Origin of the sequence: Halopseudomonas sp., assembly GCF_047631575.1 — a bacterium.
Lineage (GTDB): Bacteria > Pseudomonadota > Gammaproteobacteria > Pseudomonadales > Pseudomonadaceae > Halopseudomonas.
The window spans coordinates 1-97,613 of sequence record NZ_JBLIAB010000008.1 but is presented as its reverse complement, the minus strand read 5'-3'; the positions used below and the strand labels follow the sequence as shown (position 1 = coordinate 97,613).

General features: G+C 54.9%; 90 protein-coding genes, 1 tRNA gene, 1 other RNA gene and 1 pseudogene. 31 read left to right on the top strand and 62 right to left on the bottom strand.

What is annotated here, in order from left to right; translation table 11 throughout:
• Window positions 1-95: 95 nt before the first annotated feature.
• Together ACJAXR_RS13585 and ACJAXR_RS13580 are read right to left on the bottom strand one after the other, a co-directional pair.
• A complete protein-coding gene (locus tag ACJAXR_RS13585; RefSeq protein WP_415058814.1) occupies window positions 96-467 on the bottom strand; it encodes a MerR family transcriptional regulator in 372 nt (123 codons plus the stop codon).
• Window positions 468-668: 201 nt separating this feature from the next.
• Window positions 669-1,559: an ion transporter gene (locus tag ACJAXR_RS13580; RefSeq protein ID WP_415058813.1), complete on the bottom strand. Its 891-nt coding sequence runs from the start codon at window positions 1,557-1,559 to the stop codon at window positions 669-671.
• 350 nt (window positions 1,560-1,909) lie between these two features.
• Here ACJAXR_RS13580 and ACJAXR_RS13575 point away from each other — a divergent pair, with 350 nt between their 5' ends.
• On the top strand, window positions 1,910-2,707 hold the full coding sequence (locus ACJAXR_RS13575) for an SDR family NAD(P)-dependent oxidoreductase (RefSeq protein ID WP_415058812.1): 798 nt from the start codon (window positions 1,910-1,912) through the stop codon (window positions 2,705-2,707).
• Window positions 2,708-2,889: 182 nt separating this feature from the next.
• Here ACJAXR_RS13575 and ACJAXR_RS13570 read toward each other — a convergent pair.
• Window positions 2,890-2,966, bottom strand: a tRNA-Pro gene (locus ACJAXR_RS13570).
• Between the two features lie 77 nt (window positions 2,967-3,043).
• Window positions 3,044-3,631 (bottom strand): molybdenum cofactor guanylyltransferase MobA, encoded by a 588-nt coding sequence (gene mobA / locus ACJAXR_RS13565; RefSeq protein WP_415058811.1) that lies wholly within the window; start codon window positions 3,629-3,631, stop codon window positions 3,044-3,046.
• A 69-nt stretch (window positions 3,632-3,700) separates the two neighbouring features.
• On the opposite strand from mobA, the gene moaB reads away from it, so the two are divergent.
• Both moaB and glp read left to right on the top strand, forming a co-directional pair.
• Window positions 3,701-4,237, top strand: a complete 537-nt coding sequence (moaB, locus tag ACJAXR_RS13560) for a molybdenum cofactor biosynthesis protein B (RefSeq protein ID WP_415058810.1) — start codon at window positions 3,701-3,703, stop codon at window positions 4,235-4,237.
• Window positions 4,234-5,442, top strand: a complete 1,209-nt coding sequence (gene glp, locus ACJAXR_RS13555; protein WP_415058809.1) for a gephyrin-like molybdotransferase Glp — start codon at window positions 4,234-4,236, stop codon at window positions 5,440-5,442. Before moaB ends, glp begins: the two co-directional genes overlap by 4 nt.
• A gap of 71 nt (window positions 5,443-5,513) precedes the next feature.
• Here the strand turns inward: glp and ACJAXR_RS13550 are convergent, their stop codons facing one another.
• The 3 genes from ACJAXR_RS13550 to ACJAXR_RS13540 form a co-directional block, all read right to left on the bottom strand.
• Complete coding sequence (locus ACJAXR_RS13550) at window positions 5,514-7,661, bottom strand: TonB-dependent receptor family protein (protein WP_415058808.1); 2,148 nt, start codon at window positions 7,659-7,661, stop codon at window positions 5,514-5,516.
• Window positions 7,662-7,846: 185 nt separating this feature from the next.
• A complete protein-coding gene (gene grxD / locus ACJAXR_RS13545) occupies window positions 7,847-8,185 on the bottom strand; it encodes a Grx4 family monothiol glutaredoxin (protein ID WP_415058807.1) in 339 nt (112 codons plus the stop codon).
• A gap of 88 nt (window positions 8,186-8,273) precedes the next feature.
• Complete coding sequence (locus ACJAXR_RS13540; RefSeq protein WP_415058806.1) at window positions 8,274-10,364, bottom strand: molybdopterin oxidoreductase family protein; 2,091 nt, start codon at window positions 10,362-10,364, stop codon at window positions 8,274-8,276.
• Between the two features lie 262 nt (window positions 10,365-10,626).
• Here ACJAXR_RS13540 and argF point away from each other — a divergent pair, with 262 nt between their 5' ends.
• Together argF and ACJAXR_RS13530 are read left to right on the top strand one after the other, a co-directional pair.
• The gene (argF, locus tag ACJAXR_RS13535) at window positions 10,627-11,532 is read left to right on the top strand and encodes an ornithine carbamoyltransferase (RefSeq protein WP_415058805.1); all 906 of its coding nucleotides are present in this window, start codon (window positions 10,627-10,629) and stop codon (window positions 11,530-11,532) included.
• A 13-nt stretch (window positions 11,533-11,545) separates the two neighbouring features.
• Window positions 11,546-12,673, top strand: coding sequence for an ABC transporter ATP-binding protein (locus tag ACJAXR_RS13530; RefSeq protein ID WP_415058804.1), 1,128 nt, complete (start codon window positions 11,546-11,548; stop codon window positions 12,671-12,673).
• A 50-nt stretch (window positions 12,674-12,723) separates the two neighbouring features.
• Here ACJAXR_RS13530 and ACJAXR_RS13525 read toward each other — a convergent pair whose 3' ends face one another.
• Together ACJAXR_RS13525 and ACJAXR_RS13520 are read right to left on the bottom strand one after the other, a co-directional pair.
• Window positions 12,724-13,092, bottom strand: coding sequence for a VOC family protein (locus ACJAXR_RS13525; RefSeq protein WP_415058803.1), 369 nt, complete (start codon window positions 13,090-13,092; stop codon window positions 12,724-12,726).
• A gap of 57 nt (window positions 13,093-13,149) precedes the next feature.
• Window positions 13,150-14,412, bottom strand: a complete 1,263-nt coding sequence (locus ACJAXR_RS13520; protein WP_415058802.1) for a serine hydrolase domain-containing protein — start codon at window positions 14,410-14,412, stop codon at window positions 13,150-13,152.
• A 196-nt stretch (window positions 14,413-14,608) separates the two neighbouring features.
• Here ACJAXR_RS13520 and msrB point away from each other — a divergent pair, with 196 nt between their 5' ends.
• The 4 genes from msrB to ACJAXR_RS13500 all read left to right on the top strand — a co-directional run bounded on the left by msrB (window position 14,609) and on the right by ACJAXR_RS13500 (window position 16,612).
• Window positions 14,609-15,133, top strand: coding sequence for a peptide-methionine (R)-S-oxide reductase MsrB (msrB, locus tag ACJAXR_RS13515; protein ID WP_415058801.1), 525 nt, complete (start codon window positions 14,609-14,611; stop codon window positions 15,131-15,133).
• Complete coding sequence (msrA, locus tag ACJAXR_RS13510) at window positions 15,130-15,756, top strand: peptide-methionine (S)-S-oxide reductase MsrA (RefSeq protein ID WP_415058800.1); 627 nt, start codon at window positions 15,130-15,132, stop codon at window positions 15,754-15,756. The genes msrB and msrA overlap by 4 nt, the downstream gene beginning before the upstream one ends.
• A gap of 93 nt (window positions 15,757-15,849) precedes the next feature.
• Window positions 15,850-16,329 carry an FKBP-type peptidyl-prolyl cis-trans isomerase gene (locus tag ACJAXR_RS13505; RefSeq protein ID WP_415058799.1) on the top strand — a complete coding sequence of 160 codons (480 nt, stop codon included), beginning with the start codon at window positions 15,850-15,852 and terminating at the stop codon, window positions 16,327-16,329.
• Between the two features lie 103 nt (window positions 16,330-16,432).
• The gene (locus ACJAXR_RS13500; RefSeq protein ID WP_415058798.1) at window positions 16,433-16,612 is read left to right on the top strand and encodes a hypothetical protein; all 180 of its coding nucleotides are present in this window, start codon (window positions 16,433-16,435) and stop codon (window positions 16,610-16,612) included.
• Window positions 16,613-16,724: 112 nt separating this feature from the next.
• Here the strand turns inward: ACJAXR_RS13500 and ACJAXR_RS13495 are convergent, their stop codons facing one another.
• Genes ACJAXR_RS13495 through ACJAXR_RS13470 form a run of 6 tightly spaced genes read right to left on the bottom strand, consistent with a single transcriptional unit; the run spans window position 16,725 to window position 22,630 of the window.
• Complete coding sequence (locus tag ACJAXR_RS13495) at window positions 16,725-17,240, bottom strand: GDYXXLXY domain-containing protein (protein WP_415058797.1); 516 nt, start codon at window positions 17,238-17,240, stop codon at window positions 16,725-16,727.
• A complete protein-coding gene (locus tag ACJAXR_RS13490) occupies window positions 17,237-17,596 on the bottom strand; it encodes a DUF4401 domain-containing protein (RefSeq protein WP_415058796.1) in 360 nt (119 codons plus the stop codon). The genes ACJAXR_RS13495 and ACJAXR_RS13490 overlap by 4 nt, the downstream gene beginning before the upstream one ends.
• Window positions 17,596-18,294 carry a DUF4401 domain-containing protein gene (locus ACJAXR_RS13485; protein WP_415058795.1) on the bottom strand — a complete coding sequence of 233 codons (699 nt, stop codon included), beginning with the start codon at window positions 18,292-18,294 and terminating at the stop codon, window positions 17,596-17,598. Before ACJAXR_RS13485 ends, ACJAXR_RS13490 begins: the two co-directional genes overlap by 1 nt.
• Window positions 18,291-19,268: a DUF2157 domain-containing protein gene (locus ACJAXR_RS13480; RefSeq protein ID WP_415058794.1), complete on the bottom strand. Its 978-nt coding sequence runs from the start codon at window positions 19,266-19,268 to the stop codon at window positions 18,291-18,293. The genes ACJAXR_RS13485 and ACJAXR_RS13480 overlap by 4 nt, the downstream gene beginning before the upstream one ends.
• Window positions 19,265-21,142, bottom strand: coding sequence for an MFS transporter (locus ACJAXR_RS13475; RefSeq protein ID WP_415058793.1), 1,878 nt, complete (start codon window positions 21,140-21,142; stop codon window positions 19,265-19,267). The genes ACJAXR_RS13480 and ACJAXR_RS13475 overlap by 4 nt, the downstream gene beginning before the upstream one ends.
• Window positions 21,143-21,202: 60 nt before the next feature.
• On the bottom strand, window positions 21,203-22,630 hold the full coding sequence (locus ACJAXR_RS13470) for an MFS transporter (RefSeq protein WP_415058792.1): 1,428 nt from the start codon (window positions 22,628-22,630) through the stop codon (window positions 21,203-21,205).
• A gap of 328 nt (window positions 22,631-22,958) precedes the next feature.
• Here ACJAXR_RS13470 and ACJAXR_RS13465 point away from each other — a divergent pair, with 328 nt between their 5' ends.
• A complete protein-coding gene (locus tag ACJAXR_RS13465; RefSeq protein ID WP_415058791.1) occupies window positions 22,959-23,447 on the top strand; it encodes an anti-virulence regulator CigR family protein in 489 nt (162 codons plus the stop codon).
• Window positions 23,448-23,529: 82 nt separating this feature from the next.
• On the top strand, window positions 23,530-24,399 hold the full coding sequence (locus ACJAXR_RS13460) for a DUF6279 family lipoprotein (protein ID WP_415058790.1): 870 nt from the start codon (window positions 23,530-23,532) through the stop codon (window positions 24,397-24,399).
• Between the two features lie 12 nt (window positions 24,400-24,411).
• Here the strand turns inward: ACJAXR_RS13460 and pyrF are convergent, their stop codons facing one another.
• The 12 genes from pyrF to mtnA form a co-directional block, all read right to left on the bottom strand.
• Window positions 24,412-25,113: an orotidine-5'-phosphate decarboxylase gene (pyrF, locus tag ACJAXR_RS13455; protein WP_415058789.1), complete on the bottom strand. Its 702-nt coding sequence runs from the start codon at window positions 25,111-25,113 to the stop codon at window positions 24,412-24,414.
• 30 nt (window positions 25,114-25,143) lie between these two features.
• The gene (gene lapB / locus ACJAXR_RS13450; RefSeq protein WP_415058788.1) at window positions 25,144-26,319 is read right to left on the bottom strand and encodes a lipopolysaccharide assembly protein LapB; all 1,176 of its coding nucleotides are present in this window, start codon (window positions 26,317-26,319) and stop codon (window positions 25,144-25,146) included.
• Window positions 26,320-26,324: 5 nt separating this feature from the next.
• Window positions 26,325-26,624 carry a lipopolysaccharide assembly protein LapA domain-containing protein gene (locus ACJAXR_RS13445; protein WP_415058787.1) on the bottom strand — a complete coding sequence of 100 codons (300 nt, stop codon included), beginning with the start codon at window positions 26,622-26,624 and terminating at the stop codon, window positions 26,325-26,327.
• Window positions 26,625-26,691: 67 nt separating this feature from the next.
• The gene (gene ihfB / locus ACJAXR_RS13440) at window positions 26,692-26,985 is read right to left on the bottom strand and encodes an integration host factor subunit beta (RefSeq protein ID WP_415058786.1); all 294 of its coding nucleotides are present in this window, start codon (window positions 26,983-26,985) and stop codon (window positions 26,692-26,694) included.
• A gap of 172 nt (window positions 26,986-27,157) precedes the next feature.
• Window positions 27,158-28,840 carry a 30S ribosomal protein S1 gene (rpsA, locus tag ACJAXR_RS13435; RefSeq protein ID WP_415058785.1) on the bottom strand — a complete coding sequence of 561 codons (1,683 nt, stop codon included), beginning with the start codon at window positions 28,838-28,840 and terminating at the stop codon, window positions 27,158-27,160.
• A gap of 159 nt (window positions 28,841-28,999) precedes the next feature.
• On the bottom strand, window positions 29,000-29,692 hold the full coding sequence (gene cmk / locus ACJAXR_RS13430; RefSeq protein ID WP_415058784.1) for a (d)CMP kinase: 693 nt from the start codon (window positions 29,690-29,692) through the stop codon (window positions 29,000-29,002).
• Entirely contained in the window at window positions 29,689-31,908 is a 2,220-nt protein-coding gene (locus ACJAXR_RS13425) for a bifunctional prephenate dehydrogenase/3-phosphoshikimate 1-carboxyvinyltransferase (RefSeq protein ID WP_415058783.1), read from the bottom strand. Before ACJAXR_RS13425 ends, cmk begins: the two co-directional genes overlap by 4 nt.
• On the bottom strand, window positions 31,901-33,013 hold the full coding sequence (gene hisC, locus ACJAXR_RS13420; protein ID WP_415058782.1) for a histidinol-phosphate transaminase: 1,113 nt from the start codon (window positions 33,011-33,013) through the stop codon (window positions 31,901-31,903). Before hisC ends, ACJAXR_RS13425 begins: the two co-directional genes overlap by 8 nt.
• A gap of 87 nt (window positions 33,014-33,100) precedes the next feature.
• Window positions 33,101-34,198 carry a prephenate dehydratase gene (gene pheA, locus ACJAXR_RS13415; protein WP_415058781.1) on the bottom strand — a complete coding sequence of 366 codons (1,098 nt, stop codon included), beginning with the start codon at window positions 34,196-34,198 and terminating at the stop codon, window positions 33,101-33,103.
• A gap of 5 nt (window positions 34,199-34,203) precedes the next feature.
• Window positions 34,204-35,289, bottom strand: a complete 1,086-nt coding sequence (serC, locus tag ACJAXR_RS13410) for a 3-phosphoserine/phosphohydroxythreonine transaminase (RefSeq protein WP_415058780.1) — start codon at window positions 35,287-35,289, stop codon at window positions 34,204-34,206.
• Between the two features lie 8 nt (window positions 35,290-35,297).
• Window positions 35,298-37,955: a DNA gyrase subunit A gene (gyrA, locus tag ACJAXR_RS13405; RefSeq protein ID WP_415058779.1), complete on the bottom strand. Its 2,658-nt coding sequence runs from the start codon at window positions 37,953-37,955 to the stop codon at window positions 35,298-35,300.
• A 230-nt stretch (window positions 37,956-38,185) separates the two neighbouring features.
• The gene (mtnA, locus tag ACJAXR_RS13400) at window positions 38,186-39,265 is read right to left on the bottom strand and encodes an S-methyl-5-thioribose-1-phosphate isomerase (protein WP_415058778.1); all 1,080 of its coding nucleotides are present in this window, start codon (window positions 39,263-39,265) and stop codon (window positions 38,186-38,188) included.
• A gap of 105 nt (window positions 39,266-39,370) precedes the next feature.
• Here mtnA and ACJAXR_RS13395 point away from each other — a divergent pair, with 105 nt between their 5' ends.
• The 5 genes from ACJAXR_RS13395 (at window position 39,371) to ACJAXR_RS13375 (ending at window position 43,957) form a co-directional block, all read left to right on the top strand.
• Complete coding sequence (locus tag ACJAXR_RS13395; RefSeq protein WP_415058777.1) at window positions 39,371-40,732, top strand: TRZ/ATZ family hydrolase; 1,362 nt, start codon at window positions 39,371-39,373, stop codon at window positions 40,730-40,732.
• Window positions 40,725-41,423: a bifunctional 2-polyprenyl-6-hydroxyphenol methylase/3-demethylubiquinol 3-O-methyltransferase UbiG gene (gene ubiG / locus ACJAXR_RS13390; RefSeq protein ID WP_415058776.1), complete on the top strand. Its 699-nt coding sequence runs from the start codon at window positions 40,725-40,727 to the stop codon at window positions 41,421-41,423. The genes ACJAXR_RS13395 and ubiG overlap by 8 nt, the downstream gene beginning before the upstream one ends.
• Window positions 41,424-41,427: 4 nt before the next feature.
• Window positions 41,428-42,108, top strand: coding sequence for an HAD-IA family hydrolase (locus tag ACJAXR_RS13385; RefSeq protein WP_415058775.1), 681 nt, complete (start codon window positions 41,428-41,430; stop codon window positions 42,106-42,108).
• Window positions 42,101-42,841: a YciK family oxidoreductase gene (locus tag ACJAXR_RS13380; RefSeq protein ID WP_415058774.1), complete on the top strand. Its 741-nt coding sequence runs from the start codon at window positions 42,101-42,103 to the stop codon at window positions 42,839-42,841. The genes ACJAXR_RS13385 and ACJAXR_RS13380 overlap by 8 nt, the downstream gene beginning before the upstream one ends.
• A 186-nt stretch (window positions 42,842-43,027) precedes the next feature.
• Entirely contained in the window at window positions 43,028-43,957 is a 930-nt protein-coding gene (locus ACJAXR_RS13375) for a GGDEF domain-containing protein (protein ID WP_415058773.1), read from the top strand.
• 46 nt (window positions 43,958-44,003) lie between these two features.
• Here ACJAXR_RS13375 and rluB read toward each other — a convergent pair.
• The 6 genes and pseudogenes from rluB to ACJAXR_RS13345 all read right to left on the bottom strand — a co-directional run.
• Window positions 44,004-44,870, bottom strand: a pseudogene (gene rluB, locus ACJAXR_RS13370) (23S rRNA pseudouridine(2605) synthase RluB); the annotation flags it as partial.
• 77 nt (window positions 44,871-44,947) lie between these two features.
• Complete coding sequence (gene scpB, locus ACJAXR_RS13365) at window positions 44,948-45,739, bottom strand: SMC-Scp complex subunit ScpB (protein ID WP_415058772.1); 792 nt, start codon at window positions 45,737-45,739, stop codon at window positions 44,948-44,950.
• Window positions 45,714-46,502 (bottom strand): segregation and condensation protein A, encoded by a 789-nt coding sequence (locus ACJAXR_RS13360; RefSeq protein ID WP_415058817.1) that lies wholly within the window; start codon window positions 46,500-46,502, stop codon window positions 45,714-45,716. The genes scpB and ACJAXR_RS13360 overlap by 26 nt, the downstream gene beginning before the upstream one ends.
• Window positions 46,503-46,607: 105 nt before the next feature.
• Window positions 46,608-47,825 carry a tryptophan--tRNA ligase gene (locus tag ACJAXR_RS13355; RefSeq protein WP_415058771.1) on the bottom strand — a complete coding sequence of 406 codons (1,218 nt, stop codon included), beginning with the start codon at window positions 47,823-47,825 and terminating at the stop codon, window positions 46,608-46,610.
• A gap of 75 nt (window positions 47,826-47,900) precedes the next feature.
• Complete coding sequence (locus tag ACJAXR_RS13350) at window positions 47,901-48,539, bottom strand: L-threonylcarbamoyladenylate synthase (RefSeq protein WP_415058770.1); 639 nt, start codon at window positions 48,537-48,539, stop codon at window positions 47,901-47,903.
• Between the two features lie 31 nt (window positions 48,540-48,570).
• Entirely contained in the window at window positions 48,571-49,425 is an 855-nt protein-coding gene (locus tag ACJAXR_RS13345; protein WP_415058769.1) for a PHP domain-containing protein, read from the bottom strand.
• A gap of 138 nt (window positions 49,426-49,563) precedes the next feature.
• Between ACJAXR_RS13345 and ACJAXR_RS13340 the strand changes: the two genes are divergently transcribed.
• Both ACJAXR_RS13340 and ACJAXR_RS13335 read left to right on the top strand, forming a co-directional pair.
• Window positions 49,564-49,866, top strand: a complete 303-nt coding sequence (locus ACJAXR_RS13340) for a YciI family protein (protein WP_415058768.1) — start codon at window positions 49,564-49,566, stop codon at window positions 49,864-49,866.
• 13 nt (window positions 49,867-49,879) lie between these two features.
• Window positions 49,880-50,281: a hypothetical protein gene (locus ACJAXR_RS13335; RefSeq protein ID WP_415058767.1), complete on the top strand. Its 402-nt coding sequence runs from the start codon at window positions 49,880-49,882 to the stop codon at window positions 50,279-50,281.
• Window positions 50,282-50,312: 31 nt separating this feature from the next.
• Here ACJAXR_RS13335 and ACJAXR_RS13330 read toward each other — a convergent pair whose 3' ends face one another.
• Both ACJAXR_RS13330 and ACJAXR_RS13325 read right to left on the bottom strand, forming a co-directional pair.
• On the bottom strand, window positions 50,313-50,879 hold the full coding sequence (locus ACJAXR_RS13330; RefSeq protein WP_415058766.1) for a nitroreductase family protein: 567 nt from the start codon (window positions 50,877-50,879) through the stop codon (window positions 50,313-50,315).
• Window positions 50,879-51,931 carry an AraC family transcriptional regulator gene (locus ACJAXR_RS13325; RefSeq protein WP_415058765.1) on the bottom strand — a complete coding sequence of 351 codons (1,053 nt, stop codon included), beginning with the start codon at window positions 51,929-51,931 and terminating at the stop codon, window positions 50,879-50,881. Before ACJAXR_RS13325 ends, ACJAXR_RS13330 begins: the two co-directional genes overlap by 1 nt.
• Window positions 51,932-52,105: 174 nt before the next feature.
• Between ACJAXR_RS13325 and ACJAXR_RS13320 the strand changes: the two genes are divergently transcribed.
• The 3 genes from ACJAXR_RS13320 to ACJAXR_RS13310 all read left to right on the top strand — a co-directional run bounded on the left by ACJAXR_RS13320 (window position 52,106) and on the right by ACJAXR_RS13310 (window position 54,711).
• The gene (locus tag ACJAXR_RS13320) at window positions 52,106-52,441 is read left to right on the top strand and encodes an Mpo1-like protein (protein WP_415058764.1); all 336 of its coding nucleotides are present in this window, start codon (window positions 52,106-52,108) and stop codon (window positions 52,439-52,441) included.
• Window positions 52,442-52,529: 88 nt separating this feature from the next.
• Complete coding sequence (locus ACJAXR_RS13315) at window positions 52,530-53,123, top strand: HD domain-containing protein (protein ID WP_415058763.1); 594 nt, start codon at window positions 52,530-52,532, stop codon at window positions 53,121-53,123.
• Window positions 53,124-53,331: 208 nt separating this feature from the next.
• Window positions 53,332-54,711: an adenylate/guanylate cyclase domain-containing protein gene (locus tag ACJAXR_RS13310; RefSeq protein WP_415058762.1), complete on the top strand. Its 1,380-nt coding sequence runs from the start codon at window positions 53,332-53,334 to the stop codon at window positions 54,709-54,711.
• On the opposite strand, the gene ACJAXR_RS13305 is transcribed toward ACJAXR_RS13310, so the two are convergent.
• A complete protein-coding gene (locus ACJAXR_RS13305; protein ID WP_415058761.1) occupies window positions 54,704-55,522 on the bottom strand; it encodes a UDP-2,3-diacylglucosamine diphosphatase in 819 nt (272 codons plus the stop codon). The genes ACJAXR_RS13310 and ACJAXR_RS13305 overlap by 8 nt on opposite strands.
• Window positions 55,523-55,699: 177 nt before the next feature.
• Between ACJAXR_RS13305 and ACJAXR_RS13300 the strand changes: the two genes are divergently transcribed.
• Window positions 55,700-57,880: a patatin-like phospholipase family protein gene (locus ACJAXR_RS13300; protein WP_415058760.1), complete on the top strand. Its 2,181-nt coding sequence runs from the start codon at window positions 55,700-55,702 to the stop codon at window positions 57,878-57,880.
• Window positions 57,881-57,892: 12 nt separating this feature from the next.
• Here the strand turns inward: ACJAXR_RS13300 and recQ are convergent, their stop codons facing one another.
• Window positions 57,893-60,022 (bottom strand): DNA helicase RecQ, encoded by a 2,130-nt coding sequence (gene recQ, locus ACJAXR_RS13295; RefSeq protein ID WP_415058759.1) that lies wholly within the window; start codon window positions 60,020-60,022, stop codon window positions 57,893-57,895.
• 173 nt (window positions 60,023-60,195) lie between these two features.
• Between recQ and ACJAXR_RS13290 the strand changes: the two genes are divergently transcribed.
• Complete coding sequence (locus ACJAXR_RS13290) at window positions 60,196-60,783, top strand: UPF0149 family protein (RefSeq protein ID WP_415058758.1); 588 nt, start codon at window positions 60,196-60,198, stop codon at window positions 60,781-60,783.
• A gap of 65 nt (window positions 60,784-60,848) precedes the next feature.
• On the opposite strand, the gene ACJAXR_RS13285 is transcribed toward ACJAXR_RS13290, so the two are convergent.
• The 5 genes from ACJAXR_RS13285 to ACJAXR_RS13265 all read right to left on the bottom strand — a co-directional run bounded on the left by ACJAXR_RS13285 (window position 60,849) and on the right by ACJAXR_RS13265 (window position 63,809).
• Complete coding sequence (locus ACJAXR_RS13285) at window positions 60,849-61,178, bottom strand: DUF6122 family protein (protein WP_415058757.1); 330 nt, start codon at window positions 61,176-61,178, stop codon at window positions 60,849-60,851.
• Window positions 61,175-61,807 carry a DsbA family protein gene (locus ACJAXR_RS13280; RefSeq protein ID WP_415058756.1) on the bottom strand — a complete coding sequence of 211 codons (633 nt, stop codon included), beginning with the start codon at window positions 61,805-61,807 and terminating at the stop codon, window positions 61,175-61,177. Before ACJAXR_RS13280 ends, ACJAXR_RS13285 begins: the two co-directional genes overlap by 4 nt.
• A 21-nt stretch (window positions 61,808-61,828) precedes the next feature.
• On the bottom strand, window positions 61,829-62,770 hold the full coding sequence (locus tag ACJAXR_RS13275; RefSeq protein ID WP_415058755.1) for a rhodanese-related sulfurtransferase: 942 nt from the start codon (window positions 62,768-62,770) through the stop codon (window positions 61,829-61,831).
• An 84-nt stretch (window positions 62,771-62,854) separates the two neighbouring features.
• Window positions 62,855-63,181 (bottom strand): BolA family protein, encoded by a 327-nt coding sequence (locus ACJAXR_RS13270; RefSeq protein WP_415058754.1) that lies wholly within the window; start codon window positions 63,179-63,181, stop codon window positions 62,855-62,857.
• Between the two features lie 43 nt (window positions 63,182-63,224).
• Entirely contained in the window at window positions 63,225-63,809 is a 585-nt protein-coding gene (locus ACJAXR_RS13265) for a DUF2059 domain-containing protein (protein ID WP_415058753.1), read from the bottom strand.
• 20 nt (window positions 63,810-63,829) lie between these two features.
• Here ACJAXR_RS13265 and fumC point away from each other — a divergent pair, with 20 nt between their 5' ends.
• The gene (gene fumC / locus ACJAXR_RS13260; protein ID WP_415058752.1) at window positions 63,830-65,221 is read left to right on the top strand and encodes a class II fumarate hydratase; all 1,392 of its coding nucleotides are present in this window, start codon (window positions 63,830-63,832) and stop codon (window positions 65,219-65,221) included.
• A 60-nt stretch (window positions 65,222-65,281) separates the two neighbouring features.
• Here the strand turns inward: fumC and ACJAXR_RS13255 are convergent, their stop codons facing one another.
• Together ACJAXR_RS13255 and ACJAXR_RS13250 are read right to left on the bottom strand one after the other, a co-directional pair.
• Window positions 65,282-66,262, bottom strand: a complete 981-nt coding sequence (locus ACJAXR_RS13255; protein WP_415058816.1) for a DMT family transporter — start codon at window positions 66,260-66,262, stop codon at window positions 65,282-65,284.
• A 236-nt stretch (window positions 66,263-66,498) separates the two neighbouring features.
• Complete coding sequence (locus ACJAXR_RS13250) at window positions 66,499-67,446, bottom strand: HPP family protein (protein ID WP_415058751.1); 948 nt, start codon at window positions 67,444-67,446, stop codon at window positions 66,499-66,501.
• Window positions 67,447-67,579: 133 nt separating this feature from the next.
• Here ACJAXR_RS13250 and ACJAXR_RS13245 point away from each other — a divergent pair, with 133 nt between their 5' ends.
• Window positions 67,580-67,918, top strand: coding sequence for a 4a-hydroxytetrahydrobiopterin dehydratase (locus ACJAXR_RS13245; protein WP_415058750.1), 339 nt, complete (start codon window positions 67,580-67,582; stop codon window positions 67,916-67,918).
• A gap of 3 nt (window positions 67,919-67,921) precedes the next feature.
• Here ACJAXR_RS13245 and ACJAXR_RS13240 read toward each other — a convergent pair whose 3' ends face one another.
• Entirely contained in the window at window positions 67,922-70,066 is a 2,145-nt protein-coding gene (locus ACJAXR_RS13240) for a 3-hydroxyacyl-CoA dehydrogenase NAD-binding domain-containing protein (RefSeq protein ID WP_415058749.1), read from the bottom strand.
• A gap of 10 nt (window positions 70,067-70,076) precedes the next feature.
• Window positions 70,077-71,282 carry an acetyl-CoA C-acetyltransferase gene (locus ACJAXR_RS13235; protein ID WP_415058748.1) on the bottom strand — a complete coding sequence of 402 codons (1,206 nt, stop codon included), beginning with the start codon at window positions 71,280-71,282 and terminating at the stop codon, window positions 70,077-70,079.
• A gap of 516 nt (window positions 71,283-71,798) precedes the next feature.
• Between ACJAXR_RS13235 and mnmC the strand changes: the two genes are divergently transcribed.
• Entirely contained in the window at window positions 71,799-73,781 is a 1,983-nt protein-coding gene (gene mnmC, locus ACJAXR_RS13230) for a bifunctional tRNA (5-methylaminomethyl-2-thiouridine)(34)-methyltransferase MnmD/FAD-dependent 5-carboxymethylaminomethyl-2-thiouridine(34) oxidoreductase MnmC (RefSeq protein ID WP_415058747.1), read from the top strand.
• 138 nt (window positions 73,782-73,919) lie between these two features.
• Window positions 73,920-76,715, top strand: coding sequence for a 7TM diverse intracellular signaling domain-containing protein (locus ACJAXR_RS13225; RefSeq protein WP_415058746.1), 2,796 nt, complete (start codon window positions 73,920-73,922; stop codon window positions 76,713-76,715).
• On the opposite strand, the gene ACJAXR_RS13220 is transcribed toward ACJAXR_RS13225, so the two are convergent.
• Window positions 76,693-77,451 carry a sulfite exporter TauE/SafE family protein gene (locus ACJAXR_RS13220; RefSeq protein ID WP_415058745.1) on the bottom strand — a complete coding sequence of 253 codons (759 nt, stop codon included), beginning with the start codon at window positions 77,449-77,451 and terminating at the stop codon, window positions 76,693-76,695. The two genes, ACJAXR_RS13225 and ACJAXR_RS13220, sit on opposite strands and share 23 nt — an antisense overlap.
• A gap of 71 nt (window positions 77,452-77,522) precedes the next feature.
• Between ACJAXR_RS13220 and ACJAXR_RS13215 the strand changes: the two genes are divergently transcribed.
• The gene (locus tag ACJAXR_RS13215) at window positions 77,523-77,750 is read left to right on the top strand and encodes a YheU family protein (protein ID WP_415058744.1); all 228 of its coding nucleotides are present in this window, start codon (window positions 77,523-77,525) and stop codon (window positions 77,748-77,750) included.
• Window positions 77,751-77,758: 8 nt separating this feature from the next.
• On the opposite strand, the gene ACJAXR_RS13210 is transcribed toward ACJAXR_RS13215, so the two are convergent.
• Entirely contained in the window at window positions 77,759-79,054 is a 1,296-nt protein-coding gene (locus tag ACJAXR_RS13210; protein WP_415058743.1) for a serine hydrolase domain-containing protein, read from the bottom strand.
• 167 nt (window positions 79,055-79,221) lie between these two features.
• Between ACJAXR_RS13210 and ACJAXR_RS13205 the strand changes: the two genes are divergently transcribed.
• Window positions 79,222-79,641: a hypothetical protein gene (locus ACJAXR_RS13205; protein ID WP_415058742.1), complete on the top strand. Its 420-nt coding sequence runs from the start codon at window positions 79,222-79,224 to the stop codon at window positions 79,639-79,641.
• 496 nt (window positions 79,642-80,137) lie between these two features.
• Window positions 80,138-80,428 carry a hypothetical protein gene (locus tag ACJAXR_RS13200; RefSeq protein ID WP_415058741.1) on the top strand — a complete coding sequence of 97 codons (291 nt, stop codon included), beginning with the start codon at window positions 80,138-80,140 and terminating at the stop codon, window positions 80,426-80,428.
• A gap of 25 nt (window positions 80,429-80,453) precedes the next feature.
• Here ACJAXR_RS13200 and recR read toward each other — a convergent pair whose 3' ends face one another.
• From recR to ACJAXR_RS13165, 7 genes are all read right to left on the bottom strand, one after another.
• The gene (gene recR / locus ACJAXR_RS13195; RefSeq protein ID WP_415058740.1) at window positions 80,454-81,053 is read right to left on the bottom strand and encodes a recombination mediator RecR; all 600 of its coding nucleotides are present in this window, start codon (window positions 81,051-81,053) and stop codon (window positions 80,454-80,456) included.
• 31 nt (window positions 81,054-81,084) lie between these two features.
• Window positions 81,085-81,411, bottom strand: coding sequence for a YbaB/EbfC family nucleoid-associated protein (locus ACJAXR_RS13190; RefSeq protein WP_415058739.1), 327 nt, complete (start codon window positions 81,409-81,411; stop codon window positions 81,085-81,087).
• A gap of 14 nt (window positions 81,412-81,425) precedes the next feature.
• On the bottom strand, window positions 81,426-83,402 hold the full coding sequence (dnaX, locus tag ACJAXR_RS13185) for a DNA polymerase III subunit gamma/tau (RefSeq protein ID WP_415058738.1): 1,977 nt from the start codon (window positions 83,400-83,402) through the stop codon (window positions 81,426-81,428).
• A 124-nt stretch (window positions 83,403-83,526) separates the two neighbouring features.
• An RNA gene (gene ffs, locus ACJAXR_RS13180) (signal recognition particle sRNA small type) lies at window positions 83,527-83,623 on the bottom strand.
• Between the two features lie 98 nt (window positions 83,624-83,721).
• Complete coding sequence (locus ACJAXR_RS13175) at window positions 83,722-85,368, bottom strand: methyl-accepting chemotaxis protein (RefSeq protein ID WP_415058737.1); 1,647 nt, start codon at window positions 85,366-85,368, stop codon at window positions 83,722-83,724.
• 820 nt (window positions 85,369-86,188) lie between these two features.
• Window positions 86,189-87,109 carry an AEC family transporter gene (locus ACJAXR_RS13170; RefSeq protein ID WP_415058736.1) on the bottom strand — a complete coding sequence of 307 codons (921 nt, stop codon included), beginning with the start codon at window positions 87,107-87,109 and terminating at the stop codon, window positions 86,189-86,191.
• Between the two features lie 71 nt (window positions 87,110-87,180).
• Window positions 87,181-87,834 carry a thiopurine S-methyltransferase gene (locus tag ACJAXR_RS13165; protein ID WP_415058735.1) on the bottom strand — a complete coding sequence of 218 codons (654 nt, stop codon included), beginning with the start codon at window positions 87,832-87,834 and terminating at the stop codon, window positions 87,181-87,183.
• A gap of 113 nt (window positions 87,835-87,947) precedes the next feature.
• Between ACJAXR_RS13165 and ACJAXR_RS13160 the strand changes: the two genes are divergently transcribed.
• Window positions 87,948-89,693: a potassium/proton antiporter gene (locus tag ACJAXR_RS13160; protein ID WP_415058815.1), complete on the top strand. Its 1,746-nt coding sequence runs from the start codon at window positions 87,948-87,950 to the stop codon at window positions 89,691-89,693.
• 16 nt (window positions 89,694-89,709) lie between these two features.
• Here ACJAXR_RS13160 and flgL read toward each other — a convergent pair whose 3' ends face one another.
• Genes flgL through flgF form a run of 7 tightly spaced genes read right to left on the bottom strand, consistent with a single transcriptional unit; the run spans window position 89,710 to window position 97,566 of the window.
• The gene (flgL, locus tag ACJAXR_RS13155) at window positions 89,710-90,984 is read right to left on the bottom strand and encodes a flagellar hook-associated protein FlgL (RefSeq protein WP_415058734.1); all 1,275 of its coding nucleotides are present in this window, start codon (window positions 90,982-90,984) and stop codon (window positions 89,710-89,712) included.
• Between the two features lie 13 nt (window positions 90,985-90,997).
• On the bottom strand, window positions 90,998-92,998 hold the full coding sequence (gene flgK, locus ACJAXR_RS13150) for a flagellar hook-associated protein FlgK (RefSeq protein ID WP_415058733.1): 2,001 nt from the start codon (window positions 92,996-92,998) through the stop codon (window positions 90,998-91,000).
• 2 nt (window positions 92,999-93,000) lie between these two features.
• Window positions 93,001-94,179 (bottom strand): flagellar assembly peptidoglycan hydrolase FlgJ, encoded by a 1,179-nt coding sequence (gene flgJ, locus ACJAXR_RS13145; protein WP_415058732.1) that lies wholly within the window; start codon window positions 94,177-94,179, stop codon window positions 93,001-93,003.
• 14 nt (window positions 94,180-94,193) lie between these two features.
• Window positions 94,194-95,291: a flagellar basal body P-ring protein FlgI gene (locus ACJAXR_RS13140; RefSeq protein ID WP_415058731.1), complete on the bottom strand. Its 1,098-nt coding sequence runs from the start codon at window positions 95,289-95,291 to the stop codon at window positions 94,194-94,196.
• An 11-nt stretch (window positions 95,292-95,302) separates the two neighbouring features.
• Entirely contained in the window at window positions 95,303-95,980 is a 678-nt protein-coding gene (flgH, locus tag ACJAXR_RS13135; protein WP_415058730.1) for a flagellar basal body L-ring protein FlgH, read from the bottom strand.
• Window positions 95,981-95,995: 15 nt separating this feature from the next.
• Window positions 95,996-96,781 (bottom strand): flagellar basal-body rod protein FlgG, encoded by a 786-nt coding sequence (flgG, locus tag ACJAXR_RS13130; RefSeq protein ID WP_415058729.1) that lies wholly within the window; start codon window positions 96,779-96,781, stop codon window positions 95,996-95,998.
• Window positions 96,782-96,825: 44 nt separating this feature from the next.
• Window positions 96,826-97,566: a flagellar basal-body rod protein FlgF gene (flgF, locus tag ACJAXR_RS13125; RefSeq protein ID WP_415058728.1), complete on the bottom strand. Its 741-nt coding sequence runs from the start codon at window positions 97,564-97,566 to the stop codon at window positions 96,826-96,828.
• Window positions 97,567-97,613 lie beyond the last annotated feature (47 nt).

Sequence of the window (97,613 nt, the reverse complement as noted above, 5' to 3'; positions counted from 1 at the left end):
TGAACGAAGGCTTAATCCTTGATGCCGCATCAGCATCAGGGCGATGCGTTCGTCAGTGGACAAATGCGTATAGGTTTTCATGGCAACACTCTATCTCATGTGTTGCACTTGGACCTTGAGACCGCCCCTGCTATGCGTCTGTCAATGTTTGATACCACACCTTTAGCAAGCTTCTGAATCGCTTTATCATCAAGTTCACCGTTATCACGATCGGACAGGAGCATGGCAATTTCTGCTAACGTAAAACCAAGGTCTTTGAGGTACATAATGGCTTTTAGCCGGTTTAGAGTTTCTGCGCCGTACTGACGATAACCGGCTGCTGTTCGACCCTGTGGTGTGATCAGACCTTTATCTTCATACAAGCGCAGCTGGCCACGGGTGACATTGGCTGCTTTGCACAAGGTGCTAGTGCTATTGATTGATCCAAGCGTTGGCTGGTGAAGGGGTAAGGAAAGATCCGGAGACATCTCTGAGTAACCCGCTAAGTGTTAATGATAACTGTCCTGAGAGCGTCATCAGGCAGCCGACGATCAACAGCAAAACATCTGTAGCCATCCCTGGCAACCCATCAACGTGGTTCAATCTCTCAGAAACCCAGTAGAAACGATATCCGCCAGACACCTCAGGCAAGCCCGACTGAAAGTTGACGACCCTTTTTAATCAATGGCTCAACGCTCACGCAGTTCATAACGCAACGCGCTTAGTTCTTCGCGCAACTGACGGACTTCGTTAAGAAGTACTTCCTGATTTACCCCTGACAGGGTGCTGGCATGGTGGTCCGGTTCTGGCAGGGCATGTTCAAGATTGGCTGTTTTGGCTGTTTTGGCTGCCTTGGCCGCGGCTATGCGCTCACGCTGATTCTGAATAGCATCGACAATGACCGCTATAAAGAGATTAAGTATCATGAATGTCGCTATCAGAATGAATGGAACGAAGAACATCCAGGCGAATGGATAGACCTCCATAACCGGGCGCACAATGCCCATCGACCAGCTTTCCAGTGTCATGATCTGGAACAACGTATACAAACTGGCGCCCAAAGTGCCAAACCAGTCAGGAAAAATCTGGCCAAACATCTGAGTGGCAATAACAGCGGCAACATAGAACACCAGGCTCAGCAAAGCGACGATGCTTCCCATGCCAGGCAATGCCGAAAGCAAAGATTGAACGACGATCTTCATGCTCGGCACAATGGATACCAGGCGCAGTATCCGCAGCACACGCAAGGCGCGCAGTATAGCCAGCGGCCCGCTGGCGGGGACGAGTGCGATGGCGATGACCAGCGTATCGAATAACCCCCAGGGGTCCTTCAGCAACCGCCAGCCATGGGCAACAAAGCGCAGTGTAATTTCGACCACGAACAGGCCAAGTATGAATTGATCAAGCCGTTTCAGCAGTCCACCCGAGTGCTGCATCATGGTTGAGGAGGTTTCCAGGCCGAGGATCACGGCATTAATCAAGATCAGCGTCATTACCAGAAACTGGATGCGCGGCCGCTCCAACCAGTTAGCCAGCTGCTGACGCCAAGGCTGGCGAAGTTCAAGGGGGATGGTATTCATTTTGCTCACAATCTGAGTGCAAAAGCCCTCAGAGTAACGGTTTGGTGGGCTTCAGAGCAGGGTTACTCCAGCTCACAGAGTATACGTCGAAATCTCGGCGTCCTGCATCATACGCGACCCATCCAGGTCGGGTAGTTCAATGATCGCTGCCACTTCATCGGCAAGGTGCGCCAATTGATTTGGCAACCTGGCTGCTACTAGAAAGGATGGTCGCCCCCTAATGGCCATGAATCTATCGTCCGACAGTTTCAGGTATCAAATCATTTAAAAAGCAATCAAACCACTTGACCTGGCACTTTGGTGCCGGGTTTCTAATATCGTGATTGATCCAATAAATCTGGAGATTCACTTTGACCGCGACCTCAACAATATCCAAAACAGCACTTATCACCGGCGCGTCATCGGGCATAGGCAAAGCCTTGGCCTATCAATGTGCACAGGACGGTTACAACTTGGTGCTGGCCGCCCGCAGTGTGGACAAGATGCAGACACTCGCAGATACGCTTAAAAATCAGTTCGCGATTAACGTCACCGTCATTGGGTCAGACCTCGAAACCAGCGATGGCGCTACACGACTGCATGCGGACATCAAAGCCCACGGCATCACCCTAAGTGCTTTAATCAACAACGCCGGATATGGTGCTTTTGGCGAATTCAAGGACTCAGCTCTTGCATTCGAGTTGGCCATGATGCAACTCAATATGAATACGATCGTCGTACTGACCAAGCTTTTTATGCCCGACTTGTTAGCTACCCGCGGCAAGATTTTGAATGTTGCGTCCACTGCAGCCTTTCAGCCCGGCCCCTACATGGCGGTGTACTATGCGACCAAAGCGTTTGTGCTTAGTTTCTCGGAGGCCATTGCGTCCGAGCTGGAAGATACCGGTGTGACGGTCACCGCGCTGTGCCCTGGCCCCACTGCATCGGGCTTTCAGGATAAGGCAGACTTGGGTAACTCAGCATTGGTCAAGGGTAAGAAACTGCCATCTTCAGAAGACGTTGCTGCCCCGGGGTATCGAGCTATGCAGCGAGGTCAACGTGTCTACATACCCGGTTTCGTGAATTGGGCTATGGCCCAAAGCATGCGCATAACCCCCCGCAATCTGGCCACCAAGGTGGTGAAACACTTGACCAGAGCAACCGCTTGAGCCAAACAATTCGATAGTGGCCCATGTTGCAAAGGCCTTTACTGAATCAAACCAATGGTTAATTAGCTCGGGAGTATCGCTCCCTTATTCTTTTAAAAAACACCAAAGGGATAAGTAAAAACACAAAAACCCGCACAAGGCGGGTTTTAAGGATATTTTAAAGATTGTTTGAAACGAGTGATTGGTCGGGGAGACTGGAATCGAACCAGCGACCTTCTCGTCCCGAACGAGACGCGCTACCAGGCTGCGCTACACCCCGATGATCTGTCGGCATTTTACCCAAAACAGTGGCCTTCACAATACCCTCTAGGGAAAAATATCAGCATAGGCAGTAGCTTAGCAATTGATAGACCAGTCAGCCAAAGTGTTTGCATTGTGCAGTCTCGAATCTCCCGACGGCACTTGAACGACAGAATGGGACTGATTGAGTAGCCAGCGCAACGGGCTACGCTGGCCTTCAATCCAAGCAGTCTGCAATGCAGGCAATAACGCTTTGGGAATTACTGTCAGAAGGGGCTGCCACTGCTCTCCGGCACGCACCAGACAAGGACGTCCCGGCTGGCTCTGCGCCTGGTCGCGCAACAACTCAAGCAATGCGGAATCCAGCCACGGCAAGTCACAAGGAAGCACTAAGAGATGTGAGCCGGCGCAGGCTTGCAGTCCGGCGAGTATGCCCATGAGTGGTCCGGGAAAACCGGGCTCGTCGTCGCCGACCAATTGATCTGCCCATTGCTGGTACACAGCCTGATTACGGTTACAGCTGATGAGTAACTCGTGGGCGACTTTTCTTGATTGAGCCGCCAAGTGGGCGGCGATCGGCCGACCCTGCCATGGCATGAGGCCCTTGTCCCGCCCACCAAGGCGGCTGCCCTGCCCCCCCGCAAGTAACAGGGCACTTACTCTGATCGTGTCTGATGGGACCACTGGTCGCCTCCAAGCAAGCTTCTGTGTGTTATAACGACGGGTGCGAAAACTGTTAAAGGATACCCCGTGATGGGCCATGATACTGCCGAATTTACCCCGCTGAACATTGCCGTGTTGACTGTTAGCGATAGCCGAAATCGCGACACCGACAGCTCTGGTCAGTTTCTCGCTGATAGCGTGCATTCTGCAGGCCATTTGCTTGCTGATCGTCAATTGCATCCCGATGATGTGTATCGCATCCGGGCTGTGGTGTCGGACTGGATCGCGCGGCCGGACATTCAAGTCGTGTTGATTACGGGCGGCACGGGCTTCACCGGACGCGACAGTACCCCGGAAGCCATTAACCCGCTGCTCGATAAACTGGTCGATGGCTTTGGCGAGTTATTTCGCCACGTATCCTGGCAGGAGATAGGCACTTCAACGCTGCAATCACGCGCACTGGCCGGCCTGGCCAACCGTACGCTGGTGGTATGTATACCAGGATCAACCGGCGCGTGCCGAACCGCCTGGGATCGCATTTTGCGCGAGCAGTTGGACAGTCGCACACGCCCCTGCAATTTCGTGCAGCACTTGGCCGCCGCCACCCTCTGCGGGAGCCGAGCATGAACCTGATGCCCGTCGCACAGGCATTGGATCACCTGTTAACCAGCGCTTCCGCCGAGTCTCCGCCAGATACCGAAACCCTGCGACTGGAGGCAGTACTTGGTCGCGTACTCGCCAAACCGCTGCACTCGGCACAGGATGTACCACCCTGGGATAACAGCGCAATGGACGGCTATGCCTTGCATGCCGCCGATATAGCGGCGGCCAACCAAACTGGGCTGCCCGTTAGCCAACGCATTACCGCGGGCATGGCACCCCAACCGCTGGCCCGCGGGACCTGCGCACGCATATTTACCGGAGCGCCGATGCCAAGGGGCGCCGACACCGTAGAAATGCAGGAAAATGTCACCCTCGACCCTCAGGGACTAGTCCATTTCACCCGTATATTAAAGCAAGGTCAGAACGTACGTCCTCAAGGGCAGGACATCCGCAAGGGCAGCATCCTGTTTAAGCCCGGCTTAAAGCTCAGACCGCAGGATCTGGGTCTGATTGCGTCGGTGGGCCTAGCCACAGTCGAGGTGTACAAACCCCTGCGGATTGCGGTGCTGTCCACGGGTGACGAGCTGGTCGAGCCTGGCCATGAACTCGGGCCCGGGCAAATATTCAACAGTAATCGCTACACTTTGATCGGCTGTCTGCAGCGCTTGGGTCAACAGGTCATCGACGCCGGTATCCTCGAAGACGATCCCGAGGCCACCCGCAAGCGACTGCAGAGTCTCGCCGGGCGCGCCGATGTCATCATAACCTCGGGGGGAGTCTCTGTCGGCGAAGCTGACTTTCTCGGCGAAACATTGCGTGATCATGGCGAGTTGACCATGTGGAAGCTGGCGATCAAACCGGGTAAGCCGTTCACTTTAGCGCGTTTCGCCGGCACACCAGTACTAGGTTTACCAGGTAATCCGGCTGCTGTATTGGTGACGTTTCTGTTGCTGGTTCGACCTTATCTGTTACGCCGGCTTGGCGTGCAAGAGGTCAATCCGGTGATGCTGCAGGTGGCATCTGGTTTCGATTGGATACGGGCGGGCAATCGGGATGAGTACCTCCGTGCGCGACTGGAAGAGGGGCATGTGGTGTTGGCCGGCAACCAGAGTTCCGGCGTATTGAGTAGTGCCAGCGAGGCCAGCGGACTGGTTTGCATACCGTCAGGCACTGTTGTTTCCAAAGGTGAGACACTGCCCTTTCTACCTTTTGAAGGGCTGTTCGACTGAGGAATAAAAAACCCGCCGAGGCGGGTTTGAAGAGCAGAGTCTGCCGTCAACAGGTGACGGCAGTTGCGTTTTCAGAAGCTATGGCTGATGCCTACCAGTGCTGTCCTCGGGGCCTGTCCACGAGCGCCGTAAGGCTGGCGCGCAATGATGTTGTCGGTTTCGTCGGTCAGGTTGATGACGTTGGCGTACACCTCGGTCTGCTCGTTGAACGCGTAGCGGGTAGCCAGATCAACGGTGTAGTAGCTGTCCACCTTCTCAAACTGGCCACAGGTCGCTTCGGTGCAGGTACCGTCCACCCAGTTGGTACGCAGATCCGCGGTAAAGCCCTGGGCACCCCGATAACCGAACCCGACCGTTGCCTGATGCTCGGGAATCGACGGTACTGCATCGCCCTTTTCAACCACCCCGAAGAAGCTGTTGTTGAACCCGGTTTGAAACTCACTGTCGGTCCAGGTGTAGCTCAGGCTGACTGGCAGGCTGAATGCCGCTGTCTGCAGCAGCTGGTATTCGAAACGAGACTCGAGACCCCGAATCTCCACTTCACCACCATTGAACTGGTCGCCCACGGTGCAGTTGGCACCGGATGACGCCGTGCAGGTACCCAACAGATTGTCATAATCGCTGTAGAAACCGATCACTTCGGCGTAAAGACGGTCATCCAGGTAACGGAAGCCCGCTTCGGAGTTCAATGCCCGCTCGGCATTGGTACCCGCAGTGCTGGTCGGAGTGAAACCTTCATGCACGCCTGCCAGCAACGCCCAATTGGCGTTCAGCTGGTAATGTCCGCCCAGGCCGAACATCACCTCACGCTCGTCGGAGTTGTCGCCAATGCGATAATCCTCCAGACGCACACCCGGTGTCAGCGTCAGACGGTCCAGACCAATCTCGTCGGTAAGATAGAGAGAGTAGGCCTTGGCCGTCTTGCTGCGCTTAGCTTCCGGTGTACGCACGCCGGTGAAGATGAAACTGCCGTCGACGTCCTGCTGATAAGTATCAACATACTGATCACGGACTTCCTCATCCTCGTGGTAGCGCGCCCCGATTTCGACGCCATGTTGAATCGTCCCCCAAGCCAGATCGGTATTAAACCGGGTTTGGATGCCCTGGGAGTTATACAGTCGATTGTTAGCCTTAACATTGACCCCTGCCGCTGCACTCCCCTCAAGAATCGCCTGAGCATTGCCCTGACTGGCTAGTCCACCGTCACAATTGACGCCCGCGTTGGCACAGTCGAAAGCCTTGCTGGCGCTCTGGCCGGCAATTTTGTCGACCTTGTACCAGTTCCGCGTGTAATCCTGATAGTAACCCTGGGTCAGCAGACTGAAGGAGCCGGTATCAAGCAAGTAGCCAAGGGTGAAGCTTTCCAGCTCGTTATCCATGTTGTCCTGGCGGGTCAGCCCGTAACGTCGATTACTATCTGCCTTGAAGTCCCGATCGGTCAGGCCGACATAAGTCTGATCAGAATTTTCCGTGGCGCGCTGCAGCTTCAGGTCGACCTGATGATAAATTTCAGCACTGGGATCGGAGTTCAGGCGCAACTTGACCAGCATGTCTTCCTTATCGAAACCAGTTTGGTCCGAAGCGTTATCAATCTCGCTGAAACCGTCGGTGGCTTGCTTGTGGCCTTCAACCAACCAGCCAAAATGGGTGCTCGACCCGCCAACGTTGGCGTGGGTACGGAAGCTGCTGTCTTCGCCCAGCTCCTGCACGATACGACCACCAAAGGGTTTGACCGGAATAGGCGTGGAAAGCAGATTGATGGCGCCCGCTATGGTGTATGGACCGTTGGCGATAGCCGCAGGGCCTTTTAGCACTTCGACACCTGCGATACGGCCCACAGTGGGGAAATAGTAGGCTGCTGGAGCCGCATATGGCGCTGGTGCGACAAGGATACCGTCCTCCATCAGCGTGATGCGCTGGGACCGCTCATTGGTGGTGCCCCGAATACCGATATTCGGCCGCAAACCATAGCCCTCTTCGCTGCGCACATACACACCGGGGACGTCAGCCAAGATTCGATTGATGTCCGTGAACTTGAATTCGTCCAGGTCCTCCTGGGTCAGAACAGTACCCGAACCCGGCAATTGCAATGCTTTTTGCTTGCTGCCAATGATCTCGCTGGCGCCCAGTCTCAAAGCCTGCTCTTCCGCCATTGCCGGCAATGACATGCACACAGCGATGGCAGCCGCGCTCAAACGAAGCCCTTGTTCTTTATTCATCTTTTTAATTCCCCACTGACTGATAAATTTGTTGGCAGGGGCATGTTAATAATAATGATAATGATTATCAACAACTATGCGCATAAAAAGATAATCAGTGTTCGATGCGCTCCTTACCGTGCCAAAAAGGCAAAAAAAAACCCGCGCCGCAGATTTCGCACGGGCGCGGGTCATAGCAGGTGATGTTATTCGGGCTGCTGTTGCTCTGCCGAGCTGGCGACTGCCTTGATCATGGTGGCCAACTCACCAGACTCGTGAAGTTCGCTGATGATGTCGCTACCGCCCACCAGTTCGCCGCCTACCCATAGCTGGGGAAAAGTAGGCCAGTTGGCGTACTTGGGCAACTCGGTGCGGATATCGGGGTTCTGCAGAATATCCACATAGGCGAATTTTTCGCCGCAGGCCATCAACGCCTGAACGGCACGAGCGGAAAAACCGCACTGGGGCGCATTGGGTGCACCTTTCATGTAAATGAGAACCGGGTTTTTACCGATCTGTTCTTTGATGGTGTCTAAGGTTTCCATGGTTTTTCCTTTGTAGCTAATGGAGGCGGAGGGGCCTGCAAATAACGCTATTGTAGCGCATTAAGCCGGCCTTAAATACTCACACGCCTCACGCGGCTACTACCTCAACACTGACGCCGTTTAGCGCGGCGTTGCCCGTGACCGGATCCAGAAATCGCTCATCGGTCAGATCATTGGCGCTGACGCCAGCATTGCGTGTGGCCGTATCCTGTTCGGTGCCCGGGCGATTATGGCCCCAGCCATGGGGCAGACTGACTACCCCCGAGAGCATCTCGTCGGTAGCAGTCACCGCCACCGTGACCTCACCGACTCGCGAACGCACAACGACCTCCTGGCCATCGACCAGACCACGCCGAGCAAGGTCGTCCGGGTGCATCATCAACTGGTTCCGGGGCTTACCCTTAACCAGACGCTGGTAGTTGTGCATCCATGAATTATTGCTTCGTACGTGGCGACGACCTATCAGCCGCAGCTCACCGTCGCGCGGGCGCAACTGATCGATATCCGCTGCAAAACGCTGCAAATCTTGGAGAATGAGCGGTGGGGCACATTCTATTTGCTTGCTTTCGGTTCTGAGACGACTCAGCAGATTGGGTTTGAGTGGTCCCAAATCGATACCGTGCGGGTTCTGCTCAAGCACATCCATATTGAGCCGGTCGCCATAAGGACCCGCACGCAAACCGGCATCAATCATTTTGGCGGGGGGCATTGTCAAACGCGGTTCCTGCCCAGTGATGCGAGAGAACACCTGACCCAGACCGACAAAAATTTCCCAGTCATGCAAAGTGCCTTCTGGTTTGGCGAAGACCGGCTGGTTGATTCGAGTCACATTACGGATCGCAAAGGTATTGAAGGTAATGTCGTAATGATCGTGCTCGAGCGACGACGTGGGCGGCAGAATGACGTCCGCGTGGCGGGTTGTCTCGTTGATGTACAGGTCTACGCTGACCATGAATTCCAGACCTTCCAGCGCCCGGTCAAGTTGGCGGCCGTTGGGCGTGGACAGTACAGGATTACCGGCCGAGGTAAAGAGCGCGCGAATCTGACCCTCACCGGGTGTAAGAATTTCCTCGGCCAACGCCGCAACCGGCAGTTCGCCGTTGAACTCGGGCAGATTGGACACCCGGCTACGCCATTGGTCGAAATGCCCCGGCTTGCCTCCGATGACATCAAATGCAGGCTCGGTGCACAGAGCGCCGCCTGGCTGATCAAGATTGCCGGTGACCAGGTTGATGATCTGAATGAGCCATTGACACAAAGTGCCATAGCGCTGCACCGATACGCCCATGCGGCCATAGCAGACCGCCCGCTCCGCCCCAGCGAAATCCCGTGCCAGTTGCCGGATTTTTTCAGCATCAATGCCACAATGCTTGGCCATTGATTCGGCACTGAAGGAGGCAACTGCACTTTTAACCTCTTCTAGGCCAATAGTAGCCTCCAGCGCAGGGCTGTTTCTAACCAGCTCCTCATCAAAGAGCGTGTTAAGCAACGCAAGTAAGAGTGCTGCATCAGTGCCAGGCTGGATAAACAGATGTTCAGAGGCTTGCTCCGCGGTTTCGCTACGCCGCGGATCAACCACTACCAGTTTGCCACCGCGGGCCTTTAGCGCTTTAATCCGCTTACCTACATCCGGCACGGTCATGATGCTGCCGTTGGAGGCCATCGGATTGGCTCCCAGCATAAGGAAGAAATCCGTATGGTCAATATCTGGGATCGGAATGGCAAGCATGTGACCGTACATCCACAATGACACAAGATGGTGCGGCAACTGATCCACAGAGGTCGCAGAGTAGCGTTGACGAGTGCGTAATTGTCCCAGGAAATAATTACCGTGTGTCATCGATCCGTAGTTGTGGACATTGGGATTGCCCATGTATACCCCTACGGCGTTGCGCCCATGAGCAGTTTGAATAGCAGCCAAGCGGCCTGCCACTAGCTCGAAGGCCTCCTCCCAGCCGATCTGTTCCCAGCGATCACCCACTCTTTTTACCGGCATGCGCAAGCGCTGCGGGTCATCCTGTATATCCTGTAGCGCAATTGCCTTGGGGCATATATGCCCCCGACTAAACGTATCCTGAGCATCGCCCTTTATGGACAGGATACGATTACCTTCGGTTTCGATGGCCAAGCCACAGATGGCTTCGCACAGGTGGCAGGCACGGAAATGGGTAACAGGCATGGCGATGTCTCTATAGGTAACTATTTTTAGCATTCAACTTTAGGCTGCACAGGGGGAGCCGACAAGAGGCAAAATACGCCGGCATTCATTGCTCTGATCAACGGCAGCCTGCGCACGCACCTGCAGGGCATTTGCCTTCCAGCGGATTTTACCGATAAAATCGTCTACTTCTCTCTTTCGGGTATGGCTTGAATCGGGCCCTCGGGTCACGGTAGGCCTCTCTGTTTCCAGCTTCTGACCGACCACTTTTCGGGTAGTAAACATGACTGTACGGCACTTTCTTTCGTTGATGGACTGCTCCCAGGCCGAGTTGGTCGGGCTGATAAAGCGAGGCGTCGAACTCAAGGCGCTGCACCAGCAGGGCGTCATCTACGAGCCGTTGAAGAACCGTGTATTAGCCATGATCTTTGAGAAAGCTTCGACACGGACCCGTGTCTCTTTCGAGGCTGGCATGATCCAGCTTGGCGGCCAGGCCATTTTCCTGTCACCGCGTGATACCCAACTGGGTCGCGGAGAACCGATTGAAGACAGCGCCCGTGTGTTGTCCAGCATGTGCGACGCCGTGATGATCCGCACCTTTGCCCACCAAGACCTTGAAACCTTCGCTCAGTATTCCCGGGTACCGGTTATCAACGGCCTGAGCGATGACCTGCATCCGTGCCAACTGCTGGCTGACATGCAAACCTACCTGGAGTATCGCGGCAGCATCCAAGGCAAGACCGTCGCCTGGGTCGGCGATGGCAACAATATGTGCAACACATTCATCCAGGCGGCGATTCAGTTCGATTTCAACCTGCGTATCGCGTGCCCCAAAGGCTACGAGCCAGATCAGGCACTCCTTGATCAGGCTGGCGAAAGGGTTTTTTTGACGCATGATCCACTTGAAGCAGTCGCTGGAGCGCACCTGGTGAACACCGACGTGTGGGCTTCAATGGGCCAGGAAGACGAAGCTGAAGCACGACTCAAGCGGTTTGCCCCCTATCAGGTCACACCAGCCATGCTTGATCATGCTGACGAGTCGGTGCTGTTCATGCATTGCTTGCCCGCCCATCGCGGCGAAGAGGTCAACAATGAAGTCATGGAAGACTCACGCAGCGTAGTCTGGGACCAGGCGGAAAATCGTCTGCACGCACAAAAAGCACTGGTAGAATTTCTGCTAGCCGACTGATCGAGGAGTCACCATGCCTGACACTCACAGCATCGTTCTGGAGCTGAACCAGTTGGCCTGCGGATACGGCGACCATCCAGTTGTAAGCGAGCTCGATATCAATCTGCGCATAGGTGATATCGGCTGCCTGCTTGGCCCCTCAGGATGTGGCAAAACGACCATTCTGCGCGCCATTGCCGGCTTCGAACCGATCACTGCCGGTGAAATCCTGCTGGATGGAGAACGCCTGTCCAGCCCGATCAAGCGCACGCCGCCAGAGCAGCGGCGTATTGGCATGGTCTTTCAAGACTATGCATTGTTTCCACATCTAACCGTACAAGACAATGTAGCCTTCGGCATCAATCGACATCCCCGGCGCAAGCGGATTGTCGAGGAGCTTCTCGACCTTGTGAAGCTTTCCCAGCTAGGCAAGCGCTATCCCCATGAACTCTCGGGTGGCCAACAACAGCGGGTGGCACTGGCACGTGCGCTCGCACCTGATCCCAAGCTACTACTGCTGGATGAGCCCTTCTCAAACCTGGACGGTGAACTGCGACGCAGGCTTTCGGGAGAAGTCCGCGAGATACTCAAACAGCGTGGCACCAGCGCGTTACTGGTAACCCACGACCAGAACGAAGCGTTCGCTGTCAGCGACCATGTCGGCGTCCTGCGCGAAGGAAGACTGCAACAGTGGGATTCACCGTTCAACCTTTATCACGAGCCCGCCACACCTTTTGTGGCCAGCTTCATCGGGCAGGGCTACTTCATTCGTGGCCAGTTGATCTCGCCAGATACTGTACAAACGGAACTAGGAGTCATCCAAGGCAATCGTGCATACAAGCTGCAAGTCGGCAGCGCGGTGGATGTGTTACTTCGACCGGATGATATCGTGCTTCAGGAAAACAGTGATTTGAAGGCGATTATCATCGGCAAGACATTCCTTGGAGCGACCACACTCTACCGTCTGCAGCTACCTACGGGCAGTATTCTCGAGGCAATCTTTCCCAGCCACGATGACCATCCACCGGGGCAAACTGTCGGTATACGTATTGCCGCTGACCATCTGGTGATATTTCCCGCCCAGGGAAGTGTAAACGTACATGCCCAACTGCCTCTGGAACAAATGCTCGACATCACTTCCTCAGAAAACGCCGAGCGATAACCGCTGCCTGCGCGACCAATCTATGCCGGGACCGATCTGCCTTCTTCCGCTCAGCCCATATGAAAGAAAGCCAGTTTGTTTCCGTCTAGGTCACGCAGGTAAGCGCCATAAAACGTGGGCATCCGTGCACCAGGCTCTCCTGCATCAGTCGCTCCCAGGGCAATGGCTTTGTGATAGAGCTGGTCCACGGCTTCTTTCGACCCGGCCGGAATAGCAAACATATTGCCATTACCCGGAGCCGGCGATTCATTGTCATAGGGGGTACATACAGCCAACATCGGCTTGTCGAGACCCGGACCGATCATCGCCAGCCGGCCGATATCCATGAGTACTTTAGCCCCCATGCCTGACAATAAATCGACATAAAAGGCTTTAGCTTTTTCAATATCGCGGGTGCCTATCGTGACGTAACCAATCATGTTTGTTCCTCTTCTCGAAAATCCAGCCAGCGAAATAGCTGTCCGGCAATTAATACTTCAGGGCGCAGGGCGGTAGAGAATACTACTGACTGTGGCATGAACAACGCGTGAATGCCGATAATCCGTGTTCTGCATCATGCCAAGCACAATGATCTGGTTGGCCGGATCGATCCACACCCACGGGCCGTGAATACCCCACCACCAATACGTATCAGTCGGTAGGTAATACGCTTTCTCGCTGTCGTTGACTACCGCAACATTAAGACCAAACAGGTTACCAGGTGCCCAGTCGGGCCCGTCGACTCCTTGAGGTAGCTGATTACTGCGCATCATCTGAACCGTCTCGGGCTTGAGCAGTCGGACGCCATCAAGTTCGCCCTCATTAAGCAGCATACGGGCAAAACGCAGGTAATCATCCATCGTTGAAACCAGCCCCCCTCCGCCGTTCAAAAAAGCTGGCTTGCTTAACCAAGGAGCGTTTGAATAGGGCTTCAATCCATCCTCGGTAGGCGTATAGGACACCGCCAGTCGGTCTTGCTTGTCCACGGGTACAAAAAATCCCGTATCGACCATCGCCAAAGGGGTGAAAATACGCTTGTTGAGGAACTCATCAAAAGGCATTTCGGAGAAGACTTCGACAAGACGTGCCTGAATATCTACCGCCACACTGTAATGCCACCGCGTACCCGGCTGCTGGCGTAGCGGAATATCACCTAGTCTGGTGACCATGTCGGCGAGTGTTGTATCCCGGTTCTGCAGGTCGACTTCGACATAGAGCGTATCAGCTTGTGACTCGGAGAAACGACCATAGGTAAAGCCCGCAGTGTGCGTCATCAGCTCACGGATGGTCACGGCATGCTCTGCTGCAACCGTGCGCAATTTACCGTCGGGACCAGCAGGGATCTCAACCCGCAGATTCGCAAGCTCAGGCAGATACTGGCCGACCGGGTCGTCGAGTTCAAAATGGCCCTCTTCATACAGCATCAACAGAGCCGTGCCGGTAATCGGTTTAGTCAAAGAGAAAATCTTGTAGATAGTGTCATCTGTGTGCGGTTTTTGCTCAGCGATGTTCTGCAATCCTACCTGATCCCGATATACGACTTTGTCCGCCTGCCAGATCAGAGTTGAAATACCGGACAACTTCTTTTCGGCAACCTGGGCATTTAAAGCCTGTCCCAGCAGCTGCAGTCGCGGCGTAGATATCAGATAGCGCTCATCACTGTGTTCCTGCGCCGACGAAGGCCCGGCAAATAGCACCATGCTAATGGTGAGACATACAACGGAAAGCAGCATTTTTTTGTGCAAAAAACGATGTGTCATCGGAACCTCAAGAAATAAACAATTTTTATTTTTGACAGCCGCCGTGGATCATATTCGCAAAATGTACGCAGATATAGCTAATTGCTGAATCGGCATATGGTCAGAAACAATTACTACACCTCCTGAAATGATCCTTTACTTTGTAAAGGGCCCAGGGGCAACTACTCTCTATGTAAATCCTTAAACAGGACATCCCATGAATCGTAGAACTCTTCTGGCCAGCATTTTGATATTGCCGGCGTTTCCGTTGCTGGCGCGTACCGCGCTGGCCCAAACACCCGATAACAAGGCGCGGAACATGCAATTGACACCCCTGGATAGACCCGATATTTATTGGAGTGACAAAGTATCCGATGAGGCCTTCGATGTACTTTTTGAAGAGAGCACAGAGCGCCCCGGAACCAGCCCGCTCGACAAGATCTATGAGCCGGGTACTTATGTATGCGCAGCCTGCCGTCTACCGCTCTTCGACAGCGCGGACAAATTCGATAGTGGAACCGGCTGGCCCAGCTTTACCCGACCTATTGAGGGCCACATGAATACCAAGCAGGATTACAGCATGATCTGGCCACGTACCGAGTATCACTGTGCACGATGCAGCGGCCACCAGGGTCATGTATTCAACGACGGGCCACCCCCACGGGGTGAACGCTGGTGCAACAACGGTGTTGCGCTCAGTTTTATCCCGCAAGGTGACGTCCTGCCGGAGCTTCGAGGATGAATATCAGTACAGCTTTAATGGGCCTTCTAATGACCCTGCTACTCGGGCAACAAGCTGCTTTCGCCAATGAGCCTTTGGAGCAAGGTCCAGCCGGTACGGAAATGGCCGTTTTTGCTGGCGGCTGCTTCTGGTGTACTGAGGCCGATTTCGACAAGGTCACCGGGGTACTAGAAACGGTCTCCGGCTATATTGCAGGTGACGCAGAGACAGCCAACTACCAAGACGTCTCCTCTGGCCTGACCGAGCATATTGAAGCTGTTGCGGTATTTTATAACCCTGAAAAGACCAATTTCAGTACTCTAGTCGAGGCCTTCTGGCCTAGCGTCGATCCAGTAGACGGCGGCGGCCAGTTCTGTGATCGTGGAGCACAATACCGCACCGCTTTGTTCTACGCGGACGAGAAACAGAAGCGCGCCATCGAGGCTTCTCATCAGGCCTTGCTGGATTCTGGCAGACTTAAAAAACCGATTGTGACCGATATCCTGCCGCAAACTGCATTTTATGCTGCAGAGGATTATCACCAGAACTACTATCAGAAAAATCCTCTGCGCTACAAATACTATAGAACATCCTGTGGCCGCGACGGACGCCTGAATGAACTCTGGGGTGCTGCTCGCAAGTAACACCGAACGCTTTTGGGTTGCGGGTTGGAAAAATTCCACGCTGGCGGTGATAATGTTCGGTTAATACTCCACAGCCCGAGCAGATACCAAGCAATGCAGATCGCCGAAAATACCGTTGTTCAGTTTCACTACACCCTTTCCGACGCCACAGGCGTACTCGAGAGCTCGCACAACCACCAGCCTGTACTCTACATGCACGGCCAACCCGGGCTAATCGATGGTTTGGTCGAAGCACTGGCTGGCCATGAAGCCGGTGAAACGTTCAGAGTCGAACTGCCCGTCGACAAGGCCTACGGTCCCCGCGAGGACAATGCGGTGCAGAAGGTTCAGGTTAAACACCTTCAAGGTGCAAAAAAGTGGAAACCCGGCATGGTTGCGATTATTCAGACCGAAGAAGGTCAGCGTCAGGTCACAGTCGTCAAGGTGGGTCTTTCCCAAGCAGAGGTAGATCGCAACCATCCCCTCGCTGGCAAGGACCTCACGTTTGATGTCGATATCCTCTCGGTGCGTGAAGCCAGTGAAGAAGAAATAGCCCATGGGCACGCACACGGTGAGGGTGGTCATCAGCACTGAGCGTCCATAAGGCTTGGGGGTGAGCCGAGTGCTAAACAATTGCTTAGCGAAATGCAAGAAAAAAGTGTAATATGAGCGCCTACTTTTCTCCAGGCAGGTATTTATGGCAGCCAAAACCGCCCCAAGCAAGCGCAAGGCCGACGCAGCAGTCGCCACAAGCACATCTATCGATAATCAGATCGACGCGTTTCTCGCCTCCGGCGGTGAAATCCAAAAGATCCCCAACGGTAAAAGCGGTCAAGTTTACGGCGCGCCCCGCCCAGGTCGTCCCGCAGCCAAATAACCTGCCAGGCGCATGCCTGGTTAGAGCAGTACTTCCGAAAAGTCTGCCTGGCAGACTTCAGGACCCTCCTGATCTGGCGTTTCAGAACCGTCGCGATAAAAACCCGACATGTTTAACGCCGTTGTATACCCACTCTTTGAAGAGTGGCATCGTGCAGAGACACCAACAACGCAGTGCCATCCGGAGCAACTCTAAAGCCGCCCCATTGGGCCGTTTCATACAATTCGCCCGTCCCTTCCTGAAAAAAGAACGCGTTGGGCCCCACTGAGGCTTCGCCATCGGTGGAGCGGATACGCATACTGATCCTGCCCGGTGCAGCCTTAGGCTCGCCCCCCACAGCATCAAGCGTCGCCCTGCCCTCATTATCTACCGCAAGATAGGCGTAGCTCGGCGCACCAGCGAATTCCAAGATATCCTCGATATGTTGCGCCAAGTCACTGTCTGCCGTAAACCGCAGTGCCATGTAATCCCCTTGCATGAGCGAGCGCGGATCTACTGGAGCGAGACGCAACAGCACCAGCTGTCCCTCGTTGAGCGTGCGCTCATAGCCCTGAACAGCAAGTAGCATGACCAAGACGACCAGTAACCAGGCGGCTACCAGGCCACTGCGCTGCATGAAGCGCTTCATGTCAGCGCCTCGGAATAACGTGACATCCACCAACCACACACCAGTAGAAAAGTACCACTGGCGATCATCAACAGGGATTTATCAAGCAGACTGATATGCAGGCTGTAATAAAGAACAAACAGGTAGAAGGTGGCAAACGCTGGCATCAATATCAGCCAGCTACGATTGCTAGCCTGAAAGACTGCAAGCCCCAGTGACAGCGTGAGTAAGAAGCCCGGTGCCGGCGATGCCAATACCGCGAGCAGCACTGCGGCGCCAAGTGCAAGCCAATATGATGCACCCAACGCTGACCTTACCAGCCATGCAACCACACCAACCAGCAAGCCATCCCAAGAGGATAAACAAGATGCATCCATTAAGCAGCTTCTGGCAGATTCAGCTCAAGGGATTGATCGAGCATGTCCTCACGCGCAAGCATGACCATAATCAGTGAGATTAGTGTCCCTGCATCAGTCAAGGCCCGTATTTGCGCCGAATAGGGGTGGTTCACCCAGTGCCTGCGTTGCAGCCAGAGCATGCAGGTAATCACCGCCAATGCCACGCAATAGATTGCAAAGCCTATACCCGTGCCGATCAGCACAGCCAAACTGATCAATGTCAGCAGCGCGCACAGATGTCGGTGCAGGAAGGATGAGGGCAGCCACAGCAATATGCCTGAAACCAGCAAGCTAAAAACCGCGAGCGGTCGCCAGCTATCAAGCTCCGTATCCAGGTATTCACCCAGCAAAAAAATCAACATCCCCTGCCCTGTCAGCGAGAACACCAAACCCACCTGACTAGCAAAGACCTGCTGTCGGCGAAACATCCAGAGCGCCAGCACAATGAGCATCACGCCCGCCACCGCTCGGCCCGGAATGTCGTCTACCAGCACAAACCAGGGACCCAACAAAGTGACAATGAACAGAATGGAAGCGAGCCATGCAGCAAGCCCAAGCAAGGCTGAGAGCCACCAAGGCGATTGCGTCCCTGCGAGCAAACGATCGTGTTGCGTAGCATCCAGGCTGAGTTTTTCCTGCAATTGATCCAATAACACTCCAGACCAGAGCTGTTTCATGATTGATATTCCCGAAACAGGCGTGCCAACCAGACAAACGCCAACGCACGGCTGACCATCAAAAATGCGCCCACAGCATTGATAATCAGAAAAAACGCATCCATCTCGCCCATCAGACGAAGCAGGCCCGACGTTGCCGAGACAATCAACCAGAACAACGTCATGGCAAGGATGGGCAGATCAAGACGTACCTGACGATAAAAAACCAACATCGCTCCGCTACTCAGCAGCAACGCAAACAATAGCGGTGCATATTCATCACTCCACCATGCTGCGGCACCTCCGCTTCCGAGTGCCGTCAATAAAGCGAAGCATGCCAAACGCTGAGCGGCACGCCTTGGCTGGGCCAGCAAACGGGTATAAAAACACTCAAAAAAAATGAGCATCACGAGATTGGCCAGCGCAATGACGAGTAATGCCTGATAGCCTTCCAGGCCGGCGAAAAGGCCATGCCACTGCGACTGACCGAAAAAAGCCAGAAGCGCCACTTGACCGACAACCCAGAACAGCCCCCAGCATGCCGCCGAGCACGAAAGCCAGGCCCAGGGGATTATCAGCAAGGCCCAACCCGCAAACAGCTGCCAGACGTCCGCGCCGGTCTGGTATGTCTGGCCGATCAATGCCAACACCGACCCGGTAGCAATACAGCAACCCAGCAGCGCCGATCGATACAGAATCGAGGCGGGGGACGCGATAAAAGCCAAGGCCGTAAAGACACTCAATCCGCTCAGAGCCAGTGAGAGCTTCACGAATCGATGCATGGCTTGCCAGTTCCAAGCAAAGAAAAAAATCACTCCGGCACTTAGCAGAATCACACCCGCCATTATGCACACACGCTCCAGAAGGATTTTCCAGTCGCCGGCATCCGGGGCCAGCGATCCTTGCTCGGCAAGAACCGACATCTGCTGCGCATCGAGCAATCCTTCCTCGGCCCAAGCCAGTATCTGTTCATTCTGTCTCAGTGCACCGCTCACATTGCTTCACCGCGCAACTGGGCTACCCGGCATTGCAACAATGCGACGCTGGCTTCACTTGGCGCTACAGGCTCACCGGCGACCAAACACACCCGCGACCAGAAGCGACGGAAGAAACCCTTGTGTGGATCGCGACTGAAGAAACTACCCCACAAACCACGCAGCGCCATCGGAATGACCAGTACGGGGTTACGCTCCAATATGCCGGAGACTCCATTGCGGAATTCGTTCATCTCTCCATCGGCCGTCAGCTTGCCTTCGGGAAAGATACATACAACCTCGCCCTCATCCAGATAATCGCTTATCCGTTTGAAGGCTAAGTCATAAATGGCTTCATCTTCATGGCGGGCCGCAATCGGGATAGCCCCTGCGGTGCGAAAGATAAAATTAAGTACCGGGAGTTCATATATACGGTAGTACATGACAAAACGCACCGGTCGCCGGACTGCACCGCCAATCAGCAACGCATCAACAAATGACACGTGATTGCAAACCAGCAAACACGGTCCCTCGTCGGGAATCGCTTCCAGATTCTCGTGTTGCACGCGGTACAGGGAATGACCCAGAAGCCAGATTAGAAAACGCATGCCGAATTCCGGCACGATACTGTAAATATAAGCACTCACCGCAACGTTCAGCAGCGAGATAACCAGAAACAGCTGAGGAATAGTCAGCTCCACAAGCGTGAGAAGCACAATGGCGGTGATCGCAGACAAGACCATCAGCAACGCATTGAGAATATTGTTGGCGGCAATCACGCGGGCGCGCTCGTTTTCGCTGGTGCGCGACTGGATCAAGGCGTAAAGCGGCACTATATAAAGGCCGCCGAACACGCCGATTCCCAGTATGCAGGTCATCACCCACCAGGCCGACGGCAGGGCCATTAGTTGCAACCAGCCATAGGGCAACGCCTCAGCCGGCACCCCGGTCGATCCCCACCAGAGTAATAGACCGAACACAGTCAAACCCAGGGAACCAAAAGGCACCAAACCGATTTCCACCTTGCGACCGGACATTTTTTCGCACAGCAGCGAACCCGTCGCAATGCCCACCGAAAATACCGTCAGGATCAGCGTGACAACGCTTTCATCCCCATGCAGGTAATCCTTGGCAAAGGCAGGAATTTGAGTGAGATAGGTAGCGCCGAGAAACCAGAACCAGGAGTTACCCAGCAGCGAGCGCGACACCGAGGGAACCTGCTGGACTAGCCCCAGATGCAAAATGGCCCAGGATTGACGGAAAATATTCCAGTCAACTTTGAGTTCCGGCATAGCTGCATGAGCCCGAGGAATAGACATGCTAGCCAGAAAGCCAAGCACAGCCACAGCCAGCACAGAACCCGCAACCCAAGTAGCCCAATCCACTCCGGACATCAGCAAACCGGCATACAAGGTCCCGCCGAGTATCGCCAGAAACGTACCCATTTCTACCAATGCGTTGCCACCGATCAACTCGTGCTCCTGCAGATGCTGGGGAAGAATCGAGTACTTCACCGGACCAAACAACGCAGACTGCGTCCCCATCGCGAAGAGTACGGTCAGTAGCACAGGCAGACTACCAAGCACTAGCCCGACAGCCCCGGCCAGCATGATACCTATCTCGCCCAATTTGATAATACGAATCAAGGCATCCTTGGCGAACTTCTCCCCAAATTGACCGCCCAGCGCAGAAAACAGAAAAAAGGGAAGAATGAAAAGCATCGCACTGAGATTGATCAACACATCGTGATCGGCCACAACCACGATCTTGAACAGAATAGCCAGGATCAGCGCCTGCTTGAAAACGTTATCGTTGAATGCGCCCAGAAACTGGGTCAGAAAAAACGGCAGAAAACGCCGTTTCTTCAGAAGACTGAACTGCGAGTGCTGTGACATCCAGGCGCTATCCTTTTATGTCTATCCTTGATTTTGGATGCCAGCATAACGGAACACCGTTCAGGGCTCCACTTGCAGCCTGACGTTGCGCCGCTGTATCCACTGGTGAATACGCTCGTGGCGGTCAGAGGTCAGCGGGTAATTCCATGCAACGGCAAAAGCGGCTATGTAGAGCAACACAGGTCCGATGATGTAGAGCAAGCGCAGGGCCATCAACTGACCGTCCGTATGGACCACCTGGGTAGCGTCGAAACCCACTAACGCAAGCAGTCCTAGCGACAAACCCAGTCCAAATGCCATAGCCAGTTTCTGAGCCATGCCCGACATTGCAAAAAACAGCCCTGTGCGATGTTCTTTGCTACGCGCAGTATCGACGTCAACAATATCAGCCAGCATAGACAGAGGCAGAAACTGGAACGCGGCGAAGCAGAATCCCTTCACCGCGAACATCACGGCAAAGGGCACCAATTGACCCGCCTGGAGGAAGAACATGCCCAGAATGCTCGCACTGGATACGCCGACAGCGACACAAAACGCCTTATGCTTGCCAATACGCTTGCCCAGAATCAGCCAGAAGGGAATACCAAGAATACCGACACCGAAATACAACAGGTACATCAGACCGATCTGCGCCTGAATCTGGATGACATGCTGCATGAAGAATACCGACAGCGCGTTGCGAAAAGACTCTCCCGTTACCACGATCAACAACATCAGTATCATGCGTTTGAAGGGGCCGTTGTTCTTCAACACGCGCATACCCTGCTTCCAGTCTGTGCGCTGAACTGACTGCGGTGGTGCCTCCTTGACCCGGGTCACCACCATGAAGACTGTCAACGGCAACAGGATTATGAGCAACCAAGCCATACTTGCCAGAATAGGCCCATAACCTGTGCTCAGCTCACCGTTGGTGCCAATCATCCAGATCAGCGTCTGCATCAACACGCCATCAGTATCACCGGCCTGAAACTTGGCGCCCATAGCCTGTACGACTGCCGGCGCTAGCGCGGCAAGGAACAGACCGATCAGCACAAAGCCTTCTCGCGATGCTGTAACGCGACTGCGCTGGTGGTAGAGCGACGATAGCTCAGCCCCCCATGCGCCGTAGGGCAATGTAACCATGGTCCAACCTAGATACATGATAATGGTCCAGGTCAGCAGATGACTAATGCCTGCTCCTTCAGGAGGCATGAAAATCATGACCGTACCCAGAAGCATCACGGGCGTGCCCATAATCAGCCAGGGCTTGCGGCGGCCTATCCGCGTTTGCCAGCGATCACTCAGAGTGCCTATGAGCGGGTCAGTAATCACATCAGACAGTCGAGCAATAACCAGTACGATGGCCATCAAAGCCATATTGAGCCCTACCTCCTGGGCATAAAAAGGAGGCAGATACACCACCAGGGGATAACCGATGATGGCCAGTGGCATACCCACTGAGCCGTGAATGAGGATGGTCGAACGCTTCAAGACACCTGACTGACTCATACTGCACTCCCGCAGAAAACGGCCAGATACAACCCTATAGATGGACTTTCCGGCCTGTTATTGTTATTCGTAGTCTGATTAGTTCTGACGCAATACACTTACAATTAAATTGCAGCCGCCTTTTATTGAACTTTTTTCTGATAATGCAGTATGCAGGCACAAACACACTGTCTGACAGATGTTCGAGCCACTATCTAAAAATGCAATGATGCTTATTCACCGACCTTATGTTCAAAGGGCAGACAAGGGCAATACTCAATTCAGGCAGTTCAGCTTATATTGAACCAACATCCATGCCAGCGGTCTGAAATATGAACAGGAGAACAACTTGAAAAAACGCCCGATCCAACTACTAACCTCCACTCTTCTTCTCGTCTCGAGTCTGGCCTGCGCAAGTGCTTTTGCGCAACCACCGGAAAACCGTGGCAACACTGAAGCACGTGAAGGCAAGCACACTCAGAAATTCGACGAAAAGCGCCATGGCAATAAATCAGATGACGGACGGTACAGCCAGGAACAGCGTTCGTGGGACCGAGATGAGCGCTCCGTCAATCTTGAGGAAACCGTTATTAGGGCTATCTTTCGAGATCAACAACGCTATATCGAGCCAACTGCGTCCTTACCACCGGGAATTCGTAAGAATCTTGCACGCGGCAAACCGCTACCTCCTGGCATAGCTAAACGATTCGACGGCCGGGTACGGTCAAACCTACCTGACTACCCGGGCTATGACTGGCGCCAAGTGGGTACTGATGCTGTGTTGGTAGACGCTACGACGGGGGTTATCGAAGCCATCATAGACAACGTCCTGCAATAGAAAAGGACCGGAAAAGATACACTTTCCCCAAGCATTGTCGTGTTGTGCGAACTATCCTTGGTTCACTACTATGGGATACTTCATGCTGAGATTACTAACCTACCGCTATTGGAAAATGGCCCTGCTAGCAGCCAGCATCATACTACTCGCCGCTTGCAGTGCCACCCGCCTTGCCTACAACAATCTTGACTGGCTAATTCGCTGGAAAGTGGGTGACTACGTATCGCTCGACCGTGCCCAGAAGCAATGGCTGTCATCCCGTATCGAAGGTCATCTGGACTGGCACTGTAGAAGCGAACTTCCACAGTACTTGCCGCTCCTGGACGACCTAGGGACCAACCTCTACACAAAACATCTTGATCCAAGTGTACTAATGCAGGGGCTTCCTAATGTGGAGGCCTCTGCAGATCGTCTGATCGGAGAAATTACGCCCACTCTCATAGGTCTTATGCGCCAACTCGATGCGCGGCAGGTACAGGAACTGACCAAGAATCTGCAAGAAAAGCAGAACGAGATGAATGAGAAGTATCTTGAGCCAGACTTGCTGGCACAGAATCGAGACCGTATCGAGCGGGCGCAGGATCGCCTAGAGGACTGGACTGGACCACTCAATGAACCGCAGCAAGCGCTGTTAACAGTCTGGTCTGCTGAACTAGAAGGGCAGAACCAGATATGGTTGCAAAATAGACAGGCCTGGCAGAGCGCTTTTGTAGACACCGTCAATCGTCGTGACCAGCCCGACTTTGCTCAACACATCACCGACCTGATGATGGATCGTGAACGCTTTTGGACCGCCGATTTCAAGCGAATCGCCGCTACCAACACAGAACGTGGCGCACAACTGATAACGGACCTCATGCAGCTTAGTAGCAACAAACAACAAAGACACCTGAGCAAACGCCTAGCCGGCATTAGAGCGGATATACAGGCTCTACAATGCACCGACGCATAGCAGCTGCTTCAATCACTCCTGTAATTCAGCGAGTATTGAATCGAGCGCCAACGCGGACGAATTCGCTCGTGTAATCGGGCGACCGATTACCAGATAACTGCTGCCATCGCTCATTGCCTGACGGGGTGTGACTACTCGTTTCTGATCATCTGCATTAACGTCGACTGAGCGAATACCCGGGGTCACCAACAAGAGCTCGCTACCCAGTGCACCGCGCAATGCTTTTGACTCACGGGCCGAGCAGACCAGGCCATCGAGACCACAGTCCTGAGCCAACCGACCGAGCCGCTGAACCTGGACCATGGGCTCAATATCAACACCAACCTCATGCAAATCTTTATGTTCGAGACTGGTCAGCACTGTAACCGCAATAAACAGCGGACGATGACCGGAGCGAGCCTGGAGAACATCAGTACACGCCTCCATCATTCGCCGACCGCCACTGGCGTGTACGTTGACCATCCACACGCCCAATTCAGCTGCAGCTCTGACCGCACTAGCCGTGGTATTTGGAATATCATGGAATTTCAAATCCAGAAAGACTTCGAAGCCGCGCTGGTGAAGCTGATCCACTATTGCCGGGCCGCTGCTGGTAAATAACTCCTTACCAACCTTGACTCGGCATTTAGCCGGATCCAGTTGATCGGCCATCGCAATGGCCAGGGAAGATTCCGGGAAGTCCAACGCGACGATTATCGGGGTATCGCAGGGCATGAATTAATCCTGTAAAAATATTGATACCACTCAAACTGCCTCGCGACCTTTGAGCGGTCTGATGGTTGACCAGCCATGACACGTAGGGCACTGCCAGTGCAGATGCTTAGCCATGAAGCCACATGACGTGCAGCGGTACGGGTGCTTTTCCAACACAAGCGCCTCCACGACACCACGCAATATGAGCAAATTATCCCGTCCCTTTGCATCCACATGATCCAGATGCAAATCGATCAGGTAAAGAAGTCCCCGTAGCGAAGGCTGACGCTGAATATGCTGCAAGACAAAACGACTTACATCTCCGACGCTATTTTCCCCGCGCAGAAAGTCGGCCCGGGCAAGCACCGTTTCGATCAACGGTGACCCGCTGTCGATTGTTGAGTCCAGATAGGCGGCTATATCAAGCGCGCCATTATGAGCGCTACGTCGCGCCAGAGGCAAGGCATGGGGAACCATATCCGGGTCTCTTGCGGCGAGCCGCTCTAACCAAGTTGCAGCGTCCTTATATCGCCGCAGACCGTCTTCCAGCTCAGCCAACATCAACATTGCGCGAACACATCCCGAATCGACTCGAAGCGCATCATTTAGATGCTTGCGCGCCTGAGATAATTCCTGTTTTCGCAGCGGCTCAAGCGCAATTTCGCAGTAGTAATGAGCCAAGGTTATTGCAAATTGTGGCCGATCACGAACCAACTTTTCACCCACGGCGGTCGCGTTCAACCAGTCGTGCTCGCGCTCATGAACCTTGACGAGATCGACAAGAGCTTCGGCTCGCAAGGGTGACCCACTTTCCACCAGCTCATCCAGAAGCCGTTCGGAGCGATTGTGCATGCCAACGGCAAGATAATCCCGAGCCAATTCCAGTTGCACGTTATCTGCCTGAATTCGGGTTAAATTAGGCCGCGCGAGCAGATTCTGATGTACCTTGATTGCCCGCTCGACATCACCACGCTGGCAAAATAACTTGCCAATGGCAATGTGTGTTTCTACGGTTTCGGGGTTCACTTCCAAGGCGCGTATAAAGGTTTCGATCGCCTCATCAGGCTGCTCGTTAAGCAGGTAGTTCAAGCCAATGAAATATTGCCGATCCAACGCACTGCCGTGGGGCTGGACCATGAAACCAACCTTGATCGCTTCACGACGGCCCAAAAGCCAGCCTATTCCGAGCGCCAGCACAAAGAGCCCGAGGAACATCAGCTCCTGCATGGGTATCAGCCTTTGACCGCCTGAGTGCGAAGCTTGTCGACTTCCTTGCGATAACGATTCAGCTCATTACTCTGCACCATGAGTTTCAAGCGCAAACGAGTTGTAATGAGCCAACCGATAAACACACCGAGAAGACTTCCAAGAATGAAGGCAACGATAATGAAAAGGGAGAGTGGCATAGCAGGAGATTGCAATTCAAGAAATTGAAGCTGGATACTTTGCTGGTTCTCCAGCACAAAATCCAGAGTTGCTAAGGCGACTAGCAAAAGGAGAGTTATAAGTATTGCGCGCTTCAGCCATTGCATACCACACCACCCCAGTCCATTCGTGTCAGGAGAGTATAGCGTAGTGCAAAGCGTGGGAGAAACCGCTTCACGCTATCTGCAAAGACTCGTTAACCCGATCACGCAGCTCCTTGCCAGGCTTGAAGTGTGGCACGAATTTACCATCCAGCTCTACCGAATCGCCTGTTTTGGGATTACGTCCTACGCGCGGCGCACGATAATGTAATGAGAAGCTGCCGAAGCCACGAATTTCAATCCGTTCACCGCCGGCAAGCGCCTGAGACATATGTTCCAACATGGTCTTGATAGCCAGTTCGACATCCTTGGCTGATAACTGTCCCTGCTGCTCGACTATGCGCTCGATCAACTCCGACTTGGTCATGATTTTCCTTTTTTATCAAGCGGCTAGCTCTATTTTTATTATTTTTACCATGCTTGGCCCGGTTTGAACAGTGTACGAACCGTCGCAACCAGTCAGAAAGCATCAAATGCGAAAAAAAGGCACAAAAAAGGGCGACCTAAGTCGCCCTTTTCAGGAACTACAAGGGCTTGAATCAGTTACCCTTGTTTTCCATCTGCTGCTTGATCAGATCACCAATGGTGGTCGGACCGGAAGCGGCCATTTCCTGCTGACGCAGACCCTGGATCGCTTCTTTCTCATCTTCAACGTCTTTCGCCTTGATCGACAGACTGATCACGCGGCTCTTGCGATCAATGCTGATGATTTTGGCTTCGACTTCGTCACCAACGTTCAGGACGTTACGTGCATCTTCGACTTTGTCACGACTGATTTCAGAGGCTTTCAACGTGCCTTCGATTTCTTCGGCCAGAGTGATGATGGCGCCTTTGGCATCAACTTCCTTAACGATACCGTTCAGGATGGTGCCTTTCTCGTTCAACGAAGCAAAGTTGGAGAACGGATCGTCTTCCAGCTGCTTGACGCCCAAGGAGATGCGCTCACGCTCTGGATCGACCGACAGAATGACGGTTTCAATCTCGTCACCCTTCTTGAAACGACGCACGGCTTCCTCGCCAGCTTCGTTCCAGGAAATGTCGGACAAGTGAACCAAACCGTCGATGCCGCCATCCAGACCAATGAAGATACCGAAATCGGTGATCGACTTGATGGAGCCGGAGATCTTGTCACCCTTGTTAAACTTGCTGGAGAACTCTTCCCATGGGTTCATCTTGCACTGCTTGATGCCCAAGGAAATGCGACGACGATCTTCGTCGATGTCCAGAACCATAACTTCTACTTCGTCGCCAACGTTTACCACTTTCGAAGGATGGATGTTCTTGTTGGTCCAATCCATTTCGGATACGTGAACCAAGCCTTCTACGCCTTCTTCCAGCTCTGCGAAGCAGCCGTAATCTGTCAGATTGGTAACTTTGGCAGTAACGCGAGTACCTTCTGGGTAGCGACCTGTGATAGCGACCCATGGATCTTCGCCCAGCTGCTTCAGACCCAGAGAAACGCGGTTGCGCTCACGATCGAACTTCAGCACTTTGACGTCAATCTCGTCGCCAACATTAACGATTTCGGAAGGATGCTTGATACGCTTCCATGCCATGTCGGTGATGTGCAACAGACCATCTACGCCGCCCAGATCGACAAATGCGCCGTAATCTGTGAGGTTCTTGACGATACCTTTGACAACCTGACCTTCCTGCAGAGTTTCCAGCAGGGCTTCACGCTCGGCACTGTTCTCGGCTTCGAGGACGGCACGACGGGAGACAACGACGTTGTTGCGCTTCTGGTCAAGCTTGATGACCTTGAATTCCAGTTCCTTGCCTTCCAGGTGCGTGGTGTCGCGCACAGGGCGGACATCGACAAGCGAGCCTGGCAGGAACGCGCGGATAGTGTTGACATCGACGGTAAAGCCACCTTTGACCTTGCCGTTGATAACACCCTTGACGATTTCTTCTGCGGCGAAAGCTGCTTCGAGGACTTTCCAGGATTCGGCACGCTTGGCCTTCTCACGGGACAGTTTAGTTTCACCGAAACCGTCTTCAACGGCTTCCAGTGCAACATGGACCTCATCACCCACTTTGATCGTCAGCTCGCCCTGATCATTCAGGAATTGCTCACGGGGGATGACACCTTCAGACTTCAAACCAGCATGAACGGTGACCCAATCGGAGTCGATGTCCACAATGATACCGGTGATGATGGAACCCGGCTGCATGTCGAGGGTAATTAGACTTTCTTCAAAAAGTTCGGCAAAGCTTTCGCTCATTTGGAATCCTGTAAATGGTTATTTAGGCAGTAACCGCCTGGCCGCTTGTTATTTCGCGCGCCCTGCAGCAAACATACCCGCCACATCACCAGCTGATGTGGGTTGATTATTAAATGCCCGTTGCCGGCCAGGCTGGTTTCCCGGCAGCGGATGCCCTGATTAGCCCTGAAGGTCGCGCTTGCGTGCTTCCGACAACACCGCTTCAAGTACTTCTTCAATCGACAGACTGGTCGAATCAAGTACGATTGCATCGTCAGCCGGGCGCAAAGGCGCCACACTGCGAGTCATATCGCGCTCATCCCGTGCCAAAATCTCATCGAGAAGACTCGCCAGATTAGCAGCTTCACCTTTTTCGAGCAACTGCTTGTACCGGCGCTCTGCTCGGATGTGGGGGCTGGCGGTCAAAAAAATCTTCACCTCAGCGTCGGCGAAGACGACAGTACCCATATCCCGGCCGTCGGCTACCAGACCAGGCGCTTCGCGAAACGCTTGCTGTCTTTGGAGCAAGGCTGCTCGCACCACCGGAATTGAAGCTACCTGCGACGCCCCAGTACCCATCGCCTCGGTACGAATCGCGCGCGTCACCTCCTCACCCTCGAGGATAATCCGTTGTTCACGGTCGCCACCGTCAGCCAGGAACTGGACGTCGAGATGGGCAGCCAGAGTCTTCAAGGCCTCCTCATTGGTCAGGTCCACACCGTGATTCTGCGCGGCAAACGCCAGCAGCCTATACAGTGCGCCGGAATCCAGCAGCTTCCAGCCAAGTCTAGCTGCCAGCAGACCGGCGATCGTGCCTTTGCCCGACCCGCCAGGTCCGTCGATGGTAATGACCGGTATGGCTTGATCTGTCACGCGCTCTCCTTTAACCGAACCATGATGCCAACCGAACTGGCCAACGCCACAAACCCCGGGAATGATGTCGCCACATTGGCGCAATCGTTAATGTGTATATCAGTCAACGCGCGCAACGAGGCAATGCTGAATGCCATTGCGATGCGGTGATCACCGTGACTCTCGACTGCCCCCCCCCGCAACTGGCCGCCCTCGATGATAATACCGTCGTGGGTAGGTTCGGCCTGGATGCCAAGGGTCTGCAACCCGTCCGCCATAACCTGAATCCGATCTGACTCCTTGACCCGCAGCTCTTCGGCACCGCGCAATATGGTGCGCCCTTCTGCGCAGGCTGCCGCAATGAACAATGCAGGAAACTCATCGATAGCCAGCGGCACCTGATCAACCGGAATATCGATCCCTTTCAATGCTGCATGGCGCACACGAATATCAGCTACAGGCTCACCGCCGACTTCACGCTCGTTTTCCAGAGTTATGTCACCGCCCATTTCACGCAGAATATTGATAACCCCGATGCGAGTCGGATTGATGCCGACATGCAGCAGAAGCAAATTTGAGCCTTCAGCAATACTTGCAGCAACCATGAAAAAGGCCGCCGATGAAATATCTGCGGGGACATCAATACGACATGCCGTGAGCACTTGGCCGGGGTCGACAGTCACTTTGGCGCCCTCGACCAACACGGGATAACCAAAACCCTTAAGCATCCGTTCGGTATGATCGCGCGTTGGCGCAGGCTCGGTCACCGAGGTGCGCCCAGATGCATAAAGTCCGGCCAACAACAGACAGGATTTTACCTGAGCACTGGCCATCGGCATGGTGTAATCCATACCCACCAACCGGCTGTCGCCCTGAATGCGCAGTGGCGGCCTGCCCTCTTCGCCCGTGTCGATCCGCGCGCCCATTTCCCGCAGCGGCTTCGCCACCCGACCCATCGGCCGCTTAGACAGGGAGATATCCCCGGTCAGCTCACTGTCGAACTGCTGGCCCGCCAGCAAACCGGCAAGCAGCCGCATGGAGGTGCCGGAATTACCTACATAGATGGGACCAGGCGGCGCCTGCAAGCCATGCAGACCTACACCATTGATGGCTACGCGCCCGTGATGTGGCCCTTCGATGACCACGCCCATGTCACGGAACGCCTGCAGGGTAGCCAGACTGTCTTCACCCTCCAAGAAACCCTCAACCTGCGTAACACCCTCGGCCAGGGAGCCAAGCATAATCGAGCGGTGGGAGATGGATTTATCACCCGGGACGCGAATACTGCCTTGAACACATCCACCGGGGCTCGCAATGAAATTACTGACTTGAGTCTGCATAGGTTCCGTATAGGCCCTGCGGGCCAGAATATGACTGAAATGTTCGCGGGCTGATTTGGCCCGCGTAAAGACGCCCAGCAAGGCTTTGGCATCCCCCTCATCGATTGCCGTGCGCAAATGCCCCAGATCCCGGGTAAAGGCGTCGAGACTGCGCAGTACGGCGCCCCGATTAGCGAGAAAAATATCGCGCCACATGGTTGGATCGCTTGCCGCAATCCGAGTGAAATCGCGAAAACCACCCGCGGCATAACGGAATATCTCCAGATTTTCGCTACGCGACGCCAGGGTATCGACCAGTGAAAACGCCAGCAGATGCGGTAGATGACTAGTCGCAGCAAGTACCTCGTCATGATCTGCCAGCGCCATATGTTCCACATCAGCCCCGAGCGCCCGCCACAGGCCGCTTATCAGATCGAGCGCCTGCGGATCTGTTTGCTCTAAGGGTGTCAAAATAACCTTGTGCCGCTGGAACAGCTCGGCATCAGAAGCTTCTACCCCGCTACGTTCAGATCCAGCTATCGGATGACCCGGCACGAACCGTGAGGGCACCTTGCCGAATGCGCGCTCCACTGCCGCCACTACCGCACCCTTGGTACTGCCGACATCGGTAATGACCGCATCACCAAGCTCAAGCCGAGCCAGCTCCGTGAGTACTTTCTCCATGGCCAATATCGGCACGGCGAGCATAATCACATCGCTCCCGACTACCGCTTCTGCCAGGCTGCCGGGTGCGCTGTCGACAACACCCAGGGGTACCGCTAGATTGCGCGCCAATGGATCAGCGTCGTAGCCGATCACCTCACGACACAGTCCCGACTGCCTGATGCCCTTGGCAAAAGACCCACCAATCAACCCAAGGCCAACGACAACCAGTCGCCCGACAGTACCCTTACCCATTCAGCATTGCCTGCTTCAGAACATCAAGAAAGCGTTGATTCTCTTCAGGCAGACCAATGGAGACCCGCAGATGATTAGGCATGCCATAGTTGGCGACGGGCCGTACGATGACACCTTGCCGCAGCAGGCTGTTGAAGATTGTCGCGGCTTCACGACCAAGATCGACCGCAATAAAATTGCCTCTTGAAGGAATCCAGTTCAGCTTCAACGCGATAAATCCGGCCTCCAGCTGAGCCATACCCTCGCGATTGATACGACGACTCTCGACTAGGTACGCCTCATCTTCCAGAGTCGCTACCGCGGCGACCAGGGCCAGCGTGTTGACATTGAAAGGTTGGCGAACACGGTTCATCGCATCGGCAATCGCCGGGTGGCAAATGCCGTAACCTACGCGCAGAGCCGCCAGACCGTAGGCCTTGGAGAAAGTGCGCGACACCAGCACATTGGGATACTGGCTAAGGTAGTCTAGGCCGTTGGGTACGTCCGTGGTTTCCACGTACTCTGTATAAGCTTCGTCAAGCACGACGATGACCTGTTCCGGCACTTGCGCAAGAAAGCGTTCCAGCTCTGCCTTTTCGATCCAGGTGCCGGTGGGATTATTCGGATTGGCAACAAAGACCAAACGGGTTTTTGCCGTTATGGCGGCGGCCATTGCATCCAGATCATGACCCCAGTGCTTGGCCGGCACCACTACAGCCTGCGCACCTACGGCCTGAGTAACAATTGGATAGACAGCAAAAGCATGCTCACTAAACACCACTTCGTGTTGCGGGCCGACAAAGGCACGGGTGACCAGCTCAAGGATATCGTTGGAGCCATTGCCCAAGGTAATCATCGCCGGATTGACGGCCAGCCGGCGGGACAGTGCTTGCTTCAGTGCGAAGCCATTACCATCGGGGTACCGGGTCATCTCCGGCAACGCTGCCTGGATGGCCGCGACGGCTTTCTGGCTTGGTCCGAGCGGGTTTTCGTTACTAGCCAACTTGACGATATCAGCGGGATTCAACCCGAACTCTCGGGCAAGCTCGCCAACTGGCTTGCCGGGTACATAGGGAGACAGCTTTTGAACGCCTGGCTGCGCCAGGGCAAGAAAATCGCAAGTCATAAAACACGCCTCGGATAGCGACATTCAAACGACAGATAGCAACCCCAGAAGGACCGCTCCTTTAGCCACACAACCTATTCGCCGCGACTACAGCACGGCCTTTGGATACGAACCGAGCACCTTGAGCGCGACCGACTCGTCATTGATCTTCTCCAGCACATTTTTGATCAGCGGATCATGCTGATGACCAAAAAAGTCAATAAAGAACACGTAAGTCCACTTACCGCTGCGCGATGGCCGCGTTTCGATACGCGAAAGATCAATGCCATTATTATGGAACGGCTGCAACAGATGATGCAGAGCACCCGGCTTGTTACGCATGGAAACGATAACTGATGTCTTGTCGTCGCCGGTTGGCGGGACCATCTGGCTGCCAATAATCAGGAACCGGGTCGAGTTATCCGGCCGATCTTCAATTTTTTCGGCAATCTTGCTCAATCCATACAGCTCGCAGGCCATATCGCCGGCGATCGCCGCGGAATTCCATTCACCTTTCACCCGCTTTGCCGCTTCGGCGTTGCTTGCCACCGCCACGCGTTCAACATTCGGGTAATGCGCGTCCAACCACTTGCGGCACTGGGCGAGCGACTGAGCGTGGGAATACACCCGGGAGATACGGTCGGTCTTGGTATTCTCACCAATCAGCAGATGATGATGAATGCGCAACTCTACTTCGCCACAGATGACCATATCGTGTTCGAGAAAACTGTCTAGCGTATGGTTGATAGCGCCCTCAGTAGAATTTTCCACCGGCACCACGCCAAATTGGACAGCGCCAGCGGCTACTTCGCGGAAAATCTCGTCGATCGCAGCCATAGGCACGCTGACCACAGAATGGCCAAAATGCTTCATCGCAGCCGCCTGGGTAAAGGTGCCTTCGGGGCCCAGGTAAGCTACTTTGAGGGGCTGTTCCAGCGCCAGGCAGGCGGACATGATCTCACGGAACAACCGAGCCATTTCCTCGTTGTCCAGCGGGCCTTTGTTTAACTCCATGATGTGCTTGAGCACCCAGGCTTCACGCTCGGGCCGATAAAATACCGGCTCACTGCCGGCTGGCAATGACTTCTGCTTGACCTGAGCCACCGTCTGCGCGCAATGGGCACGCTCGCTGATCAGCTCGAGAATTTTTTCATCAAGTGAATCGATGCGCTTGCGCAGCGCCTTGAGTTGGTCTTCATCAGACATGCCAATTAGCCCTGTTGCTTTTCGAACTCGGCCATATAGGCCACCAGCGCATCGACCGCATCCTGGGAAACGGCATTGTAAATCGAAGCACGCATGCCACCGACAGAGCGATGACCCTTTAGATTCAACAGCCCACGCTCTTCAGCTCCGGTCAAAAATGCCTTGTCCAGACGATCGTCACCGAGACGGAAAGGAACGTTCATCCAGGAACGATCGGCCGGATTGATCGGATTGCTGTAGAACTCGCTGTCATCGATAGCCTGGTACAGCGTGCGCTGCTTGGCGTTATTGATCCGCTCCATCGCCTCCAGGCCACCCTGCTCTTTCAGCCACTTGAAAATCAGACCGGCCAGATACCAGCCAAAGGTCGGTGGCGTGTTGTACATCGAGCTATTCTTCGCTGCCACCGAGTAATCGAGCATGGTCGGACAGCTGGCTCGCGCTTCACCCAGCAAATCTTCACGCACAATGACTACGACCAGCCCGCTGGGCCCAATATTCTTCTGCGCGCCAGCGTAGATCATGCCGAATTTGGAAACATCAATCGGTCGCGACAGAATAGTCGAAGACATATCCGCGATAAGAGACTTATCGCCAACCTGAGGGATCCAGCCGAATTCAAGCCCGCCAATCGTCTCATTTGGCGTGTAATGCACGTAGGACGCAGCGTCGGATAGTTTCCAGTCGTTCTGGCCCGGAATCGCAAAGTAGTCATACTCCTTGGCGCTGGCAGCGACATTGACATGGCCGAAACGCGAGGCTTCCTCGATCGCTTTAATCGACCAGATTCCGGTATCAATGTAGTCGGCACTGCCGCCCTCGGGCATGAAGTTGAGCGGTACCTGCGCGAATTGCTGACTCGCGCCACCCTGCAGGAACAGTACCCGGTAGTTGCTGGGGATGTTCAGCAAATCACGCAGATCCTGCTCGGCCGTCTCGGCGACGCTGGTGAACTCTTCACTACGATGACTCATCTCCATCACGGAGAGACCCTTGCCTTGCCAGTCGAGCAGCTCGGCCTGTGCCTGCTTCAGCACGGCTTCGGGAAGCGCCGCCGGGCCGGCGCAGAAATTGAACAGTCGCTTGCTCACGTCAACCATTACTCCTGATCATTGTCGCTTGTCTCAGCACCATCGTCGTCATCGACCGGGCCTATGGGTTCGACTTCACTGACAATCGCGCCTTCAATACTGCCGGCGCTATGCAGGATATCTTCCTCCGATTCGGACGGCTCCTGGATACGCTCCAGACCGACCAGCTTTTCATCGCTGGCAACCTTGATCAAGGTCACGCCCTGAGTGTTACGCGACAGACTGGACACCTCGGCTACACGCGTGCGCACTAGGGTGCCCTGGTCAGAAATGAGCATGATCTCCTCGCCCTCAACGACCTGCACCGCGCCCACCAGCGGACCATTACGCTCGTTGCTGACCATAGCGATCACACCCTGGCCACCGCGCTTGTATTGCGGGAACTCTTCTACAGCCGTCCGCTTACCATAACCACGGGCGGAGGCCGTCAGTATCTGCGTGCCTTCCTCGACGATAATCATGGAAATCAGCTGCTGACTGCCAGCCAGACGCATGCCACGCACACCTCGGGCAGTCCGGCCCATGGCACGTACGTCGGTTTCCTTGAAGCGTGTCACCTTGCCGCCGTCGGAGAACAACATCACTTCGCGCTCACCATCAGTAATGGCAGCGCAGATAAGCGTGTCACCTTCGTCCAGATCCAGGGCAATCAGACCGACACTGCGCTGGCGGCTGAATTGCTCAAGCGGCGTCTTCTTCACGGTGCCGTTGGCGGTCGCCATGAAGATAAACCAGCCTGCGGTATATTCATCGACAGGCAACATGGCACTGATGAATTCGCCCTCATCCAACGGCAATAGATTAACCAGCGGACGACCCCGCGCGGTTCGCGATGCTTCGGGTATTTCGTAAGTCTTTAACCAGTACACCTTGCCCTTGCTCGAAAACAGCAGCAGCGTCGTGTGACTGTGAGCGACCAGCAAATGAGAGACGTAATCCTCATCCTTTACGCCCGTTGCCGCCTTGCCACGACCACCGCGGCGCTGGGCTTGATAGTCAGCCAACGGCTGGCTCTTGGCATAGCCACCATGGGAAATGGTCACCACACGCTCTTCTTCTGTTATCAGATCAGCCAGACTCAGATCCAGACGTGAGGCGAGTATCTCGGTGCGGCGCGCATCGCCGAAGTTGGCGCGAATCAGCTCCAGCTCCTCAACGATCACTTCCATCAGCCGCTCCTGACTATTGAGGATGCGCAACAACTCACCAATCTGCAGCAGAATTTCATGATATTCGGCCAGCAACTTCTCGTGCTCAAGACCAGTCAGACGGTGCAGGCGTAGATCAAGAATCGCTTGGGCCTGTTCGGCAGACAGATAATACTTGCCGTCACGCAGGCCAAACTGTGCGTCCAACCCGTCCGGCCGGCAAGCATCAGCACCGGCACGTTCGACCATTTCAATCACCGCGCCTGGCTCCCAGGGGTTGGCAATTAACCGCTCTTTGGCTTCTGCTGGAGTGGATGATGCCTTGATCAGCGCAATGACTGGATCGATATTGGCCAGCGCAACCGCTTGACCTTCAAGGATATGTCCACGCTCACGCGCCTTGCGCAACTCAAACACGGTGCGGCGGGTAACTACCTCACGGCGATGACGGATAAATGCATCAAGCAACTCCTTGAGGTTCAAAATGCGCGGTTGACCGTCAAGCAAGCCAACAATATTGATACCAAATACATTCTGCATCTGTGTCTGGGTATACAGGTTGTTGAGCACAACCTCAGCCACTTCACCACGACGGATCTCGATAACCACGCGCATGCCATCCTTGTCGGACTCGTCACGCAGCTCGGTGATGCCTTCGATCTTCTTTTCCTTGACCAGCTCGGCAATCTTTTCAATCAGCCGGGCTTTGTTCAACTGATAGGGCAGCTCGTTGATAATGATCTGCTGACGACCACCAACCTTGTCGATATCTTCAATAATGCAGCGGGCGCGCACATAGATACGTCCACGACCAGTTTTGTAGGCTTCAACAATACCGGCACTACCATTGATGATACCGGCCGTTGGGAAATCCGGGCCCGGAATGTGTTCCATCAGATCGTCGATGGACATGTCCGGATTCTCGATCAACGCAAGGCAACCATTGATCACTTCGGTCAGGTTATGCGGCGGGATATTGGTCGCCATCCCCACAGCAATACCACTGGAGCCGTTGATCAACAGATTCGGTACCTTGGTCGGCATGACCGCAGGGATCTGCTCAGTACCGTCGTAGTTGGGTACCCAGTCAACCGTTTCCTTGTCCAGGTCGGCCAACAACTCATGGGCCAGCTTGGTCATACGGATTTCCGTATACCGCATTGCCGCAGCGTTATCGCCGTCGACAGAACCAAAGTTACCCTGACCATCAACCAGCAGATAGCGAAGAGAAAATGGCTGGGCCATACGTACGATGGTGTCGTATACCGCAGAGTCGCCATGCGGGTGATACTTACCGATCACGTCACCGACCACACGGGCCGATTTCTTGTAGGGCTTGTTCCAGTCGTTCTTCAGTTCGCTCATCGCAAACAATACGCGGCGATGCACTGGCTTAAGGCCGTCGCGCACGTCCGGCAAAGCCCGCCCAACGATCACGCTCATCGCGTAATCGAGGTAGGACTGCTTAAGCTCATCTTCGATATTGACTGGAAGGATTTCTTTGGCCAGTTCACCCATGAAACGGCATTCCTTTTATTGTCGGCAACGTGACGATGCCCATAGCAATTGTTCGGCGCAGTTAAAGACCCTACAGAGCCACTGAACGGCTTTTCTATCGGCCATTCAATAGCCAAATCCGACGGACCGATTAAAGCCCAATAGAATACCACAGGGAGGGCTGGGGAGGGAGCCGAAAGACGTTCGCGGGGCTGCATTACACCCTGGCAGCAAAAAATACGTCAGAAGTGTTAATGGAGGTGCCTGTGGCTCATCAGATCGGCGAGCTTTTTCGTATCTGGCCGTTCGACGATTCCCTTCTCCGTGACAATTACGTCGATTAGATCGGCGGGGGTAACATCGAATACCGGATTGAATGCGGGAATCCCAGCATCAATCGACTGATTACCCAGAGTAAACAACTCCGCTGCGCAACGCTCCTCGACCTCCACGTCATCGCCACTTTCCAGCGCCATATCGATACTCGAGCTGGGCGCGACCACCATAAAACGCAAACCATGATGCATGGCCAAGATCGACAACGCATAGGTGCCAATTTTATTAATAACATCGCCGTTGGCCGCGATCCGATCAGCACCGACAATCACCCAGGTAATCTCCCGGGTTTTCATCAAGTGACCGGCTGCCGCGTCGACGTGAACACACGCATTAATGCCTGCGCGCTCCATTTCCCAGGCTGTGAGCCGCGAGCCCTGTAGCCAGGGACGAGTCTCGTCGATAAATAGCGTATCCACTAGCCCTGCCTCGTGAGCGGCGCGAACAACACCCAGAGCAGTGCCGTAGCCACCTGTTGCCAACGCCCCGGTATTGCAATGGGTAAGCAAATTCTGCGGGGTCTTGTGGTGATTGCGAATCAACTGCATGCCCAGCCTGCCCATAGCCAGGTTAGCTTCGTGATCACTTTGATGAATTGAGCGAGCCGCCTCCAGCAGCCGAGCAGGTACATCAGCATCGGACGGAAGACGCGCCAGGCGATCGCGCATCATCTTGAGCGCCCACGACAAGTTGATCGCGGTGGGGCGAGCCGCTTCGAGCAACTCGAATGACTCGGCCAGAGATGCAGCCCAGTCCATGCTGGTGGCAATGACTCGCGCTTGTAGCGCGATGCCATAGGCTCCAGCGATGCCAATTGCCGGAGCGCCCCGGACCTGCATATCGACTATCGCGGTAGCCACCTGAGCGGCATCCGTGCACTCGACATAGACTTCGCGGGCAGGCAACAGACGCTGATCAAGTAACCGCAAAGTATTGTCCTGCCAAGCCAGCGCACTGAAACTGCCAGCGATTACAGGTTTTACAGCTTGCTGCATGAATGACTCCCAAAACACCATTATAACCGCCGTCCTGCCCCGCTGACGAACATCGAAACGAAAAGCCGCTGCACGGCGCTTCAGGCAAACGCTATACTGCCGACCATGATACAAAATGAACTGCTCATAACGCCCTTACCTGAACGGATTGACTTGCTCATCCTGCCCAGCTGGATTGTACCTGTCGTTCCGACTGGCACGGTCCTCGAAGAACACGCCTTGGCGGTCCACGAAGGCCGGATAGTAGGCATCATTACCCGTACCCAAGCCAATTCCATCCACGCCACCGAAAGGCGCGAACTGCCAGGTCACGTGCTTATTCCTGGCCTGATCAACGCACACGGCCACGCGGCCATGAGTCTGTTCCGCGGCCTTGCCGATGACTTGCCGCTTATGAGCTGGTTGCAGGAGCATATCTGGCCAGCAGAGGCGCGCTGGGTGAACGAGGACTTTGTCAGGCTGGGTACGCGCCTGGCAATCGCAGAGATGCTTCGCGGCGGCACCACCTGCTTCGCCGACATGTATTTTTACCCGGATGTGGCGGCCGAGGTGGCCATAGAGGCTGGCATCAGGGCCCAACTAGCTTTCCCGGTGATCGACAATCCGATTCCCGGTGCATGGGACAGTACAGAGGCCATAACCAAGGGCCTGCGACTGCGTGATGAGGTTAAGCACAATGCACTGATAAGCGTCGCTTTTGGGCCGCATTCACCTTACACAGTAGGCGATACAACGCTATCCAACGTCCGCATGCTAGCCGATGAACTGGACATGCCGGTTCACATGCACGTGCATGAGACGGCAGGAGAAGTGTCAGACGCATTGGCGCAGAGTGGACAGCGCCCACTGCAGCGATTGCATTCGCTAGGCTTGCTGAGCCCGAGACTGCAAGCAGTGCACATGACGCAGATCAATGACGAGGATCTGAGGTTGCTTGGCGATCACGGGGTATCAGTCATCCATTGTCCCGAGTCGAATATGAAATTGGCCAGCGGTATATGTCCTGTGCAACGCCTGATCGAAAGCGGAATTAATGTCGCACTGGGCACCGATGGGGCAGCCAGCAACAACGATTTGGATATGTTCGGGGAAATGCGCACCGCATCGCTTTTGGCCAAGAGCAGCACCGGCTCCTCGACCGCACTGAGTGCCCACCAAGCTTTGCATGTGGCCACCATGGGCGGCGCTCTAGCTCTGGGCATTAGTGAGGAAACCGGATCACTTGAAGTGGGCAAGTCGGCGGATATCGCCGCAATTGATCTGTCTGGCTTGGTCCATCAACCGGTCTATCATCCGGTATCGCAACTGCTTTATACCTGCAATGCCAGTCAGGTTTCCCATGTCTGGGTTGCCGGACGCGAGAAGGTGAGCGTCGGACGACTGACCCTGCCCGATCAGGATGGGCTGCTCGAAGCAGTCACCCACTGGTCACAACAGATTCAACAAGGGGATGAAGAAAATGCTTAATGTCGATCGCGCCGAAATCGCAAAGTTCGAAGCCTTGGCCAGTCGCTGGTGGGACCGTAACAGCGAGTTCAAACCATTGCACCAAATCAATCCATTACGGACCAACTGGATCGAGCAAAAAGTCGGCCTGGCTGGCAAGGAAGTGCTGGATGTGGGCTGCGGCGGCGGCATCCTCGCTGAAGCCATGGCGTTACGCGGCGCTACGGTGACCGGCATAGACATGGGCGAAGCGCCCCTGGCAGTGGCTCGGCTACATCAACTGGAATCAGGCGTGGACGTCGACTACCAACAGACAACAGCCGAACAATTAGCCGAACAACACCCGGGACGCTTCGATATAGTGACCTGCCTGGAGATGCTCGAGCACGTGCCGGACCCAAGCTCCGTCATCCGCGCCTGCGCCTCTCTGGTAAAACCCGGCGGCCATGTCTTTTTCTCGACCATCAACCGCAATCCCAAGTCGTTCGTGTTCGCTATCGTGGGTGCCGAATACATCCTCAAGTTGCTGCCACGCGGCACCCATGAATTCGCTAAGTTCATCAAACCCGCCGAACTCAGCGGCTGGTCGCGCGAGGCCGATCTGGATCTGCAGGACATCATCGGTCTGACTTATAATCCACTGACACGAGTCTACAAACTCGAGCCGAACGTCGATGTAAACTACATGGTTCACACCCAGCGGAGTTTGTGACCACATGCTGACCAGTGTTTTATTCGATCTGGACGGCACGTTGCTTGATACCGCAGATGACTTTCTGGCCATAATACGCGCCATGCGCAGCGAAAGTGGTCTTGCACCAGCGAACGACCTACTGATTCGCAACCAGGTGTCAGACGGCGCAGCGGGCATGCTCGCCGCCGCTTTCTCGCTAGAGACTGTAGATCCCAGGCTGGACGGCCTGCGCAATGATTTCCTCCGGCGTTATGAGCGTGATTTGGGTGTGCACGCCCGCCTCTATCCAGGCATGGCAGACTTGCTCCACTGGTTGGAGTCAGAGAATATTCCCTGGGGTGTGGTCACCAACAAACTGAGCCGATTCAGCACCCCATTAATGGATGCTACTGGCTTGGGTGCTCGCTGCAGCAGTCTGGTCTGCCCCGACCATGTTGTAAAAGCCAAGCCGCATCCCGAGTCGTTACTCAAAGCCTGTCGAGACATGGGTACTGACCCCAGGCATTCAGTCTTTGTTGGAGACCATCTGCGCGATATTCAAGCAGGACGCGCCGCCGGCATGGCCACAGTCGCGGCGTTATACGGATACATACCACCGGATCAGAACCCCGCGCACTGGCAGGCCACTCACAGCATCCAATCACCCGCCGAATTGCGCCCCTGGCTGGACGCGCGGCGCACCCAGGAGACATCCGATGTTTGATTATCATGCCCCAAAGAACCTGCTCACTGACCGTGTCATTCTGGTTACCGGCGCCGGTACCGGGATAGGCCGGGCCTGTGCTCTCAGTTGCGCCGCCCATGGGGCCATTGTCGTACTGATCGGCAAGACACCTTCGAAGCTCGAATCGGTCTACGACGAAATCGAAGCTGCTGGCTACCCGCGTCCCGCCATGTGTCCGCTGCATCTGGAAACGGCCCTGGAGAAAGATTATCAGGATCTGGCCGATCAGTTATTTGACACCTTCGGCAAGATTGATGGACTAGTGCACAACGCAGCGCTCCTGGGCCCTCGCACCCCTCTCGACAGCGTAAGCGCCGAATCCTGGCTGCAATTGATGCAGGTCAACGTGAACGCCCCGTTTCTGCTGACCAAGGCAATGATGCCATTACTACGGCAGGCGCCAGACGCCTCAGTGATTTTCGTATCCTCCAGTGTAGGCCGCAAGGGTAAAGCCTACTGGGGGCCCTATGCTGTCAGCAAATTCGCGATCGAGGGCCTGATGCAGGTATTCGCTGATGAGCAGGACGGTACCAGCGCCATACGTGCCAACAGCCTCAATCCGGGAGCGACACGCACTGCGATGCGTGCAGCAGCCTATCCGGGCGAGCCACCAGAGAAAAACCCCGAGCCCAACGAGATCATGCCAGCGTTTCTATACCTGCTCGGGCCCGACAGCCGCCAAATCAATGGTCAGGAGCTGGATGCACAGTAGCCAGTATTTTGGCATCGAAGTGGCATCGAACCGCCCACTCCCGTAAATGATGCGGCAAATTTCTGCCGCACCGGCTAATCCAATCGCCAAAGATTGGATTAGCTTGTTGTTTCATAGAGCTTTCTAGTTTGTGGCACGCTCTCTGCACCGACACGCTTAACCCCATCCCCGCGTGCAGGACTGCAGATGACTCTTACCCAGGGAAATACAATCGATTTCGACTCAGCTCGCCTTAAGTTGAGTCAAGGCACCTCGCTAGCCGGGACTCAACCTGTCCAAACGAGCGAGTTAAGCCTGGATGCCGTAAAGGACAGGTTGACCCAGCAGCTACAGACCTCACTGGAGATCGATCGCATTCTCGAGATGTTCTTTCAGGAGCTGCGCAACTTCCTTGGCCTCGATTGCCTGGAATACCGCCTTGATGGTAACGGCCTGCACCAGCGCATCGGCCAACCCGGCCTGCATCGCTGCAGCTATCGGATGACTCATGCTGGTAGCTTTCTAGGGGAAATCGTATTCAGCCGTAAAAAGCGCTTCAGCGAATCGCAGCTCCTGGCTTTGGAAACCCTGCTCGGCAATCTTCTTTATCCGCTGCGCAATGCGCTGCTGTATCGCGAAGCGGTATTCTGCGCTCACAGTGACAGTCTTACCGGGGTGGGCAATCGCCTCGCCATGGACCGTACGCTTGACCGAGAGATTAAGCTGTCGATCAGACACTGCTCCAGCCTGTCGGCTCTGGTGCTAGACATCGATTATTTCAAGCAGATTAATGACCAATACGGCCACGCCTGCGGCGACGAGGCGCTGAAAGCGGTAGTCAATTGCGTCAGAGGTTGCCTGCGCGATGTGGATGAACTATTTCGCGCGGGTGGCGAAGAATTCGTTATTTTGCTCAGCGACACCCCTGCCAGCGACGCTAGGCTGGTAGCCGAGCGTATTCGCAGTGCAATTGAGGGGATGCAGTTTCAGCAACACGGCGACTCGATCCCGATCACAGCCAGTCTTGGCGTTGCGACACGACAGCTCGACGAGGGCGTTCGCGAGCTGTTGGAGCGGTGTGACAAACTGATGTACAGCGCCAAACGATCTGGACGCAATAGAATAGGCATTCAATAGACAACCTGGCTATCTACTGCTGTACGGCCTATTTCCTGCCGTGCGGCACCTTGGTTCTGCGCACCGTCCGCGCTTGATACATTGAAGGCTTGCGCGCCAGACGCTTGGCTTTGTCGCGTTCGCTGGTACTCATCGTCGGCAGCGCAATCGACTCAAGACCCACCTCTTGGCTTAATGCATCTATCTCGTTCTGCTTCATTTCGCGCCAGCGGCCAACCGGTAATTCAGGACCCAGAAATACCGGTCCGAAACGTACCCGCTTGAGGCGATTGACGCGCATACCCTGGGATTCCCACAATCGTCGAACCTCACGATTGCGGCCTTCCATCAAGCATACGTGATACCAGCGGTTAATCCCCTCGCCGCCCGCGGTCACCACGTCGGTGAAGCGTGCAGGGCCGTCATCCAGCATGACCCCCGTCTTCAGGCGTTCAATCATTTCTTCGTCCACCTCACCCATTACGCGCACCGCATATTCGCGGTCCATCTGATAGGAGGGGTGCATCAGACGATTGGCGAGCTCACCGTCGGTAGTAAACAGCAGTAGGCCGGACGTATTGATATCCAGACGTCCAATATTGATCCACCGACCATGCTTCAGGCGCGGCAAACGATCAAATACGGTAGGACGGCCTTCTGGATCATCGCGTGTGCACACTTCGCCTTCAGGCTTGTTGTACAGCATTACCCGGCGAGCTTCTTCATTGGCGATGTCACGTTTGACCGGCCGACCATCAACCAATATCTGATCTAGGCTATCAACCCGGCAGCCGAGACTGGCGATCTTGCCATTGACGCTGATGCGCCCAGCTTCGATCCAGGCTTCGATTTCGCGGCGCGAGCCAAGGCCGACGCGGGCGAGTACCTTTTGCAGTTTTTCCCCGGTCACAGGGTTAGAGGGATTATCGATCATGCTGGGCACCTCCCGGTGTAGTAGTCATTCAAGGAAAGATAGATTACCACTGCCGCCCAAGGCCGACTAGCCGATTGTCAGCGCCCGGTGCTTTCTCCACCGTCGTCTTTGCCGTCCTGATCATCATCCGGATGCGAATCCGCAGGCCGCAGATCGTCGAAATCAGTCTTGATATTGGACTCCATCGAGCCCAGCTCGGCCATCAATGCGTGAAAGCCAGTTTCGGCCGCCTCACGGTCCAGTGGTTGCAGCGCTTCAAACGGCATCCAGAGTGTGGCCTCGTTCTGGTCGGTGTCGGCACCCTCATCCTGCAGCCCCAGTTCGGGCTCCATCTGATCGAGATCACGTATGTCCGCTAGTGGTGGCAACTCGCTGAGACTACGCAGATTGAAATGATCGAGAAACTGACGAGTAGTGGCGTACATGGACGGACGTCCCGGTACATCACGGTGACCCACGACGCGGACCCATTCGCGCTCGAGAAGCGTTTTGACAATATGACTGCTGACGGCCACACCCCGCACATCCTCGATCTCGCCCCGGGTAACAGGCTGGCGATAAGCAATCAGCGCCAGGGTTTCAAGCATCGCCCTGGAATAACGCTGCGGCCTTTCTTCCCATAATCGGCCCACCCATGGCGAGAAGGCTTCGCGCACCTGCAGGCGCCAACCACTGGCCACTTCCCGCAGCTCGATGCTTCGGCCTTCATAGTGCAAGGCAAGTCGTGTCAAGGCTGCGCGTAATTCATCCAGACTCGGCTCGCGTCCCTCATCGAACAATTCGCGCAAACGATCGAGCGTCAACGGGCGACCGGCAGCGAGCAGCGCCGCTTCCACTATGTGTTCAATCGTCGGCTGGGACATCGTCACCTCGCACTTTTACATGAATGGGCGAGAAGGCATCACCCTGAACCAGATCGATCAACTGCTCTTTGACCAGCTCTAGGACGGCCATGAAGGTAACAACTACACCCAGCTTGCCCTCACCTGCGGTGAACAGACTGACAAAGGGGACGAATTGCTGCCCCTTCAGCCGATCCAATACCTCGGCCATGCGTTCACGGGTCGAGAGTATTTCCCGGGTAACCTGATGACTTTCAAACATGTCCGCCCGACGCAGGACGTCCGAGAGTGCCAGCATCAACTCCTGCATGTCTACTTCAGGATGTGCACGACGATTCTGCACTGGCGGTGCCTCGGCGCTCGCCACCCGGGTATCACGACCTACCCTGCTGAGGCCGTCGATATCTTCGGCGGCCTGCTTGAAACGCTCATATTCCTGCAATCGGCGGATCAGCTCGGCGCGGGGGTCATGCTCCTCGTCTTCGTCCTCCGCATGCCGAGGTAACAGCATGCGCGACTTGATCTCAGCGAGCATCGCCGCCATCACCAGATACTCGGCGGCCAGCTCCAGACGCACCTCTTTCATTAGCTCGACGTAGCCCATGTATTGCTTGGTGATCTCGGCGACCGGAATCTCCAGGATGTCGATATTCTGGCGGCGAATGAGATAGAGCAGCAAATCAAGCGGGCCTTCGAAGGCTTCAAGAAAGACTTCCAGGGCCTCGGGCGGGATATACAGATCCTGCGGTATTTCAGTCACCGCCTTGCCGTGCACCATGGCAAAGGGCATTTCCTGCTGACGGCCAGGTATCAATTGAGTTGGCGAGCTTGCAGCCAGCTGCGTCGTCACGATGACGGCTGCCGGCTGCGGTTCCTGCTCGCCGCTGACCATGATTTACTCGCGGTACTGCAGGCCCATGGCCTGACGCACTTCGGCCAAGGTGTCACGGGCCGCCTCGCGCGCCCGCTCGGTACCCTCGCTGAGGATCATCCTCACGGCATCGGGATTGGACTCGAAGTCGCTTGCACGCTCCTGAATGGGTCCCAGCTCGGCGACGATCGCGTCGATCACAGGTTTTTTACAATCCAGACAACCAATACCGGCACTGCGACATCCTTCTTTGACCCATTCATGAGTCGCATTGTCGGTATACACCTGGTGCAACTGGAACACTGGACACTTAGTGGGCTCGCCCGGGTCGGTGCGGCGCACTCGAGCCGGATCGGTAGGCATGCGCCGAACCTTAGTATCAACTTCATCACTGGTGTCGCGCAGCGTGATGGTATTGCCATAGGACTTGGACATCTTCTGTCCATCGAGCCCGGGCATCTTGGAGTCCGGCGTCAGCAGTGCATGGGGTTCAGGCAAAATAACTTTGCCGCCGCCTTCCAGATAACCAAACAGTCGCTCCTTGTCGCTAAGGGTAATGTTCTGTTGTTCCTTGAGCAGCGCACGGGCAGTGTCCAAGGCTTCGGCGTCACCCTGTTCCTGGTAAGCCTTGCGCAACTTGCTATACAGTTTGGCGGTCTTCTTGCCCATCTTGTGCACCGCAGACTCGGCCTTCTCCTCAAAGCCCTGCTCCTTGCCATAGAGGTGATTGAAGCGGCGTGCGACCTCACGGGTAATTTCCACATGGGCAACCTGATCGGCACCCACCGGCACCAAGCCAGCGCGGTACATCAGAATATCGGCACTCTGCAGCAAGGGGTAACCCAGAAAACCATAGGTAGCCAGATCCAGATCCTTGAGCTTTTCCTGCTGATCCTTATAAGTCGGCACACGCTCGAGCCAGCTGACAGGTGTCATCATCGACAAGAGTAGATGCAACTCCGCATGTTCGGGCACCTGCGACTGAATAAACATCGTCGAAGAGCCTCCACTTACCCCAGCAGCAAGCCAGTCGATCAACATATCCCAGACGCTCTGCTGGATGTTTTCCGGAGTCTCGTAATGGGTGGTCAGCGCATGCCAGTCGGCAGCGAAGAAAAAGCACTCATACTCGTGCTGCAGCTTGACCCAGTTTTTCAATACGCCGTGATAATGGCCCAAGTGCAGGCGACCAGTAGGACGCATACCCGATAAAACCCGACGTTCTGACTCAACGGAACTCAATGAAGACTCCTGTCATGCTCAATATGGATGGGAAGTAACTTACGTTGCGCGATTATACGCATATCAGCGGCAGAATCATGAATGATCCGGAGCACCGCCAAAAGGGGCAGGATCACCCAGACCAACACGCTGCACTTCCGGCTCACCGTCAAGCAGACTGACCACGGTTGTTGGCTCGATATTACAGGCGCCACCATCGATAATAAGATCCAGTTGTTTGCCCAGACGATCGCGAATCATGTCGGGATCGGTCAACGGCAGATCATCACCGGGCAGCATCAAAGTTACACTCATCATCGGCTCACCCAGTGCCTCCAGCAACGCGCGGGTGATCTCGTGATCAGGTATGCGCAGACCAATAGTACGCCGTTTTGGGTGCAATAAACGCCGCGGGACCTCATTGGTCGCATGCAGAATAAAGGTGTAGGGACCGGGGGTATGAGCCTTGAGCAGACGAAAAGTTGGATTATCCACCTTAGCGTAGATGCCCAGCTCTGAAAGGTCCCGGCAGATAAGGGTGAAATTGTGCTTGTCGTCGAGCTGACGCAGTCGCCGAATCCGTTCTAGCGCATCCTTGTCACCCAGATGGCAACCCAATGCGTAAGCCGAATCCGTTGGATAGGCAACAACCCCACCGTTACGGATAATCTCGGCAGCCTGGCGAATCAGACGCACCTGGGGATTCTCTGGATGGATATGAAAATACTGACTCACGCGCTGATCCCTCTTCGTGGTTTCTCACAGTTTAGCGAGAAAACAGCGGATCGTCCCATACTGGAGTGCACTGTGGAGGCAACGCAGTCATCTTGCCCAGCGCCGTCCATGGTGAATCTGGATGATGGAAATCACTGCCGCAACTGGCGAGAAAGCCAAACTCTTCGGATAACTTGCCCAGATACGCCACCTGCTCCACCGCTTGTTGCCCGTTGACAACCTCGATTCCGCGTCCACCACCCTCGGCAAAATCGGTCAGAGCCCGACGCAGCCTTGACCGGGTGAAGCCGTAATGCCAGGGATGGGCCATCACTGCCATGCCACCGGCCGAGCGGATCTGCTCTACCGCCTCGGGGAGTGTCGGCCAGTGCTGTTTGATATCGCCGAGCTTGCCTGCACCCAGCCATTTACGAAACGCCTCGGCGCGGTCGCGCACAAAGCCAGCATTCACCATCCAGTCAGCAAAATGTGGCCGCGCTGGAGGACTGTGCGGATCGCCACCGGCACCGACCTGCACTGCCATAGCGCCTTCGAGCGCTCCCGGCATGCGTTTGCCTTCGAGCTTTTTGGCGATCTGTTCGGCGCGCAGCCAGCGGCCATTGCGCACTGCCTCGATCGACTCCATAAGGGCAGGTGATTGCGGATCAAAACCATAGCCAAGCACATGCAGCGTATGACCTTGCCATTGGGCCGATAGCTCCACCCCACTAATCCAATGCATGCCCAGCTCGCGCGCTGCGCGCTCGGCTGCGGGTAAGCCATCGAGACAATCATGGTCTGTCAGTGCGATCATCGAGACGTTCGCCGCCGCCGCTTCGCGCATCAGTTCCAACGGATCAAGCAAGCCATCCGAGGCAGTGCTGTGCATGTGAAGATCGACTATCAAGAAAGCCACCCGAGCTGGAGATGAAAAGGACAGATGCAACGCAATTTCATTATTATGCAGGCCAGACGCTGACAATACCTAACCCAATGGCATAAGTTACAGTTCATGCCCTCAACCCAAACGGATCAAGGATTCAACATGTTCTTTGCCATCATGGCCACTGATATTGCAGATTCATTGCCCAAACGCCTGGCCGCGCGGCCCGACCATCTCGCTCGCCTGCAGGCGCTGCAGGACGCCGGACGCCTGCTGGTAGCCGGCCCACATCCTGCGATCGAAACGGTCGACCCAGGTCCAGCAGGCTTCACAGGCAGCCTGATCATCGCGGAATTCCCATCCGCTGCCGACGCTCAGGCGTGGGCTGAGAAAGACCCTTACGTCGATGCCGGCGTATACGCCGATGTGACGATAAAACCCTTTAAACCCGTTTTCCCCGCCTGAGGCACGAGCCGTCATGATCCAGACCCTACATACCCTGGCCCTAGCCGCCTTTCTGATGCTACCCGTTTATGCAGTGGCGCAGGAGCCTATTGCATCAGCCTTAGACGATAACGCGACGACAGAGACCGATCTAGGCACGCTGCAAGCCGAGCTGGCCCGTGTTGAGGCAGAGCGTCAAGGTCTCGCCCAACGTCTGGCTAACAGTGCTGATAATACTGAGCTACAAAAGCTGCGTGAGGCCAACCGTGCCTTGCAGAACCGACAGATCGAAGACGATGTTCAAGCCCAGTCATTGCTCGAGAAACAACGCCAGCAGTGGTTCATGATCGGTGCCGGCACCGTCCTGATCAGCCTGCTGCTCGGTTTTGCGCTGGCACGGGGTAACAAACGCAAGCGTAATGAGTGGATTAATTGACTGACAATCGGGTCCGCTTCACTGCCAGTAGTCAGTCCGTTACCGGCCAGGCCTGAAAATAGTCTGCTATCGGCAGTTCGGGCGGGATTTTACCTGGCCCTAGTGGCTGACCCAGATACAAAAACGCTGCTATTTGCTCATTTTCCGCAAGACCCAGCCCTCGGCAAACAACCGGGTGCGCAGCCATGGGCCCTGTGCGCCAGACCGCGCCTAGACCTACGGCATGGGCAGCAATTAACATATTTCCGACCGCCACCGCGCAGGACATATCCTGTTCATGCAGGGGTACTTTGGGATGGTCACGGTGGGTACAGATCGCCACGATAATGAGTGGTGCCCGATCAGGCTTTCCGCGCAAGCGATCTAAGGCCCCCCCGTCCATAACTGATCCATCCTCCAGCGCGGCCTGCACAAACAGCTCACCCAGCTGCTGGCGTCCGTCATCCTCGAGAACCAGAAATCGCCAAGGTCTTAACCAGGCGTGATCCGGCGCGCGCAATGCCGCGCGAAAAAGAGCTTCCCGCTGTTCACCGGTGGGTGCGGGCCCCACCAGGCGGGTGATCGAAACACGCTCATGCAATGCCGTTAACGCGTCCATCAAGCAGAATCCTCCGAGTTATACAATCCAGGCGTTTTGCGGTCCAGGTGTTGTTCACGGTACAGCCCGGGCGGCATACCGAACCAGCGCTTGAAAGCGCGAAAGAAGTTACTTGGATCGGCAAAGCCCAGCAGATAGGCGACCTCAAGCAACGTCAATCGCCGCTGGCGAAGAAGCTGCATCGCCAGTTCTTGCCGCGTTTCATCCAGCAAATGTTGAAAGCTGGTTTGTTCCTCTTGCAAACGACGCTGCAGTGTTCGCGTGCTCATACTCAGCGCACTCGCTACCGCCTGCCTTTTCGGCTCACCCTGGGGCAATAACCGGCACAGCACCTGACGCGCCTGATGGGTCACCCGCGTTTGTTCAAACCGAGCGAGGTAATCGCCGGCGAACTGGTCATGCATTTGCGCCAAGGTCACGTTGCCTGTCGCCAGTCTGGACTCCATCACACTGCGGCTGAACTCCATACTGTAATGGGTGGTCCCAAATACCAGCGGACACTGGAACAAAGCAACGTAAGCGGCAGTATCCACGGGCTGATCATATGCAAGGCCCACCCGCAAAGGCGCAATAGGCGAACCGGTCATCCAGCGAAGAAAGGCTAGCAGATAGGCAAGGGCGGCATCATGGCTTTGCCGGGGAGCCGGGACCGTATCCCCATGGATATGCAGTTCAAGGGTGTAACTGCCAGGGCTCTGCTTCAGCGACATATCGGAGGCTTCGCCGATAATGCGCTGGTAGCGAACCAGACGCGACAATCCCTCGCGCAAATTGGTGCTGGAAAGCAATGCAAAGCCGACGACATTGAAATGCGCTGGCCGGACCACCCGCGCCATGTTGAGACCTATCGCCGGGTTACCCGACACCTGCACTGCCAGCGACCAGAGACGCGTCATTTGATCCTGAGCGATCCTTGCATCGGGATTGCCGAGTATTGCGTAATCCAAGCCAATCTGAGCGAACAGTGCAGAGCAATCAAGCCCCTCAAGCTCCAACGCCTGAACAATGGCCAGCGCCCAACTGGAGGAAGTGGTGCGTTCAGGATAGGCCATGCGGACCTCGCAAGATGCAATCGCACCCAAAGGGAAAGGCAAGCAGATAACCGGCGCTAGTCATCAAGCGACGCTAGGGGAAACGAAAAGCAAAGCTTTGGCACGCGCGGTCATAGGTCAATCTCCATAGGACGTTTTATAGTCAAATAATACCCTATTCATAAGAGGTGCAGCATGGCCCATGCAGAAACAGCCAAGCCCGCAAGCGACAAAGCGTTTCAGTCCTTCGCTGAATTTTATCCGTTTTACCTGAGCGAACACGTCAACGACACCAGTCGCCGCCTGCACTACATCGGCAGCCTGCTGGTACTGGTCGTCCTGGCCTGGACAGTGTTCACCCAGAATTGGATGTTGCTTGTGGCACTGCCTATAGCCGGTTACGGTTTCGCATGGGCAGGTCACTTCTTTTTTGAAAAAAACCGTCCAGCTACGTTCAAATATCCACTTTTCAGCTTCATGGGTGATTGGGTAATGCTTAGAGATGCTCTTACCGGTCGTATCCGTTTTTGATAGACAGATGCGACTGTAACGAGCGCGACAGTCTGTAGCAGTAACGTCGCCCTATACTGTTGGACAGCACAAAAACAGGAGAGATCCCATGAGCGAGCAACGCGCAGGTTTCAAAGCCATGCAGGAAGGTACTGCAGAGGACTGGAACCTCATATCCAGTCATTTCAAAGCCTTCTCCACTGGCCTGCCCGATCGCGTCATGACCCACCTGCAACTGCTTGATGGGGATTACGGCGGATTCCCAATCGACCGTTTGCAGCACTCTTTGCAAACGGCTACACGTGCCCATCGTGACGGCCGTGACGAGGAATATGTGGTGTGCGCGCTTTTACATGATATTGGCGACACCCTAGGATCATTCAATCATCCTGATATTGCTGCTGCCATCCTCAAGCCCTTTGTGACCGAAGAAAATTTGTGGATGGTCGAGAAACATGGCGTATTCCAAGGCTATTATTTCTTTCATCACCTGGGCATGGATCGTCACCTGCGCGATCAATTCAAGGGTCATCCTCTCTACCAACAAACTGCAGAGTTTTGCGCTAAGTATGACGCAACGGCTTTTGACCCGGATTATGCTTCAGAACCCCTGAGCTTCTTCGAGCCCATGCTGCGCCGCGTTTTTGCTCGACCACGGCAATCAATCTACAAAGCAGTAGGTAAAGACGCCAACGCAGCCTGATCCGCTCGCGGGTTCTGCAAACCCGCTGTGCACTCAACTCTTCGCCATTAGATCTTCTTTCAGGTTTCCCTGAGAGAGGATGCATACTATGATCTGTCGATAAATCGCCCCGACTGATCTGGAAGCCGTCGTTAAACCCTTAATGTGACGGCAAACCAAGAATAAAAATTGATCAGCTGGACACATTTCGTGTCAGAGAAGACTGACCATGATCTTCAAAAGCCGTGTTCAGCCGGTCAAACCACCTCTGGAAGGATTCCAGTCCAGAGTCATTGCCTATCTGTGTGTTGCAATTACTTTTTCTGCTATTGCAGCAGAAAAGGGCTTCGATGCTATTTATGCGGCAATTATCCTATACGCCCTGCTCTACCCCCACTTGGTGCGTCTGTTGAGCCAGACCATAGATAATTTGCGGCCATTTCACAGCCGTCTCGCCCTCTTGGGAGTTGATGGTCTTAATACCGGGCTATTCATCACACTCTGCGCGTTCAGCGTCGTACCCAGTCTGGTATTCGTCTTGCTCATCAGTTTTGCAAGCATCATCATCGGCGGGCCGATTTTCATGTTGATTGGCTGGCTTCTAGTACTGGTGGGCCTGATGGCCTCCAGTGCCATTCTCACACCCCAGATCTTACTGCACTCATCCACTTTAGTGGCGTTAAGCAGTCTGCTTAGCGGTGGCGCTTTCACCCTGATCATGGCCGCCTCCGTTTATCGACAGGGGCGCACGCTGGCTCAGGCACAAAAAGTGATCAGCGCTGAGCAGGAAAAAACCGCTCGGCTGGCTACGAACTTGTCCAAATATCTGTCGCCACAGGTGTGGGAGTCCATCTTCACCGGCAAACAGAGCGTAAAACTGGAAACCCGGCGCAAGAAGCTCACCGTATTCTTCTCGGATATTCGCGGCTTCACCGAGCTGGCGGAAGAGATGGAGGCTGAGGCGCTTACTGACTTGCTCAACAACTACCTGAACGAGATGTCACGAATAGCACTCCAGTACGGAGGCACCATTGACAAGTTCATTGGTGATTGCGTGATGATTTTCTTTGGCGATCCGGTAAGTCAGGGTGCCAAGCAGGATGCCGAAGCAGCAGTTTCAATGGCGATCGCCATGCGCAAGCATATGAAAGTGCTGCGTCAACAATGGCGCAGTAAAGGTATAACTCGCCCTTTGGAAATACGTATGGGGCTGAGTACCGGTTACTGTACCGTGGGTAATTTCGGCGCTAATACCCGCATGGATTACACTATTATAGGCCGCGAGGTGAACCTCGCCAGTCGCCTGGAGAGCGCAGCCGAAGCGGGCGAGATATTGATTCCCCACGAAACCTATTCACTGGTTAAAGACTTGATCATGTGTCGAGACAAAGGTCAGGTTACTGTAAAGGGCTTTTCACGTCCGGTACAGATCTATCAGATTGTTGGCCTACGCCGGGACCTTGGAGCAGCGCCTTCATTCGTGGAACACGAAGTACCCGGGTTTTCGATGTATCTAGATACAAACGGCATACGCAACTACGACAAAGATCAGATTATCCAGTCCCTAGAGCAGGCTGCTCGCAGGCTCAAGGACAAGATCTTTATCTAACGCCATTTCCGGTCAGCTGTATTGGCAACACAGGCACCGATTCAGATTCCGGAGTCCAGCTATAGAGTTCTATACGGCCGTCCAGATGTTCAATCAACGCCGTGCAGGACTCAACCCAGTCTCCGCAATTGTGATAGTCGATATCATTCACCCTGCGGATTTCGGCGTGGTGTATGTGACCGCACACCACGCCCTGATAACCACGCTGGTGGCATTCGTGCGCCAGCGCCTGCTCGAAGTCGCTGATAAAGCTAACAGCACTCTTAACCCTATGTTTGAGAAAGGCCGATAGAGACCAGTAACCCAATCCGAGCCGGCTTCGCCAAAAATTTAGCCAGCGATTGAGGACCAGCGTGAACTCATAGGCATGATCACCCAGGAACGCCAGCCAACGATGGCAACGGGTGATCACATCAAACTGATCGCCATGAATCACCAGCAACTTACGCCCGTCCAGTGTCTGATGCTCAGCCTCATCGACCAGATGGATATTGCCAAGAATCAGGCTGGAGTATCGACGCAGGAATTCATCATGATTTCCGGTGACATAGGTCACGCGCGTACCGCGCTTGCTCATGGTTAGCACCCGGCGCAGCACATTGGTATGTGCTTGTGGCCAATAAATACCACTGCGTAGTCGCCAACCATCAATAATGTCACCGACTAGATACAAGTGATCGCATTCGTAGCTTTTGAGGAACTCTGCCAACTTCTCGGCCTGGCATCCGCGGGTTCCCAGGTGTAAGTCGGATATCCACAACGTTCGCACCCTGTGTTTACAGTCTGACAAAATCGTTTCGGCTTGACTCATGATTGCGTCTCCCATGCATACCAATGCAGCCTGGCGGGAACGTCTTGCAAGCGAATGACACGCGAATGACCGTTGCATGACAGCGCGGGAGATGACAATCCATTGCTGCGCCTATTTGGTCTGAGGCTCGTATACAATAACCTTGTTTAGATCCCGGCTCGGATTCAGGTCAACCCCATGTTCAAACGCCTCTGCCTGCTTGTGCTACTTGCCATTTCTCCGTTCGCTTCAGCGCAGGAACTGCGTACGGGCTTGGTCCTATCAGGTGGCGGCGCCCGCGGGCTGGCACACATCGGCGTACTGAAGGAACTGGAGGCACGCAACATTCCTATCCATGCGATTGCGGGAACCAGCATGGGTGCGGTGATCGGTGGCCTCTATGCTGCGGGTTACAGCGCTGCCGAACTCGAAAAGATTGCATTGGAGCTCGACTGGCAGACCACACTCGGGGACGACCCATTGCGCGAGGACATTCCGTTTCGTCGCAAACAGGACGACCGCGACTTTTTGGTCAAACAACGGCTGAGCTTCGACCGCGGCAGGCCCAACTTGCCGCTGGGACTGCTGCAGGGTCAGAATCTGGGGCTGGTACTCGAGACCCTTCTAGTTCACACCAATGACATTGATGATTTCGATAGTCTGCCCATACCATTTCGGGCCGTCGCGACCAATATCGCCACCGGAGAGGCGGTGGTTTTTGATCATGGCCACCTGCCGCTGGCTATACGCGCAAGCATTGCTCTACCCGGTTTCTTCGCACCCGTGCGCGTAGATGGACAGCTATTGGTAGACGGTGTGCTGGTGAAAAACGTGCCCGTGGATGTCGCGCGTGCGATGGGGGTAGATCGTCTGATTGTCGTCGATATCGGCACACCGCTGAAATCTGCGGAGCAGCTCAACTCTATACTTGATGTCATGGACCAGACCACGAGCCTACTGACACGTACAAATACCCAGGAGCAACTAGACACCTTGGGCCCCCAGGACCTTTTATTGCAACCGGAGCTTAGCGCTATGGGCTTCAGCAGCTTCGAAGAAGTCGCCTTTGCGATTCAGGCTGGTGCTAAGAGCCTGGACGGACGTGCCGATATTCAGCGCTATGTCGCGGGACAGCCGCAGACCGCAGAAAGCCTGGGTCCCCACGATAGTAGGCCGGAAAGACAGCCGATAATTCATGCGATACGTATCAAGAATACTGGCAAAGTGGCAGACGAAGTCGTGCGCAGCATGATCCGCCAGCAGCTCAATGAACCCTTGAATCTGGTTCGGCTGGAAACCGACATGGGAACCATCTACGGCACCGATTACTTCAGCCGCGTCAATTACGAAATCAGCCATGGCGAGCAGATTAATACTCTGGTGGTGCGTACCAGCGGTCGCGAGACAGGCACTGATTATCTTCGCCTCGGACTCAGCCTGGCTGATGATTTTAACGGTGGTAGCCAATTTAATATCGGCGCAAGCTTTCGTGTGAACGGCGTCAATCCGCTGGGTGCAGAATGGCTGACACGTCTACAGGTTGGCCAGCATCAGATCTTCTATAGCGAATTCTATCAGCCACTGGACTATGGCTCGCGGTATTTCGTGGCGCCTTTTGTCGATGCCGAGGCACGCAATGTCGAGGTAATCGTCGATAATGATCCGATCGCCGATTACCGTCAAACGCGTTATGGAGTCGGTTTGAATATCGGCAGGCAAATCGCTAACAGCGGCGAGATACGCTTAGGTATCTCGCGCTATCGTGGTGAAGCGGATGTGCGCTTAGGCGATCCAGGGCTGCCCTCATTCGGCTTCGAAGAAGCCTTTTATACCCTTCAGCTCGACCGCGATACGCTGGATAACGTCAACTTTCCACGCTCCGGCGACGAAGCGCGTTTTGTCTGGCGCCAGTCTGAGCCGGCCCTGGGGGCTGATGATCGTTACCGCCAAGTCGAGCTGCGCGCCAGCAGGGTTCTGTCGTCCGGCGCAAACAGCTTCCAGTTTGGCGGCTCTCTGGGACGCACTGATGGAGAAGTCGGTGTAGCGCAAAGCAGTTATCTGCTCGGCGGGCCCGGACAGTTCTCGGGCTTCCGTCAGGATAGTCTGGCGGGACAAAACTATAATCTTGCCCGTCTTTTGTACTATCTCCGCCTGAACCCTGGGCAGTTCGGACCGGTGGGTCTTCCGGTCTACCTGGGAGCCAGTTTCGAGTACGGGCGCGTTTACAATAAAGAAGATGACGGGTTCGACACGGGGTATATCAGTGCCGGCAGCCTCTTGTTGGGATTGGATACGCTCCTCGGCCCGCTATTTTTCGGTATCGGAGCAAACCAGGAAGGCGATCGTGCGGTGTACATGAAGCTTGGCCAGACGTTCTGATCACAGCGAACATCAAGCGCCCGATATTTCATGAATCAGCGCGGCACGGATGCAATGCAGCACACCCTCATCCACCGGCTCTTCTAGCTCCTTGGCAACGGTGCGCACGCCTGGCAGATCCTCTTCGGCGTCATTAAGGAAGGCGTCCTGAATGCGCTCGAGCTGGCCCGGTGGCAAGTCGACTGCCTGGTGGAGCGCTAGCTTGCCTATGCTGATCGCTTGCGCGAGCTGCATGTAGACCTGCTTGACCGACAGACTCAATTGCCGGCTGATCTGCTCAGCACCCATACCAGCCATGGCTAACGCCTGGGCATCCCGGCTCGCTTCCTCGGCGCCAGCCGCCGCAGGCGCATCACCAACAAGCACCTGCAGGAAGTCCGCGCCATAGCGCTCCAGTTTATGCGAGCCGATACCACTCACCAGCGCCATATCTTGCAAATTAGCGGGACGCTGACGCAACATGTCGACCAGCGTCGAATCGGGGAAAATGACATAAGGCGGAACACCATGAGACTCGGCCAGCTTCTTGCGCAATGCCCGCAGTGCTTCCCACAAGGGTTTGTCGGCATCCGCGATAACCGCTTTTTCGCCAGAGCGCGACGGCAATACCGAAGTACGGGTGGCATCCTTGCGCAGCGCCAGGCTCTCCTCGCCGCGTAACAGCGCCCGGCAAGTCTCGGACAACCTAAGACTGCCATAACCATCCAGATCAATTTCAGCCAGACCACGGGCGATCAATTGGCGAAATACCGAACGCCACTCTTGCTCGGACAGATGCTTGCCGATGCCATAGGTAGAAATATGCTGATGCCCAGCGCTGCGGATTTTCTCGTTGTCACGTCCCAGCAGAATATCCACCAGGTGTCCCACACCGTAGCGCTGACCACTGCGGTAAGCGCTGGACAAAGCCATTCGTGCTGCCTCGCTACCATCCCAGGTATCAGCCGGTTCGACGCAATTGTCGCAGTACCCACAGGGTTCGGGCATGGTTTCACCGAAATAGTCCAGTAGCATCTGCCGGCGGCAACTGGTTATCTCGCATAATCCGAGCATGGCGTCGAGTTTGTGACGTTCAATACGCTTGTGCCGCTCGTCGCCCTCGGAATTAGCCATTATCTGGTTGAGCATCAATACATCCTGCAGGCCATAGGCCATCCAGGCATCGGCGGGCAAACCATCGCGTCCCGCGCGGCCCGTTTCCTGATAATAGGCTTCGATACTCTTGGGTAGATCCATATGCGCAACAAAACGCACATTGGACTTGTCAATCCCCATGCCAAAAGCAATGGTCGCCACCATGATCAGGCCTTCTTCATTGAGAAAACGCTTTTGGTGTGTCGCACGCAGCTCTGATGGCAATCCGGCGTGATACGGCAGCGCTGGCCAACCCTGAGCGCTCAGCCACTGGGCCGTATCGTCTACCTTGCGCCGAGACAGGCAATAAACAATGCCCGCATTATCCTTGTGACGGGCCAGCATGCTCAACAACTGCTGGCGTGGCTTGTCCTTGGGAACAATTCGATAAAAAATATTGGGGCGATCAAAACCGGAAATAAAACAGGGCGCCTCTTCGAGCTTAAGACGCTGGCTGATGTCTTGCTGTGTGCGCTCATCTGCTGTTGCGGTAAGCGCTATGCGCGGAACACGGGGAAAATGCTCCGCTAGCTGGCCCAGCTGCAGATACTCAGGTCGAAAATCATGTCCCCATTGGGACACGCAGTGCGCCTCGTCAATCGCGAAGAGTGCAATATCCAGCGTCTGCAGAAATTGCAGGGTACGCGGCTTGAGTAACCGCTCGGGCGCCAGATAGAGAAAGTCCAGCTCACCCCGGCGCAGTTGTCCGGCGATCTCGCGCTGAGCATCGTCGGTCAAAGTGGAGTTCAATGCAGCCGCTTTCAGACCCAGTTCAATCAAGGTAGCGACCTGATCGTCCATCAATGCGATCAAGGGCGACACAATCACCGCGAGGCCGTCACGCAGCAATCCGGGGATCTGATAACACAGCGATTTGCCGCCGCCAGTGGGCATCAATACCAAAGCGTCGCCACCAGTAGCTACCTGGTCGATTATATCGGCCTGCTGGCCGCGAAACTCGGCGTAGCCGAAAATGTCCTTGAGTCGCTGCAGAGCTTGCTCGCGCATGGGTCTCCCTGAATTGAAGATGACGAATTAAACATGGCATCAGCCCGGTTGGCGACGCATTGTAACAGCCCTGCCCGCTTCGACAGCGCCGCACATCAGCTTGGGCTCTGTGTCTTTGGCAAAAGCGATGAGGCGCGCGTACAATGCTCGCATTATCCACTATGAGGTGTCCCATGTCCTTCGCCGACCAACTCGAGCGCCTGCAGGAATTTCTTGATGCCGACGACCTGCACGATGAAGCACTGGACTACCTGGCCACACACGGGTATCTCGCCGCGCTGTGCATCAGTCCAATAGACGTACCCGAAGAGGAGTGGATCACCGAGCTCTTCTCCGAAACGCCTAATTATCAGGGTGACGCACAAAAAACTGATATTGAGGCCGGCTTGCGTGCATTAAAGACCCAGATTGCACGCGAACTCGCCAGCGATGAGGATCTTGAGCCACCCTGTGACCTGAGTCTGGGTGACGAGCCCGATCTGTCGGATCTGCGTAGCTGGTGTATCGGTTTTCTGGAAGGTGTCTTCCTGCGCGAGGAAGACTGGTTCGACAAGGACGAAGAAACTGTCAGCGAGTTACTGCTACCCATCATGGTCGGTTCCGGATTGTTCGAAGACCAGCCCGAGTTTGCCGAAATGTCCCAGGATGCAGACATGGTCGACGATATGATGCAGCACATACCAGAAATTCTGACCCAGCTCTTTCTGCTCTTCCATGCCCCTGAAGACAAACCAAAGCCGGCATTGCTGTCGCGCCACTAACGGGTAACAGTTGAGAAAAAGGGCCTGTCTTGTCAGGCCCTTTTTCATTTCCGGTATTTACCCACTCAGAAACCGGCAAAACCCGCCATTCGCCAGCAATCACTGGCATCGACCACCATATGTATCAGCAGGCCGACACCCACCAGCCGAAGCGGACGCCAGAGCGTCATCAGCAGATAACCCGTGATCGCCGTATAGGTATGCAAGGGATGAAAGCCAATTGAACAACGATCCGCTGCGAAAATGGGATCAGCCAATAAGTGATCTAGATCGACAAGCATGGTCGCCAGCATTATTAGCCAAGCCTTTTGCCACTGATCACGAAAGAACACCAACGCGATCACCAGCGGTACGAGTGCGTGCAGCGCCAGATGAAAAATCAGGGTAAGCGTCATGCCGAACCCTTGCCGACGGTCACCCAGCGCTGCAGCAATGGCAATACATCGCCCGACGATTGATAACCATTAGCCAACAGAGCCAGCTGGCCTTCGCGCTCAGCCAGCAAGGTCGGAAAACCCGCAATGCCCAGGTCGCGAGACCAGGAAAAATCGGTCGCAATGGCCGCGCGGGTCAATTGCGCATCGAAATGCGCACCGAAAGCTTTGCGCCGATAACCGGCCTGCTCAGCGAGATCAATTAGAGCCAACGTCTGACTTACATCGACCGCCTCGGCGTGAAATGCATACTGGATCCCGCGAACCAATGTCCATAACTTGCTCGCATCCAACACCCGGCCCGCCACCAATGCCCTGCAAGCAGGTTCGGTGTTATACACAAATCCAACGGGCAAGTCGTCTGGGGTAAGAAAGGGCTGTCCGGACGCGATCGTAACGGCCTCCCAATGCTCTGTCAGTGCCGACCTGGCCGCGTCGTCGAGGGGCGAGCTTGCGCCTGGTCGCAACCCCCCCACCACGAGATGAATTGGCAGGTCCGGATAATCAAGCCGGATCTGATCAACAACGGGCGCGAAACCCCAGCACCAGGAACACATTGGATCCATTACGTATAGCAGGCGCTGGGCCATGAGCCTCTCCGTTGGGTCATCTCAGGTGATATCGGGCGTGGTCTGTGTCTGTTGTTGCCCAATCGGGTGCGGCTGATTGCGCAGCTTTGCCAGTTTCACCTGACGCTGACGCTCTTCGGCACGACGCCGGCTCTTCTCTGGCAGGCTGTCATAGCAGCGTGGACAGCTGACGCCCTCTTCGTAGTGCGGGGAGGCTTTTTCTTCTGCAGATATCGGATGACGGCAGGCGTGGCACTGATCAAAGGAACCGGGTGCAAGATCATGCCTGACAGTGACTCGGTTATCGAATACGAAACACTCACCATTCCAGCGGCTTTGCTCAGCCGGAACCTCTTCGAAGTACTTGAGAATCCCGCCTTTGAGGTGAAATACCTCATCGAAGCCCTGTTGAAGCATAAAGCTAGAGGCCTTCTCGCAACGAATGCCACCGGTGCAGAACATCGCTACTTTCTTGTGCTTTTCCGGGTCGTAATGAGCCTTTACGTACTCGGGGAATTCGCGAAAGCTCTGGGTTTTTGGATCAATCGCGCCCTCAAAAGTACCGATGGAGACTTCATAGTCATTACGGGTATCGATCAATAGCACCTCGGGATCGCTGATCAGCGCGTTCCAGTCGGTAGGCTCGACATAGGTCCCGACCGTCTCGTTGGGACAGACGCCCTCGACGCCGATAGTCACGATTTCTTTCTTCAACTTGACCTTGGTGCGGTAAAACGGCATGTCAGCGCATAGCGATTCCTTGTGATCGAGGTCACTCAAGCGGGCATCACTGCGCAACCAGGTGAGCACCGCATCCATGCCTTCTCGCGGACCGGCAATAGTGCCGTTGATGCCCTCCCACGCCAGCAACAAAGTACCTTTGACGCCATTGGCCAGCATGGTATCCAGCAAAGGCTGGCGCAACGCCTGATAATCTTCCAAGGTGACGAACTTGTACAACGCCACCACAACAATCCGGGACATGAACATACCTCTGTATTCAGTTATCGCCCCCGTAAAGGGCGCACCATTTTCGCCGGCTGATTCTAACAGAGGCCGACAGCTGCGTCAGGGGTTTGCCTTGGCGTCAGTATTGCCGCCCCCCAGGCAATTGGGCGAGTCCGGCGCCTGCTCGCGGGCATTCCATTCGGCCGGCGTGTACGTATGCAACGCGAGCGCGTGGATACTCGACATCAGATCGCCCAGGCTGCGATATACCGCCTGATGACGCTTGACGGCATTCAGACTGGCAAACTCGTCACTGACTATCACCGCTTTGAAATGCGACTCTGAACCGGGCGGCACGCTGTGCATGAAACTTTCATTGACCAATTCGAGGTGAACCGGCTGCAGACTTTGCATTGCCTGGTGAAGCGCGTTCTGAATATCGCCCATGATCTCTCCGTTGTACTCAGTTGATAAAATAATGCGCAAAGCGCTAGCGCAGACCCTGTTGGCGAGCCTCAATTTCTTCTGTCATTCGTTCCAGCAACCCCTGTATTCCGGGTTCAATATATTCCTTGACCCGAACGCTGCTGATGGCCATGGATTCGCGGGTGAGCTGCGGCAGATACTTCATCAGCTTGCGGCCGGCTGGTGATTGATAAAATTGTGCCAGCTGCTCGAACTCTTCCTCACTGAACAACGGCAAATACAGATCCACTAATTCGTCACGCAGTGCATCCCAGGCGAGTTCTTGATCCAGCATCTGGCGGGCCTGTTGCTGGTAACGACGCAGAACCGATTCGTACTGCATGGATCCACCCATTTGCGAGAAATGCGCGGTAATCAGCCTTTCTACCTGGTCATACACCGGTGCGGTCATGCTCTCTGCATTAGCGAGTTTGAGAAACCGCTCGGCACTGGCACGATGCGATGTTTCGTCAGCCATCACCGAGTTGGTTATTCCAACACCGCCCAGCAGCAGCCAACACAGCAGCGGCAACAAATGAATACGCATGGATCTACTGGTTTCTCCGGGAATATGAAATCCAGCTTCTATACTGACAGTCATCACTTGCATTGACTACTCGGAGGATCAACATGAGCACACGCATCGAAACGGACAGCATGGGCGAGATCGAGGTCCCTGCCGACCGATACTGGGGCGCCCAGACCCAGCGCTCGCTGCATTACTTCGCGATTGGCGAGGAACGGATCCCTCTCGCTGTCGTCCACGCACTAGCGTTACTGAAGAAGGCAGCTGCTCGCGTCAATCACACACTAGGGAATCTGGACGACGCAACCACCACTCTAATAGAGCAGGCCGCTGACGATGTTGCAGAGGGCCGTCTGGACGATCATTTCCCCCTGTCCGTCTGGCAGACCGGTAGCGGTACCCAAAGCAACATGAACGCCAATGAAGTCATTGCCGGGCGGGCCAACGAGCTGGCCGGTGGGCCACTCGGTGGAAAACAACCGGTGCACCCCAATGATCACGTGAATAAATCCCAGAGCTCAAACGATACTTTCCCCAGCGCGATGCATATCGCAGCCGTCATACAGACTCAAAAAAAACTGATCCCCGCCGTGCGTAAACTGCGTGAATCATTGAACCGGCAGGCGCACCAATATGCCCATCTAATCAAGATCGGCCGCACCCACATGATGGATGCGACACCGGTCACCTTCGGCCAGGAATTGTCGGCCTTCGTCGCCCAGCTCGATATGGGCCTGCAAGCACTGGAGCAGGCATTACCCAATGTGTGTGCCCTCGCCCAGGGCGGCACAGCAGTGGGCACCGGACTGAATACGCCGCCCGGTTTCGCCACTGGGGTCGCCGAAGAAGTTGCACGATTGACCGGTTTACCCTTCACCAGCGCCGGAAACAAGTTTGCCGCACTCAGCGGTCATGAACCTTTGATCCAGTTGCATGGCGCCTGCAAGCAACTGGCTGCCACATTGATGAAGCTGGCCAACGACCTGCGACTGCTGGGCAGCGGTCCACGGGCCGGGCTCGCCGAGGTCCGCTTGCCGGCCAACGAACCAGGTAGCTCAATCATGCCCGGCAAGGTCAACCCAACCCAGTGCGAGGCGCTGTCGATGATCGCGTGTCAGGTTCAGGGCAACGATGTGACTCTAGGCATTGCGGCCAGCAGCGGCCATCTGCAGCTGAATGTATTCAAACCAGTCATCATCCATACCCTGCTGCAATCCATACGGCTGCTCACCGATGGCTGCAACAGTTTTTGCGAACATTGCGTGGAGGGTATGGAGCCGGACAACCAACGGATGCGTGAGCATCTGGACAACAGCCTGATGCTGGTCACAGCGCTAAACCCGGTGATTGGCTATGACAAAGCGGCAGACATCGCCAAGAAGGCATACACCGAAGGCACAACGCTCAAGCAGGCCGCCTTGGCCCTCGGCTATCTGGATGCAGCCGCCTTCGATAAAACGGTCAAGCCAGAGCAAATGGTAGGCAAGCATAGCTAATATTGTCGCGTTCATGCTCTGTAACCCTTAGCGCCGGGGCCGGCGCTCTTACCAGCTAAATCAGACGCTTGCCGGTGGCGGCGTGATGGCGAGACGGCGAAGACGGCGGTTCCTGAGCTTTTGGATCAGACTCGGCGCCAGCGCTACTAACGCCGAGCCGCTGACGACCAGCAAGGCGCCCAGATAGGCCAGATTGTTCAGTAGTTCCGGTTTGATCACTGTCGGCCAAAGCATTGAGCCCACCGCCACCATCGCAAAAGTAAACAGCGGCGTTGTCGCAATCGTTGCGCTTACGCGCGAAGCTTCCCAGTGCACCAGTGCCTCAGCAAAAGCTCCATACGCCACCAGCGTATTCAAGCAACAGCCAACCAACAACCAGAACTGAAGCGTGGTCACGTGCAAGATGCTACCGGGATTGGCCAAGGGTAGCAGCAGCGCAGAGCAAGCCAGATAGATCACCATCATGACCGTGATCGACGACCAGATAGTTAAAAGCTGCTTCTGCGCTAAACCATACAGCGCCCAGGTCAGCGCCGCCCCAAGGGTAATCAGAATGCCCAGCGTATAACTAGTCATCTGGGTAAACAGTTCGTCGAGACGTTGATTAAAAAACAGCACGAACCCCACCAACAGAACCATCAAGCCGATCAACTGACCAATACCAAAACGCTCACGAAAAACCCACATGCTGCCCAGCATCAACATAACCGGTGCGACCTGGATCATCAGCTGCATGGTGCCCGGTGTCAGCCGGCTCAAGCCCATAAGATAAAGGACGTAATTAAACGTCAGACCCAGGATAGCGACCACCAGCAACCAGCGATTGGTCGTCGACAAGGCAAGGATCGAAGGCAGCCTGCGCTTCCAGGCCAACCAGACAAACAGCACTACTCCCGCCGTAAACAGCCGATACCAGGTAACTGTGTAGGGATCCATCCCCTTGAGCACTTCTTTGAGCATGATAGGCAAAACAGCCCAGAGAACAGTGGTAATCATTGCCAACAAAAAACCGTACAACCAGCGACCAGACGAGACGTGCATGGAAAACTCGAAACAGGGAGGGGGGAAGGTAGTCATATTCTACTGCCGCACCGTGTCCGGCACACAGCTACAGCTGATGAAGACTTGAAGCTTGAACTGTTACGCGCAAGCCCCTTCCCCTGGCAAAAAAACAGCTGCGCCCTCGCGGGCAGAAGCTAAAGGAAGAGCAAGAACGAACAAAAAGTGGTATTGCACCCATACTCGTAATACTGGCTATGGCACCATAGTCTGTAGCATCAATCCGGCGATAGCTCGCTGTCACGCAGGCGATGCCAACCTGTGTCGTCCTGCTCAACAGCATAGCGCGCCCAACGAACAAACTCGGACAGGCGACTGATCCCCGTTCCGCCCTCACCCAACCCCTGAATCGTCCGATAACGAACCCTACCCGGCCGGCCCGGACGCCGAGCAACGATCTGTACCACTTCGCGCACTGACCAATTGTTACCGGGCATACCATTACTGTAGAAACCTCCCACCTTGAGGTCTTCTTCGGCAACACGCTTGCTTTTGGCATGGGAGTTGGCCAGCTCTACCAGCTTGAGCAGGTCGTCGAACTGAATATCCACATACGAATTCATTTCGCGCAACGCATGGTGGAAATCTTCCGGTGCGATACCAGTCAGCTTGCCGGGCTCTGCTCTAGCGAGCGCCAGCGGATAGCGGCGCCAGTCAAAAAGACTGTTGAATACAATAGCCGTAGCAACGATGACCAGTGCATCCAGCAAGATGGGATACAGCACAAAATTGAAGCCGGCCTGCTCTACTGCTGGTCCTCCGAGCACAACAATCATCGCAGTGGCACCACCTGGCGGGTGCAGGCAACGTGCATACATCATCAGCATGATGCTCCCACCCACAGCCAATGCAGCTACCCAGGGAACCGCCGGCAACCAGAGCACGCAGGCAACACCAAAGCTGGCGGAAATAACCTGCCCGCCGACCACCGACCACGGCTGAGACAGCGTGCCATGCGGAATCGCAAAGACCAGCACCGCACTCGCCCCCATCGACCCGGTCACCCAGAGTGCTCCGTCACCGGCTATGCCCAGATGCGTAATCCAGTACACCAGCATCAACGACAAGATCGCACCTACCGCCGACAACAGCTTTTCCTGATGGCTGGTGCTATCAGGTCGCCAGCCGATAAAGTTCAGGCTCCTGCTAAACCACCGCTGCCTCATTTAGGCTGTCTCCTGATGCAATGGGCGAAAAGAAGCAATGATACTCTCTGTCACATTGTCGGTCACAGCCCGCAACCGGTTGACGACCACGACTGCTATGCTTGGGTTTGAACATCGCATAAAGGAGAATGGCATGGGTACATTAGCTACAGAGTCGCTCGACAGATCAAAACAGGGTGCAAAAATTCTCGCTGAAAATGATGCTCAGACGCTTCTGGAGAGTTTGGAAGGCTGGTCCCTGATCAGCATTGATGACGTGAGTCGGGCGGAAAAAACATATCAATTCAAAGACTTTCAGCAAGCACTCACCTTCACAAATCAGGTGGGCGCATTAGCTGAAGACGTCGGCCACCACCCGGCATTGCTGACCGAGTGGGGCAAGGTCACCGTCACCTGGTGGAGCCACGACCTGGGCGGCGTCCATCGCAACGACCTGATCATGGCCGCCAGGACCGAAAGACTGAAAAGCTGAGGCTCAGAACAGCGCGCCGTCGGCTTCCTTCTGCATCAAAAGGGCCGGAGGCGTGAAACGTTCGCCATATTGCTCGGCCAAATACCGGGCCCGAGCCACAAACACCGATACGCCATACTGGTTGATGTACTGCAGAGCACCTCCGGTCCAGGCAGCGAAGCCGATGCCGAAAATCGAGCCAATGTTCGCGTCTGCAGTCGATAGCAATACGTTTTCCTCAAGGCAACGCACCGTTTCGATGGCCTGTGCGAAAAGCAACCTGTCGCGCACGTCTTCTATCGGTATCGACACGCCACTTTGTCCGAAGTGTCCGCTCAGATCAGGCCACAGGTATTTTTTAGCGCTGGCAGGATAATCATAGAAACCCTTGCCGGCGGACTTGCCGGGACGCTTGAACTCGTCAACCATTCGGCTTATCACAGCAAAGGCAGGATGTTCCTGAAGTGGCTTGCCCTCGGCCGCTAGGTCCTTGCGTGTCTGCTCGCGAATGTGGCTCATCAGCCCCATGGAGACCTCATCCGATACGGCCAGTGGTCCAACCGGCATGCCTGATTGACGCGCCACGTTTTCGATCAGTGCCGCCGGTACACCCTCACCCAGCATCGCGATGCCTTCACTGGTAAAAGTACTGAATACCCGCGAGGTAAAGAAACCACGACTGTCATTGACCACAATCGGCGTCTTGTTGATCTGCATGACAAAATCAAATGCGCGCGCCAGGGTTTCATCGTCGGTCTGACTGCCCTTGATTATTTCCACCAAAGGCATCTTGTCCACTGGGCTGAAAAAATGCAGACCGATGAAACGCTGGGGCTGTTTGACCGCACCCGCCAGTCCACTAATGGGCAGAGTAGAGGTATTCGAAGCGATAACCGCGTCGGGTAGTGCGTGCTGCTCGGCCGCCCGGGTAACCTTTGCTTTGAGTTCACGATCCTCAAACACGGCTTCAATAATCAGATCGCAGCCAGAAAAATCCGCATCGTCGATAGTAGGCTTTATCCGCGCCAATATGGCCTCACGCTTCTCCGTCTGCATTTGACCGCGAGCGACTTTCTTTTCCAGCAATGTTGCTGAATAAGCCTTGCCCTTGTCTGCCGCTTCCTGCGAAACATCCTTGAGTACCACCTCAATACCCGCAACAGCCGACACATAGCCAATACCGGCGCCCATCATGCCCGCACCCAACACTCCCACTTTGCGGATATGACGCGTCTCGAAGCCCTGCGGCCGAGAGCCACCCGCCTTGATCTGATTGAGCTGAAACCAAAAGGTGCCGATCAGATTTTTCGCCACCTGTCCGGTTGCAAGCTCGGTGAAATAACGCGTCTCAATAATCTGGGCAGTATCGAAATCGACCTGCGCGCCCTCAACCGCAGCGCACAATATTTTCTCTGGGGCGGGCAAACAGCCGTGGGTTTTGCTGCGCAGTACCGAAGGCGCTATCGGTAACATCTGCGCCAGGGAGGGACTGTTCGGGGTTCCACCCGGCATCCTGTATCCTTTAAGGTCCCAGGGCTGCGCGGCAACTGGCGCACCCAAGATCCAGGTGCGGGCACGGGCCAGCATATCGTCGCGATCGCTCGCCAAGGCATGAATCAATCCGGCTTCCAGCGCCTCGGCCGGCCGCACCTGCTTGCCTTCGACCAGATAAGGCAAAGCCTTCTCTACGCCGAGCAATCGCACCATGCGCACAATCCCACCTCCGCCGGGCAATAATCCGAGAGTCACCTCGGGCAACCCCAGCTGAACGGACGGGTGATCCATTGCAATACGGTAATGGCAAGCCAGCGCCAGCTCCCAACCACCTCCCAGTGCAGCCCCGTTGATGGCGGCTACAACCGGTTTGCCCAGGGTTTCCAGCCTGCGCAATTGCGCTTTGATACCCAGCACCATGTAATAAAACGAATCGGCATCGGCGGGCGTTACCTTGACCAGCTCATTCAAGTCGCCACCGGCAAAGAAGGTTTTCTTGGCCGAAGTTACGATAACGCCTGCAATACTGTCGCGTTCATTTTCCAATCGCTCTACCGTTTCAGCCATGGCGTGGCGGTAGCTTGCGTTCATGGTATTGGCGCTCTGGCCAGGCATATCCATGGTCAGGATAACAATGCCGTCCAGGCCTTTGTCGTAACGAATAGCATCGGTCATGTTCATCTCCTCAGACGCGTTCGATGATGGTAGCGATACCCATACCGCCGCCAACGCAAAGCGTGGCCAGGCCGTAACGCAGATTGCGCCGCTCCAGTTCGTCGAGCAGCGTAGCGAGGATGATGCAGCCCGTGGCGCCCAATGGATGGCCCATTGCAATACTGCCGCCGTTGACGTTGATTTTCCCCTCGGGGACCTGCATCTCGCGCATGAAACGCATGACGACGGATGCAAACGCCTCGTTCACTTCAAACAGATCAATTTCGTCGATCGTCATCCCCGCCCGCGCCAACACCTTACGGGTCGCAGGTGCCGGACCCGTAAGCATGATGGTCGGATCGGTACTGGTCACAGCGGTCGCTACGATGCGCCCTCGCGCAGTAAGACCCAATGCCTCACCCTTTGCTTGGGAGCCAATCAGCATAGCAACCGCACCATCGACGATTCCCGAGCTGTTACCCGGCGTATGCACGTGATGGATACGTTCGACCTGCGGATAACGCTGTAGAGCCGAGGCATCGAAACCCATCCGACCCATCGCCTCAAAGCTCGGTTTCAGGGCACCCAAGCCGACCAGTGTGCTGTCAGGGCGGATAAACTCGTCGTTGTCCAGTAACATAATGCCATTTTGATCAGTAACAGGTACCAGCGTTCGCGCAAAAGCGTGCTCGGCTCGGGCACGGGCGGCTTTGTGCTGCGAGCGCAAGGCAAAGGCATCGACATCCTCACGGCTGAAGCCTTCCAGTGTGGCAATCAGATCTGCGCCGATGCCCTGGGGCACAAAGCGGGTATGCATATTGACCTCGGGATCCATCGCCCAGGCACCCCCATCGGAGCCCATCGGCACCCGCGACATGGACTCCACCCCGCCTGCCACGACCAGATCTTCAAATCCTGAGCGAACCTTCATGGCGCATAGGTTCACTGCCTCAAGACCTGATGCGCAGAAGCGATTGATCTGCACACCCGCGACGCAGTCGTCCCAGTCCGCCGCCAGCGCGGCGGTCTTGGCAATATCGGCGCCCTGATCACCCACCGGCGTGACACAGCCCAGAACGATATCATCCACCTGACTGGTATCCAGATCGTTGCGCTGCTGTAAAGTGCGCAGCAATCCGGCCATTAAGTTAACGGGCTTGACGCTATACAGCGACCCGTCCTTACGTCCCTTGCCGCGGGGCGTGCGCACCGCATCAAAAATCATCGCCTCAGTCATCAGGTCTCTCCAATAGGGCCATATAACTACCCTACCTTTCAGAGGTATCGGAACAATGACCAAAACGCTCAATCGCGCTGACCAAAGCTTGCGCCGTTGTGCTCGTGGGCCTCGCAACCCACGCGTACCCGAAAAAGATGTCACTTTGATTTCATATACATAGCCGTTCGCGACTTGCCCTGTAATGCATGTAGCCAATTGGTCTAATGCAGCATTGCCAGAGCATCTATCATCAAGTCACAATAGCGCTGCAGACATTAAGTGGCGCCGCCATAGCGCATTGCGATGCTCACCACTGCGCATAACAAAAATAAACGAACCAAGAAGGCGCTTGCCATGAAAAAGCCGATCAGAACACGGTTTTCATCAGTCGGCCTGGTATTCGCAGCCACCTGGCTGCTGTTGATCCTGCCCAACATCAACTGGGGTGGCGCTGCCTGACAGGGTGGTTTTACGCTTTTCTCCAGCTGCTTAGCAGTACAATGACGCACACATCCCTGGGTCATTGGAGCTCACGTGAACTTGCCTTACCCCCTTGCCCAGCTGAACTGGACCGAAGACGGACGACCTATCTCTGAGCATTTCGGCGATATCTATTATTCTCGCGATGACGGCATGGATGAAAGCAGGGACGTTTTTCTGCGGCACAATCAGCTAGAGCAGCGATGGCAGACATTGCTCGCGGGCGACAGGTTCTGCATCGCGGAAACGGGTTTTGGTACGGGTTTGAATTTTCTCTGCGCGTGGCAACTCTGGGACCGTATGGCGCCAGCTGACGCCCGACTGCATTTCGTCAGTGTCGAAATATCCCCCCTCAGCGCTACTGATCTGCAACGCGCCCATGGGTTATGGCCCGAATTGACTCCATGGTCCACGCAACTACTCGAGCAATACACCTCGCCTGCACCCGGCTGGCAACACTTCGTCCTTGCTAACGGCCGGATCACGCTGACGTTGATGATTGGCGATGCACTCCAATTATTGCCGTACCTCGACGCCAAAGTTGATGCCTGGTTTCTGGATGGTTTTGCCCCGGCAAAAAACCCTGACATGTGGCAATCCGCACTCTACCGGCAGATGGCTCGGTTGGCTCGGCCAGGCACCACTATCGCCACGTTCACCAGCGCAGAAGACGTACGTCAAGGCCTGACTGATGCTGGATTCAAGCTGGAAACTGTAAAAGCACATGACGGCAAACGTGAGTTGCTCACCGGCCGAATCGATACCCTGGCCGCACGTGACTGGACACCTCCGTGGTTTAATCGACCGCCGGCGCTCATCCGTGAGCGCCGGGCGCTGATCATTGGCGCAGGACTAGCCGGCTGCAGTACGGCGTTTGCCTTGGCTCAACGGGGCTGGGCGGTAACCGTTATAGAGCGCCATGCCGGTGAAGCCCGGGAGGCATCAGGCAACCCTCAAGGCATTCTCTACTGCAAACTGTCGCCCCACCAGACCCCCCTCTCGCGTTTTGTCCAAACCAGCTACGCCTACAGTCTGCGCATTCTGCACCAGCTCCTTGCGCAGGACGGTGATGGCTGGGCAGCCTGTGGGGTGCTGCAACTCAGCGGTAATGCCAAAGAGCAAACCCGCTTGCAGGCCCTGGCTACACAGGGGTACCCAGCAAACTTTCTGTATGGCGTGAACAGTGGAGAGGCAAGTCGGATTGCCGGCGTGAAGGTTGCTAACGGCGGCCTGTTCTTTCCCGAGGGGGGCTGGGTCAACCCACCCGCTTTCTGTAGAGCTCTACTGCTAAAGGCCGGCATCACGCTGTCAACCTGTCAGGAAGCGTTGACGCTGCAACAGCGTGACGCGCGCTGGCATGCAATCGATGAACAAGGTCAGACAATCGCTGACGCTGCTATTGCCATTATTTGCAGCGCAGGGGACAGCCAGCGTTTTACGCAGACCGCCCACCTACCCCTGAAGACCATACGCGGCCAGATAACCCACCTGCGCGCAAATGCTCAAAGCCAGGCTTTACGCAGCGTACTGTGTGGCGATGGGTACGTATCGCCGGCGCGCGGTGAGGAGCACTTCCTTGGCGCCAGCTTTCGCTTTGACCGCTCTGATACCGAACCCAGTGTGGAGGAGAATGTCAGTAACCTGGCGTTACTCTCCAGCCTCTCACCTGAATTTGAAGAGGCTCTGGCCGGTGATGGTCAGCTGGATCCAGCGACTCTCAAGGCGAGAGCTGCCCTGCGCTGTACTACACCTGACTATTTACCCCTTATTGGACCGGTCGTTCAAGCCGAACAATTCCGTGAGGATTATGCGGCGCTTGCGAAGGACGCATCGAAAAGACCCGATACACCATCACCCTGGCATACAGGTCTTTACATCAATGCGGCACATGGTTCACGGGGACTGATAAGCTGTCCGCTCAGTGGTGAGATTATTGCGGCCTTACTCGAGAATGAACCGATGCCATTACCCTCTGACCTAATGAAAGCAGTCCATCCAAACCGCTTTTTACTCCGCCAGTTGATCCGTGGTACCTGAGCCTACTCCTGAGCTTTTCTCCCCCGACCTGCGCCACTTTCAGCCTGTACACGTTTCTACCATTGCTGTGCTAGCATTCAGTAAAGCCCGTCGATAGAACAAACCGAAGAACCGGCGGCGCCCCAAGGCATGCATCCAATGTTTTCGTTACGATGGCTGCTTATTTGTTGTATGTACTTGCTGCTGTTGCCGGCACAGGTCAGCGCGCTAGACAATGCAGTGCACGGAAAACCGACCGCGCCGGGCGCTATCGTCGTGCTCGACAAGGCAAACGTTCGCCTCAACCTTGCCAGGCATGCTCTGGTGCTCGAAGACCCCCAACAGCAATACGTTGTCAGCCAACTGGGTGACGATGCAAACCTGCCCTGGCAACCCGTTACAGGCACTCATATCAACAAGGGCAAGAACACATCAGCCTGGTGGCTGACGGTTCTGCTGGATAACCGCACAGAGCAAGCGCTCGATGGCGTTTTGGAGATCAACTACCCGATCCTGGACCGCGTCGAGCTATTCCATATCGACCCGCAACGCAGAATGCACCACCAGAAAAGCGGCGATCATCTGCTGCTTGAAGAACGACCTTTGCAGGTACGCAACCCCTGGCTGACTATTTCTTTGCCCTCCGGTATCAACCGGATTTATGTGCGTGTTGAATCCAGTAGCACCGTTTTCGTCCCGCTGTACTTTGCGACCTGGCCGGCCGCAGCCGCACGACTGGAAATCAGTTCACTGGCCCATGGTGTGTTCTATGGCGTTTTACTTGGTCTGTTCGCCTACAACTTGTTCCTGTTCGCGTCACTACGCGAAACCAGTTATTTCTGGTACCTGATATACACTCTGAACATGCTTCTATTTATGGCAGCCTTCGATGGGTTGCTATGGAAATGGCTGCCAATGAGCATCGGCATCCAGTCGGGCTCAATCTACAGCCTGATGTTTTTGCACTGTATTGTCGCTACTCAGTTCAGCAGACACTTCTTGCACACCGCCGCGCATTTTCACCGAATTGATCGACTGCTCTTGAGTGTGATCATTTTGGTGGCCATCACACTGCTGAGTTTTCCGCTAATCGGTTTAGCAGCCTATAACCTCCTAGCCAGTTTATTCGTGTTGAGTACCTCCGCAATTCTGCTGGCAACCGGCATTTACGTCTGGCGTCAGGGATTTCGTTATGGCTTGTATTACACTCTGGCATGGAGTGTTTTGCTTGGCTCCCTGATGCTGTCAACAGTCGGCTCCCTAGGTTACGAACTGGCGGTTTCCTATGGCACAGACTGGGTCAAACTGGGCATCTGTCTGGAGCTTTTTATCCTTTCGCTGGGCCTGGCTGACCGAATTAGAACCCTTAAGGAAGCCCGTTTCAAGGCTGATGAGCAAGCCCGACAGGCCCGCTTGGAAGCGCGCGCCAAAGGACGTTTTCTCGCGAAGATGAGCCACGAGATACGCACGCCACTGAACGGTGTGCTCGGGATGCTCCACCTGTTGCACCATACCCCGCTAAACCAAACCCAGCAGTTCTATGTAGATACAATCAACAGCTCCGGCAACACCTTGATGTCGGTCATTAATGCTGTCCTGGATTATGCCCGTATCGAGTCCGGACATGTGCAGCTCGAACAAATCGAGTTTGATCTCGAAGAGCTCCTTTCAAGTACGTGCAGCCTGTTTACTGCGCAAGCCGTTGCCAAGCAGCTGGAGCTCTACTGCTGTATAGACCCGCAAGTACCACGCAAAGTGATAGGGGACCCCACCCGGCTCAATCAGATACTACTCAACCTGCTTGGTAATGGTATGAAATTCACCAGTCGTGGTCACGTTACACTGCAGGTAAGCCGGCGTGATAACAACCAGACTCAAGGATACTGCTTACTGCAATTTCAGGTCACAGACACCGGTATAGGGATAGGTCCAGAGACCCAGAACGAACTATTCGACTCGTTCACCCAAGCCGATAGCAGCACCACGCGTCGCTATGGCGGTAGCGGCCTTGGGCTGGCTATTAGCCAGGAACTGGCCGCCCTTATGGGCAGCCGAATTGAAATCACCAGCGCCTTGGACGAAGGCTCGACATTTTCCTTTGAGCTCTCCTTGGGTACTGTCGAAGGCTCAACGAGCAATCAAAATCAGGTGCCCCTGTCCGGCTTCGCCATGCTGATCGGCAGCGATCAAGCCGCACTGGAGTGCTATGGCGCAATGTTAATACGACTGGGATTGAGTGTGCAGACTCTTCTGGCAAATGAGTATCTTGCGAAACCACCCGATGACTGTCTGCTGGTAGTCTCGACCGCAGGAATGAATACAACCGACCTCTCGCGCCTTGAAACCCTCTTGGCAGAACGCCGCCAACCGTCGCTACTGCTGAGCTCTGTGGCAACCCCAGACAATCAAAGCGCCACCAATGACAACGTAGTTTCGACTTGCCGATCGCCAGTCACGCCAGATCGCCTGAGAGAGGCACTAGATACACTCACTAGATCCTCCAAAGCGGTCCAGGCAGACGAGCCGCAGCGCGCCACTCTCCGCCGCCAAGCCAGAGTCGATCGGATAACCGTGTTGGTCGCTGAAGACAATCCTGTCAACCAGATGGTCGTGCGTGGTTTGCTAGAACGATATGACTGTACTGTTGTGCTGGCAAATGACGGAGCCGAGGCCGTGCATTTGTACAAGGCCGACGCCCAGCGTTTTCAACTGGTTCTGATGGATGGGGAGATGCCACACATGGACGGATTTGAAGCCACGCGTCAGATCCGCGCCTATGAACGTAGCACTCAACTACCAGCCGTTACCATCGTTGCACTGACAGCTCACGTGTTAGATATCCATCGGGAGGCCGGAGCCAAGGCTGGCATGGATGTCTATTTAGCCAAACCGCTGCAGGCGCAAGCCTTGTACGCGGTCATCGACCGTCTGCTCAGCCCGGGTATAAACCGGTAGCACCCTGGTAAAACAACCGGCCACCGGTCAAAAACAGAAATACATAGCACAACTGGTAGATCAGCTTCTCATTGCTGCGCTGCAACAGCCAGAACCCCATACGGACGCCGATTGGGGCCAGCGGCAGTAACACCAGCGCGGTCAGCAGGTTAGTCTTGTCGAATTGACCGAGATAGATATAGGCCGGCAACTTTGCCAGATTCACCACCGCAAAAAAAACCGCGATCGTGCCCATCAACAGCGTTTTATCCAGCTTTTGCGGTAGAAGGTATACGTTGATCGGCGGTCCACCTGCGTGAATACCAAAGCTGGTAAAGCCGGCCACCATGCCCCAAAAACTACCTCGTAACCTGCTCGCTTCCCGGGGTGGCGGATCGCCGCGGCGCAACCAGATGTTTAGCGTGAAAATCAATGCAATGGCACCAATCATCAACTGGATGTGCGCCTCTTCCAGAACGCGAAACATCAGCCCGCCCAACAGAACCCCGATCAGTGATGCGGGCAGGATGATGCGAAGATTCGACCTGTCCCAGCGGCCGCGAAAAGTGCGTAAGGCCATGAGATCCATCGCGATCAGGATCGGCAACAGAATGGCTGCAGCCTGCTGCGGCGACATCACGAGTGCCATCAGCGGCACGGACAAAATGGCAATATTGCCGCCAAAACCGCCCTTGGCAATGCCATAAAGAAGTACCGCGGGTATGGCACACAGATAAAACAACGGATCAGTAATCATATCGGATCAAGCACTGATGAACGGCCACGCAGTGTATCATTAGTGCCACTGTCATCTGGGAAGTAGACAACATGCTGATACCCCATACCCTGCTGGACCCTCATACACTGGAACGTCTTTTAGAGGACTTTGTCACACGTGACGGCACAGACAACGGATACGAAGCGACTCTCGAGCAACGGGTATCGCGATTACGTAAACAGATTGAGAAAGACGAGGTTTTGATTGTCTTTCATCCCGATACAGGGGATACCAGCCTTGCCCACCGGCGAGACGTGCCGGCAGACATGTTCAAATAGTACTTGTCCTAGCGCAACATATTAGCCAATGCGACCAAAGCAGGTCGGGTTGTGGGAAACGTGGCCGCCGAGGTAGCCACCGGATGAGAGGAAAGACGCACGACCACTAGTCCCACTGCCGGATTAACATGAATCATCTGGCCGTGCACACCGAGCGCCTCGTAGGCACCATCGTCGTTGTGGCTGATCCACCATTGATTGCGGTACGAATAGCCCGCTTGAAAATCACGGCCGGCTGCCTTGAATGCTTCCCGATCACCGCCCTCACGAATGCGGGCTATCACTGAGCTGTTAACGATCTGCTGGCCGTTGAATCGACCTTCCAGCCGCATCATCTCGCCAAAACGACCAAGATCACGCAGGCTGGCGTTCAAACCGGCGCCCGCCCACTCAGTACCTTTGCTGTCCAGCAATAGATAAGCATCCTGCTCGGAACCCAACTTGCTCCAGAGGCGCTCGCTGATCAGCTCAGCCACATGCTTTCCGGTAGCGCGGCGTAACACCCAACCCAGTACTTCGGTGTGCACGGTACGGTAAATAAAGCGCTCACCATGGGCACCGTCAGAACCAATAGTCGGCAAATAGCTGTAAAGGTCACGCTCTCCGGCAAAGTCCTCAGGCCTGGGGAGCATGCCGGCTGACATGGCGTATTTGACGACATCCGATTCCTGATCGGCATATACCTCGCTGTAGTCGATGTCGGCCGTCATATTCAGCAGTTGCTGAACCGTTGCGCCACTCCAACCGCTGCCGTGAAGCTCTGGCACGTAGTCAGTTATCAGCGCATCAGCTTTGAGCGTACCCTCCTCCAGCAGTTGCGTAGCGATCAGGCCGCCAAAGGATTTAGTGACCGACCAGAGCATGTGGGGATTCTCAGCCGGCATTCCCTCGTGGTAAGCCTCATAGACTACTTTGCCATCTTTCATTATCAGCGTGGCATCGGCGAAGGTAGAGGTGAGGTATTGACCGAAAGTAAGGAAATCGCCTTGCGGGCCTGTGAAACTCAATGCGTCGATCTTCTCGCGCAGATCTTCCCCTGCCGGCAACCCTGTGGGTGCCTCTGGCCCCCGGCGGATATTGCGCGTGGGCAGCAACTCGCGCATATGGTGGAATGCCCAACGCAGATTGGGGAACTGCACCAGAAAGTTGTCTGCGGTTACCTGCTTGTCTGCCGGGGCCGGAAAACCTTCCATTAACCGCAATTGGTCAAGACGAACAGTATCGGGTGAGGGCATTTCCTGGGCCTGTGTCTGATGTGTCAAAAGTACCGCCAGAGTGGCGGCGAGAGTACGCGAGAAAATCATGCGAAAACTCCGATTATTCGTGGGCCGATACGGCGAAGGCTTTATTTTTATATTGTGACTTTCTCAGATTAACCGATGCACTGGCCCCGGGCAGCGTCTGATAGGCCAGAGATGCGGTCTATTCAGTCAGGCAGCGACTAGAACTGCTCATAACGCTGGGTAATAGCGTGATAGCTCCCGTCCGTATGGATCGCAGACAGTCCCTGGTCACAGCTTTCGCGCACGGAGCGATTGGTAAAATCCATGCGATTGCCTGTCGGTGGAAACAGAGTGTGCTCGGTAACGGGTTGTCTGACATCAACCCAATCAGCTATGTCCCCATTAAATCCACGAATGATCCGTCAATCGCCGATCATCACGTCGACTCGTCCAGCATACAGCAGCAAATTCCGGGTGATCTGTCGCGCCTCTTCACGATAACGGGCATTCGCCTCAGTCATCGCAAGAAAGCGCGGGCCCAACAGGTAACGGGCACGCTGAAAAGCGCTGATGGAGTGACCCTGCAGGTCATCAATAGTCCCCAGGTGAATATGATTGCACTGCAGGCTCACCGCCACGTTGTGATACTCGATGAAGACCCGCGGTAATACGCAATAACTCCACTGGTCTCGTTGGTTGTGGCCATTGCATGGGGTTCTTTGTTTGCGAGCATTCGGTGCAAGCCCTCTAATGGAGCGTAATAGCCATGTATTTCAATTCCTGCATCCGCCAGAGCAGCTTCAACCAGCTCGTACTCAAGTCCTTTGTTCTCGCCTTCATATACGTAAGGAGGTTTGTGGGTGCCAAATCCGACCATCAGTACCTCGGCAAAGCTGGCAGGCGGGAACAGGATTAAAAAGAAGATAATCAAGACACTACAAGGGCGGTGCATGGCTAAACTCACGGAGTAGACGACAAATTGGCTACCATCAGACTCGTACTGAGAACGCCCCAATAGCAACCAAAAATCGATTCCGATTCTTGCACAACACCTATTCAGTCAATCCTGCCTTACCAGCAGAGACTGATTGACGCACCTGGTTGGATGCTCCAATGAATGCCGTTAAAATAAGTCTGCAATTAATGTAGCCATTGAGGCCAGCCATGAAAACACTATCTAGAACATTATCCAGTTTGATAACTGCCGGCTTACTCGGTCTATTCACCCTCCCGGCCTCAGCCGCTTGCACCGCTGACGATGCCGTAGCAAAAGCCGAAGAAGTCGCAGCAACAGTTCACCGTATCGCTGACGGTGATCCAGTCAAGGCAAACGAGCTTTACGAGCAACTGGTTGCGCTGCAACTACGCAATCCCACCACGGATGCACATGACCCCTGTGAAGCCTATGATCGGATTGTGGATGAATTGGAAAAACAGAACGGTGCTGTGGAGTAAATGCCAGTCTCGTCATGACATCGGCTTAGAGGATGGGGGTGCGACCAGCTAGAGCATGCGCTAGCGTTCCACCGTCAATATGCTCCAGCTCTCCACCCAGTGGCACACCATGGGCGATTCGCGAGACCTTGATCCCGCGAGACTTGAGCATGCTAGCGATATAGTGCGCGGTCGCTTCACCCTCTACTGTCGGATTGGTAGCCAGTATGACTTCCGCAACCTCGCTACGCTCGACCGCTTCAAGCAGGGCGGGGATACCAATTTCATCTGGCCCCATACCGTCAATGGGAGATAGCTGCCCTTTTAGCACAAAATAACGGCCGCTAAATCCGCCGGCCTGCTCGACCGCCCACACGTCGGCGGGGCTCTGTAATACGCAGAGCAAGCTGGCATCCCGACGCGGATCGATACAGATGACGCAGATATCATTTTCGCTGAGGGTACGGCAACGACTGCAATAACCCACGCCATCCATAGCGGTTGCAAGCGCTCCAGCGAGATGTCGAGCACCATCACGGTCTCGCTCAAGCAGATGCAACGCCATACGTTGCGCTGTCTTTGGGCCCACCCCGGGCAAACCGCGCAGCGCATCGATCAGATGACGAATCAGTGGACTAAAGCTCATGGCACCACCTGCATAATATTGATCATTACCTTTAAAAAGGCATCTTGAAGCCGTCGGGCAGGTTCATACCCGCAGTCATACCGGTCATTTTCTCCTGACTGCTCTTCTCCAACTTGCGCACCGCATCGTTAAAGGCAGCTGCAACAAGATCTTCGAGTATTTCCTTTTCTTCAGTCAAAAGACTGTCGTCAATGCTAACCCGCTTGACGTCATGGCGACCATTCATCACCACGGATACCAGACCCGCGCCAGATTGTCCGGTTACTTCGGCTTGAGCCAGTTCTTCCTGCATCTTTGCCATTTTTTCCTGCATATCTTGCGCCTGCTTCATCAGCCCGGCCATTCCACCTTTCATCATGCTGCTATCCTCGCTCAATGGGTCGTTGTGTCAATTGGACGGATAGTACCTTCGCAAATCTGAGCAGCAAAGTCGCGCATCAGACCCAGTACCAGCGGATCCTGCTGAATGCTTACCTCGGCCTCCTGCTGACGCTTGTGCTTGCGGAGCGCTGCCGCAATGGCCGGGGTTTCCTGGTCAGGAGAGGCTATCAGCACCTCCAGATCAACAGGAGAGCCAATATGCTCGATCAACGCCTGCTGCAGACGCAACCGGTGGTTGTCGTTGTACAAAGCACTATGCCCCGGATCAAGATGCAGCGTCCAAGTATCGCCGGAGCAGCCAACTAGCTGGCAATGGGCAGCTATACTCTGGGTCAGACCGCTTAGCTTCAACCGCAGGAATGTGTCCAACCACTCAGCCGCCAGACCAGTTGCTGCTGGCATATCTACGGGGGTCGCAGACGTCTCGTCCTCAGGACCAGCATCCCGAGGTGAGGTCGCCGCTGCCACGGCGTCCGCTGACTGCCAATCGCCAGAATAATGCTCAACATCAAAGCCTTCGTCGTCTTCTGCATCCCTTTCGTCTTCTACTGGATCAGCAGGTATTGCCTGCAGCCATTCAGCGGGCGGCTCATTCTGTGGCGGCTTTACCGGAGTGGTTGCCTTCAGGGGCTGGCCAGCGGTGAGTGACCGATGTTTGCTATTCGTAACATTATCCGACATAGAGCAAACAGGCGCATTCACCGACTCGGACTCTGGTGTTGATGGCTGTTCAGGCTCGCTGATTACCGGCAATACCACCGCAGGCGCCGCCTGTGCGGTTGCTTCTGGCCTGGCCGATTCGGATTCAGCCTTGGCCTGGCTGAGCCCTGTCTGCTTTCCCGGCGCTATTCCCGGTGAGCCAGTGACAGCGTCCTGTTCCAAAGTGCCGGGGCGAAACGCCAACATACGCAACATGGCCATTTCAAAACCACCACGCGGCTCCGGCGCCAACGGCAGATCGCGGCGACCATGAAGACCCATCTGGTAAAAAAGCTGTACGTCTTCAGCGCTGACTCTACCCGCAAGCCCGAGCACCTGTTCCTGATCGCCGAGACTGTTGTCGACGCTCTGTGGCAAAATCTGAGCAATGGCAACCCGTTGCAGCACCGATAATAGTTCACCCAGTACGCCGGTAAAATCCGCACCCTGCTCGGCCAACTCAGCCACGGCGGCGAGCATTGCCTGAGCATCATTTGCCGCTAGCGCTTCCAACAGCCCGAATACCTGCCCATGATCGATGGTGCCGAGCATGCTGCGTACCTCGGACACCTGAAGCGCACCGTTACCGAAAGCAATCGCCTGATCTGTAAGACTTAGCGCATCCCGCATCGAGCCATCGGCTGCCCGACCCAGTAGCCACAAGGATTCCTCGTCGAACCGAATCATCTCTTCGCCCAATACGTGCCGCAAATGATCGACAATCTTTTCCGGCAGCATGTTCTTCAGCGAAAATTGCAGACAACGGGAGAGAATGGTCACCGGCAGTTTCTGCGGGTCCGTTGTGGCCAGCAGAAATTTGACGTGTTCGGGTGGCTCTTCCAGAGTTTTCAGTAGCGCATTAAAACTGTGGCTGGAAAGCATGTGGACTTCATCGATCAGGTAGACCTTATAGCGACCTCGTGATGGCGCGTATTGAACATTGTCCAGCAGCTCGCGGGTGTCTTCTACCTTGGTACGGCTAGCCGCATCGACCTCAATGAGATCAACAAAACGACCCTCGTCGATCTCGCGGCAGGCCGAACACGTACCACAGGGTTCGGAGCTCACGCCGGTTTCACAGTTAAGGCACTTGGCCAGAATACGCGCGATCGACGTCTTGCCGACACCACGGGTGCCGGTAAACAGATAGGCATGATGGAGGCGATCATGATCAAGCGCATTGATCAGAGCCTGAAGCACATGGGTCTGGCCGACCATTTCACGAAACAGTCGCGGACGCCATTTGCGGGCAAGTACCTGATAACTCATTGGATGTCTGCTGTCCGATAGGGTCTGAAAGACAAGCCTATACTGTAACCAAAGCGGGCAGACTTTGCGAGATGCACGGGACAGCAAAAAGGATCTTATGACGGAAGGTCATGATGGGTGGCAGCCCCACCAGCCACACCCCGGCACACGATGTAGCCGCTGTGGCTGCTCCCTTCCGGGCCTGACCAGGTTAACGGCGAATCATTGCGAGGGGACCGGCGGGGCCACCATAACAAACCTGTACTGGACAGGCCGCGCTATTGTAACGGCTTGGTGCGAACTTACAACCCATTGTTGGAGTGCTTCCATAACCTCTTGGTCAGGTCTTGAAACGCCCCACCTGATGCTGTAACCCGGCTGCGAGCCTGGCCATGGATTCACTGGCCTGACGGCTTTCTGCTGAGTTCTGTGCTGCCTGATCAGAGAGATCACGGATACCGCTGATATTACGTGCAATCTCTTCAGTGGTTTGCGTCTGTTCCTCGCACGCCGAGGCGATTTGCGCCGCCATATCATTGATACGCACAACCGATTGTGCCGTATCACTGAGCGACTTTTCAGCGCCTTCAGCCTGAGCGACACTTTCAGCGGCTAACGCTGCGCCACGCTGCATAACACTCACAGCCTGGCCACTGCCTGTTTGCAGGCTTTGGATCATCTCTTGAATATCGCGGGTCGAATCCTGCGTCCGTGCTGCCAGCGTTCTAACCTCATCAGCCACCACGGCAAAGCCTCTACCCTGCTCGCCTGCGCGAGCAGCTTCGATTGCTGCGTTTAGTGCCAGCAAATTGGTTTGCTCGGCAATCGCTTGAATGACGCTGAGCACGCCTCCGATCTTGTCGCTATCCTGCTCCAGACGATTGATGACGCCCGCAGCCTCGGCTACATCCCCAGCCAGTCGTCGCAACGCGTTCATGGTCTGTCCGACCACCTCGGACGTTGCGTGGCCCTGCTGGTCCGCCTGTCGCGCTGCATCGGCGGTACAATGGGCATTGTCCGCCACTTCATGAATAGCTGCTGTCATCTCGGTTGCCGCAGTACTCACCTGATCAATGGCCAGGTGCTGATCCATGACGAGCTGATCCTGGTTGGCTGCGATGGCACTCATCTGCTCGGATGCCGAAGCCACCAGCAGGGTCGACTCTGCCACTTCGCGGATCAACAGTTGCAGCTGGTCGAGAAACGCATTGAAGCTCTGGCCCAGCTGCCCCACTTCGTCTGCCGAATTCACATCTACACGCTTGGTGAGATCGCCTCCGCCTCCGGCGATATCACGAATTCGCGCGAGAATATCGGTTATTGGGCGGATGATCAGACCCGGTAAAATAAAGATTGTCAGAGCACAGACAATTAAACCTGCGATAGCCACTATAAAAAGCGTCTGTGCATTCGAAGCTGAAGCGCTGTTAGCCGCTTGCAGTTCAGCCGCTGCCTCAGCATCAACAACCTGAGTCATCTGGTCGATCAGATCACGTGCTCGGCCAAAAAGCTCCGCTGACTGCCCGAAGCTAAGCTGATTAGCCTGACCCTTATCTTGAAACGCCTCACTTTGCGCGAGCCGGACAACCTCTGTACTGACCTGTTTCCATGCTGCAAATCCCAGAACAAACTTTTCGCCTAGTGCGCGGCTGTCTGATGACACCGCCAAACCGGCTGAGACCTGAACTCGATCTAATGCCTGTTGCATGTTATTGGCATGCTCAGACGCTAATGCGGCACGCTCCTCCCTCGAAGCACCCTGAACCAACGCACGTTCAGCCAGCAGCGCTTGATACATGTCCCGGTCAGCCTCAAGAAGATTGGTTGCCTGCGGTAAAAGGCCAGAAGAGAAACGCTCCATTCGCGATGAAAGATCCGATATTCCTATATAAGAAACTGCGCCCAACAGACAAAAGATGCCGGCAAGAATCAGCATGGGTAAAGTCAGTTTCCAGCGAAACCCCATATTACGTAAGAATGTATTCATTCTGGTTTTCCACGTAGCTTGCGAATGGCCAACAGCCCTATATTGCTGTTAAAGGTCACGTCAAAAAAAGGATTCATGACGAACTACATGTCATATCGGCCATAACGTTGTGAGCATTAGGAAAAGATACAACACGTTGTTGTGTCATGGGCAAAAGCGCAGGAAGAAGCTGAGGTGGATCGTGTTTACTGACACCTGTCCATTCGAGAAGATAGGCAGGGTTTAAGTACTCACGTTATTGAGAAAGTAACCAAGACAAATTGGGCACCGTAAAGAAACAAGAGACCTCGCTCGACTAATAAACAGGCAGGCCCTTCAAAAAACCCAGCGCCGTTGGTGGCTGGGTAGTCCTTGATGATCAGCGGAAGAGCTATCCCGACCAACCTGTTGGAATGAGTCTAGGACCTGCATGGTCATCTGCCGCGCAATCGGCTGCGTAGGAACTGGAGTTGTAAGGGTCCCTCTTTGGATCTGCGCTGGTTTAGTAAGCTGTGTGGTCCGGTCTTGCAGGCCATCTTGTCCTGAGGAAAGCACAAATGCAGCGCCTAACAAAATCCCCTGAATACTAACAAATAAGGCAATATCGCGACCTTTCATGATGAACGTTCTCCCTGTAGTGATCAGAGTTGTCAGCTCTGCCTCTGCTGATCGAATTGTATTTCTACCGATCAATGTTGCAGGGTACGTGCCAGTCAAAAAATACATATTTTACTATATATATCATGCGGTTATATATTTTAAAGCTATCCATTTATTGCATTATGCATGACAGATCATTTTTTCATCAGGCATTTTGCATGAAAGAAATTTGCCGTGTCGATCACAGCAGCACGAAAGAAACCATCAGCGGTATGTAAATCAAAGCGAATACCGTACTGAGCAGGGTAGTGCCAGCAGCTTGTCGCGGCTCAGTACCCAGCAGCGTCGCTATGACTACCGTGTTAGCGGCTATAGGCGTAATAGAAATGAGAAAAATCGCCTGGTAAACCGCAAGATCGTATATCTCTAACCAATGACTATCGACCCACCAGAACCCCAGTGCCAGCAATGGCCATGAAACAAATTTGCCGAAAAAAGCCAATGCGGTAAAACGCATATCTCCCGCGAGGCCGCGAAAGCTCAGGATGCTCATACCTATGATCATCATCCCGAGAATGCTGTAAGCCCCTCGTAGGTTGTCAAACAACGGAATCAAAATAGTTGGCATGGCAACATCAGCAAGGTTCAGAGCTACGGCAAGGCAAAACGCATAGATAGATGGGAGTCGCGCCACCTTGAGCAAACAGTCACGCACACCGTAACGCCCTCGGGCTGCGAGGTAAAACCCTATCGAATTTTCATACAAGGTCGTACCGAGCAAACAGACAATGTAAATACTCAGCCCACGGTCGCCAAACAACAATAGCGCAACAGGAATACCAAAATAGCCAGTGTTACCGGTCCCCACCGATAGCGGAATAAGATTGGCGCTGGCATTGTTCAACCACCCACGGGCAATAACCAGGTGCATCAAACCGATCAGAGTGCAAAAGCCGAATACCACAAAAGGAAGCAAGATAACGCTAGTGGACAAAGGCGCGCTCATCACGCCGGAAAAAACAACCGAAGGCGTAACAATATACAACATGATGCCCGCAATGTGACTGCCACTGGCGTTCAGGAAGCGCCCTGCCAGCCAGCCAAGCCCCACGGTTATGTAGAGCGGTAACAGTTTAAGCAATAGAGCAAGGGCGGCCGCCATGGCTACTCCAGAACAATGTCTGCACGGATTATGGCAGCCTTTCGGATGCCGCGATAAAAGCCTGACACCGATTAATCAGCCAAAATCAGGTAGACCCGCTCGACCAGTTCCGTCATGCCCTCTTGCTTGAATACCGCGTGCTGATCGAGCACCTCTTCTTCCTGCAGTATTGCTATTTTGCAACCCTCGAAAAGAACCTTCACCTCGGCGTCGGGTACACTGAAAGGAGGTCCGGCCCGCTCCTGTTGCTGGTAATCCAGGGTAATCAACAATAACTGCCAGCCCCCCGGCAGGCAGGCTCGCAAATGCTCCACATAGCGCTTGCGCATTGGCGGCGGCAAGGCGATGAGTGCCGCACGATCGTAGACTGCAGTAATACTCGCCAGTTTTTCTGCGTCGAGCTCGAAATAATCACCGCAATACAAAGCCAGAGCACCGCACTGCCCCACGGCGAAGTCGCCCTGACTCTGCCAAGTGCACTCCAGGCTCTGCTCGACGATGAATTCTTCCAGCGCCAGACGCGAAAGCTCGACACCGAGCACCGGGTGACCCTGCTCGCGCAACCAGATCATGTCAAGGCTCTTGCCACACAGGGGTACCAGCACACTCTCGTCGGACGATAGAGCCAAGTCGTCCCAAAAGCGGAGTAACAAAGGGTTGGCCCGCGACTTGTGGAAACCGGTCTGCCCCAGTTGCCAGCGTTCACGCCAGAAATCCGCATCCATCCTCATCTCCTATCTATCGTAATCAACTGACAGCATTGAAATTTTCACCAATAACAGCGAGCCAGACTATATAGTGAGAGTTCTCACGATACATGAATGGACTGCCCTGCGGCATGGATTACATCAACACACTTTTCCTGATCGGTGCGCTACTGCTGTGTGCCAGCATACTCGCCAGCTCATTGTCTTCGCGGTTGGGCATACCGCTGCTGCTGATATTTCTGATAATCGGAATGCTTGCCGGTGAGGACGGACTCGGCGGTATCAGCTTCGACAATACGGATACCGCATTCATGATTGGCAGCCTAGCACTGGCAATCATTCTGCTGGATGGAGGCATGCGTACCAAGGTCGAGAGCTTCAGGGTTGGGCTGTGGCCCGCCATTTCTCTGGCAAGCTTCGGGGTCATTTTGACCGCTAGCCTGACCGGCCTGCTTACAGCCTGGCTGCTAGAACTGCACTGGCTGCAAGGAATGTTGCTCGGTGCCATAGTTGGCTCCACCGATGCCGCAGCTGTGTTCTCACTGCTGCAAGGAAAAGGGCTGAACCTGAAACAGCGGGTTGGCGCTACGCTGGAGATCGAGTCTGGCTCAAACGACCCCATGGCTATTTTCCTGACCATCACACTGGTGGAAATGCTGGCATCCGGCGAGCAGGATGTCAGCTGGTCCTTTCTGCTCGCATTCGTGCAACAGTTCGGTATCGGAGGTCTGTGCGGTCTCGCTGGAGGCATACTCCTAGTCAGCCTGGTGAATCGGGTCAAGCTTGCCACAGGACTTTACCCGCTACTGATTACCAGTGGCGCGATTCTGGTTTTTGCATTCGCCAACAGCATCGGCGGCAGTGGCTTTCTGGCCATTTACCTGACTGGCCTGGTCCTGGGCAACCGTCGTGTGCACAACTTGCAGAACATCCTGCATGTTCAGGACGGTATGGCTTGGCTGAGTCAGATTGGCATGTTCCTGATGCTGGGACTTCTGGTAACTCCCAGCGAAATGATGCCCATCGCTGGGCCAGCAATCCTTATTGCACTCTTTCTGATCTTTGTCGCACGTCCTCTCGCGGTCATGATTTGTCTCGCACCTTTTGTCTTTCCTTGGCGCGAGCGGCTGTTTATTGCCTGGGTTGGCCTGCGCGGTGCAGTACCTATTATTTTGGCAATCTTCCCGTTATTGGCAGGGCTCGAGCAGGCTCAACTACTGTTTAATATTGCGTTCGTAGTAGTGCTTGTCTCACTCCTGCTGCAAGGCTCTTCCCTGCCACTGGCAGCCAAATTCTGCAGAGTGGAAATTCCACCCCAACCCGAGCCGTTGCAGCGCACCAGTCTTGATGTTGCGGTCGAGGGCGAATATGAGGTGATGATTTATCAACTGGAAAATGCCAACTGGTGCGTCGGCGTGGCATTGCGTGAGCTCAGCATGCCGGATGATTCTCGAATTGCCGCGGTATTTCGTGGCAGCCAACTGTTACACCCTCGCGGGAGTACCCGACTCGCTCTAAATGACGTGTTGTGCGTCATCGGCCGACCGCGGGATTTGCCCGCACTCTCTAAGCTTTTCAGCAGACCCCGTGCCGCAAGTTACCTGGAAAGCCGGCGGTTCTTTGGTGACTTCATTCTGGAGGGCGATGCCGAGCTGGGCGCGGTAGGCCGGTTCTATGGTTTCAGCGTACCGGAGGAGCTCGTCAAACTGACACTCGCAGACTTTTTGGGTAAACGCTTTGGTGGCCATCCGGTAGTCGGGGATAAATTGGAATGGGAAGGCCAGGCCTGGGTCGTCGCCGCAGTAGACAGCGACACCATTCTGAAAGTTGGCCTGAAGCTGGCTAGTGGCAAGCCGACAATACCGCCGGGGTTCTGAATTGCATCGTCAACGCTCAGCGCAAGAAGTTAAATAAACTCAAGCCGCTGATTTTGACATAACTCTGCTGCGCGGCTTGTAATACGATCGATTCCATACTGAGGCGGCTTAAAGCCTCCGCGTAGTCGAGTTCCGACAACTCTGCTTGTACCTTGGTGTTGATCAAAGACACCTCAGCATTTTCGTCGCCGGTCGATTCGATAACATTAAGTCTAGCGCCAATGCTAGTCTGCACACTAAGCACGCTGTTCATAGCATTATCGATGTTCTCCAGACTGACTGCTAGCTTATCCCGACGTACCAGTTTGTCCTCGGTGGAGTTCCCCGTGTTTTCCAGTGTTGCGCGCAGGAAGGCGATATTCTGCAGGATGCTGCGCTTTTCCCCTGAGTCAGCAATTCTAGGATCGCCAGGCGGTAAAGCAGCACCACGGGTAATACTGAATTCATCACCCGCATTCAGGTCACCATCCAGATTGACCACCACGCCAGCTACCCGTATCTGCTGGCTTTTGTCGTCATTCGGCTCAATCGTTCCCGACGCCAGCAACACAGCCGGATTTGCATCACCATAAATTTCGTAGCTCGTGCCACCCGCACCTATCGTAATACTCAGCGTATTATTCGGATAGAACTGGGTGTCATAGGCTTTCTTGTCTTCCACCACTCCTAACGACACACGTGCATTGCCGGTGTTAACGGCGTTTGCTTCAGTCACCACTCGATTGACGTTACCCACATCAACGAATAGATCTTTGCCATTATCATTAATCGCCACCTGCTTGGAGCCAGCAATCTGTATCGAGCGCTGGCCTTGATCGCCTTCGTAGGAATAAGTAGCGTCTGGATTGCGGACAAAAGGCGGCGTTTGGCTCTGAAAACCGCCAAACAGATACTCGCCCCGAGCATTACGACTGTTGAACAGCCCAAACAATTCCTCTTCTCTCTCGGTCAGCTCCTGGGCCAGAGCTTGCCGATCCGATGAGTCCAGCGCGCCATTACCTGCCTGCAAGGTAATCTCTCTAACCCGCTGCAGAATATTGGTGACCGAATTGAGCGTCGCTTCTTCCTGATTCAAGCTATTAGTGGCCGCGCTCATGTTGGATTTGAACTGCCCCAAACGATTAGCTTCCTGATCCAGTTGCAGCAAACGGACAGATGCCACCGGATCATCAGCAGGGGATAGAAGACGCTTGCCAGAGCTGACCTGCTCCTGAGTCCGAATCACCTTGGCATAATTATCCTGAATACCCTGGTTGCCGTTATTGAATGCCTGGATAGTCGAAATACGCATGGCCTGTCACCTGTCAGCGGATGCTGCTTATCAGAGTATCAAACAACGAACGTGCTACCTGCAGCACCTGCGCCGACGCATTGTAATACTGCTCGAACTTGATCAAGTTAGCCGCTTCCTCGTCTAGGTTAACCGCTGAAACTGAATCACGATTATTGGTTACCTGCTTGAGCACAGCATTGCTGGAATCACTGTCCGAACGCGCCTGAGCGGTAAGAGTAGCTACGCGCTGAACCAGATTGCCGTAACCGTCAACAAAGGAGAAACCGGCACGGCCGCCTGCCTGCCCCAAAACAGCTTTGGTCTGCAAATCGGATAGCGCGAGGGCATTGCGGTTATCCGATCGGCCTTCGTTGAACTTGATGTTAAAGGTATCGCCATCAAGCGGCGTTCCCGTCATCTTCATACTGAAGGTATAGCCGTCTATCTCCCACTCCAGCGTATTGGTTTGGCCAGGATTGATGGCAATCGATAAAGGAGTTAGCGTTCCTCCGGCGGGAGTGAGGTTCAAGACACCAGCGGTTTGATCGTAGCGCATTTCAATCGGCAGGAACGTCTGCATTACAGACGGATCTATCGGCTGCGGCCCATCCACCAGCGTTGGCTGAGTGATCTTCGCCGTACCTCGATTGGCAAGACTAGTGTCGGCACTAGCGGGCGCTGCAAAACCTAACTCTTCAGGCTGCTGCATAACCGACTCCATAGCACCGGAGCCATAACGCGTTGGTGTCAGCAGAAAGCGATCCCCCGCCGCAACACTGCCACCCGCTGGCAACGTAACCGCAAAGCCGTCTACGGACGTTGACGGCTGCGGTCCACCCGGAGGTAGCGGGTCGGTATTAAGCGTCAGCGGGCCGGTAACCTGATTATCACTAATCCGGCGAATACTGTATTGAGTCGGACTGCTGAAAAGCACTTCATAATCAGAAGTGCTCAACTCAGATGTTTGCGTAATAAACACATTCAGCTTGGTGTTCGGATCACTGTTGGTTGGCCTTGCTTGGCTGCGCAGGTCCAGCTGATCTGCACTGTTTATATCTTTGAACAGCTGGCCACCTGCCTGGCCATTGATATCCAAGCCCTGACCTAGCTGACTGTTAACCTCTCCAGCAATGGATAGCGCCAGGCGACCCACAGAATTCAGCGCCTGATCCAGCACATCCTGGCGATAGCGGAGCAAGCCTCCCAACTGACCGCCACTGATCAGGTTGGTGATGCCTTGAGCAGAGCCACTAGTGACTAGCTGGACTTCCGCCCTGGACGGGTCGGTTGTTCCGCGCACGACCTGGAGGCTTGATGCTTCCTTACCCACAACCAATGGCTGACCGGACCCAACAAAAAGGTTAATGCTATTGCCATCCTGCGGCACAACAGTGACACCGATCAATTCGCTGAGTTGACGAACCACCTCGTCGCGAGCATCTAATAAATCGTTAGGTTGCGCACCATTGGCTACAGCGAGGCTAATGGAGTCATTATATTTAGCGACCGAATCAGCCAAACGGTTAACCTGACCGGTCAATGTACCCATCTGCTGCCCGATGAACTCGGTCTGGGTCGACAATCGATTCTGAATCGTATTGAAGCGTGATGCCAGACCTTCGGATTCGGAAAGGAATAATTGCCGGGCCGGCAAGCTCGCAGGATCTTCCACGGAGGTCTGCAGCGCATTGAAAAAATTCGCCAGACCCGGAGTGATACCGGTCGCAGCACCAGACAGCCGCGAATTAAGTTCTTCCATTTGCGTCTGGAACGCATTGACCTCGGAATTGATCGCCGTACTAGTACGGACTTGGCTGGTCATAAATTCGTTATAAATACGCTGAACATCAACAATATTAGTGCCGTTACCGATATAGCCGGCACCGCTAAAGCTGGGGTTTCGAGCCTCCTGCACAGCGGTTTGACGACTAAAACCAGGCGTATTAACGTTGGAAATATTCTGCCCGGTGACCGCTAGATTGGTCTGACTGGCTTTGAGCCCGCTGAGTCCGATGCCAAAGAGATCTGCCATGCTTATGCCCTGCCTTCACTATGCCGAGCATCCGCCTGTGCGATCTGCGTACCCTGCTGTGCCTGAGAGTTGTTCAGTAATTGCCGGGCAATCTGCGATACCTTACGAGCATACTGCGGATCGGTCGCGTAGCCGGCCTGCTGCAATTCTCGGAAGAAAGTGTCCGGGTTTTCGGTGCGGGCCAGTGCTTGGGTATAACGGCCGTTGCCTTCGAGGAAGTTCACATAATCATCAAAACTTTGCTCGAATGAGGCATAGCTGCGAAAACTGGCACGCTCCTGACCTTTGGCGCCGTCACGATACTCGTGAGTCATGACGCTGGCTGACTCGCCCTGCCATCCACCGTGCGCCTTGATGCCAAACAAATTGTGGCTATTACTGCCATCGGGCTGCTTGATAATTGACTTGCCCCAGCCCGTTTCAAGCGCAGCCTGGGCCACCAGATAGTGCGGATCGACCCCCAGTCGCGCTGCAGCCTTTTCAGCCATTGGTAACATTGCCTCCGTAAATTCAGCTGAATTGGCAAAACGGACGGGGCCCGACGCAGAGGCATAAACAGGTGTAACTGAAGGCGTCGCCTGAGCAATAGCCTCAGCGGTACCTGACTGGCTACGCGCGACATCCTGTAAAGCGCGCAATGGCTGCCATACTTGGGCAGGCTCGATTGTTGCAGATGTTCTGGGAACGGGGGCGCTGGTAGCGTTAGCTACCAGCGCTGCCTGCATACCGGCATGCCCCAGGGAAAAACCCAGCCGACGTTTAGCCAGGAGTGCAGACTGATCCGGCCTGCCACCCGTATCAACATCAGACGAAATGCTTACTGACAGATCAGTGGTAAGCGCTGGGCGCTCCAGAGCGGTACCCGTTGACGCGGGCGCTTTCTCGGGTGACAACTGACGCATCATCACATCAGCCAACCCAAGACCTTGCTTTTCAGACAGATGAACCGACATCTGATTGTCGTACATATCCTGATAGAAACGAGTCTGCGGTGTATTCAGCGGATTGCCTTCGGCGAATGCCTGGTTGGCATCACGCATGCTCTTGACCATCATATTCATGAACAAGGATTCGAACTGCTCGGCAACGCGTTCCATATTCTCCGGGCTGTTGGCCTTGGAACCCGCCTTCAGCTCGCTCATAGAGTTGAGATCGGTGTAGCTGATACCGTTCGGGCTCATGGTCGCGTCCTCGCTCAGATAATCACAAGCTCGGCGTTCAAGGCGCCAGCCTGTTTAAGGGCTTCAAGAATAGCCATCAGGTCGCCTGGGGCTGCCCCCACCTGATTAACCGCACGCACTATTTCGTCAAGAGACACGCCTGGATTAAACACGAACATGCGGCTATCACCTTCTTCGATGTTAATCTGCGAGCTGGGCGTGATCGCGGTCTGACCGGCGGTGAAAGCACCAGGCTGGCTGACCTGAATATTTTCGCTGATGGTCACCGTAAGGCCTCCATGGGTGACCGCAGCCGGTTGTACCAGGACATTCTGGCCGATGACAATGGTGCCCGTGCGCGAGTTGATCACGATTTTTGCCGAGGCATTGCCCTGCTGTACCTCCAGGTTCTCAACCATCGACATATAGTCAACACGCTGGTTAGGATCCAGGGGGGCTCGAACGGTTATGGAGCCGGCATCCTGAGCCTGAGCCACACCAGGGCCAAAGGTACTATTGATCTGGTCGACGACTCGTTTGGCGGTAGTGAAGTCCGGACGGTTGAGGTTGAACACCAGGTGCTCGCCACTGGCGAATGGGCTAGTGACTGCTCGCTCAACCGTTGCGCCGGCGGGTATTCGGCCAACGCTCGGTACGTTAACCGTGATCCGTGAGCCATCAGCACCTTCGGCGCCAAAGCCACCCACTACCAGGTTACCCTGGGCAATCGCATACACCTGGCCGTCGATTCCCTTGAGCGGCGTCATCAACAGGCTGCCACCGCGCAGGCTCTTGGCATTACCGATCGAGGACACGGTGATATCGATTGTCTGGCCCGGCCGGGAAAACGCCGGTAACTCTGCATGGATAGCCACTGCCGCCACGTTTTTAGTCTGGATCCGCGTGCCAGGCGGCACAGTGATACCGAACTCGGTCAGCATGTTATTAAAGGTCTGCACCGTGAAGGGCGTCTGACTAGTCTGGTCACCGGAGCCAACCAGACCGACCACCAGGCCATAACCGATCAACTGGTTGGTGCGCACGCCAGCCACGCTGGCAATATCCTTCAGACGCTCGGCCTGGGCCAGGGGCGCAGCAAGAATCAAACACAGGCACAGCAGCATACTATGCATGCTGATCACTCCTAAAAGGGCCAAAGGGGGCTAAGAAAGAACTGACTTAACCAACCCGGTTGACTAGCGTTGGCGAAGGCACCTGTACCGGAATAGGCAATGCGCGCATCAGCGATGCGGGTAGAGGGCACGGTATTGTCAGGGCCTACATCTGCGGCGCGGACCAGGCCGGAAATCCGGATCAGCTCATCGCCATTATTCAAAGTTATCCATTTTTCACCACGTATGCGCATGACCCCGTTGGGCAATACCTCAAAAATCGTTGCGGTGATTGAACCATTCAGACTGTTGGTCTGGTTCGCCTCGGAATCCCCTGCAAAGGTACGATTGCCCGCAATATCAATACCCAGATTAAGGCCCTTGGCCCCAACCACATTGCCCAGCAGCGTCGGATTAGCGATCTGTGTTGAACTGTTTTTGCTTATTTCATTATCTGCGCTCTTGCGCGCTGCCGTCCGCTCCTCAAGGAGGATGGTAATGATGTCGCCAACCCGACTGGCCTTGTTGTCATCGTATAGAGTGACCTCGAACCCAGACTGATAGATAGCACCGTTGTTACGCTCCTGCGGAGCCGGTGAGCGCGGCATGATAGGCGCGTATGACGGATCGTTGGGCGCAGGGGGCATTTGTACGCAGGCCCCCAGCGTAGCGATAACAAGCAGAACCAGAGCAAGCCGCATGGATTTCATCTCAGGCTATTCCTCTTAGAGATTCTGGCTGACGTATTGCAGCATCTGGTCAGCAGTCGAGATCACTTTGGAGTTCATCTCGTAGGCGCGCTGGGTCGTGATCATATTGACCAGTTCCTCCACGACACTGACGTTGGAGTTCTCCAGCGTATTCTGCAGCACCGTACCCAAACCGTTCTGGCCTGGATTGCCGGCCTGTGGGGCGCCGCTGGCAGCCGTTTCCAAAAACAGGTTATTACCGATCGACTGCAGGCCGGCCGGATTAACAAAATTAGCCGTCTGCACAATGCCTAACTGTTGGGCGGCGGGGTCACCGAACACAGAGATACTCACTGTGCCGTCTTCGCCAACGGTGAACGACTGCACATCATCCGGCAGCTGAATCGCCGGCTCCAGCGGGAAACCGCTCGAAGTAACAATTTGCCCATCGGCGTCCAGATGAAAGCTGCCGTCGCGGGTATAGCCGATATTGCCGTCGGGCATCAGAATCTGAAAGAAGCCCTTACCATTGATCGCCAGATCCAGCGGTTGTTCAGTGGTCTGCAGCGTGCCTTCGGTAAATATCTTCTGGGTACCGGCAACCCTTACACCGGTGCCCAACTGGAGGCCAGATGGCAATTGCGTATCCTGAGTAGTCTGGCCGCCAGGCTGACGCTTGATCTGGTACAACAGATCCTCGAACTCGGGTCGATCGCGCTTGAAGCCCGTAGTCGCCACGTTGGCCAGGTTGTTGGATATCGTGGTCAGCATGGTGTCCTGCGCGGACAAACCGGTTTTACTTACCCAAAGTGCTGCGTGCATGCTCTTTCTCCTAGCGCATCATTGAGCGATGCGGCTGATCAGGTTTAACTGATTTGCAGAATCTTGTTAGTGACCTGGCTGTTCTCTTCGGCTGTGCGCATCATCTTTATATGCAGCTCGAACTGGCGCGCCAAGGACAGCATTGCGGTCATTTCTGCTACCGCATTGACGTTGCTGGTTTCGAGAAAGCCCGAAGCCACTCTTACGGCGCCATCGGCTGGTTGCTCGCCCTCACCCTCTACCCGCATCAGGCCGTCTTCCCCTTTGCGCAGCGAAGCCAAATCCGGGTTGACCAGCTTCACACGGTCAACTTCTGCCAATACGTTGGGACCTTCGCCCTCTGCGCGAATGCTAATGGTGCCGTCCTGACCGATTTCGATCTTGTCGGCCGGTGGCAACGCAATTGGACCAGCGTTACCCAACACCGGCATCCCGCTGCTGGTACGCAACATACCGAAGGCGTCCATCTGCAGACTGCCGGCACGGGTGTAAGCCTCGGTTCCATCCGGCGCTTGTACCGCAATCCAACCCTGCCCTTCCACAGCGATATCCAGCTCGCGACCGGTTTCCTGCATGCTCCCGGAGGCCATGTCAGTACCCGGCCGCTCTGTCATCGCGTAGGCTCGGGTGGGAAAGGTTTCACCATAGACAGGCATGGAACGCGCCTGCTCGAAATCGCGCCGAAAGCCAGTGGTACTGACGTTCGCCAGATTGTTGGCATGGGCTTGTTGAGCCAGCATATTCTGACTGGCGCCCGTCATGGAGATGTATAGTGATTTATCCACGCTTTACTCCCGTTGCGACAAGGAATTGCCGCTTTGCTGCTATCAAG

Excerpts from the sequence above, each read along its gene's own strand:
- ACJAXR_RS13285 (WP_415058757.1), bottom strand. The coding sequence starts at position 61,178 with ATGACGCTTACCCTGATTTTTCATCTGGCGCTGCACGCACTCGTACCG.
- ACJAXR_RS13520 (WP_415058802.1), bottom strand. The coding sequence starts at position 14,412 with ATGACACATCGTTTTTTGCACAAAAAAATGCTGCTTTCCGTTGTATGT.
- ACJAXR_RS13580 (WP_415058813.1), bottom strand. The coding sequence starts at position 1,559 with ATGAATACCATCCCCCTTGAACTTCGCCAGCCTTGGCGTCAGCAGCTG.
- ACJAXR_RS13385 (WP_415058775.1), top strand. The coding sequence starts at position 41,428 with ATGCTGACCAGTGTTTTATTCGATCTGGACGGCACGTTGCTTGATACC.
- pyrF (WP_415058789.1), bottom strand. The coding sequence starts at position 25,113 with ATGCCCTGCGATACCCCGATAATCGTCGCGTTGGACTTCCCGGAATCT.
- ACJAXR_RS13235 (WP_415058748.1), bottom strand. The coding sequence starts at position 71,282 with ATGACTGAGGCGATGATTTTTGATGCGGTGCGCACGCCCCGCGGCAAG.
- ACJAXR_RS13395 (WP_415058777.1), top strand. The coding sequence starts at position 39,371 with ATGATACAAAATGAACTGCTCATAACGCCCTTACCTGAACGGATTGAC.
- ACJAXR_RS13220 (WP_415058745.1), bottom strand. The coding sequence starts at position 77,451 with ATGATTACTGATCCGTTGTTTTATCTGTGTGCCATACCCGCGGTACTT.
- recR (WP_415058740.1), bottom strand. The coding sequence starts at position 81,053 with ATGAGCTTTAGTCCACTGATTCGTCATCTGATCGATGCGCTGCGCGGT.
- ACJAXR_RS13505 (WP_415058799.1), top strand. The coding sequence starts at position 15,850 with ATGCAGATCGCCGAAAATACCGTTGTTCAGTTTCACTACACCCTTTCC.
- ACJAXR_RS13540 (WP_415058806.1), bottom strand. The coding sequence starts at position 10,364 with ATGCCTGTTACCCATTTCCGTGCCTGCCACCTGTGCGAAGCCATCTGT.
- ACJAXR_RS13460 (WP_415058790.1), top strand. The coding sequence starts at position 23,530 with ATGCTGAGATTACTAACCTACCGCTATTGGAAAATGGCCCTGCTAGCA.
- ACJAXR_RS13495 (WP_415058797.1), bottom strand. The coding sequence starts at position 17,240 with ATGAAGCGCTTCATGCAGCGCAGTGGCCTGGTAGCCGCCTGGTTACTG.
- ACJAXR_RS13340 (WP_415058768.1), top strand. The coding sequence starts at position 49,564 with ATGTTCTTTGCCATCATGGCCACTGATATTGCAGATTCATTGCCCAAA.
- ACJAXR_RS13305 (WP_415058761.1), bottom strand. The coding sequence starts at position 55,522 with ATGAGTCAAGCCGAAACGATTTTGTCAGACTGTAAACACAGGGTGCGA.
- ACJAXR_RS13275 (WP_415058755.1), bottom strand. The coding sequence starts at position 62,770 with ATGTCCCGGATTGTTGTGGTGGCGTTGTACAAGTTCGTCACCTTGGAA.
- ACJAXR_RS13190 (WP_415058739.1), bottom strand. The coding sequence starts at position 81,411 with ATGATGAAAGGTGGAATGGCCGGGCTGATGAAGCAGGCGCAAGATATG.
- ACJAXR_RS13270 (WP_415058754.1), bottom strand. The coding sequence starts at position 63,181 with ATGGGCGATATTCAGAACGCGCTTCACCAGGCAATGCAAAGTCTGCAG.
- ACJAXR_RS13160 (WP_415058815.1), top strand. The coding sequence starts at position 87,948 with ATGGATTACATCAACACACTTTTCCTGATCGGTGCGCTACTGCTGTGT.
- ACJAXR_RS13530 (WP_415058804.1), top strand. The coding sequence starts at position 11,546 with ATGCCTGACACTCACAGCATCGTTCTGGAGCTGAACCAGTTGGCCTGC.
- ACJAXR_RS13200 (WP_415058741.1), top strand. The coding sequence starts at position 80,138 with ATGAAAACACTATCTAGAACATTATCCAGTTTGATAACTGCCGGCTTA.
- ACJAXR_RS13585 (WP_415058814.1), bottom strand. The coding sequence starts at position 467 with ATGTCTCCGGATCTTTCCTTACCCCTTCACCAGCCAACGCTTGGATCA.
- ACJAXR_RS13485 (WP_415058795.1), bottom strand. The coding sequence starts at position 18,294 with ATGAAACAGCTCTGGTCTGGAGTGTTATTGGATCAATTGCAGGAAAAA.
- ACJAXR_RS13165 (WP_415058735.1), bottom strand. The coding sequence starts at position 87,834 with ATGGATGCGGATTTCTGGCGTGAACGCTGGCAACTGGGGCAGACCGGT.
- ACJAXR_RS13325 (WP_415058765.1), bottom strand. The coding sequence starts at position 51,931 with ATGGCCTATCCTGAACGCACCACTTCCTCCAGTTGGGCGCTGGCCATT.
- flgK (WP_415058733.1), bottom strand. The coding sequence starts at position 92,998 with ATGGCAGATCTCTTTGGCATCGGACTCAGCGGGCTCAAAGCCAGTCAG.
- fumC (WP_415058752.1), top strand. The coding sequence starts at position 63,830 with ATGAGCACACGCATCGAAACGGACAGCATGGGCGAGATCGAGGTCCCT.
- flgH (WP_415058730.1), bottom strand. The coding sequence starts at position 95,980 with ATGAAATCCATGCGGCTTGCTCTGGTTCTGCTTGTTATCGCTACGCTG.
- mtnA (WP_415058778.1), bottom strand. The coding sequence starts at position 39,265 with ATGCAGCAAGCTGTAAAACCTGTAATCGCTGGCAGTTTCAGTGCGCTG.
- ACJAXR_RS13265 (WP_415058753.1), bottom strand. The coding sequence starts at position 63,809 with ATGCAAGTGATGACTGTCAGTATAGAAGCTGGATTTCATATTCCCGGA.
- ACJAXR_RS13250 (WP_415058751.1), bottom strand. The coding sequence starts at position 67,446 with ATGAGGCAGCGGTGGTTTAGCAGGAGCCTGAACTTTATCGGCTGGCGA.
- ACJAXR_RS13475 (WP_415058793.1), bottom strand. The coding sequence starts at position 21,142 with ATGTCACAGCACTCGCAGTTCAGTCTTCTGAAGAAACGGCGTTTTCTG.
- ACJAXR_RS13490 (WP_415058796.1), bottom strand. The coding sequence starts at position 17,596 with ATGGATGCATCTTGTTTATCCTCTTGGGATGGCTTGCTGGTTGGTGTG.
- ACJAXR_RS13425 (WP_415058783.1), bottom strand. The coding sequence starts at position 31,908 with ATGGGTAAGGGTACTGTCGGGCGACTGGTTGTCGTTGGCCTTGGGTTG.
- ubiG (WP_415058776.1), top strand. The coding sequence starts at position 40,725 with ATGCTTAATGTCGATCGCGCCGAAATCGCAAAGTTCGAAGCCTTGGCC.
- ACJAXR_RS13225 (WP_415058746.1), top strand. The coding sequence starts at position 73,920 with ATGTTTTCGTTACGATGGCTGCTTATTTGTTGTATGTACTTGCTGCTG.
- flgJ (WP_415058732.1), bottom strand. The coding sequence starts at position 94,179 with ATGAGCCCGAACGGTATCAGCTACACCGATCTCAACTCTATGAGCGAG.
- ACJAXR_RS13320 (WP_415058764.1), top strand. The coding sequence starts at position 52,106 with ATGGCCCATGCAGAAACAGCCAAGCCCGCAAGCGACAAAGCGTTTCAG.
- ACJAXR_RS13140 (WP_415058731.1), bottom strand. The coding sequence starts at position 95,291 with ATGCATAGTATGCTGCTGTGCCTGTGTTTGATTCTTGCTGCGCCCCTG.
- hisC (WP_415058782.1), bottom strand. The coding sequence starts at position 33,013 with ATGACTTGCGATTTTCTTGCCCTGGCGCAGCCAGGCGTTCAAAAGCTG.
- ACJAXR_RS13170 (WP_415058736.1), bottom strand. The coding sequence starts at position 87,109 with ATGGCGGCCGCCCTTGCTCTATTGCTTAAACTGTTACCGCTCTACATA.
- ACJAXR_RS13245 (WP_415058750.1), top strand. The coding sequence starts at position 67,580 with ATGGGTACATTAGCTACAGAGTCGCTCGACAGATCAAAACAGGGTGCA.
- msrA (WP_415058800.1), top strand. The coding sequence starts at position 15,130 with ATGAATATCAGTACAGCTTTAATGGGCCTTCTAATGACCCTGCTACTC.
- recQ (WP_415058759.1), bottom strand. The coding sequence starts at position 60,022 with ATGCGCGAGCAAGCTCTGCAGCGACTCAAGGACATTTTCGGCTACGCC.
- flgL (WP_415058734.1), bottom strand. The coding sequence starts at position 90,984 with ATGCGTATTTCGACTATCCAGGCATTCAATAACGGCAACCAGGGTATT.
- gyrA (WP_415058779.1), bottom strand. The coding sequence starts at position 37,955 with ATGGGTGAACTGGCCAAAGAAATCCTTCCAGTCAATATCGAAGATGAG.
- ACJAXR_RS13375 (WP_415058773.1), top strand. The coding sequence starts at position 43,028 with ATGACTCTTACCCAGGGAAATACAATCGATTTCGACTCAGCTCGCCTT.
- pheA (WP_415058781.1), bottom strand. The coding sequence starts at position 34,198 with ATGTCTGATGAAGACCAACTCAAGGCGCTGCGCAAGCGCATCGATTCA.
- glp (WP_415058809.1), top strand. The coding sequence starts at position 4,234 with ATGAACCTGATGCCCGTCGCACAGGCATTGGATCACCTGTTAACCAGC.
- ACJAXR_RS13310 (WP_415058762.1), top strand. The coding sequence starts at position 53,332 with ATGATCTTCAAAAGCCGTGTTCAGCCGGTCAAACCACCTCTGGAAGGA.
- dnaX (WP_415058738.1), bottom strand. The coding sequence starts at position 83,402 with ATGAGTTATCAGGTACTTGCCCGCAAATGGCGTCCGCGACTGTTTCGT.
- lapB (WP_415058788.1), bottom strand. The coding sequence starts at position 26,319 with ATGCAGGAGCTGATGTTCCTCGGGCTCTTTGTGCTGGCGCTCGGAATA.
- rpsA (WP_415058785.1), bottom strand. The coding sequence starts at position 28,840 with ATGAGCGAAAGCTTTGCCGAACTTTTTGAAGAAAGTCTAATTACCCTC.
- ACJAXR_RS13500 (WP_415058798.1), top strand. The coding sequence starts at position 16,433 with ATGGCAGCCAAAACCGCCCCAAGCAAGCGCAAGGCCGACGCAGCAGTC.
- ACJAXR_RS13550 (WP_415058808.1), bottom strand. The coding sequence starts at position 7,661 with ATGAATAAAGAACAAGGGCTTCGTTTGAGCGCGGCTGCCATCGCTGTG.
- ACJAXR_RS13445 (WP_415058787.1), bottom strand. The coding sequence starts at position 26,624 with ATGCAATGGCTGAAGCGCGCAATACTTATAACTCTCCTTTTGCTAGTC.
- ACJAXR_RS13380 (WP_415058774.1), top strand. The coding sequence starts at position 42,101 with ATGTTTGATTATCATGCCCCAAAGAACCTGCTCACTGACCGTGTCATT.
- ACJAXR_RS13215 (WP_415058744.1), top strand. The coding sequence starts at position 77,523 with ATGCTGATACCCCATACCCTGCTGGACCCTCATACACTGGAACGTCTT.
- ACJAXR_RS13255 (WP_415058816.1), bottom strand. The coding sequence starts at position 66,262 with ATGCACGTCTCGTCTGGTCGCTGGTTGTACGGTTTTTTGTTGGCAATG.
- ACJAXR_RS13290 (WP_415058758.1), top strand. The coding sequence starts at position 60,196 with ATGTCCTTCGCCGACCAACTCGAGCGCCTGCAGGAATTTCTTGATGCC.
- ACJAXR_RS13360 (WP_415058817.1), bottom strand. The coding sequence starts at position 46,502 with ATGCCCTTTGCCATGGTGCACGGCAAGGCGGTGACTGAAATACCGCAG.
- ihfB (WP_415058786.1), bottom strand. The coding sequence starts at position 26,985 with ATGACCAAGTCGGAGTTGATCGAGCGCATAGTCGAGCAGCAGGGACAG.
- ACJAXR_RS13240 (WP_415058749.1), bottom strand. The coding sequence starts at position 70,066 with ATGACCGATGCTATTCGTTACGACAAAGGCCTGGACGGCATTGTTATC.
- flgG (WP_415058729.1), bottom strand. The coding sequence starts at position 96,781 with ATGCACGCAGCACTTTGGGTAAGTAAAACCGGTTTGTCCGCGCAGGAC.
- ACJAXR_RS13315 (WP_415058763.1), top strand. The coding sequence starts at position 52,530 with ATGAGCGAGCAACGCGCAGGTTTCAAAGCCATGCAGGAAGGTACTGCA.
- ACJAXR_RS13330 (WP_415058766.1), bottom strand. The coding sequence starts at position 50,879 with ATGGACGCGTTAACGGCATTGCATGAGCGTGTTTCGATCACCCGCCTG.
- ACJAXR_RS13300 (WP_415058760.1), top strand. The coding sequence starts at position 55,700 with ATGTTCAAACGCCTCTGCCTGCTTGTGCTACTTGCCATTTCTCCGTTC.
- grxD (WP_415058807.1), bottom strand. The coding sequence starts at position 8,185 with ATGGAAACCTTAGACACCATCAAAGAACAGATCGGTAAAAACCCGGTT.
- moaB (WP_415058810.1), top strand. The coding sequence starts at position 3,701 with ATGGGCCATGATACTGCCGAATTTACCCCGCTGAACATTGCCGTGTTG.
- ACJAXR_RS13175 (WP_415058737.1), bottom strand. The coding sequence starts at position 85,368 with ATGAATACATTCTTACGTAATATGGGGTTTCGCTGGAAACTGACTTTA.
- argF (WP_415058805.1), top strand. The coding sequence starts at position 10,627 with ATGACTGTACGGCACTTTCTTTCGTTGATGGACTGCTCCCAGGCCGAG.
- ACJAXR_RS13335 (WP_415058767.1), top strand. The coding sequence starts at position 49,880 with ATGATCCAGACCCTACATACCCTGGCCCTAGCCGCCTTTCTGATGCTA.
- msrB (WP_415058801.1), top strand. The coding sequence starts at position 14,609 with ATGAATCGTAGAACTCTTCTGGCCAGCATTTTGATATTGCCGGCGTTT.
- ACJAXR_RS13280 (WP_415058756.1), bottom strand. The coding sequence starts at position 61,807 with ATGGCCCAGCGCCTGCTATACGTAATGGATCCAATGTGTTCCTGGTGC.
- ACJAXR_RS13525 (WP_415058803.1), bottom strand. The coding sequence starts at position 13,092 with ATGATTGGTTACGTCACGATAGGCACCCGCGATATTGAAAAAGCTAAA.
- ACJAXR_RS13210 (WP_415058743.1), bottom strand. The coding sequence starts at position 79,054 with ATGATTTTCTCGCGTACTCTCGCCGCCACTCTGGCGGTACTTTTGACA.
- ACJAXR_RS13470 (WP_415058792.1), bottom strand. The coding sequence starts at position 22,630 with ATGAGTCAGTCAGGTGTCTTGAAGCGTTCGACCATCCTCATTCACGGC.